The 112,857-nt window shown below is 62.7% G+C and carries 107 protein-coding genes and 2 pseudogenes (1 of these 109 only partly in view); 57 read left to right on the top strand and 52 right to left on the bottom strand.

The window, feature by feature from the left end; all coding sequences use genetic code 11:
* Positions 1-348, top strand: the 3' portion of a protein-coding gene (locus N436_RS22640) for an arsenate reductase ArsC (RefSeq protein WP_105947828.1). It extends 123 nt beyond the left edge of the window; the window shows 348 of its 471 coding nt (coding positions 124-471); its start codon lies beyond the left edge, outside the window; the stop codon is at positions 346-348.
* 55 nt (positions 349-403) lie between these two features.
* Positions 404-751, top strand: a complete 348-nt coding sequence (locus N436_RS22635; RefSeq protein WP_105947829.1) for a ribonuclease E inhibitor RraB — start codon at positions 404-406, stop codon at positions 749-751.
* 114 nt (positions 752-865) lie between these two features.
* On the opposite strand, the pseudogene N436_RS22625 reads toward N436_RS22635, so the two are convergent.
* The 3 genes and pseudogenes from N436_RS22625 to N436_RS22615 all read right to left on the bottom strand — a co-directional run.
* Positions 866-1,174 (bottom strand): annotated as a pseudogene (locus tag N436_RS22625) (integrase); the annotation flags it as partial.
* 86 nt (positions 1,175-1,260) lie between these two features.
* Entirely contained in the window at positions 1,261-1,983 is a 723-nt protein-coding gene (locus N436_RS22620; RefSeq protein ID WP_110742006.1) for a CPBP family intramembrane glutamic endopeptidase, read from the bottom strand.
* 202 nt (positions 1,984-2,185) lie between these two features.
* The gene (locus N436_RS22615; protein WP_110742005.1) at positions 2,186-2,617 is read right to left on the bottom strand and encodes a GFA family protein; all 432 of its coding nucleotides are present in this window, start codon (positions 2,615-2,617) and stop codon (positions 2,186-2,188) included.
* 104 nt (positions 2,618-2,721) lie between these two features.
* Between N436_RS22615 and N436_RS22610 the strand changes: the two genes are divergently transcribed.
* From N436_RS22610 to N436_RS22600, 4 genes are all read left to right on the top strand, one after another.
* The gene (locus N436_RS22610) at positions 2,722-3,615 is read left to right on the top strand and encodes a LysR family transcriptional regulator (protein ID WP_105947833.1); all 894 of its coding nucleotides are present in this window, start codon (positions 2,722-2,724) and stop codon (positions 3,613-3,615) included.
* Between the two features lie 187 nt (positions 3,616-3,802).
* Positions 3,803-4,285 (top strand): hypothetical protein, encoded by a 483-nt coding sequence (locus tag N436_RS28435; RefSeq protein WP_146232452.1) that lies wholly within the window; start codon positions 3,803-3,805, stop codon positions 4,283-4,285.
* 352 nt (positions 4,286-4,637) lie between these two features.
* Complete coding sequence (locus tag N436_RS22605) at positions 4,638-5,246, top strand: GNAT family N-acetyltransferase (RefSeq protein ID WP_105947834.1); 609 nt, start codon at positions 4,638-4,640, stop codon at positions 5,244-5,246.
* Positions 5,243-5,602 (top strand): cupin domain-containing protein, encoded by a 360-nt coding sequence (locus tag N436_RS22600; protein WP_110742004.1) that lies wholly within the window; start codon positions 5,243-5,245, stop codon positions 5,600-5,602. Before N436_RS22605 ends, N436_RS22600 begins: the two co-directional genes overlap by 4 nt.
* 196 nt (positions 5,603-5,798) lie before the next feature.
* On the opposite strand, the gene N436_RS22595 is transcribed toward N436_RS22600, so the two are convergent.
* The 3 genes from N436_RS22595 to N436_RS22585 all read right to left on the bottom strand — a co-directional run bounded on the left by N436_RS22595 (position 5,799) and on the right by N436_RS22585 (position 7,870).
* On the bottom strand, positions 5,799-6,179 hold the full coding sequence (locus tag N436_RS22595) for a MerR family transcriptional regulator (protein WP_105947835.1): 381 nt from the start codon (positions 6,177-6,179) through the stop codon (positions 5,799-5,801).
* A 72-nt stretch (positions 6,180-6,251) separates the two neighbouring features.
* The gene (locus N436_RS22590) at positions 6,252-6,827 is read right to left on the bottom strand and encodes an NAD(P)H-dependent oxidoreductase (RefSeq protein WP_105947836.1); all 576 of its coding nucleotides are present in this window, start codon (positions 6,825-6,827) and stop codon (positions 6,252-6,254) included.
* A 95-nt stretch (positions 6,828-6,922) separates the two neighbouring features.
* Positions 6,923-7,870 (bottom strand): LysR substrate-binding domain-containing protein, encoded by a 948-nt coding sequence (locus tag N436_RS22585; RefSeq protein WP_105947837.1) that lies wholly within the window; start codon positions 7,868-7,870, stop codon positions 6,923-6,925.
* A gap of 123 nt (positions 7,871-7,993) precedes the next feature.
* Here N436_RS22585 and N436_RS28490 point away from each other — a divergent pair, with 123 nt between their 5' ends.
* Both N436_RS28490 and N436_RS22580 read left to right on the top strand, forming a co-directional pair.
* Positions 7,994-8,152: a hypothetical protein gene (locus N436_RS28490; protein ID WP_158261461.1), complete on the top strand. Its 159-nt coding sequence runs from the start codon at positions 7,994-7,996 to the stop codon at positions 8,150-8,152.
* Entirely contained in the window at positions 8,149-9,174 is a 1,026-nt protein-coding gene (locus N436_RS22580) for an LLM class oxidoreductase (protein ID WP_110742003.1), read from the top strand. Before N436_RS28490 ends, N436_RS22580 begins: the two co-directional genes overlap by 4 nt.
* A 60-nt stretch (positions 9,175-9,234) precedes the next feature.
* Here the strand turns inward: N436_RS22580 and N436_RS22575 are convergent, their stop codons facing one another.
* From N436_RS22575 to N436_RS22555, 4 genes are all read right to left on the bottom strand, one after another.
* Positions 9,235-9,711 carry a GNAT family N-acetyltransferase gene (locus tag N436_RS22575; RefSeq protein ID WP_110742002.1) on the bottom strand — a complete coding sequence of 159 codons (477 nt, stop codon included), beginning with the start codon at positions 9,709-9,711 and terminating at the stop codon, positions 9,235-9,237.
* A gap of 207 nt (positions 9,712-9,918) precedes the next feature.
* Complete coding sequence (locus N436_RS22565) at positions 9,919-10,425, bottom strand: GNAT family N-acetyltransferase (protein WP_105947883.1); 507 nt, start codon at positions 10,423-10,425, stop codon at positions 9,919-9,921.
* On the bottom strand, positions 10,425-10,931 hold the full coding sequence (locus tag N436_RS22560; RefSeq protein WP_105947840.1) for a peroxiredoxin: 507 nt from the start codon (positions 10,929-10,931) through the stop codon (positions 10,425-10,427). The genes N436_RS22565 and N436_RS22560 overlap by 1 nt, the downstream gene beginning before the upstream one ends.
* A gap of 177 nt (positions 10,932-11,108) precedes the next feature.
* Positions 11,109-11,399, bottom strand: a complete 291-nt coding sequence (locus N436_RS22555) for a hypothetical protein (protein ID WP_060501668.1) — start codon at positions 11,397-11,399, stop codon at positions 11,109-11,111.
* A 104-nt stretch (positions 11,400-11,503) separates the two neighbouring features.
* On the opposite strand from N436_RS22555, the gene N436_RS28485 reads away from it, so the two are divergent.
* The 9 genes from N436_RS28485 to N436_RS22515 all read left to right on the top strand — a co-directional run bounded on the left by N436_RS28485 (position 11,504) and on the right by N436_RS22515 (position 20,273).
* Positions 11,504-12,031: a hypothetical protein gene (locus tag N436_RS28485; RefSeq protein ID WP_158286275.1), complete on the top strand. Its 528-nt coding sequence runs from the start codon at positions 11,504-11,506 to the stop codon at positions 12,029-12,031.
* Positions 12,032-12,357: 326 nt separating this feature from the next.
* Positions 12,358-13,341: a DUF1852 domain-containing protein gene (locus N436_RS22550; protein WP_110742000.1), complete on the top strand. Its 984-nt coding sequence runs from the start codon at positions 12,358-12,360 to the stop codon at positions 13,339-13,341.
* A 27-nt stretch (positions 13,342-13,368) separates the two neighbouring features.
* Positions 13,369-14,403: a methionine synthase gene (locus N436_RS22545; protein WP_105947842.1), complete on the top strand. Its 1,035-nt coding sequence runs from the start codon at positions 13,369-13,371 to the stop codon at positions 14,401-14,403.
* 25 nt (positions 14,404-14,428) lie between these two features.
* Positions 14,429-14,938, top strand: coding sequence for a flavin reductase family protein (locus N436_RS22540; RefSeq protein WP_110741999.1), 510 nt, complete (start codon positions 14,429-14,431; stop codon positions 14,936-14,938).
* Positions 14,939-15,036: 98 nt separating this feature from the next.
* Positions 15,037-15,966, top strand: a complete 930-nt coding sequence (locus N436_RS22535) for a LysR family transcriptional regulator (protein ID WP_110741998.1) — start codon at positions 15,037-15,039, stop codon at positions 15,964-15,966.
* Positions 15,967-16,337: 371 nt separating this feature from the next.
* A complete protein-coding gene (locus tag N436_RS22530) occupies positions 16,338-17,747 on the top strand; it encodes a circularly permuted type 2 ATP-grasp protein (protein ID WP_110741997.1) in 1,410 nt (469 codons plus the stop codon).
* A gap of 3 nt (positions 17,748-17,750) precedes the next feature.
* The gene (locus tag N436_RS22525) at positions 17,751-18,701 is read left to right on the top strand and encodes an alpha-E domain-containing protein (protein ID WP_110741996.1); all 951 of its coding nucleotides are present in this window, start codon (positions 17,751-17,753) and stop codon (positions 18,699-18,701) included.
* Entirely contained in the window at positions 18,698-19,477 is a 780-nt protein-coding gene (locus N436_RS22520; RefSeq protein WP_060501654.1) for a transglutaminase family protein, read from the top strand. Before N436_RS22525 ends, N436_RS22520 begins: the two co-directional genes overlap by 4 nt.
* 73 nt (positions 19,478-19,550) lie before the next feature.
* Positions 19,551-20,273: a proteasome-type protease gene (locus N436_RS22515; RefSeq protein ID WP_110741995.1), complete on the top strand. Its 723-nt coding sequence runs from the start codon at positions 19,551-19,553 to the stop codon at positions 20,271-20,273.
* A gap of 174 nt (positions 20,274-20,447) precedes the next feature.
* Here N436_RS22515 and N436_RS22510 read toward each other — a convergent pair whose 3' ends face one another.
* The gene (locus tag N436_RS22510) at positions 20,448-20,711 is read right to left on the bottom strand and encodes a DUF3077 domain-containing protein (RefSeq protein ID WP_110741994.1); all 264 of its coding nucleotides are present in this window, start codon (positions 20,709-20,711) and stop codon (positions 20,448-20,450) included.
* Between the two features lie 430 nt (positions 20,712-21,141).
* Between N436_RS22510 and N436_RS22505 the strand changes: the two genes are divergently transcribed.
* From N436_RS22505 to dsdC, 3 genes are read left to right on the top strand one after another with little or no spacing between them, the layout of a single operon-like run.
* Positions 21,142-22,485, top strand: coding sequence for a gluconate:H+ symporter (locus N436_RS22505; RefSeq protein ID WP_110741993.1), 1,344 nt, complete (start codon positions 21,142-21,144; stop codon positions 22,483-22,485).
* Between the two features lie 34 nt (positions 22,486-22,519).
* Positions 22,520-23,869, top strand: a complete 1,350-nt coding sequence (locus N436_RS22500; protein WP_105947851.1) for a D-serine ammonia-lyase — start codon at positions 22,520-22,522, stop codon at positions 23,867-23,869.
* A gap of 35 nt (positions 23,870-23,904) precedes the next feature.
* Entirely contained in the window at positions 23,905-24,855 is a 951-nt protein-coding gene (gene dsdC / locus N436_RS22495; protein ID WP_105947852.1) for a DNA-binding transcriptional regulator DsdC, read from the top strand.
* A 5-nt stretch (positions 24,856-24,860) separates the two neighbouring features.
* Here the strand turns inward: dsdC and N436_RS22490 are convergent, their stop codons facing one another.
* Positions 24,861-26,228: a PLP-dependent aminotransferase family protein gene (locus N436_RS22490; protein ID WP_110741992.1), complete on the bottom strand. Its 1,368-nt coding sequence runs from the start codon at positions 26,226-26,228 to the stop codon at positions 24,861-24,863.
* Between the two features lie 150 nt (positions 26,229-26,378).
* Between N436_RS22490 and N436_RS22485 the strand changes: the two genes are divergently transcribed.
* The 5 genes from N436_RS22485 (at position 26,379) to N436_RS22465 (ending at position 31,846) form a co-directional block, all read left to right on the top strand.
* Positions 26,379-27,665 (top strand): hydroxymethylglutaryl-CoA reductase, degradative, encoded by a 1,287-nt coding sequence (locus tag N436_RS22485; protein WP_105947854.1) that lies wholly within the window; start codon positions 26,379-26,381, stop codon positions 27,663-27,665.
* Positions 27,662-28,582 carry a hydroxymethylglutaryl-CoA lyase gene (locus N436_RS22480; RefSeq protein WP_110741991.1) on the top strand — a complete coding sequence of 307 codons (921 nt, stop codon included), beginning with the start codon at positions 27,662-27,664 and terminating at the stop codon, positions 28,580-28,582. Before N436_RS22485 ends, N436_RS22480 begins: the two co-directional genes overlap by 4 nt.
* A gap of 102 nt (positions 28,583-28,684) precedes the next feature.
* Positions 28,685-29,137 (top strand): hypothetical protein, encoded by a 453-nt coding sequence (locus N436_RS22475; RefSeq protein WP_110741990.1) that lies wholly within the window; start codon positions 28,685-28,687, stop codon positions 29,135-29,137.
* Entirely contained in the window at positions 29,137-30,519 is a 1,383-nt protein-coding gene (locus N436_RS22470; protein ID WP_028698710.1) for a tripartite tricarboxylate transporter permease, read from the top strand. Before N436_RS22475 ends, N436_RS22470 begins: the two co-directional genes overlap by 1 nt.
* 103 nt (positions 30,520-30,622) lie before the next feature.
* Entirely contained in the window at positions 30,623-31,846 is a 1,224-nt protein-coding gene (locus N436_RS22465) for an OprD family porin (RefSeq protein WP_110741989.1), read from the top strand.
* 47 nt (positions 31,847-31,893) lie between these two features.
* On the opposite strand, the gene N436_RS22460 is transcribed toward N436_RS22465, so the two are convergent.
* The 10 genes from N436_RS22460 to pedF form a co-directional block, all read right to left on the bottom strand.
* Complete coding sequence (locus tag N436_RS22460; RefSeq protein WP_110742036.1) at positions 31,894-32,508, bottom strand: hypothetical protein; 615 nt, start codon at positions 32,506-32,508, stop codon at positions 31,894-31,896.
* A 527-nt stretch (positions 32,509-33,035) separates the two neighbouring features.
* The gene (locus N436_RS22455) at positions 33,036-34,700 is read right to left on the bottom strand and encodes a NahK/ErcS family hybrid sensor histidine kinase/response regulator (RefSeq protein WP_110741988.1); all 1,665 of its coding nucleotides are present in this window, start codon (positions 34,698-34,700) and stop codon (positions 33,036-33,038) included.
* Positions 34,684-35,847, bottom strand: coding sequence for an alcohol dehydrogenase-like regulatory protein ErcA (gene ercA / locus N436_RS22450; protein ID WP_014591380.1), 1,164 nt, complete (start codon positions 35,845-35,847; stop codon positions 34,684-34,686). The genes N436_RS22455 and ercA overlap by 17 nt, the downstream gene beginning before the upstream one ends.
* A gap of 144 nt (positions 35,848-35,991) precedes the next feature.
* Positions 35,992-36,063, bottom strand: coding sequence for a pyrroloquinoline quinone precursor peptide PqqA (gene pqqA / locus N436_RS22445; RefSeq protein WP_010455123.1), 72 nt, complete (start codon positions 36,061-36,063; stop codon positions 35,992-35,994).
* Between the two features lie 270 nt (positions 36,064-36,333).
* Entirely contained in the window at positions 36,334-37,854 is a 1,521-nt protein-coding gene (locus tag N436_RS22440) for an aldehyde dehydrogenase family protein (protein ID WP_104834961.1), read from the bottom strand.
* A gap of 133 nt (positions 37,855-37,987) precedes the next feature.
* Complete coding sequence (gene pedH / locus N436_RS22435; protein WP_110741987.1) at positions 37,988-39,775, bottom strand: PQQ-dependent alcohol dehydrogenase PedH; 1,788 nt, start codon at positions 39,773-39,775, stop codon at positions 37,988-37,990.
* Between the two features lie 105 nt (positions 39,776-39,880).
* Entirely contained in the window at positions 39,881-40,837 is a 957-nt protein-coding gene (locus N436_RS22430; RefSeq protein ID WP_105947861.1) for a quinoprotein relay system zinc metallohydrolase 1, read from the bottom strand.
* Between the two features lie 39 nt (positions 40,838-40,876).
* Positions 40,877-41,638, bottom strand: a complete 762-nt coding sequence (locus N436_RS22425) for a quinoprotein dehydrogenase-associated SoxYZ-like carrier (RefSeq protein ID WP_110741986.1) — start codon at positions 41,636-41,638, stop codon at positions 40,877-40,879.
* 138 nt (positions 41,639-41,776) lie between these two features.
* Entirely contained in the window at positions 41,777-42,652 is an 876-nt protein-coding gene (locus N436_RS22415; protein WP_105947863.1) for an ABC transporter substrate-binding protein, read from the bottom strand.
* Positions 42,653-42,657: 5 nt separating this feature from the next.
* Positions 42,658-43,119, bottom strand: coding sequence for a cytochrome c-550 PedF (pedF, locus tag N436_RS22410; protein WP_016714301.1), 462 nt, complete (start codon positions 43,117-43,119; stop codon positions 42,658-42,660).
* 254 nt (positions 43,120-43,373) lie between these two features.
* Here pedF and exaA point away from each other — a divergent pair, with 254 nt between their 5' ends.
* The gene (exaA, locus tag N436_RS22405) at positions 43,374-45,269 is read left to right on the top strand and encodes a quinoprotein ethanol dehydrogenase (RefSeq protein WP_110741984.1); all 1,896 of its coding nucleotides are present in this window, start codon (positions 43,374-43,376) and stop codon (positions 45,267-45,269) included.
* Positions 45,270-45,335: 66 nt separating this feature from the next.
* Positions 45,336-45,995 (top strand): pentapeptide repeat-containing protein, encoded by a 660-nt coding sequence (locus tag N436_RS22400; RefSeq protein ID WP_110741983.1) that lies wholly within the window; start codon positions 45,336-45,338, stop codon positions 45,993-45,995.
* A gap of 159 nt (positions 45,996-46,154) precedes the next feature.
* Here the strand turns inward: N436_RS22400 and N436_RS22395 are convergent, their stop codons facing one another.
* Positions 46,155-46,793, bottom strand: a complete 639-nt coding sequence (locus tag N436_RS22395) for a response regulator transcription factor (RefSeq protein ID WP_110741982.1) — start codon at positions 46,791-46,793, stop codon at positions 46,155-46,157.
* Entirely contained in the window at positions 46,793-48,067 is a 1,275-nt protein-coding gene (locus N436_RS22390) for a histidine kinase (RefSeq protein WP_110741981.1), read from the bottom strand. The genes N436_RS22395 and N436_RS22390 overlap by 1 nt, the downstream gene beginning before the upstream one ends.
* Positions 48,068-48,228: 161 nt before the next feature.
* Here N436_RS22390 and N436_RS22385 point away from each other — a divergent pair, with 161 nt between their 5' ends.
* The 6 genes from N436_RS22385 (at position 48,229) to N436_RS22360 (ending at position 53,360) form a co-directional block, all read left to right on the top strand.
* Entirely contained in the window at positions 48,229-49,407 is a 1,179-nt protein-coding gene (locus tag N436_RS22385; RefSeq protein ID WP_105947868.1) for an ABC transporter substrate-binding protein, read from the top strand.
* 30 nt (positions 49,408-49,437) lie between these two features.
* Positions 49,438-50,424, top strand: a complete 987-nt coding sequence (locus N436_RS22380; RefSeq protein WP_105947869.1) for a YVTN family beta-propeller repeat protein — start codon at positions 49,438-49,440, stop codon at positions 50,422-50,424.
* Entirely contained in the window at positions 50,421-51,161 is a 741-nt protein-coding gene (locus N436_RS22375) for an ABC transporter ATP-binding protein (protein WP_110741980.1), read from the top strand. The genes N436_RS22380 and N436_RS22375 overlap by 4 nt, the downstream gene beginning before the upstream one ends.
* Entirely contained in the window at positions 51,158-51,949 is a 792-nt protein-coding gene (locus tag N436_RS22370; protein WP_105947871.1) for an ABC transporter permease, read from the top strand. Before N436_RS22375 ends, N436_RS22370 begins: the two co-directional genes overlap by 4 nt.
* 142 nt (positions 51,950-52,091) lie before the next feature.
* Entirely contained in the window at positions 52,092-52,640 is a 549-nt protein-coding gene (locus N436_RS22365) for a PQQ-dependent catabolism-associated CXXCW motif protein (RefSeq protein WP_110741979.1), read from the top strand.
* 54 nt (positions 52,641-52,694) lie between these two features.
* On the top strand, positions 52,695-53,360 hold the full coding sequence (locus N436_RS22360; protein ID WP_105947873.1) for a response regulator transcription factor: 666 nt from the start codon (positions 52,695-52,697) through the stop codon (positions 53,358-53,360).
* 106 nt (positions 53,361-53,466) lie between these two features.
* Here the strand turns inward: N436_RS22360 and N436_RS22355 are convergent, their stop codons facing one another.
* From N436_RS22355 to N436_RS22305, 11 genes are all read right to left on the bottom strand, one after another.
* The gene (locus N436_RS22355; protein WP_371920931.1) at positions 53,467-55,404 is read right to left on the bottom strand and encodes a NahK/ErcS family hybrid sensor histidine kinase/response regulator; all 1,938 of its coding nucleotides are present in this window, start codon (positions 55,402-55,404) and stop codon (positions 53,467-53,469) included.
* On the bottom strand, positions 55,334-56,497 hold the full coding sequence (gene nosP / locus N436_RS22350; RefSeq protein ID WP_110741977.1) for a nitric oxide-sensing protein NosP: 1,164 nt from the start codon (positions 56,495-56,497) through the stop codon (positions 55,334-55,336). The genes N436_RS22355 and nosP overlap by 71 nt, the downstream gene beginning before the upstream one ends.
* A 239-nt stretch (positions 56,498-56,736) precedes the next feature.
* Complete coding sequence (locus tag N436_RS22345) at positions 56,737-57,924, bottom strand: porin (RefSeq protein ID WP_016714314.1); 1,188 nt, start codon at positions 57,922-57,924, stop codon at positions 56,737-56,739.
* 340 nt (positions 57,925-58,264) lie between these two features.
* Positions 58,265-58,864 (bottom strand): hypothetical protein, encoded by a 600-nt coding sequence (locus tag N436_RS22340; RefSeq protein ID WP_110741976.1) that lies wholly within the window; start codon positions 58,862-58,864, stop codon positions 58,265-58,267.
* Positions 58,864-59,562, bottom strand: coding sequence for a hypothetical protein (locus N436_RS22335; RefSeq protein ID WP_110741975.1), 699 nt, complete (start codon positions 59,560-59,562; stop codon positions 58,864-58,866). Before N436_RS22335 ends, N436_RS22340 begins: the two co-directional genes overlap by 1 nt.
* Positions 59,563-59,652: 90 nt before the next feature.
* Positions 59,653-60,438, bottom strand: coding sequence for a phosphate ABC transporter ATP-binding protein PstB (gene pstB, locus N436_RS22330; protein ID WP_060499193.1), 786 nt, complete (start codon positions 60,436-60,438; stop codon positions 59,653-59,655).
* A 51-nt stretch (positions 60,439-60,489) separates the two neighbouring features.
* Complete coding sequence (pstA, locus tag N436_RS22325) at positions 60,490-61,383, bottom strand: phosphate ABC transporter permease PstA (protein WP_016714318.1); 894 nt, start codon at positions 61,381-61,383, stop codon at positions 60,490-60,492.
* Entirely contained in the window at positions 61,383-62,348 is a 966-nt protein-coding gene (gene pstC / locus N436_RS22320) for a phosphate ABC transporter permease subunit PstC (RefSeq protein ID WP_105948662.1), read from the bottom strand. Before pstC ends, pstA begins: the two co-directional genes overlap by 1 nt.
* Before the next feature lie 70 nt (positions 62,349-62,418).
* The gene (gene pstS / locus N436_RS22315; protein ID WP_105948661.1) at positions 62,419-63,450 is read right to left on the bottom strand and encodes a phosphate ABC transporter substrate-binding protein PstS; all 1,032 of its coding nucleotides are present in this window, start codon (positions 63,448-63,450) and stop codon (positions 62,419-62,421) included.
* Positions 63,451-63,590: 140 nt separating this feature from the next.
* Entirely contained in the window at positions 63,591-63,824 is a 234-nt protein-coding gene (locus N436_RS22310) for a hypothetical protein (protein ID WP_105948660.1), read from the bottom strand.
* 97 nt (positions 63,825-63,921) lie between these two features.
* The gene (locus tag N436_RS22305; protein WP_110741974.1) at positions 63,922-64,236 is read right to left on the bottom strand and encodes a DUF2834 domain-containing protein; all 315 of its coding nucleotides are present in this window, start codon (positions 64,234-64,236) and stop codon (positions 63,922-63,924) included.
* A gap of 106 nt (positions 64,237-64,342) precedes the next feature.
* On the opposite strand from N436_RS22305, the gene N436_RS22300 reads away from it, so the two are divergent.
* Positions 64,343-65,161 (top strand): helix-turn-helix domain-containing protein, encoded by an 819-nt coding sequence (locus tag N436_RS22300; protein ID WP_105948657.1) that lies wholly within the window; start codon positions 64,343-64,345, stop codon positions 65,159-65,161.
* Here the strand turns inward: N436_RS22300 and N436_RS22295 are convergent.
* The 7 genes from N436_RS22295 to N436_RS22265 form a co-directional block, all read right to left on the bottom strand.
* Entirely contained in the window at positions 65,151-65,936 is a 786-nt protein-coding gene (locus N436_RS22295; protein ID WP_110741973.1) for a 2-keto-4-pentenoate hydratase, read from the bottom strand. The two genes, N436_RS22300 and N436_RS22295, sit on opposite strands and share 11 nt — an antisense overlap.
* A 120-nt stretch (positions 65,937-66,056) precedes the next feature.
* Positions 66,057-68,747: a cystathionine beta-lyase gene (gene metC / locus N436_RS22290; RefSeq protein ID WP_110741972.1), complete on the bottom strand. Its 2,691-nt coding sequence runs from the start codon at positions 68,745-68,747 to the stop codon at positions 66,057-66,059.
* A 160-nt stretch (positions 68,748-68,907) separates the two neighbouring features.
* Positions 68,908-69,498: a cysteine dioxygenase family protein gene (locus N436_RS22285; RefSeq protein ID WP_110741971.1), complete on the bottom strand. Its 591-nt coding sequence runs from the start codon at positions 69,496-69,498 to the stop codon at positions 68,908-68,910.
* Between the two features lie 28 nt (positions 69,499-69,526).
* Positions 69,527-70,345 (bottom strand): amino acid ABC transporter ATP-binding protein, encoded by an 819-nt coding sequence (locus N436_RS22280; RefSeq protein ID WP_110741970.1) that lies wholly within the window; start codon positions 70,343-70,345, stop codon positions 69,527-69,529.
* On the bottom strand, positions 70,335-71,015 hold the full coding sequence (locus N436_RS22275; protein ID WP_025753198.1) for an amino acid ABC transporter permease: 681 nt from the start codon (positions 71,013-71,015) through the stop codon (positions 70,335-70,337). Before N436_RS22275 ends, N436_RS22280 begins: the two co-directional genes overlap by 11 nt.
* Entirely contained in the window at positions 71,005-71,739 is a 735-nt protein-coding gene (locus N436_RS22270) for an amino acid ABC transporter permease (RefSeq protein WP_110741969.1), read from the bottom strand. Before N436_RS22270 ends, N436_RS22275 begins: the two co-directional genes overlap by 11 nt.
* Positions 71,739-72,578 (bottom strand): transporter substrate-binding domain-containing protein, encoded by an 840-nt coding sequence (locus N436_RS22265; RefSeq protein WP_110741968.1) that lies wholly within the window; start codon positions 72,576-72,578, stop codon positions 71,739-71,741. The genes N436_RS22270 and N436_RS22265 overlap by 1 nt, the downstream gene beginning before the upstream one ends.
* 287 nt (positions 72,579-72,865) lie before the next feature.
* Between N436_RS22265 and N436_RS22260 the strand changes: the two genes are divergently transcribed.
* Positions 72,866-73,717, top strand: a complete 852-nt coding sequence (locus N436_RS22260) for a LysR substrate-binding domain-containing protein (RefSeq protein ID WP_110741967.1) — start codon at positions 72,866-72,868, stop codon at positions 73,715-73,717.
* A gap of 18 nt (positions 73,718-73,735) precedes the next feature.
* Here N436_RS22260 and N436_RS22255 read toward each other — a convergent pair whose 3' ends face one another.
* A complete protein-coding gene (locus tag N436_RS22255; protein ID WP_218274929.1) occupies positions 73,736-74,200 on the bottom strand; it encodes an Lrp/AsnC family transcriptional regulator in 465 nt (154 codons plus the stop codon).
* A 119-nt stretch (positions 74,201-74,319) separates the two neighbouring features.
* On the opposite strand from N436_RS22255, the gene N436_RS22250 reads away from it, so the two are divergent.
* From N436_RS22250 to N436_RS22230, 5 genes are all read left to right on the top strand, one after another.
* Positions 74,320-75,039 carry an AzlC family ABC transporter permease gene (locus N436_RS22250; protein ID WP_110741966.1) on the top strand — a complete coding sequence of 240 codons (720 nt, stop codon included), beginning with the start codon at positions 74,320-74,322 and terminating at the stop codon, positions 75,037-75,039.
* Complete coding sequence (locus N436_RS22245; RefSeq protein WP_110742035.1) at positions 75,036-75,338, top strand: AzlD family protein; 303 nt, start codon at positions 75,036-75,038, stop codon at positions 75,336-75,338. Before N436_RS22250 ends, N436_RS22245 begins: the two co-directional genes overlap by 4 nt.
* A gap of 159 nt (positions 75,339-75,497) precedes the next feature.
* Positions 75,498-76,373 carry a universal stress protein gene (locus N436_RS22240; protein WP_110741965.1) on the top strand — a complete coding sequence of 292 codons (876 nt, stop codon included), beginning with the start codon at positions 75,498-75,500 and terminating at the stop codon, positions 76,371-76,373.
* An 89-nt stretch (positions 76,374-76,462) separates the two neighbouring features.
* Complete coding sequence (locus tag N436_RS22235; RefSeq protein ID WP_110741964.1) at positions 76,463-77,173, top strand: TetR/AcrR family transcriptional regulator; 711 nt, start codon at positions 76,463-76,465, stop codon at positions 77,171-77,173.
* A gap of 153 nt (positions 77,174-77,326) precedes the next feature.
* Positions 77,327-78,553, top strand: a complete 1,227-nt coding sequence (locus tag N436_RS22230) for an MFS transporter (RefSeq protein WP_105948666.1) — start codon at positions 77,327-77,329, stop codon at positions 78,551-78,553.
* Between the two features lie 96 nt (positions 78,554-78,649).
* On the opposite strand, the gene mgtA is transcribed toward N436_RS22230, so the two are convergent.
* From mgtA to N436_RS22215, 3 genes are all read right to left on the bottom strand, one after another.
* Positions 78,650-81,364 carry a magnesium-translocating P-type ATPase gene (gene mgtA / locus N436_RS22225; RefSeq protein ID WP_256590010.1) on the bottom strand — a complete coding sequence of 905 codons (2,715 nt, stop codon included), beginning with the start codon at positions 81,362-81,364 and terminating at the stop codon, positions 78,650-78,652.
* A gap of 750 nt (positions 81,365-82,114) precedes the next feature.
* On the bottom strand, positions 82,115-83,740 hold the full coding sequence (locus N436_RS22220) for a methyl-accepting chemotaxis protein (protein WP_105948651.1): 1,626 nt from the start codon (positions 83,738-83,740) through the stop codon (positions 82,115-82,117).
* 140 nt (positions 83,741-83,880) lie between these two features.
* Positions 83,881-84,771: an alpha/beta fold hydrolase gene (locus tag N436_RS22215; protein ID WP_110741962.1), complete on the bottom strand. Its 891-nt coding sequence runs from the start codon at positions 84,769-84,771 to the stop codon at positions 83,881-83,883.
* A 226-nt stretch (positions 84,772-84,997) separates the two neighbouring features.
* On the opposite strand from N436_RS22215, the gene N436_RS22210 reads away from it, so the two are divergent.
* The gene (locus N436_RS22210) at positions 84,998-86,242 is read left to right on the top strand and encodes a DUF1835 domain-containing protein (protein ID WP_110741961.1); all 1,245 of its coding nucleotides are present in this window, start codon (positions 84,998-85,000) and stop codon (positions 86,240-86,242) included.
* A gap of 4 nt (positions 86,243-86,246) precedes the next feature.
* Here N436_RS22210 and N436_RS22205 read toward each other — a convergent pair whose 3' ends face one another.
* Complete coding sequence (locus tag N436_RS22205) at positions 86,247-87,731, bottom strand: PLP-dependent aminotransferase family protein (RefSeq protein ID WP_110741960.1); 1,485 nt, start codon at positions 87,729-87,731, stop codon at positions 86,247-86,249.
* Positions 87,732-87,809: 78 nt separating this feature from the next.
* On the opposite strand from N436_RS22205, the gene N436_RS22200 reads away from it, so the two are divergent.
* Positions 87,810-89,498, top strand: coding sequence for an NAD(P)H dependent flavin oxidoreductase family protein (locus N436_RS22200; RefSeq protein ID WP_110741959.1), 1,689 nt, complete (start codon positions 87,810-87,812; stop codon positions 89,496-89,498).
* 8 nt (positions 89,499-89,506) lie between these two features.
* Here the strand turns inward: N436_RS22200 and N436_RS22195 are convergent, their stop codons facing one another.
* The gene (locus tag N436_RS22195) at positions 89,507-90,727 is read right to left on the bottom strand and encodes an MFS transporter (RefSeq protein ID WP_110741958.1); all 1,221 of its coding nucleotides are present in this window, start codon (positions 90,725-90,727) and stop codon (positions 89,507-89,509) included.
* 135 nt (positions 90,728-90,862) lie between these two features.
* Between N436_RS22195 and N436_RS22190 the strand changes: the two genes are divergently transcribed.
* Complete coding sequence (locus tag N436_RS22190) at positions 90,863-91,450, top strand: TetR/AcrR family transcriptional regulator (RefSeq protein WP_110741957.1); 588 nt, start codon at positions 90,863-90,865, stop codon at positions 91,448-91,450.
* Positions 91,451-91,512: 62 nt separating this feature from the next.
* On the opposite strand, the pseudogene N436_RS22185 reads toward N436_RS22190, so the two are convergent.
* The 3 genes and pseudogenes from N436_RS22185 to N436_RS22175 all read right to left on the bottom strand — a co-directional run.
* Positions 91,513-91,851 (bottom strand): annotated as a pseudogene (locus N436_RS22185) (LysE family translocator); the annotation flags it as partial.
* A 112-nt stretch (positions 91,852-91,963) separates the two neighbouring features.
* Positions 91,964-92,920 (bottom strand): aliphatic sulfonate ABC transporter substrate-binding protein, encoded by a 957-nt coding sequence (locus N436_RS22180; protein ID WP_110741955.1) that lies wholly within the window; start codon positions 92,918-92,920, stop codon positions 91,964-91,966.
* Between the two features lie 16 nt (positions 92,921-92,936).
* Complete coding sequence (locus N436_RS22175; RefSeq protein WP_110741954.1) at positions 92,937-93,902, bottom strand: ABC transporter substrate-binding protein; 966 nt, start codon at positions 93,900-93,902, stop codon at positions 92,937-92,939.
* Between the two features lie 345 nt (positions 93,903-94,247).
* Between N436_RS22175 and N436_RS22170 the strand changes: the two genes are divergently transcribed.
* From N436_RS22170 to N436_RS22110, 13 genes are all read left to right on the top strand, one after another.
* Entirely contained in the window at positions 94,248-95,138 is an 891-nt protein-coding gene (locus N436_RS22170; protein ID WP_105948640.1) for a LysR family transcriptional regulator, read from the top strand.
* 230 nt (positions 95,139-95,368) lie between these two features.
* Positions 95,369-96,502 (top strand): acyl-CoA dehydrogenase family protein, encoded by a 1,134-nt coding sequence (locus N436_RS22165; RefSeq protein WP_110741953.1) that lies wholly within the window; start codon positions 95,369-95,371, stop codon positions 96,500-96,502.
* Positions 96,499-97,443 carry a D-isomer specific 2-hydroxyacid dehydrogenase family protein gene (locus N436_RS22160; RefSeq protein ID WP_110741952.1) on the top strand — a complete coding sequence of 315 codons (945 nt, stop codon included), beginning with the start codon at positions 96,499-96,501 and terminating at the stop codon, positions 97,441-97,443. Before N436_RS22165 ends, N436_RS22160 begins: the two co-directional genes overlap by 4 nt.
* 17 nt (positions 97,444-97,460) lie before the next feature.
* Positions 97,461-98,258 (top strand): class II aldolase/adducin family protein, encoded by a 798-nt coding sequence (locus N436_RS22155; RefSeq protein WP_019098633.1) that lies wholly within the window; start codon positions 97,461-97,463, stop codon positions 98,256-98,258.
* 156 nt (positions 98,259-98,414) lie between these two features.
* The gene (locus N436_RS22150) at positions 98,415-100,034 is read left to right on the top strand and encodes an ABC transporter substrate-binding protein (RefSeq protein ID WP_110741951.1); all 1,620 of its coding nucleotides are present in this window, start codon (positions 98,415-98,417) and stop codon (positions 100,032-100,034) included.
* On the top strand, positions 100,031-100,981 hold the full coding sequence (locus N436_RS22145) for an ABC transporter permease (RefSeq protein ID WP_105948636.1): 951 nt from the start codon (positions 100,031-100,033) through the stop codon (positions 100,979-100,981). The genes N436_RS22150 and N436_RS22145 overlap by 4 nt, the downstream gene beginning before the upstream one ends.
* Before the next feature lies 1 nt (position 100,982).
* The gene (locus tag N436_RS22140) at positions 100,983-101,879 is read left to right on the top strand and encodes an ABC transporter permease (protein WP_110741950.1); all 897 of its coding nucleotides are present in this window, start codon (positions 100,983-100,985) and stop codon (positions 101,877-101,879) included.
* Positions 101,876-103,495: an ABC transporter ATP-binding protein gene (locus N436_RS22135; RefSeq protein ID WP_110741949.1), complete on the top strand. Its 1,620-nt coding sequence runs from the start codon at positions 101,876-101,878 to the stop codon at positions 103,493-103,495. Before N436_RS22140 ends, N436_RS22135 begins: the two co-directional genes overlap by 4 nt.
* Positions 103,496-103,766: 271 nt before the next feature.
* Positions 103,767-105,101 carry an LLM class flavin-dependent oxidoreductase gene (locus tag N436_RS22130; protein ID WP_105948633.1) on the top strand — a complete coding sequence of 445 codons (1,335 nt, stop codon included), beginning with the start codon at positions 103,767-103,769 and terminating at the stop codon, positions 105,099-105,101.
* Between the two features lie 62 nt (positions 105,102-105,163).
* Positions 105,164-106,258, top strand: a complete 1,095-nt coding sequence (locus N436_RS22125) for an LLM class flavin-dependent oxidoreductase (protein WP_110741948.1) — start codon at positions 105,164-105,166, stop codon at positions 106,256-106,258.
* 363 nt (positions 106,259-106,621) lie between these two features.
* Positions 106,622-108,184, top strand: coding sequence for an NAD(P)/FAD-dependent oxidoreductase (locus tag N436_RS22120; RefSeq protein WP_105948631.1), 1,563 nt, complete (start codon positions 106,622-106,624; stop codon positions 108,182-108,184).
* A gap of 19 nt (positions 108,185-108,203) precedes the next feature.
* On the top strand, positions 108,204-108,698 hold the full coding sequence (locus tag N436_RS22115; RefSeq protein ID WP_026020330.1) for a RidA family protein: 495 nt from the start codon (positions 108,204-108,206) through the stop codon (positions 108,696-108,698).
* A gap of 33 nt (positions 108,699-108,731) precedes the next feature.
* Positions 108,732-111,143, top strand: coding sequence for a TonB-dependent siderophore receptor (locus N436_RS22110; RefSeq protein WP_110741947.1), 2,412 nt, complete (start codon positions 108,732-108,734; stop codon positions 111,141-111,143).
* Positions 111,144-111,173: 30 nt separating this feature from the next.
* On the opposite strand, the gene N436_RS22105 is transcribed toward N436_RS22110, so the two are convergent.
* The gene (locus tag N436_RS22105; protein WP_110741946.1) at positions 111,174-112,493 is read right to left on the bottom strand and encodes an LLM class flavin-dependent oxidoreductase; all 1,320 of its coding nucleotides are present in this window, start codon (positions 112,491-112,493) and stop codon (positions 111,174-111,176) included.
* A 119-nt stretch (positions 112,494-112,612) separates the two neighbouring features.
* Here N436_RS22105 and N436_RS22100 point away from each other — a divergent pair.
* Positions 112,613-112,857, top strand: a 245-nt coding sequence (locus N436_RS22100; protein ID WP_256589893.1) for a transposase, incomplete at its 3' end; no start/stop codon positions are given.

The following is a 112,857-nucleotide window of genomic DNA, read 5'->3' as shown; positions in this document are numbered from 1 at the left end:
GTACTGCCCCGCAGCCTGAGCACGTTGCAGCAAGCCGGTATTTCGACCGAGGGCCTGAGCAGCAAGGGCAACGACGCCTTTGAAGGCAACCCGCCGGACATCGTCATCACCGTCTGCGACAACGCTGCCGGCGAAGCCTGCCCGATATATTTCGGCCCCGCGCTGAAGGCGCATTGGGGGCTTGCAGACCCGTCCGAGGTGCGGGGTGACGAAGCGGCGGTAGACGCGGCGTTCCAAGCCACTTTGGCGCACATCGCGTCACGCTGCGAAGCCTTCTTCGCACTGCCTTTCGACAACCTCGACCGTGAACAACTCCAGCACGCGCTGGATCGCATCGGCACGCTTTGAGCAGGCGTAAAAAACCTGCTCGCCGGCTCCACCGCCCCTGATCAAAGGAACGACATTGGCCATTCTCGAAGATTTGATGAACCAGGTACCAACCGATATCGATGTGCTCATCAGCCTTGATGCCCAAGGCGACAATTTCAATACGCAGCGGGACGTCGATTTCGTTTTCTATGCGAAGGCGTTGCACCAGGGCGAGGCTGCGGTAGGGTTCATCAACGACTTCAGGTTTGGCACTGCCAAGCTTGAGACCGTATCTGAAGAGCAACATAGAATATTGGTGACAATCCACAGCCAGATCACACAAGAGGTGATTCTGTGCCTGTCGGGTTACATGGCGTGCCTGGCACGCCTGTTCGATCTTGATTACGACGGGTGGGGATGCATTGCACAGCGCCCGACCTGAGTGCTTCGCAACTGCCTGCGTTCACCAAGACCAATGCACATGAAGGCGTCCGACCTGCGAATGAACAAGGTTCGAGCCTTGCGTAAGCCGTTAGGTCATCAAACCCATTCAGGTCTGTAGGACCAGCCGCGTTTGTTCTGTAATTTCAAACTGCACGGGCCGCTGGGTTTTCTGCTGCATCACTATCGCTCGCGATGACACGTGCTCACCATGAGCAACGTCGCGTATGCGAAGCTTGGTCAGATCGCAGGCCCGTAGCTTGCTGTCGATGGCCAGATCGAAAAGGGCTAAATCACGAGTTTCCTCCGCGATTTGGAGCCTTACCCGAATGGCCCAGATATCTTTCAGGCGGAGCGGAGCTTTCTGCCCGACCAGTTTTCCTTTGTTCCAAGGCTGATGGCTGCTGGTCATAATGGCGTTCATGGCTTGTCCTCCATGTGAGGGAGGAGAAGGATGGTCAGCCCAATCCAGAGGCGCTAACCGACCCATAGCCGAGGGTCATTGGGCGCTCAGGCCAAAGGCGCACCAATCATCAAAATCGCAGTGCCATGGGTTGCAGTCGCCGGCCAGGTACCGAACTTCAACCTGACCTGGGAGCATATTAAACCCTCGACCATTGTGAACAGGACTATCGGCCACCCGTGATCGGTCAGCACGAACGCAAGATAGCTGTGACACGCGCAAAAGGCGCAAGCACTGCACAGTGCCGCTCGTTGAGCGGTGGTGTGGCGTTCTAACTGACTTTGCAGCATACCGCGAAAAAGCACCTCTTCCAGCGCATTGCCAGCGAAGGCAAAAAGGGCAAAACAAAATAGCCACAGAAAAGGAGCCAGCTCTAGCTCCAGATAGAATCTTATTGGCAAACCGATGATACAGCCTGCGGTTATGCCTATGGCCAGCCCCGTCGCACAGTTGCCCTTGAATCCAACCACCAGCCGCCAGCACCTGGGCAGAAATTGCGCGAGCATGGCAATCAGGACTATTGAACCTAGGCCAAGCAAGGCTAATACCCAGTGATTCCTGTGAAACCGTAGCGGCGGCTCCCCGCCAAGGTGCCACAATCCACAGGGGGTCATCATGTCGCGGATGCCGATGAACGCGAAGATCAGGATGAGTAATTGCATACCGGTCTGCGCGCGTGGGGTGCTGCATAGCCAGACGGCACACAACCCCATAATCGGAAAAATACGCCACAGATAGCCCAGTAGCACGGGCAGTGCTTCGAATGCCATTTCATCTTCCATGAGATCAAGCTGGCGGCCAGTTTAGCCGTGTCCTCACTCACATTGGGGGGGCGCCAGCGAGAGATTCAGGATCTGACTGGCCGTTACTGTTGCAGTTGACTGTCTGCTTTCGACCCGTAGCGGACGTAGTGAATCCTGATAATTTGCCGTTCGGCAAACCACAAACTCTTTCATGAAAGAGCAAGCTCTTTTACCCTATTGCCGCGGCGAATGCTTCTGGCGTCGGGCTCTCCTGCCATTGCGCGATAGTCCCCGGCAGCACCAGCCATGGCTGCTTGCGCCGTGTCCAGATATGCGCAACTGGCTCGAAACGCTCAGCGCCTTCCAGGATGCCGGCCCTTACCACTCGCATGCCGGGCGCTGCCGTGGTCTCGTTGAACAGCCGGGTATGACAAATACCGCAGGCATATTGGGTAGACGTTTGACCTTGGTGTTCATGCTCAAAGGTCGCCGTTTCGCCAGACACCTCAATAGCCGACGCTGTGCTCAGCATGTGCAGACCAAACGCACTGCCACTCCAGCGCTGGCAGTTCAAACAGTGGCAGGCATACAGCGGCGGCAATTGCTGCGCCACGATCTCAAGGGTGACATGCCCACATCGGCACTGACCGGTGATTCTCATGCGTAGGTTCCTTACAATGACGCCCGGAAAAATGTGGGCGAATGATCGCTCTTCACGGGCTCGGGCAGAAGATCAAATTAGGAGCAACTGTTGGCTAAGAATGTATGAGCGGTATTGAATGGGAAAGCCAACGTGTATTTCTCGCCGTGTTGCGCTCTGGCAGCCTTAGCGGCGCGGCGAAGTTGCTGGGTATCGCCCAGGCCACTGCGCGCCGACGCCTCGACCATCTTGAACACGCTCTTGGTGTGAGTCTATTCACCCGCACACCTCAAGGACTGACGCCTACTGCCGGAGCACAGCGCCTGATCGAACATGTGGAGGCCATGGATCTGGCCGCGCAAACCTTCAACCGCATGGCCAGCTCTGAAGCGTCAATGGATCACGGTACAGTCCGGCTGACCTGTGGCGAGTTGCTTGGCATCGAGGTATTACCCGGCCTGCTTCGCTCTTTCCATTACGAGCACGTCGGACTCAAACTTGAGTTGAGCATAAGCGATGCCCTTGAAGACATCGCCAGGCTGCAATCGGATATTGCGGTGCGGCTGATGCGGCCCAATGAAGCGGATATCACGGTGCGGCGTGTCGGCAGTTTGCGGATTGGCATCCATGCCAGTGCCGGGTGCTTGGAGCGCTACGGTAATCCAGCCTCCCTGCTGTCGTTGCGCCAGGGGCCGCTGATCGGGCCGGACAGACGCTCAGCGGATTTGCGTCGGTATGTCGACGCAGGTCTGTGCGATGCCGATCAGCACTTCGCTATTGCCTCTGATCATCACCTTGCTCAGTTGGCCGCTCTGAAAGCGGGCTTAGGCTTCGGACTTTGCCCGGCGCAAATCGCAAAATCGCACGGCCTGGTACATGTGCTACCACAGGATTTTGGCTTTGAGATAGAGGTGTGGATCGCAATGCACAATGACCTGCGCAAAATTAATAGGATCGCTCAGGCGTTCGAGGTTCTTGGAGAGCAGTTGCATCAGTATTTATGCTTGGCCGATCAGTGAGCCGCGTAGGCCGTGGCATGCACTGCTTGGTCTGAACGACTGCAATGGGTCGGAAGCGGCCGTCGGGCGTTTACGAAACCAGGAGCAACTCACTTTTACGGATCGGCAAGGCGGAAGTAGTTAAAAATTCTTAGAGCCAGCCTGCGTGCGACGCTTCGAGCTGGATAGTTAACTCAAGGAAGGAAATATGATTCGCTTATTGATTGCTACGTTTTGCCTAATGCTCCTCTCTGGTTGCACAACACGCGTCAGTTCTGATGTGCGCGAGCAAGTGTGGTATTCCGAAGGAGAGAGACCAGCCACCGCCCCTTGGCACGTCTATTTGGTATTTACTGACGACGGCCATTTCATCTATTGGCGCACCGTAGAAAAACCGGATGATGTGCTCAAAAAAATTGACTCCTACATGAAAGGCGCCGGTCTCGATGTTGGCAGCCCGGTGCCATACACACGAGCTGACAACGACATAAACGCGGTTTCGCGAACCCCATTCCTAAGTAGAACGGGTGATACGGTCTACACTGATGTCCGCACCTTTAGAGGGCGCTTTGTCGGCGACGCTTTAGAAATAGATTTCGAAAGAATCACTGTCTGGCCTCCTCGTCCTACATTTTCTGAAGGCGTCAGACGATGGTCGTTGAAAAGACTTAGCTCCTTGCAAAATAAGTGAAAAGCCGAGTGTGATGGCGTCTCTTTTCGATAGAGCAGCGGCCCTGTTGGATTGAACGAACATCCTAGAGTTACTAGTAAGCGATGGGTAAGCTTCGCCTGCTCCAATGGCCTTTTAACTGTCCATTACCATTGGCCGCTTTTGGCCGATTGCTGCCCTTCGCGAGAGGCAGCTATGGGTCGAAAGCGGTCAGCCGTGACCAGCAGCTAATACAACTTCTGACGTGCGCACGCGCCATAGCGTCGCACGCGGTGCTGACGCTGTTCGCCCCGAGCATGATGGGAACCTTTCAATCCGCCTACCCTGCTTCCCTGTCTAAGGCGTAATCCTTGAAAGCTAACTACCCGATCCCATGGGAGCACCGTACGTGCCTATCGACTTCAGACCCGCTCAAGCCTCGGACGCGCACGATATTGCGCGCTTCTTTCAACTGACATCGGAGGGCATGGCCGATTACATATGGAGCAAGCTTGCCGCACCTGGCGAAGCGTTGCTGAGTGTCGGTGCGTCTCGCTATGCCAGGGAACAGGGCGACTTTTCGTACAAGAACTGCCTGATGGCCACTTACGAAGGGCGCGTCATCGGCATGATGCACAGCTATGCCTTGCGCGAGACCCCTGACAGGCCGGTCGAGACAGACCCGGTCCTCGCGCCGTATTCCGACATGGAAATACCCGACACCTTGTACATATCCAGCCTGGCCCTGGATGAGGCCTGGCGCAGCCAGGGGCTGGGCGTCCAGTTTCTTCGCCACGCCCAGCAGCGTGCGGAGGACGCTGGCCTGGATGGGCTATGCCTGATCGATTATGCAGAAAACCACGGTGCACGCCGCTTCTATGAACGTCACGGTTTTCAAATTGTTAAAACCTGCCAGATCGTTCCGCACCCGATGCTGGGCGTAACCGGTGAAGCCTATTTGATGTATCGCCCTAACCACAACGTGCTCGAGAAAAAACCATGAACAAGAAACTGACCGTGTTCCGCGAACTGGACATTCAACCGGTGCGCGACCTTCCTTTTTTTGAAGAGGTCGTGGAAGGCACCCCTCATACGCTGACGTCCAAGTACTATCACGATGAACAGCAAGGTCGCATTTCCGGAGAATGGGAAGCCAGCACCGGAGCGTGGCGCATCGACTACAAGGTTTGGGAGTTCTGCCATGTGCTGAGTGGACGCTGCGTCATCGAACTCGAGGGTTGCGCCCCCATCACACTGGCCGCTGGCGACACGTTCATTATCGAACCGGGCGCCAAGGGCAAATGGACCGTGCTGGAAGACATGAAAAAGAACTTCGTGATCCTCTTGCCCGCGAACTAGGCACGGGGTCGCGTTTCATCGAGCGCAGCATAAGGACAGTTTGCATGCTTGCCTGCTGGCGGCGCTCGAATGTATTTCGGCAGGCCACAACAGCCCTCTCCCTCTCAGTGTTTGCTTGGGTTGAGAGCGGTCACTTGCGAGCCGCACCTTTCACGCTGATGACGCCAGTCCAGGAAATAGAGTTGCCTGGCACGGGCTACGCCCGTACTCGTGGGTCAAGCCCGCACTGATACTTGGCATCTTCAAGGCGTGCTTCAAACGCCTGGAGCCCTGCGTATATCTGTTGGAGCCCAGTGATTTGCCCCAGCACTTCGCGTTTCTTGTCGGCAATGGCCTTGCCCGCCAACTCCCACGGCAAATCAGCACCCTGATGCCTCGGCAGAATCGCCTGCAGTTCCTTAAGTTTGAAACCCAACTGCTGCGCGCATTTGATGAACGCCAGCAGTTCGACACTCTGCTGGTTGTAAACGCGGTACTGCCCCTGGCGTTCGGGCGGCGGCAGCAAGCCAATCGCTTCATAGTGGCGGATGGTCTTGACCGTGGTGCCCGACAGTTGGGCTGCTTTGCCGATGTACATGAACGTCCTTTTCATAAGGGTGCGGCGCATCATTGCATGACGCCAGCGGTTCGGGAACCTCATTGGCGCAGGTCAGCCGGCGAGCTTTCGTGCCTGTTGGAGCCAGGCTCCGCGCCGCCGCGCGCTGGAGCCGAGCAGCGGCCCGAACATCAGGGTACGCAGCGGTCTGATACCGCAAAACTGTAACGTGGTCTTGCGCACTTGGTGAAGGCCAGGCATGCGATACACCCAGCGGTAGTACCAAGGCGGTGTATCCATCGTCACCAGCAGATGCGCCGTGCGCCCCTTGAGCAGTTGATCGGGGAAAGCCTTGCCTGCCCTATAGCGGAACGCGAAGCCGGGCAAGAACACGCGGTCGAAAAAGCCTTTCATCAATGCAGGGATACCCCCCCACCAAATGGGGTAGATGAAGGCTAAGTGCTCGGCCCAAGTGATATCGGCCTGGGCCCTGAGCAGGTCGGGTTCCAGTGGCTGCGCTTGCCGGTAACCGCTGCGCAGCACCGGGTCGAAGCTCAAGGCATCAAGCCGTAACACCCTTACATCATGGCCGGCACTTCTGGCCGCCTCGACATAACTCTCGGTCAGCGCTGCGCAGAAACTCTCGCCTGACGGGTGCCCCAGCACCACGAGTACTCGTTTGCTCATCATCACTTCATCCTGAACATGAAGCGTGCAGGGTAAAGTCTGCCCCTAACGGGAGAGTCAACTGCTCAGGCTGCATCCCCGCCGTTCAGACTCCCTGTTCACATCAAGCCCGCACTCAAAACCCCTGAATCAGGCTCTGCGGCCTGCATGCCTGGTGACGACTCGGATTTTAGCCGGGCTTGAATCCAGTCGATGAATGCCCGAACGTGCGGCCTGTTCAGGCTCTCTTTGCGGGTAACCAGATAGTAGGCGAAGCGCGAAGGCCAGGCCCGGTCCACCGCTACCACCAGTTGGCCACTGCGCAGATATTCTTCCGCGTGCTGCGCCTGTACGAGTGCGATGCCCTGCCCACTGGCTGCCGCGCGCAACAAAAGCAGGTCTTCATCAAAGCTTGGCCCACGGCGGCTTCGGTGATCGACCTCGACACCATGCGCCTGCAGCCACAGCGCCCAGTCGGCACGGTCGGCATCCTGCAGGAGCGGGTAACGCAGGCAGTCGTGCGGCTCCTCCAGTACCGGCCCGCCGGCAAGCAGGCCTGGGCTGGCTACCGGTAGCAGCACAGGCGCCAGTAGCGGTATGGATTCCAGCCCGGGGTAATCGCCCAAGCCATGGCGCAGGGCGATATCGACAGGATCACGGTGCAGGTCGACAAGCTCAGCCGTGGACTGCACGCGCACATCGATCTCTGGATGCTTCACATTGAAATCCACCAACCGTGGCACAAGCCAGTCGGACGCGAATGAAGGCTGGGTGCTGATCGTGAGGGTTCTGGCGCGGGTCAGAACTTCAAGATCAAGCAGCGCGCTTTCGATCTGGCCAAACCCGCGTGAAAGCCCCGGATAAAGGCTCGCGCCAGCCTCGGTGAGCTGCACCCCATAACGGCTTCGGGTCAGCAGAATGACGCCGAGACGATCTTCCAGCAGACGAATCTGTTGGCTGATAGCCCCCGGGGTCACCCCCATGCGCTCGGCGGCTGCCTTCAGGCTGCCCAGCCGAGTGGTTTCAGTGAAGGCACGCAACGCGAGCAACGGCAAGACCGCACCCATAGAATTCCAACCTTAGAAAAACTGATGTTAGAGAATGAAAGGATCGTTAGTAAGCCCGCTTCTTCATGCCTAGCATAGCGTGAAGTCAGGCTACCTCGAATCAGTTTTATTAAGGTGAATACCATGCAGGACCCTGCACCCGTACTGTATACCGACAGCTCCCCCAATAGTTTCAAGATCACCATCGCAGAACTCGCCAGCTTCGCCTGGCTGCACATTGCCGCGATCGTCTCCCTGCGCCAGCCATTGGCCCCTGAACCCCTGACCAAGGATTGCCCATGAACCTCATCAACAGCAAAGGCGCCAGCGCCGATGCCTTCGCCCAGCATCCCGGTTATCGTCGCATGTTCGCCCAGGGCCAACTGACACTGGGCGTCTTCCTGCCGCTTCGTTTTTATGACGGTGACATGGCAGTGCTCCGCGGCCAGGCACAACTGGTCAGCGAAATCGACCGCCTGGGCTTTGCAGCCGTGTGGGTACGTGACGTGCCCTTGTACGACCCGGCTTTCGGCGACGCCGGCCAGGTATTCGATCCTTTCACCTACCTTGGCTACCTGACCGCCCATACCCGCAAGATCGCCCTGGCAACCGGTAGCGCGATCTTTGCCCTGCGCCATCCCATCGACCTGGCCAAAGCTGCGGCTAGCCTGGACTGCCTGTCCGGTGGGCGCTTGGTGCTGGGTATTGCCTCGGGCGACCGACCCGTAGAGTTTCCAGCCTATGGCCTACCCCACGAGAACCGTGGCGAGCGCTTCGCGCAAAGCGTGGACTACTTCCGCAAGTTGTTGTCTGGCCACGCGGTGCCGATCCATTCGCCATTGGGGCAACTCGACAGGGCCCGACTGCTGCCGAACCCCGTTACCGGACAGATCCCGTTGCTGGTGACCGGTTCGTCACGCCAATCCTTGCAGTGGCTTGGCGAGCAGGCCGACGGCTGGATTACCTACCCCGAGGCCACCCACAACATCCTTGGTCCCAGGCGCCTGGCCGAGAAGATCCGAGCTTGGCGAGCGGCCATTCCTGGGGGTGGCTTTCGTCCGCATGTCACCAATGAGTGGATTGATCTTGATGAAGACCCGAACTTCCCGCGAACGCCGCAACAAGGTGGCTACGTATTGCGCACAGGCCGCAACGGCTTGATCGAGTTGCTGCACGACTGGCGCGAGGCCGGGGTCAATCATGCGGCACTGGGCATGCAAATGGCGCAGCGCCCGCCGCAGGAAATCATCCAGGAGCTGGCAGAAGAAGTGCTGCCACTGTTTCCATCACTGACTGGGCCAGAGCCCCATGTGCAAACCTGGTAAGCCCGGATGCAGGCCAAGGTGTGCTGGCGGGCGCGGTTTGCATGGAGCTGCCCGACTGCTTCATGCGCATCCAGTCAATCGCTTGTGCATGGGTGTGCAGGCCAGCTCAAGCCCTGAAGGCGAGGTGTAGATTCCTTCAGCCTCCCCCTGATAACCACACCGACGGTAGAACGAAGTGGCATTGGGGGTCGCGTCCAGATGAATCTCGCAAAGCCCGGCCTCAAGCGCCAGACGCTCCAGATACTGGACCATAGCCCTGCCAATTCCCTGCCCCATGAACGCTGGCAGTACAAACAGAGCCCCCAGCTCGCCGGACTGGAAATCGATGTACCCTGTGGCTACAGGGGCATCGCCCCACTCTGCAATGTGGTAACACCGCTCTACGCTGAGCCTGTACTGCTCCGTCAGTGGCACCTGCGTCCAGGCGTGAACCTGTTCTGCCGTGTAGACGGTAATACACTGGTGCCGTATGGCCTGAAGCCTGATAGAGAAAGCAGCCTCGGCGTCGCTGTACCTGGCTGGACGGATCTGTAACATGCTCACGCTCCTTGTCATGGGTGATCATGACCGGAGCATGAAAAAGCCCCGACCATTAGTGGCGGGGCTTAGGGTTACGTCAGGATTTACGCGCGCAACGTCCTATGGCCCGCCCAAGGCGGTCATCATGGGACGCATCATGTACACGCGGCTGCAAGTCGTCATAGGGGCATCATCGGATGCTTCATGAGCGATGTCAAAACCCGCTCACGCCGTGGCATTGAACGCGTCGTGATATTCCACAGTCCCTGCAGGAACGTCACCGCAAAAGGACAGCGCCTGGAAATACACGTGAGGCACGCCAGGCAACACCAGCTCAGCGTGAGCGTTGAAGCCAAAACGGCTGTAGTAAGCAGGATCGCCAAGCACGACACAACCCGCTGCACCCTGATCTTGCAATTCGCTCAAAGCAGCCTTCATCAGAGAGGCGCCAATACCCCGGCCTTGCCAGTCCGGCAGCACGGATAGGGGCCCAAGCCCATACCAACCCGCCGCACCGGAAGAGACGGTGACTGGAGAGATCGCAACGTGTCCAACGACTCGCTCCTGGTCCACTGCCACCAGCGAAACCGTTAATTGCCCGGCTTTGCGTAATGCATCGACAATGAACTGTTCGGTATGGCTAGAGTGTTCTGCCTGAGCGAACGCAGCGATGGTCACTGCGGCAATCTGCTCGATGTCTTCGGCTCGTTCGTTACGGATATCCACTTTCATCATACCGAACGCAGTGCAGCCAACACGCTCGCCGCGTCACTGACCTCGAACTTGCCAGGCGCTTCCACCGCAACGTGCTGGACGATCAGGTCGTCGACCACCATGGCATAACGCAGCGAACGGCGCCCCAGCCCGCGGGCCGACAGGTCCTGGATCAAGCCCAGCGCATCGCTGAAGTCGCCATTGCCATCGCCGATCATCTTCACGGCATCGCCCACCTGGAGGCTGTTGCCCCAGGCATTCATGACAAAGGCATCGTTTACCGAAACGCAGAAAATTTCGTCAACGCCAGCCGCAAACAATGCTTGTGCCTGCGCTACGTAACCCGGAACGTGGCGTTCGGAGCACGTGGGCGTGAACGCGCCAGGCAAGCCGAAAATAACCACTTTTTTCTGCTTGCACCGGTCGTGAACAGAAAAGGCATTCGGGCCGATCGCGCAGATGCCAGCGTCGTTGTTGTATTCGTAAAGGGTAACGTCGGGCAGTTGATCGCCAGTTTTGATCATCGTTGTCTCCTGCATCAGGTGATGATTGAGCAAGCCATGATGCCGCAGTCTGGTCGAAATGTCCGTGGTTGCCGTGCGGGTTTGATATCCCTGGCAGCTGAAATGCAAAAGCCGCAGCCTCTTGCGCGAACAGGAGACTACGGCTTGGGTGTTGATGACGCTAGCGGCCCAAACCCGTCAGACCGGCGCCACACCGATTTCAGCGCAATACGCTTCGGTTGCCTGCTCGATCACCTTGATATTCTTGTTGGCACGTACCAACAAGAAAACACCGAGCCCAATCATGATGATGCCGGGTACAAGCATGAACAGCATGGGCAACCCGAGGATGATGCAAAACCAGCCCACCAGTTTGAGGAACTTGGCAGCCTTGAGGAGCATGCTTTTCTGCGAGTAAATGGCGTCCGCGTCTTTGGTCGGCAGCATCTTGTAGCTGCCAATGATTTCCCGCTCGTTCGAAAACAGCATGGTATGCCTAATTCCCTTTAGTAAGTGTGTGAATTTACGCCACAGCAACCTTTGCGCTGTTGAAATAACACGAGGCTTGTCTAGCGATTCACTGCGAGCCGTCCATGTATCTCACGAAGCTCAGGCGCTGCCAGGCGTTTGAGCTGGCGCGATTTAACCATGGTAAAGAACCCTTGTTCAATCGATTCTCTGGCCCGACAGGCACAGGCAGAATTATTCCCTGTCGCAAGGAACTCTTTAAACCGGGCGATGTTCTGATGAAACTTTGCCTGCGCATGCTGGATAATATTATTATGATATCACCCAGCATGTGGCGCATCGCCTGTTCAGCGGGCCAGTATCGCCTGATGATGGTCGATCGAAGGCACAGCGTCCTGAACGCGCCGAGCCGTCAGCCATTCGCGCATTCGCGCAGTATCGAAAATCTGCCCCTCCTCCATCATGGCCAGGATGAGCGTTTGGGACATTCGGTAACATCCACATCGGGAACAACACCGCGCTTCCCATCCGTGGGCGCATTCGACAGTTTCAGCCTGCCCTGCGCAGATCAGACAACTCATGTAAGCCCCCTTTTATTCTTCTTCCATGAAGGGTGGTTGCAAAGCCAAAAGATTAGTATGGCTTTCGATTGACATGAGATTTTCGTGCCAAGTCCCCAAATACCTTCTGCGCGCTTGAGAACCAGGCATGGCCCGAGGAGCGCTCATCAACTGTACAGGCTGTCATCCAAGGGCTCGCTCGGCGCGTCCATCAGGCACACGCCTGGTACTGGCCATGGCACACATCATGAGCAACACTAAAAAACCTGTGAATTATCTTCAATACCCTTCATGTAGACGCCCTGCTTAAACTACGTCCTGATCATGCATCAGCATAAAGTTTGTTGAGCGAAGGCCCCGGAAGGTGCAACTGGAAAGCACTGAAAGGCTCGACCTCAAGCATCAGGACACCGCGCACCATGAATACAGCCCCTACGTTTAGCCTCAAGCGCATTGCTTTCGACGAACATTATCACCCTGCCGAAAACACCCGCATCACCACCAACTTCGCCAATTTGGCGCGGGGGGCGAACCGCCAGGAAAACCTGCGCAACACCTTGACGATGATAAACAACCGTTTCAACGCCCTGGCGCATTGGGATAACCCCGACAATGACCGCTACCACGTCGATCTGGAAATCATTTCGGTGGAAATGAACCTGGAAGCCGAACCGCACGGCAATACCCTGCCGTTGATAGAAATACTGAAAACCCATATTGTCGACCGCACAACCAATACCCGCATCGAGGGCATGGTAGGCAATAACTTTTCCTCGTACGTTCGCGACTACGACTTCAGTGTACTGTTGCTGGAGCACAACAAGCATCGGTCAACCTTCAGCACGCCCGAGAACTTTGGCGCGCTGCACGGCAACCTGTTCAAGTGCTTCGTAAATTCGCAAACCTACCAGCAGCACTTCAACAAACCGCCGGTTATCTGCCTGAGTGTATCGAGCAGCAAAACCTACTACCGCACCGAAAACCAGCACCCTGTACTGGGCGCTGAATACCAGCAGGATGAATACTCGCTGACGGACGAATACTTCAAGAAAATGGGCTTGAAGGTTCGCTATTTCATGCCTCCGGACAGTGTTGCCCCGCTAGCATTCTATTTTTCCGGTGACTTGCTGGCGGATTACACCAACCTTGAGCTGATCAGCACCATCAGCACCATGGATACCTTCCAGAAGATTTACCGCCCCGAAATCTACAATGCCAACTCTGCAGCCGGCAAGGCCTACCAGCCCAGCCTGAAGCACCAGGACTACTCGCTCACGCGCATTGTCTACGATCGGGATGAGCGCAGCCGGCTGGCGATCGAACAGGGCAAATTTGCCGAGGCGAACTTTGTCAAACCCTACCAGGCCACGCTTGAGCAATGGTCCGCTCAATACGCCCGTTGAATCATTCAAAGTACAAGGTCATCGCTCATGAACACGCTACTCCCCACGTCCACTGCCGGCAGCCTGCCTAAACCGTCCTGGCTTGCCCAACCTGAAACACTCTGGTCACCGTGGAAGTTACAAGATGCGCAACTTATCGAAGGCAAACAGGATGCCCTGCGCCTGGCCCTGCAAGAACAACAACACGCCGGTATCGACATTGTCAGTGATGGCGAACAAACACGTCAGCACTTCGTCACCACCTTTATCGAGCACCTGAGTGGTGTTGATTTCGAGCAACGGGAAACCGTTAGAATCCGCGATCGCTACGACGCGAGCGTGCCAACCGTGGTGGGTGCTGTCGCCCGACAGAAACCCGTGTTTGTCGAAGATGCCAAGTTCTTGCGCCAACAGACCACGCAGCCGATAAAGTGGGCGCTGCCTGGCCCCATGACCATGATCGATACCTTGTACGACAGCCACTATAAAAGCCGCGAGAAACTGGCCTGGGAATTCGCCAGGATTCTCAATCAGGAAGCCAGGGAACTGGAAGCGGCCGGTGTTGACATCATTCAGTTCGACGAACCGGCATTCAATGTCTTCTTCGACGAAGTGAATGACTGGGGCGTGGCCACCCTGGAAAGGGCCATTGAAGGCCTCAAGTGCGAAACAGCCGTCCATATCTGCTATGGCTATGGCATCAAAGCCAATACTGACTGGAAAAAGACCCTGGGCTCGGAGTGGCGGCAATATGAGCAAGCCTTCCCCAAACTGCAACAGTCCAGCATCGATATCATCTCGCTGGAATGCCATAACTCGCATGTTCCAATGGACCTGATCGAGCTGATTCGCGGCAAGAAAGTCATGGTCGGCGCCATTGATGTGGCCAGCCATGCCATTGAAACACCGGAGCAGGTTGCCGACACCCTGCGCAAGGCACTGCAGTTCGTCGATGCCGACAAACTTTACCCATGCACCAATTGCGGGATGGCACCGCTGCCTCGTCAGGTAGCCAGCGGCAAGCTCAAGGCGTTGAGTGCAGGCGCGGCAATCGTTCGCCAGGAACTCGTCAACGCACGCTGAAGCAAATGCAGCCACAGGACCTACTATGTTGCTTTCCGGTAACGCCATCGAGCCGTCGATTTTTCGCCAGGCGCTTGGGCACTTCGCATCCGGCATCACGGTGATTACATCATACCTTGACGGTGAGCCCGTCGGCTTCACCTGCCAGTCGTTCTACAGCGTGTCGATGAGCCCTGCGCTGGTGTCATTCAGCGTGATGTCCCGTTCGGCCAGCTACCCGAAGATTCGCCAGGCTGGCCGCTTCATGGTCAACATCCTGTCAGGTGAACAGGTCGGCATTTCCAACCGTTTTGCGCAGCGCGGCACCGACAAATGGCACGGCGTGCAATGGCAGACGTCGCCGCTGGGTAACCCGATCATTGCTGGCAGCCTCCACTGGCTCGATTGTGTCATTCACGCCGAACACGCCGCCGGGGATCACCTGATCGTGATTGGTGAAGTTAAAGCACTGAGCCTGCAGGCAGCGGCTGATACGCAACCACTGCTGTATTTCAAAGGGCAGTACCGCAACATCGCCGCGCACAACGCGGCTTGAGCCTCTGCCCCACCCACGGAAACCTACTGAAAGGGATTGCCAGGGCTGCTTGAGAGCGAGGAGAACCCACGTTCATCGAGCTGGCCCGTAATTTACCCATGATCGATTTACGCCACCTGCGAACCCTCCACGCGCTGCGTGAAACCGACAGCCTGCACGAGGCCGCCGAGCGCCTGCACCTGACCCAATCAGCCCTGTCGCACCAGTTCCGCGACATGGAAGAACGGATCGGCATGCCGCTGTTCGTGCGCAAATCCAGGCCGGTGCGCTTCACCAGTGCGGGGCTGAAACTGTTGCAGCTGGCCGACCAGGTGTTGCCGCAAATCCGCAGTACCGAACGGGACCTTGGCAAACTGGCCGGGGGCTCGGCCGGGCGGCTGCACATCGCCATCGAATGCCACAGCTGCTACCAGTGGCTGATGCCTTCCGTGGATGAGTTTCGCAGCGCCTGGCCAGAGGTGGAACTGGACCTCGCCTCCGGTTTTTCCTTCGCACCACTGCCAGCCCTGGAGCGCGGCGACCTGGACCTGGTAGTCACTTCCGACCCGGTAACACTGCCGGGCATCACCTACGTGCCGTTGTTCGGTTATGAGGCACTGCTGGCTATCGACAACCACCACGCCCTGCGCGACAAGCCTTGCCTGGAACCTTCCGATATCGCCCACCAGACGCTGATCACCTACCCGATCGAACGCACTCGCCTGGATATTTTCACCCGCTTTCTCGACCCGGCCGACGTCGAGCCGGCACAGGTTCGCACCTCGGAACTGACCGTGATGATGATGCAGCTGGTGGCGTCCGGGCGCGGTGTCTGCTGCCTGCCCAACTGGGCAGTGCATGAGTACAGCTCGCGTGGCTATGTAACCGCCAAGCGCCTTGGCGAACAGGGCTTGCAGGCCAGGCTCTACGCAGCACTGCGCAGTGACATGCTGGAAGTACCATACGTGAGCGATTTTCTGCTCACCGCCAAGGACATCTCCTTCACCACGCTGGCGGGTGTCAGCGTGGCGTCAGGGCCCGTGCTCTGACAGCTGCGCGGCCTTAGCAGACCACGCCCCAATTCGGGTCAAAATCGGTAACGGGTTTCAAAGCGCCCTTTTTTGATGCGCGCCAGGCTGTCGGCCCGGCGTTGCTCACCCGCAGCTAGAGCAAACACCGCCCGTACTGCCACGGATTACCCGCCCAAATCCCGTGTTTCGCGGCGCTTTCCCCTCAACATCCCCGCTGCACGGCGTTTTCGGCACCTTCATTGCAATGCTTGTTGTGCTCACCGCACAGGCAACCAATCGCAACCGAGGCTCACGCGAGACACGGCACCCACCGACCCCAGCAAGGCAGCACCCTGAAAAACGCAGATGAACCGCAATGAAGCTGCCGGCAACGGTGGCAAGGAGTGGGTATGTCCCGGGCTTTTTTCAATGAAATGTACGAAGCGAACGGCAGTTGCCGCCCGCATTACCAGGAGTTCGCCCGCTGGCTGGCGAACACCCCGCTGGAGCTGCTGGAGCAGCGCCGACGTGAGGCGGACCTGTTGTTCCACCGTGCCGGCATCACCTTCACCTTGTACGGCGACAGCCAGGACACTGAGCGCCTGATCCCCTTCGATATCATCCCACGCAGCATCCGCGCCAGCGAATGGCGCACGGTCGAGCGCGGCTGTATCCAGCGTGTGCAGGCGCTTAACCTGTTCCTGCAGGACATCTACCACGACCAGCGCATCCTCAAGGCCGGTATCATCCCGCCCGAGCAGGTGCTGGCCAACGAGGGCTACCAGATCGCCATGCAGGGCCTGGACCTGCACCGGGGGCTGTATGCCCACATCGCCGGTGTCGACCTGGTGCGTGACGGCGATGGCAGCTACTTCGTGCTGGAAGACAACCTGCGCACCCCCAGCGGCGTCAGCTACATGCTCGAAGACCGCAAAATGATGATGCGCCTGTTCCCCGAGCTGTTTGCTGCCCAGCGTATCGCCCCCATCGACCACTACCCCAACCTGCTGCTGGACACGCTCAAGAGCGCCAGCCCGCTGGACACCCCCACTGCCGTGCTGCTTACCCCGGGCCGCTTCAACAGCGCCTATTTCGAGCATGCGTTCCTGGCCCGGGAAATGGGCATCGAGCTGGTCGAAGGCGCAGACCTGTTCGTGCGTGACGAGCATGTCTACATGCGCACCACCGCCGGCCCGCAGCAGGTTGATGTGATCTACCGCCGCCTGGACGACGACTACCTCGACCCGCTGTCGTTCAACCCGGACTCGATGCTCGGTGTACCAGGGCTGATCTCAGTGTACCGCGCCGGCAATGTGGTACTGGCCAACGCCGTCGGCACCGGCGTGGCCGACGACAAATCGATCTACCCCTATGTCGACGACATGATCCGCTACTACCTGGGCGAAGAGCCGATCCTGAACAACGTGCCCACCTGGCAGTGCCGCAAGCCTGCGGACCTGTCCCACGTCCTGGCCCACCTGCCTGAACTGGTGGTCAAGGAAACCCAGGGCTCCGGCGGCTACGGCATGCTGGTTGGGCCGGCATCGACCAGTGCCCAGATCGAAGACTTCCGCGCGCGCATCAAAGCCCGCCCGCACGCCTATATCGCGCAACCCACCTTGTGCCTGTCCACCTGCCCGACCTTTGTCGACAGCGGCATCGCCCCGCGCCACATCGACCTGCGCCCGTTCGTGCTTTCGGGCAGTGAAACCCGCCTGGTGCCCGGCGGCCTGACCCGCGTGGCGCTGAAGGAAGGCTCGCTGGTGGTCAACTCGTCGCAAGGCGGCGGTACCAAGGACACCTGGGTGGTGGAGGACTGAACCATGCTTTCGCGAACCGCTTCCGACCTGTACTGGATGTCGCGCTACCTGGAGCGTGCAGAAAACCTCGCGCGCATGCTTGAGGTCAGCTATTCGCTGTCGTTGATGCCCCAGGCTGGGCGCAGCGATGGCCATGCCGAGCTGGCGATGTCGCTGCTGGCATCCGGCACGCTGGACGACTACATCCGCCGGCACACCGAGCTCGACACCGAGCGCATGCTGCACTTCTTCGCCCTCGACGCGACCAACCCCAGCAGCATCTATTGCTGCCTGCAGGCCGCCCGCACCAATGCCCATGCAGTACGTGGCCGCATCACCGCCGACATGTGGGAAAACATCAACGCCACCTGGATCGAGATGCGCAATATCGCCAGTAATGGCCTTGGCCGCTATGGCATCAGCCAGTTCTGCGACTGGGTCAAGGAACGCTCGCACCTGTTCCGTGGCGCCACCTCCGGCACCATCATGCGCAACGATGCCTACAGTTTTATCCGCCTGGGCACCTTCCTGGAGCGGGCGGACAACACCCTGCGCCTGCTCGATGCGCGCTATGAAATGTTCGGCGAGGCCTCGGAAGAGGTCAGCGACGATTCCGCCCGTGGTTATTACCAGTGGAGCGCCTTGCTGCGTGCGCTGACCTCGTATGAAGCCTTCAACGAGATCTATCGCGCCGCCCCCAGTGCCCGGCCAGTGTCCGAATTGCTGTTGTTGCGGGTGGACGTACCGCGCTCGCTGCATGCCTGCATCGAGGAACTGGACCTGATCCTGGCCGGCCTGCCGGGCAGTAGCGGGCGCGCCGCCCAGCGCATGGCCGCCGAACTCAACGCTCGCCTGCGCTACACCGCCATCGATGAAATCCTCGAAGCGGGCCTGCACCCTTGGCTCAGCGATTTTATCGGCCGCATCAACCAACTGGGCCAGGCGGTCCATCACTCCTACCTGGAGGTTGTATGAAACTGTCCATTCGCCACGACACCACCTACAGCTATGCCAGCGACGTCAGCAACAGCATCCAGTTCCTGCGCCTGACGCCGCGCAGCAGCGCACGCCAACGCATCAATGAATGGCAACTGGGCCTGCCCTGCAAGGTCAAGAGCCAGATCGACCCGTACGGCAACATCCTGCATGTGCTGACCCTGGACAAACCCCACGGCCACCTGGCGCTGACTGCAAGCGGGCAGGTAGAGATCGACCCGGACTGCGAGCAGGAGGCCGAAAGCCAGTCTCCCCTGCCATTCCTGCGTGTCAGCCGCCTGACCCAGGCCGATGACACGCTCAAGGCCTTCGCCACCCGACAATGTGGCGAGCACCGAGACCGGGCGGCACTGACGGGGCTGATGCAAGGCTTGGCTGAGCACATGCCCTACCGCCCGGGGGCCACTTCGGTAGGTACCACCGCGATCGAAGCATTCAACGGCGGCGCCGGGGTGTGCCAAGACCACACCCACGCCTTCCTGGCCTGCGCCCGCAGCCTGGGGGTGCCGGCACGCTACGTTTCGGGCTACCTGTGCACCGAGGACGAGCAGCACCTGGCCAGCCACGCCTGGGCAGAAGCCTGGATCGACGACGCCTGGTACAGCTTCGACATCACCAACCGCCTGACGCGGCCAGACCGTCACCTGAAGCTGGCGGTTGGCCTGGACTACCTCGATGCCTGCCCGGTCCGGGGCGTGCGCCGCGGCGGCGGTATCGAATCGATGCAGGCCAGCGTTCACGTACACCGCCAGTGACGCGTTTGCAGCAGGCCGGTCTTGCCGCGCAGGTGCGGCAAGACCACTCCATATCCAATACCAGGGAAACCGCATGACTTACTGTGTCGCCATGCACCTTGAGGACGGGCTTGTCTTCATCAGCGATTCACGCACCAACGCCGGCATCGACCAGATCTCCACCTTTGCCAAGTTGTTCGTGTTCAGCGTGCCGGGCGAGCGGCTGATCGTGCTGCAGACCGCCGGCAACCTGGCAACCTCGCAGTCGGTGGTGAACCTGCTGCAGCAACGCAGCCAGGGCAGCGGCCCTCACCTGCTGAACGTTGCCACGCTCTACGATGCAACGGTGCTGGTCGCCGACACCCTGCGCGAAGTGGTCAACCGTGACCGCAGCAAACTTACGGGCGACATCGACCTGAGCAGTTCATTCATTGTCGGCGGCCAGATAGCCGGCGCACCCATGGCCATCTACAACGTCTACGCGCAGGGCAATTTCTTCCAGGCCACGCCAGACACCCCGTTCCTGCAACTGGGCGAAAGCAAGTACGGGCGGCCTATTCTTGACCGAAACCTGCAGTACCAGACGCCACTGGATGAAGCGTTGCGTTGCGGTCTGATTTCGTTCGATTCCACCATCCGCAGCAACCTGTCGGTGGGCATGCCGCTGGACTTGCTGGTGTACCGCGAAGGCAGCCTGGAATGCATGACACGCAAACGCATTACCGGTGAGGATGCGTATTACCAGCAGATTCGCAGGCAGTGGAGCGATGGGTTGAAGCGGTTGTTGGCGGAGCTGCCAGCGCCGCCTTATGGCTGATCGAGCCATCCACTCAAAACCTCTAGCGCCAGTGCCGGCCTCTTCGCGGGCAAGCCCGCTCCCACAGGTACTGCGCATATCCTGAAGGCTGTGATGATCCTGTGGGAGCGGGCTTGCTCGCGAAGGGGCCGGCACTGGCAACACATCAGTGAGCCTCAGCACGAAGCCGGTGACTCACTTCATCATGCCCAGCTCGGCATCATCCATAAGTGCCTTGGCCAAGGCACACAGGTAATGCGAGGCCCAAATCAGCTGCGGTTTGTCTTCCATCAAGCCATCCAGGGTCATGTCCCGCGCGTAGCCCATCAACTCTGAAGCCTGCTCGCGGGCGCTCTGGCAAGGAATGCCGGCCTCGATGCGGAACAGGGGGTGGGTCTGGTTTTCACCTTGGTAGAAGGTGGTTTTGCCGACGGTGAATCTGTTTTCTTCTGTGTACATCGCACTGTGTTCTCGGTAGGGCCACCGCCAACCCGCTGTCAAACGGAAAGGTGGCAGCTGTGTATGGGTTGACAGACCGGCGAACACAGAAACCGGCGCACGCGAACGTGCCCCATACACAACCGCCATGAACGGTCATGCTCTGTATATCGTCGCGGCCTGTCAAAGCCGGTCGTTGTGTGCAACGACGAACCGACACTAGAGCGCTGAAAACACGGACGCAACGAAAAACAGGCGCTGGGAGTATCTTTGGGAATTGGACTACATGGAAGCGGCAAAATCTGATTTCCCGGGTACTCAGCATGCATGACATGCATTCATCCATGCTGTGAGGAGCCATCGTTTGAGTCGATCAAATCGCTGAAATCTAATGGGTGCAAACCAACAAGAAGCTCGCACGGAAGCGATCAGCGATAGAGATAACTACACGATGACTCCAACGTTCTCATTATTCGTCCTGGGCACCGCAATACTCCTGATCGTAGCCATGATCAGCAAATTCAAAGTCCACCCTTTTCTCGCGTTGATGGCCGCAAGCCTGGTGGTAGGTGTCGGCACCGGCATGGCGCCCACGGCAATTGTGGCCGCATTCGAGAAAGGCATGGGCGGCACGCTGGGCTTTCTCGCCGGTATCATCGGCCTGGGCAGTATCCTCGGCAAATTGCTGGAAGAGTCCGGAGGCGCCAAACGCATCGCCACCACGCTTTTGAACACGCTGGGTGAACGCAATGCCTCCTGGGCAATGATGCTCGTTGGCTTCATCGCCGGCATCCCGGTGTTCTTCGAGGTTGGCTTCGTCCTGTTGATTCCGCTGATCTACGTGGTCGCACGTCAAACCCGAATCAGCATGCTGTACCTCGGTGTCCCGCTGGCCACCTCGCTGATGGTGGTGCACTGCATTCTCCCGCCGCACCCGGCCGCCACGGCCATTACCGGCATGCTCAATGCGGATATCGGCACTGTCATCCTGTACGGCCTGATCGTTGGCCTGCCAACCGCCATCATCGCTGGGCCGGTGTGGGTTCGCTTCACTTGCAAACGTGAGGCCAGCGAATCCCAACAGGCCTTCCTGTCTATACGCACGGTGACTCAGGCAGAAGAGCAGGCAATGCCTGCCTTCGGCATCACACTTGCCACCGTCCTGCTGCCGCTCATGTTGATGGTCGGCAAAACACTGGCCGTCACGGTTCTGGACAAGGGGTCTGCACTGTACGAGTGGGTGGCCTTTTTCGGCAGCCCATTAATTGCCCTGACGCTATCGGTGGTGTTCGCTTACTGGGCACTGGGCTTGCGTCGCGGCCTGGACATGGCTGACCTGCTGAGCCTGACCCAGCGCTGCTTCCCTCCCCTGGCCGGCATTCTGCTGATCATCGGTGCCGGTGGCGCCTTCAATGACATGCTCGTCGGCAGCGGCATTGGCAAGGCACTGGCTGATGTGCTTAACCAGACGCAATTCAACCCGATCATCCTTGCCTGGTTGATCGCCGGGATCATGCACTTTGCCGTCGGTTCGGCCACCGTCGCGATGATCAGCGCGGCCGGCATGGTCATGCCGATGCTTGGCCAGCACCCGGAATACAACCGGGAAATCCTGGTGATCGCTATCGGTGCCGGCGCCATCGGCTGGACCCACATCACCGACTCAGCTTTCTGGGTGGTGAAGGAATACCTGGGCCTTTCCCTTAGCGACGCACTGAAGAAGTTCACGGCCGCTACGGTACTGGCCTCGGTAGTTGCCTTGTGCCTGACCCTGCTCCTTTCGAAGATTGTCTGATCTACTCTGCACATACTGCGCAACAGGTGAAATCATGATTCACGGAAAAACCCTTGAAGCCTGGCAACAAAGCCACCCCATCATCGCCGACCTGGTTGCCCTGAAAGAAACCAGCTGGTTCAACCCTGGTATAGCCAAGGCTGCCGAAGCCCTGCACGACGTAGGCCTGACGGCGGACGACGTGCAAGCGACAAGCGCACGATTGCAGCGTTTCGCACCCTACCTGGCCACTGTGTTCCCTGAAACGGCAGCTGCCGGCGGGGTGATCGAGTCGCACATCACCCCGCTGCCGCAGCTTCGCCAACGGCTTATCGAGGAAGGCTCACTGCAAAACGTGGGCAGCCTGTGGCTCAAGGCGGACAGTGACTTGCCTATCTCCGGATCCATCAAGGCCCGGGGCGGCATTCATGAAGTGCTCAAGCACGCCGAAGACCTGGCCTTGGCGGCCGGTTTGATCACGCCGTCGGATGACTACACCAGACTGGCCAACGATGAGGCCCGCTCATTCTTCAGCCAGTACAAGATAGCCGTGGGTTCGACCGGCAACCTGGGCCTGTCGATTGGCATCATGAGCGCCAAGCTGGGCTTCCGGGTGAGCGTGCACATGTCGTCCGACGCCAGGCAATGGAAGAAGGACAAGCTGCGCGCCAACGGCGTAACGGTGGTAGAGCACGCCTGCGATTACAGCGTGGCGGTCGAGCAAGGTCGCCAGCAGGCAGCGTCAGACCCCAGCTGTTATTTTGTCGACGATGAAAACTCCCCGCAGCTGTTCCTCGGCTATGCCGTTGCCGCCGAACGGCTGGCACGGCAGTTCGACGAGGCCGGCATCCAGGTGAACGCCGATCATCCATTGTTCGTGTACCTGCCGTGCGGCGTCGGGGGCGGCCCCGGTGGTGTCGCATTCGGGCTGAAGCTGGTGTTCGGCGATGCGGTGCATTGCATCTTTGCCGAACCCACCCATTCCCCGTGCATGCTGCTGGGGGTGTACACCGGCTTGCACGATGAAACCAGTGTGCAGGACTTCGGCATCGACAACATCACCGCCGCCGACGGCCTGGCGGTCGGGCGCCCGTCCGGGTTTGTCGGCAAAGCCATGCAGCGGCTGATTGATGGTTACTACACCGTGACCGACGAAGAACTGTACCGTTTGATGGTCATCGCCCATGAGCAGGACAAGGTCAAACTGGAACCCTCTGCCCTGGCCGGGGTACCCGGTATGCTACGGGTACTGCAAGCGGGTGAGTACCTGGCGCGCCAGGGCTTTTCCCCAACGCAACTTCAGCAGGCCACTCACCTCGTCTGGGGCACGGGTGGCAGCATGGTGCCCGAGGACGAGTTCAACGCCTATCTGGCCAAGGGGCGCAGCGTGCAGGCAAACGTTTAACCGCAATCAGTGAACTGCGCAGAAAGGATTGATCGATGAAAAAGCTCGGCGGCGCCGCCGCAGTGAAACTCAGTGGCTCGCACCTGGGCAGCCTGCATGTTTTTCTGGTGGCCGCACGGCACTTGAGCTTCTCGCGCGCCGCAGATGAGCTGTGCCTGACGGCCAGCGCGGTAAGCCATCGCATCAATCGCCTCGAAGATGAACTGGCGCTCAAGCTGTTCCATCGCATGCCGCGCAAGGTCAGCCTCACCGAAGACGGCGAGCGGATGTTCTCGGTCATGCAACGGACCATGGATGAGTTAAGCGAGGCCGTGCAGGAACGCGCTCATGCCGAGATCGCCGGCCAACTGACGTTGTATGTACGCCCGTCAGTAGCACAATGCTGGCTGGTGCCGCGGCTCGCGCAGTTCACTTCCCGCTACCCTGATATCCAGCTGGATATCAGGGTGGGTAATGAGAGCATCGACTACCGCACACGCAAGATCGACCTGGTCCTCTGTTACTCGGACGGCCATCACCCCGGGCTCAAGACCATTCACTTGATGAACGAGCGGATCGCCCCTGTGTGCTCCCCCCATTACGCAGAAATCCATGCATTGACCGGTGACCTGCACCGGCTGGATCACTGTACCGCCTTGCATGACGTAGCAGCCTGGGACAATGCTGCATTCGATGCAGAGTGGCAGCTCTGGGCCAGCACCAAAGGCGCCGGTATCACCCCTCCACACCGGTTTCTAACATTCGATCGCTCCGACCTTTGCACACTCGCAGCGCTGAACCATGTCGGCATCGCCATCGGCCGGGAACAACTGGTCAGAGAGCGCATTGCACGCGGTGAACTGGTCCTGCCGTTGGGTGGTTTCGTTGATACCCCCAGCTATGGCTATTACCTGGTCTACCCGCCTCATGACCCGATGCCCAGACGGTTGCAGGTGTTGATCGACTGGCTTGTGGAAAGCGCCCAAGCGCCCGACTCAAGTCATTAACTTGCTCAACCACGGATGCACTGCGCAAACACCGGTTCCTGCAAATAGGCCACATTCAACCGGGTCCAGGGCGTCACGGCCTTCTGGTTGGTCTGGAAGATCGCCCCCGGCGCCAGCATTACCCCCCTGCCCTGCACTTCGCGGGTCAGCAACGCGGTGTCTTCGATACCCGGAAAACGCGCCCACAGGTACAGGCTTTGTTCCGGCCGACAGAACACCTCGGCGCCTAGTTCATCCAGCACCCGCAGCCCGCCGGCGGTAGCCTCCCGCACCCGGTCCTGCAGGCGCATCAGGTGCCGCAGGAAATGCCCTTCGCTGAGGATCACATCCGCCGTGCGTTCGCACAGTTCCGAACAACTGGTGTGCAACATCATCTGCAGGTCGGCCAACTCGTCGATGACCTCCTTGCTCCCTGCGATGTAACCCACCCGCAAAGCCGCCGACACTGATTTCGAGAAACTGCCGATGTACAGCGAACGCCTCAGTTGGTCGAGCGCCGCCACCTTGAGCGCGGAGCTGGGCTTGAAGTCAGCGAGTGCATCGTCTTCAACCAGCAGCAAGTCGTGCCGCTCGGCCAGTTGCAGCACGCGATGGGCCTTGGCCGGGGAGATATCCGAGCCGGTAGGGTTGTGGCACACCGACTGGATGAAGAACAGCCGGGGCCGTTCGACGCGCAGCATGGCTTCCAGCGCATCCATGTCCGGGCCGTCCGCCAGGCGCGGCACGCTCAGCAGCCGTGCGCCGTGCAGTTGCAGCTTGCCGAACAGCGGGTAGTAGCCCGGGTTTTCCACCAGCACCGCATCGCCCGGTACCACGAAGCGGCGAATGATCAGGTCCAGTGCATGGTTGGCGCCGTGGGTGGTCACGATTTGCCGGGGCGTGGCACTGATGGCGTAGCTGGCCAGCTTGCGCACCAGGCTCTGGCGCAGGCCAGGGTTGCCCAGGCGATTGCCATAGCGAAACAGGTTCCCTGCACCACTGCGCATCGCTTGCCGGGTGAATTTGTCGAGGCGCATGTCCTGCAACCAGGCCACCGGCGCAAAACCTTCACCCAACGGCGCCAGCCCGGGTTCGCGAACGAACTGCTGCCGCATCATCCAGATGGTGTCCATGGCCCGGGTGTACGGCGGTGCTTCATCCAGCTCGGCGGCCTGCACCTGCGCACCGACGAAAAAGCCCTGTCCGTGGCGCGCCTCCACCAACCCTTGAGAGGCGAGAATCTCGTACGCGGTGATCACCGTATTTTTCGAGTGCCCGTGCAAGCGCATGTACTCGCGTAACGACGGCAGGCGGTCGCCAACCTTCAGCACGCCAGTGCGGATCTGCTGCTCAACCGCATCGGCGACTTGCTGGGCAAGGGTGACACGAGGCATCGGCTGGCTCCTGTGCTGTCATGGGTACAGTCTGGGTACTGTTGGGCAAAACTGTACCTTCAATCAAGGGCACAGTGGCTGCACATTTAGCACCACGCCGGCGACGCGCTCAAGCCGCCGCCCAACAACAATGACGCCAACGGTACCCTCATGAGCCTCGATTCCCGCCTGCCCGCTTTCCGTAACCTGTCCCCCGCCGCGCGCCTGGACCACATCGGCCAGCTGCTCGGCCTGAGCCACGACGATGTCAGCCTGCTGGCCAACGCCGGTGCCCTGCCGATGGACATCGCCAACGGCATGATCGAAAACGTCATCGGCACCTTCGAGCTGCCCTATGCCGTGGCCAGCAACTTCCAGATCAATGGCCGTGATGTGCTGGTGCCGCTGGTGGTGGAAGAACCCTCGATCGTCGCCGCTGCTTCGTACATGGCCAAGCTGGCCCGTGCCAACGGCGGCTTCACCACCTCCAGCAGCGCCCCGCTGATGCGTGCCCAGGTACAGATCGTCGGCATACAGGACCCGCTCAATGCACGCCTGAGCCTGCTGCGCCGCAAAGACGAAATCATTGAACTGGCCAACCGCAAGGACCAGTTGCTCAACAGCCTTGGCGGCGGCTGCCGCGACATCGAAGTGCACACCTTCGCCGATACCCCGCGTGGCCCGATGCTGGTGGCGCACCTGATCGTCGATGTACGCGATGCCATGGGCGCCAACACCGTCAATACCATGGCCGAGGCCGTTGCGCCGCTGATGGAAGCCATTACCGGGGGCCAGGTACGCCTGCGCATTCTGTCCAACCTGGCCGACCTGCGCCTGGCCAGGGCCCAGGTGCGGATTACTCCGCAGCAACTGGAAACGGCCGAATTCAGTGGCGAGGCAGTGATCGAAGGCATCCTCGACGCCTACGCCTTCGCTGCGGTCGACCCTTACCGCGCGGCCACCCACAACAAGGGCATCATGAATGGCATCGACCCACTGATCGTCGCCACTGGCAACGACTGGCGTGCAGTGGAAGCCGGCGCCCATGCGTATGCCTGCCGCAGTGGTCACTACGGCTCGCTGACCACCTGGGAAAAGGACAACAACGGCCATTTGGTCGGCACCCTGGAAATGCCGATGCCCGTAGGCCTGGTCGGCGGTGCCACCAAGACCCACCCGCTGGCGCAACTGTCGCTGCGCATCCTCGGCGTGAAAACAGCCCAGGCGCTCGCTGAGATTGCCGTGGCCGTAGGCCTGGCGCAAAACCTCGGGGCCATGCGCGCCCTGGCCACCGAAGGCATCCAGCGCGGCCACATGGCCCTGCATGCGCGCAATATTGCCGTGGTGGCGGGCGCCCGAGGCGATGAGGTGGACTGGGTTGCCCGGCAGTTGGTGGAAAACCACGACGTGCGCGCCGACCGCGCCGTAGCACTGCTGAAACAAAAGCGCGGCCAATGAGCATGGTCCCGATGCAAGCGGTAAAGGTCTTTGAAGTCGGCCCCCGTGACGGCCTGCAGAACGAACGCCAGCCGCTGTCGGTGGCCGCCCGTGTGGGCTTGATCGGCGAGCTGGCTGGCACCGGCCTGCGGCATATCGAAGCCGGCGCCTTCGTGTCGCCGCGCTGGGTGCCGCAGATGGCCGGCAGCGACGAGGTGTTGCGCCAGTTGCCCAGCAACGACGGGGTCAGTTACTCGGCCCTGGTGCCCAACCGGCAAGGCTTCGAGGCCGCGCAACGGGCTGGTTGCCGCGAGGTAGCGGTGTTCGCCGCCGCCTCCGAGGCGTTTTCGCGCAACAACATCAATTGCTCCATCGATGAAAGCTTCGAGCGCTTCACACCGGTGTTGCGCGCCGCCAGCGAAGCCTCTATCCGGGTGCGCGGTTATGTATCCTGCGTGCTCGGTTGCCCGTTCAGTGGGGCCGTTGCGCCGGAGGCTGTGGCCAAGGTCGCACGCCGCCTGTACGAACTGGGCTGCTACGAAATCAGCCTGGGTGACACCATTGGCGCCGGCCGCCCGGATGAAACGGCTCAGTTGTTCGAGCACTGCGCACGGCAACTGCCGGTCGCGGCACTGGCCGGCCACTTCCACGATACCTGGGGCATGGCCATCGCCAATGTGCATGCCGCACTCGCGCAGGGTGTACGCACCTTCGACAGCTCGGTCGCGGGCCTCGGCGGCTGCCCCTACTCGCCGGGTGCCAGCGGTAACGTGGCCACGGAAGATCTGTTGTACCTGCTGCACGGCCTGGGCTACAGCACCGGTGTCGACCTGGAGGCGGTGGCACGGGTTGGTGTGCGCATCAGCGCACAGCTGGGCACCGCCAACCGCTCACGCGCCGGCCTTGCCCTGGCAGCAAGGAGCGCCCGCGAACACTGATAGCGCCTGTGGCTCCCGAACAAAAACAACAAGCCCGCAAGGGCAGGAGAATGCCAATGACCTTTGAATGCCGCCTGCACCCCCTCCACCCGGAGGTGGACCATGGCTGACGACAACCTCTATGAAGTGTGGGGCGACACCGTGGACAGTCGCCACTTGCTCGCCGCCATCGCCATCGGCGCCGCTTGCAGCCTGGGTACCTTTTTCCTGGCCGAGCACCTGTTGACCGGCTGGGTCGAGTCCAGCCAGATGGCCCGGGCCTACGCCATGCTGCTGGGCATTCTCGGCTCGCTGCTGGGTGGCGGGGTCAGCGCCTGCCTGTTCAAGCCCAAGCGCCATGTGGTCGAGCATGTGGCCGACCCGGCCTGGCGCCAGCAAGTAATCGAAGAGCTGCGCAGCGAATACGGCGGCATCGGCCAGCTCGGTGACCTGCCGCAGGAGGTGCGCAACGAGTTGCGTGAGCTGGGCCTGGAACGCCTGTTCGATGAAGCTGAACCCGCAAGCGCAGCCGAGGCCTGCACAAGCACCGCAACCCTGAAGCGAGGTACCGCCTGATGGACGCCCTGTTCGACCAGGTTCTGATAGCCGTGCTGATGGGCGTTATTGGCGCCGTGGTGTTTGCCGCCATCGGCCTGATCTCCGGCAGCGACGAAACCACCACCCTCGCCCCCCTGACCTTGCTGGTCGTGCTGTTGGGCGTGCCCGCTGCCGGGGTGTTCACCTTCTTCCTCGCCGGTGCGGTGGCCAAGCACATGACACACGCCGTCCCCACGGCGTTGCTCGGCATCCCCGGCGACACCATGGCCACACCCCTGATGCGCGAAGCCAACTTCCTGCGCAACCTGGGCGTGCCGCATATCGCCCTGCGCAAGATGATCTCCGGTGCGGTCATCGCTGCCCTGGTGGCAGTGCCACTGGCAGTGCTGTTCGCCGTGCTGCTGGCACCTTTTGGTGATGCGATCAAACGGGCAGCGCCCTGGGTGTTCCTCGCCGCCGCCACCACCATTGCCTATTTCTCGGCAGGCCGCTGGGCCTCGGTACTGGCGCTGCTGCCCTTCGTGCTGGTGATCATCGCCTTGCAGACCCTGACCGGCCAGCACGGCGTCAAGCTCAGCGTCAGCTACTTCCTGGGCATTGCCATCGGCCCACTGATCGCCGCCCTGTTCGCCATGCTCGCCCCGGCAGAGCGGGCGCGGATGAAACGCAGCGAACCGCGCACCTTTGCGCTGTCACCCGACGTCAAGGGCTGGGGCGGCTGGTTCCCCAACCCGCTGAAGGTGCTGGACCGCCGCCAGGCCGGCTGGACCTTGGCCACCGCCACGGTGTCCAGTGCCACCTTCGTGTTCAGCCCGGTGGCCATGACGGTGATTCTCGGTGAAGTGGTAGGTTCACGCATCAAACACGCCTATCACCGCCTGACCTCGGTCATCAGCGTGCGCAACGGTGTTACCGAGTCCACCTACATTGCCGAGGCGCTGATCCCGCTGATCGCCTTTGGCCTGCCGCTCAGCCCGGTAGCTGCCGGGCCGGCCGCTCCGCTGTTCAACGCCCCGCCACGCTTCACCGTCGACAGCGCCAGCGGCCAGGTGAACAACCTGCACAACCTGCTAAGTGCCAGCGAGTTTCTTGCCTACGGCATGCTGGCGGTCGTGATCGCCATCCTGATCGCCTACCCCTTCTCGATGAACTTCGCCCACCGTGCTGCTTCGTTCGTGTCCCGGCGCATCAGCCACGAGGCGGTGATCGCCACCTTCGTCGGCCTGATCCTGGTAATCGGCCTGTGGGAAGGCGGCCTGCTGGGCCTGCTGGTCATCCTTACTGTGGGCCTGCTGGGCGGTTTCCTGTACCGCTTCATCGGCTTCAACATCGGCGTGCAATTCATGGGCTACTACACCGCCGTGCTCAGCGTGCCGGCCATCGTCGCCCTGTTCGCTTGAACTGACCCTCCTCACCCTGCCACGCAACCCCTGCGGTTGCGTGGCTTCACTCGCCTGCAAGAAAGGAACAACAACAATGAATATCCTTTGCCCCCCTTGCCGCATGACGGCGGCTTGCGCTTGCCTGTTGCTTGGCGCCGCCAGCGCCCAGGCCGAAGGCTTCAGCGACGACGCCAAGGTCGGCCTGACCTTGCGCAACTTCTACATCAACCGCAATTTCGTCGACCCGGCCTATCCGCAAGGCAAGGCCGAAGAATGGACGCAGAGCTTTATCCTCGACGCCCGTTCGGGCTTTACCCAGGGCGTGGTCGGCTTCGGTGTGGATGTACTGGGGCTGTACTCGGTCAAGCTCGACGGCGGGCGCGGCACTGCCGGCACCCAATTGCTGCCGGTGCACGATGACGGCCGCCCGGCGGATGACTTCGGCCGCTTGGGCGTGGCGCTCAAGGCGCGAGTTTCGGCCACCGAGTTGAAGGTTGGCGAGTGGTCGCCGATGCTGCCGGTGCTGCGTTCGGACGACGGCCGCTCGCTGCCGCAGACCTTCCAGGGCGCCCAGCTCACCTCACGCGAGATCGACAACCTCACCCTTTACGGCGCGCGCTTTCGCGGCAACAGCCCACGCAACGACGCCAGCATGGAAGACCTGTTCATGTCTGGTCGGCCTGCCGCCACGGCGGACCGCCTGGACATCCTCGGCGCCGAGTACCTGTTCAACGACAAGGCCACCCAGCTCGCCATCTGGCATTCGGACCTGCAAGACATCTACCGCCAGCAGTACTACAACCTGGTCCACAACCAGGCCGTGGGCAACTGGACCCTGGGGGCCAACCTCGGGTACTTCGTGGGCAACGACAGTGGCCGCTCACTGGCAGGCGAAATGGATAACCGCACCACGTCGCTGCTGCTCTCGGCCCGTACCGGCGGCCATACTTTCTACGTGGGGCTGCAACGGGTCAGCGGCGATACCGGCTGGATGCGGGTCAACGGCACTGCCGGCACCAGCCTGGCCAACGACAGCTACAACTCCAGCTATGACAACGCCCATGAGCGCTCCTGGCAGTTGCGCTACGACCATAACTTCGCGGTCGACGGGCTGCCAGGATTGCAGTTCATGACGCGTTATATCAGCGGTGACAACGTGCAAGTCGGTAGTGTGCGCGATGGAAAGGAGTGGGGTCGGGAGACCGAGCTGGCCTACACCGTCCAGAGCGGCAGTTTGCGAGACCTGACAGTCAGATGGCGAAGCTCTACCTTGCGCCGGGACTTCAGCAGCAATGAGTTCGATGAACACCGGGTAATCGTGAGTTATCCGCTATCGATCCTGTAGCAAAACGCCGCGAACCGGGCTTGCGGTTCGCGGCGTTGCTCAGGCGATCAGCACGGTATACCCGCCAGTGGCCAGACAGGCGCTTGCGTCTCTTTGGCCTGGCTGCGTTTTCGCGCCCACTGGGTCAGGGCGGCCATCAAGGCAAAGCCCAGCAGGATCATGACCGGGTAGGCCAACAGCAACTCGGTCAGCGAATACTTCCAGGCCAGCGGCCGACCGACACCCAACATCGCCGCATACAACCAGGACACACCCGACAGCGCGCCGGAAAACAACGCGAACATACGCACGCCGATATTCAGGTCGAGCAAAGAACCTGCCTTGAGCAAGGCCGGCAATACATAGCGATGCAACAACATGCCATTGAACGTCAACAACAGGACAATAATAATCTTGGCGTGAAGTTTTGGGTTGGCAAAGTAACTCATGCCTTTTTCAAGGTAATCAATACCAATGACAGCCGCCCCCGTGAGCCACAAGAATATCAGGGCATTGGACACAGACTTCTGTAAACGCGCCATATGTTGACCGTCATGCCCGGCCTGTTTGTGACCTTTGAGCAAGTCCCTGACCATCTCGGCATCACTGGCAAACACCAACCCGATGGCGACACAGCAGGCCAGCAAGTGAACATAAATAACCGACAACCGCACCAGCTCCATGGATTCTTTCTGCCCGAACAGGCTAATAATTGTATTGATCTCCACGACGTCTTCTCCACGTAATGCATTAGCGCTAGATGGCCTTGCTGCAGGCGTGCGAACAGCGTGATCGCAACGGCAAGACCCAATTCATATCGTTAATTGAAACAGCGGATTGATACTTAGATACACAGCAGCTCAACCGTTAAGCCTCGGTCGGGCATAGGCGTTACTCCATGATCAGAGGTAATAAAAATCCCCATGTGCATCCCGTGATACGCATGAGGTTGGTGTATGACTTCCTGAGAGGGGCGCGAGGTGCAGTTCATGAGAAACACACCTGCTGGCAAATAGGAGCCGTCAACAGCAAAAACGTTCACTGCCTGAACACAACCACCGACCAGCGGTATTTAAAGTCACGTTAGTTAGTAGACTAACATTTTACAATGTTGACCGAAGAGGAAGTTTTTATTCACAACTGGATCCAAACTTCATGGCGGGCCCTGATTGCTCTAGTTCGCTGTCCGTCGTTAAAGGGCGATGATGAATTACCCCAACAACTGGCTCAATACCGCGCGCAATTTCCCCGGTTTAACCGGTTTGTTCAGCAGCGGTGCACCCAATTTCTGCAAGCCCCGACGGCACTGGTCGCTGCGGTCTGCGGTAATGATCACCGCCGGTATCGCAACCGCAAAATGCTCACGCAAGTGCTTGACCACCTCGCAGCCCACCACCCCATGGTCGAGGTGGTAGTCGGCCAGGATCAATTCCGGAGCCCGCCCCTGCAACGCCAGCAAAGCTGCCTCCTGATCGATTGCAGTGACCACTTCACAGCCCCACTGCCCCAGCAACGCGCCCATGCTCTCAAGGATGCTCACTTCGTTGTCCAGCACCAGCAAGCGACGGCCCGGCAGTGGGTTGCCGGCACTTGGCAGCGGCACAGCCTGGTGAACGGCCAGTGGCACTTCTTTGCCAATCGGTACCTCGATACTGAACATCGAGCCGCGCCCCGGCCATGAACGCACCTCGATCCGGTAACCGAGAATCTTGGCAATCCGTTCAACGATAGCCAGCCCCAGCCCCACCCCTTTGCGATCCGCAGCGCGGCCGACGTCCAATTGGTTGAATTCGAGGAAAATGGCATCCAGCCGATCCGCCGCAATGCCCCGGCCGGTGTCCCACACCTCAAGCCGCAGATGCTCGCCACGGCGCCTGGCACCTAGCAGTATCCGGCCTTCGTCGGTGTAGCGGCAGGCGTTGCTGAGGAAGTTGCGCAGTATGCGGGTCAGCAACCGCAGGTCGGTGCTGATGGCATGGTCAGCGATGCGCGCGTGCAGCTTCAGGCCTGCCGCATCAGCCACTGTGCGAAACTCCGAGACCAGCGGCGCGAAGACTTCGTCGAGACGGTACACGGCCACGTCCGGTTTGACCGCTGCCTGGTCGAGCCGGGAAATGTCCAGCAGGTCGGTCAGCAGGTCTTCGGCGCCTTCCAGGGCCTGGTGGGTGCGCTCCACCAGCACATGCTCGGCCTCTGGCAATGGCCGTTCGCGCAAGGTGGAGATCAGCAGGCGGGCGGCGTTCAGCGGTTGCAGCAAGTCATGGCTGGCGGCGGCGAGGTATTTGTCCTTGCTGCGGTTGGCGGCCTCTGCGGCATCCCGGGCCTCCAGCAATTCATCGGTACGCGCAGCAACCCGTTGCTCCAGTTCGTCGTTGAGCTGTTGCAAACGCTGCTGGGCCTGCTTGCGTTCGGTGATGTCGGCGACAAAACCTTCCACCAGCCCTTCCTGCCCGGGCTTTAGCAGCAGGTTCATCAGCACATCCAGGTGGCTGCCATCCTTGCGGCGCAGACTGGTTTCGTAGCCGTGCAGGCTGCGGTCACGGGCGAGGATCGCGGTAATCGCCTGCAGTTCTTCGGCGCCGCCGTCAAACAGGTGAGTGGCCAGGTCAGTCAGGGAAAACAGCACCGCTTGCGGGTCGTCGTAGCCAAGCATGCGCGCCAACGCCGGGTTGGCGGCACGCATGCCGTCCTGCAGGCTGGCCTGGAAAATGCCGTGCACGGCGTTTTCGAACAGCCATTTATAGCGGTTGCGTTCGGCTTCCAGTTCGTCCAGGCGGGCAGAAAGCTCCGGATAATGGCTTTTGCGTGCCGAGTGGTCGCCGAGCCCCAGCAGCCCGGCCAGCGCCCGCTGCTGCTCGTCAGAGGGCCTCGCCATAGACCACCTCGACATCACGCTGGCTCGACGCGCGGGGGTTGGTGAGAATGCACGGATCATCCATCGCATGCTGCGACAGGAACGGAATATCGGACGTGCGCACGCCGTGCAGGCCCAGGGTTTCGTGGAAGCCGATGGCGTGCTTCAGGGCGATCAGGTGTTCCACCAGGCGCCCGCAAATCTGCCGGTGGTTGAGGCCACGGCAATCAATGCCGAACACCTCGGCAATCACCTTGAAGCGCTCCGGCGCCGAACTGTAGTTGAACGCCACCACATGCTCCACCAGCACCGCGTTGCACAAGCCATGGGGCAGGTCCAGGAACCCGCCAAGGCTGTGCGACATCGCGTGCACTGCACCCAGGATCGCGTTGGAAAACGCAAGCCCCGCCTGCATGCTGCCCAGCATGATCTTCTCGCGCAGGGCGATATCGGTGGGGTTGGCGATCATCTCCACCAGGTTGCCATTGATCAGGCGCATGGCTTCCAGCGCGTGGGGGTCGGTCAGCGGGCCGTGGCCAGTGGACACGAAGGCTTCGATGGCATGCACCAACGCATCGATACCGGTACAGGCCGACAGGAACGGGTCCATGCTCAGGGTGGTTTGCGGGTCGATCAGCGACACGTCCGGCACCACCGCCTTGCTGACGATGGAGAACTTCATGCGTTCCTGCTGGTTGGAAATGATCACGAACTGCGACACGTCCGCCGAGGTGCCGGCGGTGGTGGGGATCAGGATCAGCGGCGGGCTGGGCACGCGGATCATGTCCACGCCTTCGAATTCGAGAATGCTGCGCCCATGGGCAACCACGATGCCGATGGCCTTGCCGCAATCCATCGGGCTGCCGCCGCCCACGGCGACGATCACGTCGCAGTGGTTTTGCCGGTAGATCTCGGCGCCGAGCATCACCTCTTCCACCCGTGGGTTGGGCGATACAGCCGTGTACAGGCAGTAGTCGATGCCCTGCGCCTGCAGGCTGGCTTCCACATCCGCCACCCAGCCGGCGGCAATCACGCCGGGGTCGCTGACCACCAGCACCTTGCGGGCGCCGAAGGTTTTGGCGTAATTGGCAACGTTATGCCGGCAACCGGCACCGAAGATGATTTCAGGCGATACAAACTTGCGAAGCGGGCTGAAACTCTGGCTCATCGTGAAGCCTGTTCTTATTGTTCTGGAAGGTAACTGCCAGCGTAAAGCATCCCGCAGCGAAAGCAACCAGACCAAAGCGTGGCACTGGCTCAACCACAGGTAATCAGGGGGAACCGGCCACCGTGGCGATGGCCGGGCGGCACATCAACGATTGGCGAAATACATCGTCACTTCAAAGCCGATGCGCAGGTCGGTAAAGGCGGGTTTATTCCACATGGGCAATCCTCTTCTTATGCCGGGGGATTCCGGTAGAGGCATTAATGCACGGGGGGCGCTGGGGTCGAATGCTACTTTGGAAGGAAACTGCGGGGTGCGTTAGTAGGAGGTACCGGGGATTGCTGAAGCATTTGCATGGTCAGTGCGGGCCTCATCGCCGGCAAGCCAGCTCCCACAGGGACCGCGCATAGCTTGGGGAAGCTGCGGTCGAGGTGGGAGCTGGCTTGCCGGCGATGGGCTGCAAAGCAGCCCCCGAGGCCATCCCAGGTTTTAGAAGAAGCCCAACGGATTGATATCGTAGCTCACCAGCAAGTTCTTGGTCTGCTGATAGTGGTCAAGCATCATCTTGTGCGTCTCACGGCCCACCCCCGACTTCTTGTACCCGCCAAACGCTGCATGCGCCGGGTACAGGTGATAGCAGTTGGTCCACACGCGGCCAGCCTTGATCCCACGGCCCATGCGGTAAGCACGGTTGATATCGCGGGTCCACAGGCCGGCACCCAGGCCAAACTCGGTGTCGTTGGCGATCGCCAGCGCTTCGGCTTCGTCCTTGAAGGTGGTCACGCCCACCACCGGCCCGAAGATTTCCTCCTGGAACACGCGCATCGCGTTGGTGCCCTTGAGCAGGGTCGGCTGGATGTAGTAACCCGTGGCCAGGTCGCCTTGCAGCCGCTCGGCAGCACCACCGGTGAGCAGCTGCGCACCCTCTTCCCGAGCGATATCCAGGTAAGAGAGGATCTTGTCGTATTGCTGTTCCGAGGCCTGGGCGCCCACCATGGTCTCGGTGTCCAGCGGGTTGCCCCGGGTGATCTTGGCGATCTTTTTCATCACCTCGGCCATGAACGGCTCGTAGATCGACTCCTGGATCAGCGCCCGCGACGGGCAGGTGCACACTTCGCCCTGGTTGAAGAACGCCAGCACCAGGCCTTCGGCGGCCTTTTCGATGAACGCGGGCTCCGCCTGCATGATGTCTTCGAAGAAGATGTTCGGCGACTTGCCGCCCAGTTCGACAGTAGACGGGATGATGTTCTCGGCTGCGCATTTCATGATGTGCGAGCCCACCGGGGTGGAGCCGGTGAAGGCGATCTTGGCAATCCGCTTGCTGGTGGCCAACGCCTCGCCAGCCTCACGGCCAAAGCCCTGGACGATGTTCAGCACGCCGGCGGGCAGCAGGTCGGCAATCAGCTCGGCAAAAATGGTGATCGACAGCGGCGTCTGTTCAGCCGGTTTGAGCACTACGCAGTTGCCGGCAGCCAGGGCCGGGGCAAGCTTCCAGGCCGCCATCAGCAGCGGGAAGTTCCACGGGATGATCTGCCCGACCACACCCAGCGGCTCGTGAATGTGATAGGCCACGGTACCTTCGTTGATCTCAGCCGCACCGCCCTCCTGGGCACGAATGCAGCCGGCGAAATAGCGGAAGTGGTCGGCCGCCAGCGGCACGTCGGCATTGAGCGTTTCGCGCACGGCCTTGCCGTTGTCCCAGCTTTCGGTAACGGCCAGCACCTCCAGGTTCTGCTCGATACGGTCGGCGATTTTCAGCAGCACCAGGGCGCGGTCCTGCACCGAGGTCTTGCCCCAGGCTTCGGCGGCGGCATGCGCAGCGTCCAGCGCCCGATCGATGTCCTGGGCGGTGGAGCGCGGGAATTCGGCGATCGGCTGGCCATTGACCGGCGAGCTGTTGGTGAAGTACTGGCCAGCCAATGGCGGCACGAACGCGCCATTGATGAAGTTGCCATAGCGTGGCTTGAAGGACACGACGGCGCCTGGAGTTCCGGGTTGTGCGTAGATCATGCTGAGCCTCTGTGGGTCGATGCCTGTCCAGCGACAGGCGATGCAGCGATGGTAAAAAGCCCCGCGTGCCAGGCGAATGCATCGTTGGCAGCGGGGCTCTCCTCATTTGGTAGTAGGCGGCAGGGCCGCAGCCTTACGGCTTGGCGCTGGCCGTTTGCTGCAACTGCTTGGGCAACTTGAAGGTCCAGAGCATGCCGCCCTGGTTGAAGTCCTTGACCCGCTTGGCCACTTCGCCGCCCCACAGCGGTACGGCGCCGCCCCACCCGGAAACCACCGACACATATTGCTCGCCGTCCATTTCCCAGGTCACGGGCGAGCCGAGCACGCCGGAGCCGGTCTGGAATTCCCAGACCTTGTCACCGGTCTTGGCGTTGAAGGCCTGCAGGAAGCCTTCTGGCGTACCGGTAAACACCAGGTTGCCCTTGGTGGTCAGCACCCCGCCCCACAGCGGCGCGTAGTTCTTGTGGCGCCACACTTCCTTGCCGCTGATCGGGTCGATGGCACGCAGCACGCCGATGTAGTCTTCGTTGAGCGGCTTGATGGTGAAGCCGGCACCGAGGAACGCCGCGCCCTTCTTGTAGGCAATGCCTTCGTTCCAGATGTCCATGCCCCACTCGTTGGACGGCACGTAGAACAACCCGGTGTCCTTGTTGTAGGCCATCGGCATCCAGTTCTTGGCACCGAGGAAGGCCGGCGCGACGAACACCGAGCTGCCTTTGGCCTCGCTACCCGGTGCGCCCGGGCGGCTGGCTTCGTTGTAGATCGGCCGCCCGTCCTTGTCCAGGCCGGTGGCCCAGGTGATCTTGTCGACGAAGGGGAAGCCACGGATGAACTTGCCGTTGGTGCGGTCCAGCACGTAGAAGAAGCCGTTACGGTCGGCGGTGGCGGCGGCCTTGATCTCTTTGCCGCCGTCCTTGTAGTTGAACGAGATCAGCTCGTTGACGCCGTCGAAGTCCCAGCCGTCATGCGGCGTGCTCTGGAAGTGCCACTTGATGGTGCCGTCGTCCGGGTTCAGCGCCAGGCGCGACGAGGAATACAGGTTGTCGCCAGGGCGCAGGTGCGAGTTCCATGGCGCCGGGTTGCCGGTGCCGAACAGGATCAGGTTGGTTTCCGGGTCGTAGTAACCGCCCAGCCACGGCGCAGCGCCGCCGGTCTTCCACAGGTCGCCTGGCCAGGTCTTGCCCGCCTCGCCGCCGGAGATACCGTTTTCGATGGCCTTGCCGTCTTTGTACACGTAGCCCATGTGCCCTTCCACGGTAGGGCGCATCCACAGCAGCTCGCCGTTCTCCGGGTTATAGGCCTGGATCTTGCCCACCACGCCGAACTCGCCACCGGCCACGCCGGTGATCAACTTGTCGTTGACGATCATGGGCGCGGCACTGATGGAATAGCCTTCCTTGTGGTCGGCCACCTTCTTGCTCCACACCACTTTGCCGGTGTCCTTGTTCAAGGCCACCAGCTTGGCGTCCAGCGTGCCGAAGAACACCAGGTCGCCATACAGTGCCACGCCCCGGTTGATCACGTCGCAGCACGGGCGAATGTCATCCGGCAGGCGCGCATCGTATTGCCACAGTTTCTTGCCGGTGCGGGCGTCCACGGCAAACACCCGCGAGTAGGAGCCGGTCAGGTACATCACCCCGTCCTTGATCAGCGGCTGGGCCTGCTGGCCGCGCTGCTTCTCACCGCCAAAAGAGAACGCCCAGACCGGGCGCAGTTCCTTGACGTTGTTGGCATTGAGCAGGTCCAGCGGGCTGTAGCGCTGGCCCTGCACGCCCAGGCCATTGGTCACGATCTGCTGCGGGTTCTTCGGGTCCTGAAGGATTTCTTCATTGCTGACAGCGGCGTGGGCCGCGCCAGCAAGCAGCATGGCGCTGAGCACCAGGCTCACGGCGAACAAGGGGCGACGCGGGGATCGGGTCATGACGGCTACCTTTGGTTTTTTGTTGTATCCGGGAAAATTTCCCGGTGTGCCGGGAATTCTTGGTCCCGACCCGGTTGCCAACAATTGCCCGCAGTGCGGAGATTTCTAGTTCCTTGGTACAAGGCTGGCGGACGGTTCACTATCAACGCGCTGTAAACGCTGACGCTCATAACGCGGATACAGGTGACTGACGCTGCGAATCAACTCGTACCGCGTCAGGCTGATACCGGCAAATCGCTCGGGGATGGGGCTGCGGATCATCTCGGCCATGTCATCACCACGGGCCGCGCCGTCGCGCATCAGGCCGTCCAGCCAGCCCAGGTAGTCGCGCATCTGCGCAAAGGGCCGGGCATCGCTGGCAACCGGACCATGCCCCGGCACCAGCTGCTTCCAGGGCAGCGCTTGCAAGGTGTCCAGATCCTTGAGCCACACCTCCAGCCCCGGGCTGTTGGGCGTGGTCAGGGCACGTTCGTAAAACACCAGGTCGCCGGCGAACAGCACGCCGGTCTTTTCATCCAGAATCGCCAGGTCGGCACCGGTATGCCCGCCCAGGGCCAGCAGACGCAGCCGGTGCCCGCCGACCTCGTGGATACCCGCCTCCAGCACACGGGTTGGCAGCACGACTTCGGTGCCGCGCATCCAGTCGCCGACCAGGCGGTACATGTTCTCGGCCATGGCATCGCCCTGCTGGCGCAACAAATCACCGGTACCCGCCAAGGCCCCGATAGGCACATCGGTAAAGGCCTGGTTCCCCAGCACATGGTCGGGGTGATGATGGGTCAGCAGCACCTCCAGCACCGGCTTGTCGGTGGTGGCGGCGATGGCCTGGCGCAGCGCTTCGCCGTAGCGTTTCGAGGGGCCGCTGTCGATCACCACCACACCGCTGTCGGTGACGATGAACGCGGTATTGACGATGTTGCCGCCGTTGCTCCTGGCGAAATTGTCGGTGCTGCCTTCCAGCAGCCAAGTGTCTGCGGCTATTTGCCGAGGTGCAAGCCGATAGTCAAGGTCAGCCCAGGCCGGCAGGCCCAGGCACAGCAGCAACAACGGTATCCAACGCATACAGGCGCCTCTGGTCACAGGTGAAGTCGGACAACAGGGTCAGGGCACCGCCGCCTCGAACTGGTTGCCACTGTTGTCCTGCAGCACCAGCCGGGTCGGCCCGGGGCCCTGGATGTCGAACCCGAGGTTGGGGTTTTCGCTGACGGCCGGGTACAGCTCGAGGTGGGCCAGGCGCTGGCCGTTCGCATCCTGCAGCTCGGCCTGGTTGAGGAAGAATTCGGGAATGCCGCTGACCAGGCCGTTATCCATCGGGTGAGCCACCTGCAGACGCACGCGGCTGCTGTCGCCACGCGGGTAGCGCCCGCCCAGCACTTCGCCGAGGTGCTCCTCCCAGCCAGGTTGCGTGCGCACCACACTGGGTGCGGTGCAGCCACCACCAGCGGCGTCGATCAGGGTCGAGCCGACGTGCCACAGGCCGTCACGCGTCTGCACCGCAGCGCGCAGCGGCGTGGCCTGTTCGATGCGGATGCGGATCGACAACCAGGGCAGCACACGCTCGCCGGGCTGGAAATCGACAATACGCGGCAAAGGGTTCAGCTCCGCCCAGGCGATGATACGTACCACATCGCCAGAAAACGCCCGGGCATCGATCTCCAGCGGCACCTGGCGTGCGTCCTCGGCAAACGGCGGCGCCAGCAGCTTGACCCGGTCGTCGAAGACGAACGCGGCCTGGCCCAGTAGCTGCTTGTGGTAGAAGTCCCACATTACCGAGGGTACCGGGTCTGTCTGGGTACCTTGCGTGGCCGCCAGGGCCGCACAAGGCATCCAGCAGGCCAGCAGTAGTGTCGCTCGCCATTTCATGAAACGCTCCTTTGGAACAGTCTTACCCAATCCCTGTGGGAGCGGGCTTGCCCGCGAAGCAGGCGCCGCGGTGGATGGCACGGGCTTCGCCCGTGTTCGCGGGCATGCCCGCTCCCACAGGGATTGGGTTCGCTTGCGCTACTGATACATTTCCGGGACCTCGTAACGCAGGCCGTAAGCGGCATACATGGCCTTGAGCCGGCCATCACGGATCATCGCTTCGAGGGCTTCCTCCACGGCATAGGCCAACTGGCGATTGCTTTCATGCACCGCCATGCCAATCTCCCAGGCCTGCTTGCCCAGGTTGGGGTAGGCGTTTTCCGCCAGGGCCAGTTGCGGGTCGCCAGCCTGGTGCAGTTGCCAGTCAACCTCGCCGCGCATGGCCATCACCGCGTCCACCTGCCCGGCCTGCATCGCGGCGAACGCCTGTTGCACACCGGGGTAATGATGGGTTTTGGCACTGAGCATGCCGTTGAACACCGACGTCAGGTAGAACGACGGCACGCTGTCTACCTCGACCCCGATGGGGTGCTGCTGGAACACCGCCACACTGGCCACCGATGCCAGTCGACGGCGGTCGTACGCGACTTGCCAGCGCTCTTCCTGATAGGGGCCGAACATCACCACCTGGCCGTTTTCCAGCTCGCCCACCTCGTTGCGTTTTTGCGCATAGTCGTGGTCGTAAGGCACCCGCATCATCAGGTCGGCCAGCTGCTGGTGGCGCAGCGGGCTGCCGCGCCAGATATAGTCACGCAGGTCATCGTCGAGCTTTTCCCCGGGCGGCGCCCAGATCAGATGCAGGCGCACCCCCATGGCCGTGGCCAGGGCCTGCGCCAGCTCCACATCCACACCGCGGGGCTTGCCGTGGTCCTCGAAACTGTAAGGGGCAAAGTCCTTGTACACCGCCACTTTCAACTCGCCCGCAGCGATGATCGCGTCATAGTTGCGCACCTGCGCCTGGGCTGCAGCGCAGCACAGCAGCAGGCCACTCAACAGCACCGCCCACAGACGCATGGCCGTCACTCCTCGACGTGCACGCTGTCCAGATAGGTACGTACCGCCCACAAGGCTTCCTGGCTCAGGTAGTCGGCCATTTTCGGCATGTACACGCGGCCGTCGCGAACCGCGCCATGGCGTACCCGCTCGACGAACCACTCGTCGCCCGCCTCACCCGCATCGAGCATGCGCAGGTCCGGCGCAATGCCACCGGATTTGGCTTCAAGGCCATGGCAGGCGGCGCAGTTCTGGTTGTAGGCAGAGGCACCGATTTCCACGGCCTTGTCGTGCTCCGGCGAAGTACGGTACGGGTTGACCGCCGCCCAGCCGTCGCCGTCCAGGCTTACGCCAGCGTCCTTGATCGGGGTCAGGCCCTTGGTCTCCACTGCCTGGGGCACCACGTTGCCATGAGCCCAGGCCGTACCGCTCAGCACAGCCGCAGCCAGCAGCCCTGTAGCCAGCAACACATTGCGTTTTGTTGTCATTGTTATGCCCTCACCATTGCACGCAAAGCCTCAACCACAGAGGCCGTGCCGCCATCTTAAAAACAGCCCGCAGGCGGCCGAATGCTGCTTTGGTGGCCGGGCCTTACTCCCTTGGTAGTAGGGCTTGTGGTGAAGGGCCAATTGAGGTGCCGCTCGGGAACTCTTCCCGGCAAGGGCGGGATATTTTCCGTATCCGCCCAAGGCTGCATCGCCGCACCCTGTGCAGGCCAAAACCTCCACAGGGAACTGCAACCATGACAACAAGAACGCTACCCGCCCTTTCCCCTCTGGCCCTCAGCGTGCGGGCCCTGCTGCTGGCCGGTAGCCTGGCCCTGAGCAACGCGGCCATCGCGGCCACTCCCCCAGCGGCACCTACCGGCAAGAACGTGACCTGGGAAGACATCGCCAACGACCACCTGACCACAAAGGACGTGCTGCAATACGGCATGGGCACCAACGCCCAACGCTGGAGCCCGTTGGCCCAGGTCAACGACAAGAACGTATTCAAGCTCACCCCGGCGTGGTCCTATTCCTTCGGTGACGAGAAGCAGCGCGGCCAGGAATCCCAGGCCATCGTCAGTGACGGCGTGGTCTACGTCACCGGCTCCTACTCGCGGGTATTCGCCCTGGATGCCAAGACCGGCAAACGCCTGTGGACCTACAACCACCGCCTGCCCGACAACATTCGCCCGTGCTGCGACGTGGTCAACCGCGGGGCGGCGATCTACGGCGACAAGATCTACTTCGGCACCCTGGACGCGCGGGTCATCGCCCTGGACAAGCACACCGGCAAGGTGGTGTGGAACAAGAAGTTCGGCGACCACAGCGCCGGCTACACCATGACCGGCGCCCCGGTGCTGATCAAGGACAAGACCAGCGGCAAGGTGTTGCTGATCCATGGCAGCTCCGGCGATGAGTTCGGCGTGGTTGGCCAGCTGTTCGCCCGCGACCCGGAAACGGGTGAAGAAGTGTGGATGCGGCCCTTCGTCGAAGGCCACATGGGCCGCCTGAACGGCAAGGACAGTACCCCGACCGGCGACGTCAAGGCGCCGTCCTGGCCAGATGACCCAACCACCGAGACCGGCAAGGTCGAAGCCTGGAGCCACGGCGGCGGCGCCCCTTGGCAAAGTGCAAGCTTCGATGCCGAGACCAACACCATCATCGTCGGCGCTGGCAACCCAGGCCCCTGGAACACCTGGGCCCGCACCTCCAAGGATGGCAACCCCCACGACTACGACAGCCTCTACACCTCGGGCCAGGTGGGCGTCGACCCGAGCACCGGCGAGGTGAAGTGGTTCTACCAGCACACGCCAAACGATGCCTGGGACTTCTCTGGCAACAACGAGCTGGTGCTGTTCGACTACAAGGACAAGGACGGCAAGGTGGTCAAGGCCACCGCCCACGCCGACCGCAACGGCTTCTTCTACGTGGTCGACCGCAACAACGGCAAGCTGCAGAACGCCTTCCCGTTCGTGGACAACATCACCTGGGCCAGCCACATCGACCTGAAAACCGGTCGCCCGGTAGAAAACCCTGGCCAGCGCCCGGCCAAGCCGCTGCCGGGTGAAACCAAGGGCAAACCGGTGGAAGTGTCACCGCCGTTCCTCGGTGGCAAAAACTGGAACCCCATGGCCTACAGCCAGGACACCGGCCTGTTCTACATCCCCGGCAACCAGTGGAAGGAGGAGTACTGGACCGAGGAAGTGAACTACAAGAAAGGCTCGGCGTACCTGGGCATGGGCTTCCGCATCAAGCGCATGTACGACGACCACGTCGGCACCCTGCGGGCGATGGACCCGACCACCGGCAAGCTGGTGTGGGAGCACAAGGAGCACCTGCCACTGTGGGCCGGCGTGCTGGCCACCAAGGGCAACCTGGTGTTCACCGGCACCGGTGACGGCTTCTTCAAGGCCTTTGACGCCAAGACGGGCAAGGAGCTGTGGAAGTTCCAGACCGGCAGCGGCATCGTTTCGCCACCCATCACCTGGGAGCAGGACGGCGAACAGTACATCGGCGTGACCGTGGGCTACGGCGGCGCCGTGCCGTTGTGGGGCGGTGACATGGCTGAGCTGACCAAGCCGGTGGCCCAGGGTGGTTCGTTCTGGGTGTTCAAGATCCCGAGCTGGGACAACAAGACCGCGCAGCGTTGATCGCCTGCGGGGAGCGGGCCAACCCCCTCCCCGCTTTTGCTCATCTTCCGCCAGGAGCCTTTCACCATGAACTACCTGCCATTTGCCTTGCTGTTGGTACTATCCCCCGCCATGGCGGTGAGTGCCGACGACGATGGCAACGATGCCCCCCTGACCGTCAACGGTTGCGTGATTGCCGAAGCCAGCCAGTGCCCGGGGGCCAACCTTCGCGGCGCCAACCTGGCCAACCAGGACCTGCGCAAGATGAACCTGGCCGGCGCCGACCTGCGTGAGGCCGACCTGCGCCATGCCCTGCTGGACCTGGCCAACCTGGAAAAGGCTCGCCTGCAAGGCGCCAACCTGACCCGCGCCAGCCTGCAGCAGAGCAACCTGCGCTTGGCTGACCTGAGCAATAGCAAGTTGGTCGCCATCCAGGGCTGGGGCATGTTCGCCCAAGGCGCGCAGTTCGAGAAAGCCGACCTCGGCGCGGCCTACTTGCAGTTTGCCCGGCTGTCAGGGGCAAAGATGCACCAGACCAACCTGCAGGCCGCAGACCTGGAAATGGCCTGGCTGAGCAAGACGGACCTGCAAGAGGCCAACCTGGGGGACGCTAATCTGCAAGAAGCCAAATTTGGCCAGAGCAACCTGGAACGCGCCGATTTGCGCGGGGCGCGGCAGCATTACGGGAATTTTCAGGAGGCCAACATGGAGGGGTGCAAGGGGTGCCCTGAAACCTGGGACAAATGAGCTCAGTTAGCTGGGGCCGCTTTGCGGCCCATCGCGACACAAGGCCGCTCCCACAGTGACGGCGTACATTCCAATTGCTGTGTGTACGCGATCACTGTGGGAGCGGCCTTGTGTCGCGATGGGCTGCGAAGCAGCCCCAATAGCCGCAGCCATAACACCTCACCCCGCCACCCTCACCACCCCCAGATCAATCCCCAAATGTACCAGCTCGGCATGCGAGCTGACCTGCAACTTGCTCTTGAGCAAGGTCAGGTGATTGGACACAGTCTTGCCACTGATACACAGCTGCTCGGCAATCACCCGCGCCGGGGTGCCTTTGGCCAACATCGTGAAAATCTCCAACTCACGCTGGGTCATGCGCTGCAAACGCGGGTCATTGGCGCTCTGTTGTGACGTGCAAGCCAACTGGGTAGCCAAAGGCTGTTCGATGTAAGCATGCCCGGCCAACACCCGCTGCACCGCCTCGATCAACACCTCGGGCGCCGAGTTTTTGGTCAGGTAACCCGAGGCCCCGGCTTCAAGCGCCTGGCGCACCAGCGGCAGCTCATCGTGCATGCTGAAAAACAGCACCCGCAACTGGGGCAGGCGCTGGCGCAGGCGGCGGGTGGTTTCAAGGCCGCTAATGCCAGGCAGGCCAAAATCCATGATCACCAGGTTAGGCACTTGCTCCTGAACCCGGGCCAAGGCCTCTTCGCCACTGGCAGCCTCACGTACTTCCATCGTGGGCAACACCGCCCGCAGCAGGCTGGCATAGCCCTGGCGGACCACGGCATGGTCATCGACCAATACAATATTCATCACACCTCCAAGGGAATGTTCAGAGCCAGTGCCCAGCCAGCCCCGGGGCGGCTGAAAATGCGCAGTTCGCCCCCCAGGCTACGGGCGCGTTCGGCCATCGAATGCAGGCCTACGCCGGGCCGTTGCGGCTGACGGGCTCCACAGCCATTGTCGCGAATCAGCAGGCGCAGGCCCTTGGCGCTGCGCTGCAGACGTACCCGCACCTGGCTGGCACCGGCATGCCGGGCGACATTGGTCAGCGCCTCTTGCAGCAACCGGTACAGGTGCGTGCGGCTCGCCCCGGGCAACGTTGGCAAGCGCTCGCCAATCTGGAGGCGACAAGCGATACCCTGGCTGGCCTGCCACTGGTTGACGAGCAGGTCGAAGGCTTCAGCCAGCGGCATGTGTTGCAACGCCACCGGATACAGGTCACGCACCAACGCACGAAAGCCCTGTTGCAGGCGTTCGCAATTGAGTGCCAGGGCTTGCGCCGTCTGTTCCACCACAGTCGGCTGGTCGGCCACCATGCGCAACAGGCAGACCTGGGCACGGATACCTGCCAGGTATTGGCCAAGGTCGTCGTGCAGCGTCTGCGCCAGGTGGGTGCGCTCCTGCTCCTGCACTGCCAGCAGGGCCTGCGTCAGTTGCGTATTGTCGGCCTGGGTCTGCTCCAGGGTGGCGGCCATGCGGTTGAAGTGTTCCGCCAGCTGACGGGCCTCCGGCAGGCCGGCCTCGCGCAGGCGGGCCGTCAACTGCCCGCCCGAAACCTGACGCAAGGCTTGCAGCAGCTCATCCAGCAAACCCATGCCACGCCGTACCGCCCAGCGGATGGTCAACAGGCTCAATAGCAACGCCAGGCCGAACAAGCCGAGCAGTTGCTGCAAGGCATCCCAGACTTCGTCGATCTCATCCCGCGCATCTACAGCAATCAGCACCCGGGCCCCGTCATTCAGGTCCAGCAGCCGGCTGCTACTGTGCCGCTCACCCAACAGCTGGCGGCCCAGCCAGGCATCCAGGCCGCTCTGCGCCGGTAGCTGCGGTGCTTCCCCCGCCGCCAGCCAGTGTACCCGCACATGGCGCAGGCTCTGGGTCAGCCGTGGTTGCAGGCTTGCCGGGTCACGTTCGGCGGTGTCGCCGAGGTAAGCCACCACGGCTTCGGCAGACTGCAACTCACGCTCAACATCCGCCACCGCCTGGTGCAACAGCACGCCGGCACAGGCCAGCGTCACCAGGGCGAAGCAGCATGTGACCCAGAGGTTGATCCGCCACAGGGCCGACAGGTTGACAGGGCGCACAGGCGATTCTCCTTGGGCGTTGTAGCCCATCGTGTTTCCCATCGTAAAGCCGCAGCACCTACGCCGAATTACTACCTTGGTACCGGCCGGGCGCTACTTTCTGCATATTTCCCCCTCCCGGTGGGCTTCCTATGCTGGCGCCATCTGCCGTGGAGTATGTTATGCGCCAGCCTGCCCCTCTTGCCCTGACCTGCCTGCTGGCCCTGGCCGCGGCGCTGTGCGCACCGCTGGCATCCGCCGCAGAACCCTTGCAGGTACGCATCGGCTACCTGAGCTATCGCCCCGACCCAGGCCCGTTGTTGTCCAACATCATCCCCGAGCCTGCCGATGCCGGGCTGCAAGGCGCGGAACTGGCGATTGTCGACAGCAACAGCACGGGGCGCTTCCTGAAGCAGCAATTCCAGCTGGCCAAGGCCACCGCCGACAGCCCCGAAGCCTTGCTGCAGGCGGCCAAGGCTCAGCACGACCAAGGCCTGCGGCTGTTCGTGGTGAATGCCCCGGCCGCCAGCCTGCGCGCGTTGTCTGCCGCCCTGCCCGACAGCCTGCTGTTCAACGCCGGCAGCCCCGACGACAGCTTGCGCAGCAGCCAGTGCCTGGGCAATGTGCTGCACAGCCTGCCGAGCCGGGCCATGCTGGCCGACGCCCTGGTGCAGTTCATGGTATTGCGCAAATGGCAGCGGGCGCTGCTGGTTGTCGGCCAGACCGAAGACGACCAGGCTTACGCCGCCGCCCTGCGCAGGGCAATGAAGCGCTTTGGTGTGCAGCTGGTTGCAGAAAAAGCCTGGACCTTCGACAACGACCAGCGCCGCAGCGCCCAGGCCGACATGCCGCTGTTCACGCAAACCGCCGAATACGACGTGGTGCTTGTGGCGGACGAACGCGGCGACTTCGGCGAGTACCTGCCCTACCAGACCTGGTACCCGCGCCCGGTGGCAGGCACCCAGGGGCTGACCCCCACCGGCTGGCACAAGACCGTGGAAACCTTCGGCGCCGCGCAGTTGCAAAAACGCTTCGAAGCCCAGGCCGGGCGCTGGATGAACGACCGTGACTTTGCCGCCTGGATGGCCGTGCGCAGCGTCGCCAGTGCAGTCAGCAAACTGCGCCAGACCGAACCACATGCGTTGCAGCAACTGCTGCTCAGCGAGCAGTTGCCGCTGGACGGGTTCAAGGGCCGCAAGCTCAGCTACCGCCCGTGGAACGGCGAACTGCGCCAGCCAATCCCGCTGGTACAGCCGCGCGCCCTGGTCAGCACCTCGCCGCAGGAAGGTTTCCTGCACCCCTTCAACGAAATGGACAGCCTGGGCTACGACAAGCCCGAAGTGACCTGCAGCTACCCCTGACCCGATCACCACAACAATAAGGAATTCGCCATGCGCCGCCTCTTTCACAGGGCCCTGCTTTGCCCCAGCCTGCTATCGGCCGCCCTGGCACTGGCCAGCGGGCATACCATGGCTGCCACTGCCTGGGTCTCCAACGAGAAAGACAACAGCCTCAGCCTGATCGACATGCAAACGCTTGAAGTCACCGACACCTTGCCGGTCGGCCAGCGCCCGCGCGGCCTGCTGCTGTCCCACGACAACAAGTTGCTGTACATCTGCGCCAGCGATTCGGACCGGGTGCAGGTGATGGACGTGGCCACCCACAAGATCATCAAGGAGCTGCCCTCCGGCAAGGACCCCGAGCAGTTCGCCCTGCACCCCAACGACCGCTGGCTGTACGTGTCCAACGAGGACGACGCGCTGGTGACAGTGATCGACACCGTCACCGACAAGGTGCTGGGGCAGATCGACGTCGGCATCGAACCCGAAGGCATGGCAGTCAGCCCTGACGGCAAATGGGCAGTCAACACCAGCGAAACCACCAACATGCTGCACTGGATCGACACCAGCACCCAGACCCTGGCCGACAGCACCCTGGTCGATCAGCGACCACGCTTCGTCGAGTTCAACAAGGACGGCTCGCGGCTGTGGGCATCGGCGGAAATCGGCGGCACGGTGACCATTCTCGACGTGGCCACGCGCCAGGTACTCAAAACCCTGAACTTCCAGATCAAGGGCGTGCACCCGGACAAGGTCCAGCCGGTGGGCATCAAGCTCAGCGCCGATGGCAAGTACGCCTTCGTCGCCCTGGGCCCGGCCAACCATGTGGCGGTGATCGATGCCAACACCTACGAGGTGCTCGACTACCTGTTGGTCGGGCGACGTGTCTGGCAGCTGGCGTTCACCCCGGACCAGAGCCAGTTGCTGGCCACCAACGGCGTCAGCGGCGATGTTTCGGTCATCGATGCGAAAAACCTCAAAGTGCTCAAGTCGGTGAAGGTCGGGCGCTACCCCTGGGGTGTGGTGGTCACACCATGAACGCCCTCGACGTCAGTGAGGTAAGCTTTGCCTATGGCCAGCGCGCGGCACTCAAACAGGTCGGATTCAGCCTGGCGCCCGGGCGCTTCGCCGCGTTGCTGGGCCCCAACGGCGCTGGCAAATCGACACTTGTCGCCCTGCTTACCCGCCTGTACGACCTGCAGCACGGCGACATCCGCGTAGGCGGCTGCTCGCTGCGCAATGCCGCACGCCCGGCTTTGCGCCAGCTGGGCGTGGTGTTTCAGCAAAGCACCCTCGACCTGGACCTGACCGTTGAACAGAACCTGCGCTACCACGCGGCGCTGCATGGCCTGTCGCGGCACCAGAGCAACCAACGGGTCGACGCCGAACTGGCCCGTCAAGGGCTGGGCGAACGTCGGCATGAGCGTGTTCGTGCGCTGAACATCGGCCATCGGCGCCGGGTGGAGATTGCCCGCGCCCTGCTGCACGAACCACGCCTGCTACTGCTTGACGAAGCCAGTGTCGGCCTCGACCCGGCCAGCCGCCTGGCGCTCAACCAGCACGTACGACGGTTGTGCCGCGAGCAGCAGCTCAGCGTGCTGTGGACCACCCACCTGCTGGACGAGGTCCAGCCCAGCGATGACCTGCTCATATTGCATCAAGGCCGCCTGGTAGCACGCGGTACCGCCGACGCCCTGAGCCTGGAGCACGGTGGCGACCTCGACAATGCCTTTGCCCGGCTGACCAGCGCGCCCTCAGGAGCCAACGCCCAATGAACGCTTACTGGCAATGTTTCAACGGCATCATGCTGCGCGAATGGCTACGCTTCGTGATGCAGCGCACGCGCCTGCTCAGTGCGCTGGTGCGCCCGCTGCTGTGGTTGCTGGTGTTCGCCGCCGGGTTTCGTGCGGCCCTGGGCATTGCCATCATCGAGCCCTACGACACCTACATTCCCTACGAGGTGTACATCATCCCGGGCCTGGCCTGCATGATCTTGCTGTTCAATGGCATGCAGGGCTCGCTGTCGATGGTGTATGACCGGGAGATGGGCAGCATGCGCGTGCTGCTGACCAGCCCGTTGCCACGGCCGTTCCTGCTGGGCAGCAAGCTGTTGGCGACCGCGTTGATTTCCCTGCTGCAGGTGTATGCCTTCCTCGCCATCGCCTGGCTGTACGGCGTACAGCCGCCAGCGGCGGGCCTGCTGCTGGCACTGCCGGCAATGCTGCTGGTAGCGTTGATGCTCAGCGCCCTGGGGCTGCTGCTGTCGAACGCGATCCGCCAGCTGGAGAACTTTGCCGGGGTGATGAACTTCGTGATCTTCCCGCTGTTTTTCCTGTCGTCGGCGTTGTACCCGCTGTGGAAGATGCGCGAGGCCAGCCAGTGGCTGTACTGGCTGTGTGCGGTGAACCCGTTCACCCATGCCGTGGAGCTGGTGCGGTTCGCACTGTATGAGCGGTTGAACCTGCTGGCACTGGCTGTATGCCTTGGCTTGACCATGCTGTTCACCCTGCTGGCGATACTCACGTTCAACCCCCAGCATGCCGCGCTGCGCAAGCCGCGCTGAAGCCGCCTGCCTGGGGCTGCTTTGCGGCCCCCTGTTCATGAGCAGCGCCTACTACTTTAGTACTGCCTTTGCTGTCTGATCGTCGCATTCACAACACACCACCGCTGGCATGTAATGGGCCTATAACAAAAAGGATAAAACCATGCCACGTGCCCCGCGCCCTTTGCTGGCTGCCCTTTCGCTGTGTCTGTCACTGGGTATCGCCCAGGCCGACACCACCCCGCTGTTTTCCGCCGAAGGCTACCGCGCCACCCTCTACCGCAGCCCGACCCCGCAACAGGTCGAGGGCGGCCAGGTCATCGACACCGCCACGCTGCAAAAGCTGCTGGCACACAGCCCCAGGCCCGTACTGATCGACGTCTATCGCCGCCAATGGCTGCAAGGCCAATTCATCGAAGACGAACCGCACGCCAACCTCCCCGGTAGCCTTTGGCTGGCCAACACCGGCGACGGCGAGCTGAGCCCGGCCTGGCAGGACTACTTCGTGCGCAACCTGCAAAAAGCCACTGCCGGGCACCCGGAGCACCCCCTGGTTTTTTATTGCCGCTCCGATTGCTGGTTAAGCTGGAACGCGGTAAAACGCGCTAAAGCCCTGGGCTACAACAACCTGTACTGGTACCGCGACGGCCTGGACGCCTGGCAGCAGGCCAACCTGCCACTGCAGCCAGCGCAACCCGTGCCCTTTCCCTGAACTGCCTGCAAATGCGTGCCCCGCCCCCTCCAATAAAAACAAGGTGAAAAGGCCATGTACAAAATTTTGATTGCCGACGATCACCCGCTGTTTCGCGAAGCCATCCACAACGTCATCAGCGATGGCTTCCAGGGCAGCGAGGTCATGGAAACCGCCGACCTGGACAGCGCCCTGGCCCTGACCCAGGCGCACGACGACCTCGACCTGATCCTGCTCGACCTGAACATGCCCGGCATGCACGGACTTAACGGCCTGATTACCCTGCGCAACGAGGCGCCGACCACCCCGGTGGTGATCGTTTCGGCCGAGCAGGAAAAGCAGATCGTGCTGCAGGCCATCACCTACGGTGCCGTGGGTTTCATTACCAAGTCCTCGCCCCGTTCGCAGATGATCGAAGCGATCGAGCAGATCCTCAACGGCAATGTCTACCTGCCGCCCGACATCATCCGCGCCCAGAAAAGCAGCACCGGCCGGCGCCACAACGAGGCGCCGAGCTTCCCACCGGAAATGCTCCAGGCCCTGACGCGCAAGCAGCTGCTGGTGCTGGAGCGCATGACCAAGGGTGAGTCGAACAAGCAGATCGCCTACACGCTGGACATCGCCGAAACCACGGTCAAGGCCCATGTTTCGGCGATCTTGCGCAAGCTCAATGTGCATAATCGGGTGCAGGCCATCCTGAGTGCTGGTGATATTGATTTTGCTGACTACCTGCGGCGTTAACCTGTTCTGGCCTCTTCGCGGGCTCGCCCGCTCCCACAGGTATTGTGCAGGTTCGAAGCCTGTAGAATTCCTGTGGGAGCGGGCGAGCCCGCGAAGAGGCCAGCGGCTATGTCATGCTGCCGGCCAGCAGATGACTCATCGCCGTCTTGAGCTTCATCGGCCGCACCGGCTTATGCATCAGGGTGTGGCCCAGCTCGCGAATCTGCTGCTTGAGGTCGTTGCTGTAGTTCGCGGTAATCATTAGCGCCGGTAATGGCTGGGTGCGCCGGGCATTGATCCGCGCCACGGCGTCGACGCCGTTGCAGTCGTTGTCCAGGTGGTAATCCGCTATCAGCAGGTCGGCTTCGGCATGGTAGTTGTCCACCTGCCGCGCCAGGTCTTCCTCCGACAGCGCCGTGACCACCCGGCAGCCCCACCCCTCCAGCAAGGTGCGCATGCCGGCGCAAATCGCCGCGTCGTTATCCAGCACCCACACCCGCGCACCGCGCAGGCGTTCAAGCATCGGCTCGCTGACCACCTGGCTCGGCTGGGTTTTGGGCGCGGTGGTGCTCAGTGGCACTTCGACGGCAAATACCGAGCCTTTGCCAAGCCATGAACGTACCCGTATCCGATGCCCAAGGATGCCGGCGATTTTTTCTACAATCGCCAGGCCCAGGCCCAACCCGCGGTCCTGGTCCGGGCGCTGCACATCACCGCGCTTGAACTCCTGGAACATGTCGTCCAGGTGCTCTTCGGCAATGCCGATGCCACTGTCCCACACTTCGATCCGCAGGCCGCCACGCAGGCGCCGGCAGCCCAGCACCACACGCCCGCTGCGGGTATAGCGAATGGCATTGCTGAGCAGGTTGCGCAGGATCCGCGCCAGCAGCTGGATGTCACTGCGCACCACCGCCGAGCAACCCACGAAATGCAGTTCAAGGCCTTCACTGCGCGCCACCTGTGCGTATTCGGCAGCAAGGTTGTCCATCAGTTCGCGCAGGGCAAACGGGGCGACATCGGCTTTGATCACCCCGGCATCGAGCTTGGAAATGTCCACCAGGGTGCCGAGCAGGTTCTCCACATCTTCCAGCGAATTGCTGACGTTACGTACCAGGTGGGCACTGTCTTGCGGGTCGCGGCGCTCCAGCAATGCGCTGGTGAACAGCCGCGCCGCATTCAGCGGTTGCAGCAGGTCGTGGCTGACCGCTGCGAGGAACTTGGTTTTCGACAGGTTGGCCTGTTCGGCCTCGCGCTTGGCCTCGCGCAGGCGAGCCTCGGCTTGGCTTCGCTCTTCGATTTCACGCAGCAACTGGTCGTTGAGGCTGGTCAGTTCGGCGGTGCGTTCACGCACCCGCTGCTCCAGGTGCTGATAGGCCTGGTGCAGCGCCTGGGCAGTGTTGCGCCGCTCGGTAATGTCGCGGATCAACACGAAGATGCCCACCACCTCGCCGCTGGCCAGGCGGTTCGGCACGTAGGAGCGCAGCATGTAGCGTTCCTGGCCATTGATATTGGTTTCGGCAAATTCGAAGGTGACGCTCTCCCCCGCCAGCGCCCGCGCCACATAGGCTTCCAGGCGCTGGTAATGCTGTTCGCTGTGGGCCTCGCGCAGGCTCTGGCCAAGCATTACGCCGTGGGGCCAGCAATACCATTCTTCATACACCTTGTTGGTGAACTCGTAGACCAGATCGGCGTTCAGGTAAGCGATCAGCGCCGGTACATTATCGGTAATCAGGCGAATCTGGTGCTGGTGGGCGGTCTCGGCCCGCTGCCGGGCCTCGCTGAGCAAGCGGTTGACGGCCTTGAGCTCGGCCATGGCCTGGTTCAGGGCATCGGTGCGTTCACGCACCTGCTCGGCCAGCACCACGGAATGCTGAAACGCCGCATAGGGATCGTTACCCCGGGTTACCCCAGACTCGATGCGTTCGATCAACGCACCGTTGATCCGCTGCAGCTTTTGGTTTTCGTGCTGCAGCCGGGTGACCTCGGCCTGCAGTTCAGCGCCCGACAGGAGGCCGATTGCGGGCAATGGCGACCCCGGTGAAGGTCTGGTTGATGTGCATGCCATTGAACTGTTCTCCGTAGGTGTTGAAGCCGATCACCCGCTGCTCACGCAGAAACGCGCCGACCGGTTCCAGGCCCTGCCGGGCCTCCAGTTCCAGCCGCCGCAGGAAGCAATCACAACCAATGGTCAGCAGCAGCGGCCCGAGGCGCTGGCGCAGGCCGTCGAACAGCTGGTGCAGGTTAGGCAACAGCGGGCCCGGGGTCATGGCCGTAAGCACGATGCCGTTTTCCACTGCACAGTAAAAACTCAGGCTCAGGTCCGGGTGCACCTGCTGGATCGCCCGCACGTAGTACTGGTCGTGAATACGTACAGCCAGCGGGTGGGCGGCGAACACCCGATGGTCGAGCGCAGCCACGGGTACGCCGATGTGGCGGGCGTACTCTTCGGCTGCGGGCTCGGCATTCAGTTCGAAAACCCGGCGCTGGGCGCTGTCGGCGCCGGTTACCACCAGCTTTTCCTGGCGCGGCAAAATGTGGTGCGTGGTGAACACTTCAAAATCGAGCCAGGTGTTGACCAGCACCACCACGGCCGCACCGTTGTGAAACGCGCCGCCGTAGTACACATGGGTGCGGGTGAGGTAGTTGTCGTCACCGGCTGAACCGCCAAAATGCGGGATATCACCCAAGGCCGCGCTGAGGGCCGCGAGCACCATTTCCTCACGGCTGGACAAGCCATCGAGCAAGGTCAGGGCAAAGCTGTGGCCCTTGATGGGTGCCAGCGTATTGCTGCGGCAGGTGCCGACCAGGCGCTCGACCATCTGCTGCGCGTCGATCAGGCTGAAGTGCTCCATTTCATCGATCAGCGCGGTGGCGATGGAAAAGTGCCGGTGATCAAAGCCTAGGGCTGTGACGCAATTACGGCCGTACCCCTGGGGCGTGATTTCGCCGGCGCTGGTGCAACCGACCAGGCGGATGCCGCCGAAACCCTGCTCCAGGGCCTCGCCCAAGGCCTGCAAGTCGTATTCGGCGGAGCAGAAGAACAGCACGAAACCCAGGTGCGGATGCAGCAATTGCCGCGCCAGGTCCTGGGCGGCCAACCGGGCGTCGGTGGCCTGGGACATGGCGCTGACCACACCGTCGTTTTGAGCCTGCTGCATTGGGGTCTCCGGCGCGGGGTGGCTGAGTGGCAAGTGTACGAAGGTGTTTGCGAGGGACGAATGCTACTTGGGTAGCGGGTGGGCGGTTCCATGGGCGTAAATGGCCATTTCATTTGGGGCCGCTTTGCGGCCCATCGCCGGCAAGCCAGCTCCCACAGGGACCGCGTAAAGCCGGAGATCAGCACTGTACCTGTGGGAGCTGGCTTGCCGGCGATGGGCTGCGCAGCAGCCCCAAAAATCTACCAGGTCAACACCGCACCCACTGCAAAGGTATCGGTGTCTTCGTTCTGCGCACTGGTGTCATGACCATCGATGGAAAACTGGTTGTACTCGGCCACCAGCTTCAGGTTGTCGTTGACGTCATGGAACAGTGCCACGCCACGGGTCTCGTAGTCCGCACCGCTGCCCACCGCGCCGTTGCCGTCGTCCTTGGTCTTGCCATACGACAAGGCAATGCGGTTCTTGCCGACCTTGTACGAACCCTGCAACAGGTAGCCGTCACTGTCGACGTTACGCAAGACCGGTTCGCCGGCATTGTTGGTAAAGAACGGGTTGATACCCTTGGCCTGGAACCCCGAGCCGGTCAGCGACAGCCCGCCCATCTTCGCCTGCACGCCATAGCCAACACCTTTGGACGTGATCGTCTCTACCGTCGAGTCGGTGTTGTCGGAGGTCTGGTAGCTGCCGTTGACCCAGCTGTAGATCTGCGCCCCGCCCAGGTCGAACTGGTAGGTAATCTCGCTCTCGGTACGCGGGTTTTCCTGGTAGGCCTTGCCGGTCGGGCTGCTGTCGTTGGTGTCCACCGGGTCCATGATGCCCACCGCCACGCGCAGGCCGTCCATTACCGGGGTGCGGTAGGTGATCTGCGAGGTGGGGAACGGGTATGGGTAGCCACTGCCGATGTTGCCGAACGACACCCCGCCGCCGTCCACCAGCCCCAAGGTGTCACTGACCTGGCCGTAGCCGGCCAGCAGTTCGTCGAGCAGGATGTTGGAACGGGCGAACAGCCCGAAGTCCTTGCCGATCAACACCTCGCCCCACTCGGGATTGGCCACTGTGCCGTAGAACTGGCGCACGTCGATGGCGGTGTCGGTGCCGTTGGTTTCACTGTCGTTGATGGTGACCCAGAACGAGGCACGTGCGCCGAGCTTCAGGTCATCCACCTGCTTGCCCATGTTGAAGCCCAGGTAGTTGGGCAAGAAGCCCATTTTCACCCGCGACTGGCGGCGATCGAACTGCTCGCCTTCGCGGTCGACCTTGCTGTTGACGTAGAAGGCATTGATGTAGCCGTCGGTGGAAAAGGTGGTCTGGTCTTTGTCGTACAGCATGATCTCGGCTTCGGCGACGCCACTCAGGCCCAGGGCAGAAAAGCTGGCGATGGCGGCGGCGAGGAAACGAGGCGGCAGGTGCTTATTGTTGTTGTACATGGCGCGCTCCAAACAGGGGACTGGATGTCGGAGGCGATTATCAGAACAGGGCAAATTGCCAGATACGCTGCTTTGGGGCGGGGTGTTGGGTGCTTTGGATTGGAGGATGGGGTGCGGTGATTTGGTGCTGGTACCAGGTTGGGGCAGGATGCAGGACTTAGGGTGTACGCATGAGTGACTGGCAAGTATCAATACACCTGAACGAAATAGGGCCGCTTTGCGGCCCATCGCCGGCAAGCCAGCTCCCACAGAGACCGCGCATAACTTGAGGTTTGCGCTGTACATGTGAGAGCTGGCTTGCCGGCGATGGGCTGCAAAGCAGCCCCTTTATCGCTTTACTTCAGGAAGCAAGCGCCTGCGAACGCTGGCGCAGTGGCATTTCGTAGCGGTGCGGTTGCTGCCAGGCCAGCCGTGCCTGCACATCGACCGCCGCGTCCTTCACCTTCTGTGTCCAGTTCTCATCCTTCGGGCACACGACCACAACGCGGAACCCGTGGTCGACGCCTTCCAGCCGAACCCCTTCGGAGTCATCGACATGCAGGTCGATATCGAACGCCGAGGGTAACTTCGAGGGGGAATTCTCCAGGCCCTTCTGGGCCAGGATGTGTTGGTGCCGGTCGCTGTTGACCACGCCATCGACATGGATGCCATACAGCATCAGCCAGCGGCGAATGTAGGCCGGTGTGCGCCCCGAGGAGGTATAGATCCAGATGCTGCAACCCTGGCGGCGCAGGTCGCGGATCAGCGAACGCGTGCCACTGCGCAGGGGTTCGCCCAACCAGCGGTGGACGAAGCCCGGCAGCTTGCTGTCCTCGACATCAGCGTGCTCAGGCAGGCAGGCGAGCGTGTCGTCGATATCGAAGGAAATGCGCAACTGGCCACGTTTGAGCTTGCGCTCGATGGCTTGGCGCCCGCGCTGGAGCATGGATGAGCGAAGCATCAGCGGCTCCTCTCGCAGGCAGGCACAGGCGTACTGGTCAGGAAGAACTTGCCGGGCTCAGGCGCCTTCGCTTCAAGGAAAGCGGCGTACTTTTTCTTGATTTTGGGTAGTTCGTACAAAGCCTTGACACCGTGTTTGGCGGAGTTGCGAATGACCGAGGACGGGTTGAAGTAACCCTCGGCGTTATCCAGCGACAGCACGAATGGCGGCAGCCCGGCACGCATCAGCAAATAGCTGACAATGAGCGAACCCGTGCGGTTGTTGCCTTCGATGAACAGCTGCGGCTTGCTGAGGATACGTACATACACACCGGCAGCCCGCTTCCAGACCGAATCGCTGCGGTACGAGCAGTACCAGTTGTACAAATCCTTGATGCCACCTTCGACGTTGTTGAAAAAGTGCGCCTCGGTTGCAGCCAGGTGAGGGGCGAACTCCAGGCGGCGGGCCGGGTCGCTGCCGCACAGCACGGTGGCATTGATTTCCAGCATCAGGTTCAGCTGTTGCAGGTCGAACAGGTCGATACCGCGAGCGACATAGTCGTCAATCAGGGCATAGCCTTCAAGCACATTCAGCAGCACCTCGTCGGTGAACGGGTCCCTCGGTTCGGTGAAATGCTGGCTGAGTTCGGCAAAGCGGCCCTGCACCTCACGCAGTGCGCGCTCTACCGCTGACAGATCAAGACGACGCATCACTCGCATTGGAAATCCCGGGTAACACTTTAACGGAAGGTAACGCGGCCGGGCGTTGCAGCCTCCCTGGCTGCAACGCCCGGCCACCTTGAAAAGTGATCAGCTGAACTTGCCGCTGATGTAGTCGGCAGTCAGTTGTTCACGCGGGTTCTGGAAAATCTGCGTGGTCGGGCCCATCTCGACCAGGTAACCGGTACGGGTACCCTGGGAGATATCGACCGAGAAGAACGCGGTGGTGTCGGCGACACGAATCGCCTGCTGCATGTTGTGGGTGACCAGCGCGATGGTGTAGTCCTTCTTCAGTTCGACCATCAGCTCTTCCACGCGGCGGGTAGCGATCGGGTCGAGTGCCGAGCACGGCTCGTCCAGCAGCAGCACCTCCGGTTCGGTGGCGATGGCGCGCGCGATACACAGACGCTGCTGCTGGCCGCCAGACAGGGACAGGCCGCTGACCTTGAGCTTGTCCTTCACTTCGTCCCACAGGGCGGCGCCTTGCAGGGCGTGCTTCACGCGGTCACCCAGGTCGCCCTTGTAGCGGTTCAGGCGCAGGCCGAAGGCAACGTTGTCGAAGATGCTCATCGAGAACGGGTTGGGCTGCTGGAACACCATGCCGATGTAGCGGCGCACGACTACCGGGTCGACGCCCTTGCCGTAGACATCCTGGCCCAGGAAGTGCACATGCCCTTCGAAGCGGAAGCCTTTGACCAGGTCGTTCATGCGGTTGAGGCTACGCAGCACGGTACTCTTGCCGCAGCCGGACGGCCCGATGAAGCCGGTGATTTCGTTCTTGCGGATCGGCACATGGCTGTCGCGTACGGCCATGAAGTTGCCGTAGAAGATCTTGTCCAGCTTGCAGTCCATGACGATGGGGGCTTCGTTGACCATGGGAGCGGCCTTTTGTGCTGTGGATACGTTCAAGTTTGGATGCTCCCTTTCTCAATACTTGGGCTTGCCGAATACACGGCTAAGAATGTTGATTACCAGCACGATCATTACCAGTACCAGCGAGGCCGCCCAGGCGAGCTCCAGCTGGTTGTCGAACGGCATGCCGGAGAAGTTGTAAATCAGTACGGCCAGCGAGGCAGTCGGGTTCATGACCGCCAGGCTGCCGTCGTGATAAATCCAGTAGTTGCTGAACAGCGCGGTGAACAGCAGAGGCGCGGTTTCGCCAGCGGCGCGGGCCACGGCCAGCATGACGCCGGTCAGGATGGCCGGCAGGCCGGTGGGCAAGACGATCTTCCAGATCACCTGTGCACGGGTGCAACCCATGCCGTAGGCAGCATCTTTCATGATCTTGGGCACCATCTTCATCGACTCTTCGGCGGTCAGCACCACGATCGGCAGCATCAGTACCGCCAGTGCCACGCCACCTGCCGGCGCCGAATAGGTACCGGTGGTCATCACCACCAGGGCGTAGGCAAATACACCGGCCAGGATCGACGGCAGGCCAGTGAGCATCTTGGCGGCAAAGCGCGCGGCGTTGGCCAGCTTGCTGTCCGGCCCGAGTTCGGCCAGGAATACCGCCGCCAGGATGCCAACCGGCACCGCGATGGCCGCGGCGATACCGACCATGACGAAGGTACCGGCCATGGCGTTGCCGAAGCCACCGCCCATTTCGAAGCCGGTGGGTGGCAGCTCGGTGAACACTTCCAGGTTAAGGCGTGCACCGCCGCGGGTAACCAGCATGTACAGCACGGAGATCAGCGGCACGCTGGCCACCAGCGCCGCAACCCAGGCCAGCGTGGTCAATATCAGGCTGCGCAGGGCACGGCCTTCCAGCTTGCGCTGCAGGCTGGGCAAAGCAGTTGTTGGGGTGCTGAGGTCAGTCATTATTTGTTACCCCGCTGGGCGTAGAGCATGATCATCGAGCCGAGCACGTTCACCAGCAGGGTGATGAACATCAGCACCAGTGCGGCGTACATCAGTACTTCGACCTCGTTCGGGCCGGCTTCCGGGAAGTTCAGCGCCAACAGCGCCGCCAGGGTGTTGGCCGGGGCGAACAGGGACACGGAAATGGTGTTGGCGTTGCCGACCAGCATGGCCAGCGCCATGGTTTCACCCAGGGCACGGCCCAGGCCCAGCACCAGCGAGCCGAAGATGCCGGTGGCAGCGGATGGCACCATCACCTTGAGGATGGCTTCCCAGTGCGTGGTGCCCATGCCGTAGGCCGCCTGCTTGGTTTTCATCGGTACGCTGGTGAGCGCATCCTGAGAAACGGCGGCAATGGTCGGCAGGATCATAATGGCCAACACCAGCGCCGCAGGCAGCAGGCCAGGGCCACTCAGGGAGGTGCCGAAGAACGGGATCCAGCCCAGCTCGCTGTTCAACCAGGTGGTCAGCGGGCGGATGGCAGGGATAACGACGTAGATGCCCCACAGGCCATACACCACGCTGGGGATGGCGGCGAGCAGCTCGACGATGGTGCGGAACACGGCAGCCAGCCGTGCCGGCAGGAAATCCTGGGTAAGGAAAATGGCCATGCTGACGCCGAAGAAACCGGCGATCAACAGTGCGATAAGGGCGCTGTAAAGCGTGCCCCAGATCGCTGGCAGAATACCGTACTTGCCTTGGTTAACGTCCCAGACAGTGCCGAACAGCACGTCAAAACCGTGTTTTTCAATGCCTGGCAGTGCCTTGCGGCCCACTTCGTAGACCAGCGCGACGACCAGCGCCAGTACCAGCACCACACCAATGCGTGCAAGCGCACGGAAGGTACGGTCAACCAGGAAGTCTTTCGCAGACGGTGGCTGGCACGCGGAGTCGGGGTTATCCGGTATGGCAAAGGGTGTGTTCATGGGCAAATTCCGGGACAAGGGACAAACACTCCCGGCACGGCTTCACTGCCATACCGGGAGCGCCTGGGTATTACTGGATGTTGGCCGACGCTTTGCGCACCTGGTCGACAACCGACGGTGGCAGCGGGATGTAACCCATCGAATCGGCGATGGTCTGGCCTTTGGTCAGGCTGTACTCGACCATTTCACGCATGGCTTTGGCCTTGGCCGGGTTGCCGTTGTCCTTGCGGAAGATCATCCAGGTGTAGGAAGTGATCGGGTAGGACTTGGCACCGGTTGGGTCCGGCAGCCAGGCCACCAGGTTTTCCGGCATGTTCACCGCAGCCAGTGCCTCGGCGCCGCTCTCGGCGTTAGGCACGACGTATTGGCCAGCCTTGTTCTGCAGCACGGCGAAGTCGACCTTGGCCAGCTTGGCAAAACCGTACTCGATGTAGCCGATGGCGCCTGGGGTCTGGCGGACGGTAGCGGTTACGCCATCGTTTTTCGGCGACTTGATGAACTTGTCGGTGGCCGGCCAGTTAACGGTGTTGCCTTCACCCAGCCCTTGCTTGAAGTCAGCGTTGATGGCCGACAGGTGCTTGGTGAAGACGGCGGTGGTACCGCTGGAGTCGGCACGTACCACCACGGTGATCGGGGTGGCAGGCAGCTTCAGCTCAGGGTTGGCCGCAACGATTTGCGGGTCGTTCCACTGGGTGATCTTGCCGAGGAAGATGTTGGAGTACACATCGCGCGGCAGCTTCAGGCCTTTAGGGTTGCCCGGCAGGTTGTAAGCCAGCACGATTTCACCGGCGGTCATTGGCAGCAACTGCACGCCTTCGCCAACCTTGGCAATGTCTGCTTCGCTCATGGCCGAGTCGCTGGCGGCGAAGTCGACGGTCTTGTTCAGGAAGTCCTGTACGCCCGCCCCGCTCCCCTTGGACTGGTAATCAACGGTGACGCCAGCGGTGTTCTTGCTGAAGTCCTTGAACCAGGTCAGGTAGATGGGTGCAGGGAAGCTGGCACCGGAACCGGTCAGGCGAACGTTTTCGGAAGCAAAGGCTGCCGAAGTGGCGCAGAGGGAAACGGCAACAGCGAGTGCAGCAGACTTCATCAGGCGTTTCATCAAAATGTGCTCCGTGTGATGGCCGGCACACTTTGCATCAGCTGTGTTACAGCTTTGTGACTATTGAATGGCAGGCCGCACGTTAGAGCTTTCTGGTTGCGCCATCACGGCAGATTGATGCCATGCGCGGCTCACCGGCATCAACCAAGGCCGGCAATACCCCCCTCATCTGTTTCAGGGCAGCGGTTACGGCACAGGCACTCGAACTCCGCCGCAGCCCGGGTCGGGAAGTTGAGGCTCAAGCGCATCTTGTCTTGCGTGTCATAAAGGTCGTAGCCCTCCGCCAACACGGCAGGAAAGCCGAGGCGGCGTGGGTAGATTTCTTTCTGGAGCGGCACGGCAGGAACCACAACGAAGCGCGTCTGCATGATCATCCCTCTTCGGCAGTTCTTTAGTATTAGTACTGCTAAGGGAAAGCATCAAGCTTACTCATGCAAAATTGCGCGTGCGCTCATCAGGCCCGGTAATTACTCATGGCTGGCGCCCCCCGGCAACGCCTCTGACCACCAGGTACAGCAACGGCCCCAATGAAACGAACACAGCGGTCAGCAACAGGTAGGGCAGCACCGTGAGCCCTCCGCGCCCTCGCTTACGGTTGTCCGCCACCATCCAGACGCAAGCCAGGCCCGCCATCAGGTACAGGTCAATGACCACCTGGGCGGTGTCTGGCCGCGACAACAGCGCCAGCCCGAACGCCAGCAGCGACTGCTCGGCCATCAGCATCGTCCAGCCGGTATACAGCGAAAACAGCACCAGCAATGCCAGCGCGCAGATACGCAAGCCCATCTCGTTCTCCTTGGTAGGGTTTGCCAGCACAGTAGTGATAGGGTTGCTTGCGCTCAATGACCCGTGAGGTCATGGACATTGCACTCAAGGACGATCAGGGCAACGCATGAATCCGCATCTTTTCCATCGAAACACCCCAGCCCCACAGACCCCGGCGGGCCAGCATCTGCGTCAGCTGCGCCGGCAGGCCAACCTCAGCCAACTGGAACTGGCGCTGCTGGCGGGGCTGTCGCAGCGTCACCTGAGCTGTGTGGAAACCGGGCGCGCCAAGGCCAGCCCGAGCACCTTGCATGCCCTGCTTTCGGCCCTTGGCGCGCCGCTGGCGTTGTGTAATGAGGTATTCGTCGCCGCCGGGTACGCGCCCCGCTACGCGGCCTCGCCACTCGATGCGCCTGAACTGGCGTTGGTCCATACCGCTATCGACCATATCCTGCAGGTGAACAACCCCGCACCGGCCATCGTCATCGACAGCAACTGGGACGTCATCGCAGCCAATACCAGCACCGGCCTGCTGTTGGCGATGGCAGGTGTTACGGCGCAACCAGTGACAGGGCTCAACCTGTTGCAAACACTGCTCTGCCCTGGCGGCCTGGGCGATCACCTGGCCAATGCGCAGGAGATCCGCGCCGCTGCCTGGCAGCGCGCCACCAGGGAGGCCGCCGGCAACCCGGCACTGGCCGAGCGCTTGCACGGCCTGCCGGCCCCGGTCAGCCCGCTTGAAACGGCGGTGGCGGCTCCCGTGTTGCTCACCCGTGTATGCACGCCTTACGGCGTGCTGACGTTTCTGTCCACCTTCACCACGTTCGGCATGCCGCAGGACATTACCGTGCAATCACTGCGCATCGAGCACCTGATCCCTGCCGACCCACAGACACGGCAGCGGATGCAGGCGGCATTCGAACAGTGGTCGGCCGTTACAGGGTGAACGACAACGTCTGGCCCAGGAACCTGGCACTGACCTGATGCCCGGTTCCATTCAGGTCGAACGGCTGGCACATCGCCCCGGTGGTCACCACATCACCCGCCTTCAGGGTCTGCCCACGCTCGGCGGCGTGGGCATAAAGGTGAGCCAGCGATACCAGCGGGTCGGTTGCCGCATCGCCAGACAAACCCCGCGCCCGACATTCACCGTCCACGTAAACCTCGGTGGTTTCCGCCAGGTCGGCCAACAGGGGTATGTCGATACCTGCGCCCAGGCTGTCGCTGACCACCAGTGCTTCAAACCCGACGTTGTCCGCGACAAAGCTCGGCCAGCCGACAGCCTTGCGGTCAACGAAACGCGAGCGCACCACTTCGAACGTGACGCAGGTGGCGCGGATATCCTCACTGACCGGTACCCGCCCGGCTTGCGGAGGGATATCACGGTCGAGCACGAAGGCGACCTCGCATTCGATAGTGACGGGCGTTACAGCAGGCAGTTCGATGTGCACACCGCTTGCGTGACAGCGCTTGGCTTCCAGCTGGCCAATCAGGGGCCGGGACAAATTGGCTGCACGCATGCCCGCGGGGCTGCCGACACCCAGCTTCCACCCGACGCGCGGGCCAGCGGCGGCAGCAAACAACTGGTCCTGGCTGTCGTAGCCTTGCGTCAGCGTCTCGGGCCTGAGGCTGGCGGGCAGCTCCGTCAGCAGGTCACCGCTGTGCCAGTGCTGCAGAAGCAAGGCTGCGGTACGTTGGTGTACGAAGAGCGGACTGTTCATCAAGACCTCATGAGGATGGGTGATGGCGGACGACAGATGCTAGGGCCTGAAATTGATAAGGATAAATATATTGTCATGATGCAATGCATCACAAATTGTTATGGCCCGCTTCATCCCTGATCAGCGCAGTGCCTGGTCCAGGTCGCGCTGCAGTGAGCCGACATCTTCCAGGCCCACATGCAGGCGCACCAAGGCACCACGCACGGGGGTAGCGAAGCTGCGTTCCCCCAGCTCGGCCAGGGTCACCAGGCTCTCATAGCCACCCCAGGAGGCACCGATGCCGAACAGGCTCAGGCGATCGATGAATGCTTCGGCCCGCGCCAGGCTGGCATCGGCGAGTTCGATGCTCAACAGGCCATTGCTGCCCTTGAAGTCGCGCTGCCACAGGGCGTGGCCCGGATGCTCCGGCAACGCCGGGTGGTACACCCGCGCCACATCTTCACGGGCCTGTAGCCAGCGGGCTATGTCCAGGCCCTGGCGTTCATGCACTGCCATGCGGCTGGCCAGGCTGCGTGCGCCACGCAACACCAGCCAGGCATCGTCCGGGCTGACCGTGCAACCACAGGTGTCACTGCTGCGCGACAACGCGGCGAAGGCCTCACGGGTGGTGCAAACGCTCCCCATCATCACGTCGCTGTGCCCGCCCAGGTATTTGGTCAGGGCCATCACCGAAATGTCCGCGCCCAGCGCCAATGGCTGATGCAGGTAGCCCGAACCCCAGGTGTTATCGACCGCCAGTAGAATCCCGCGGGGCTTGCACAACGCGGCCATGGCCGGCAGGTCGTTGAGCTCGTATAGCAACGAACTCGGGCTTTCGCTGTAGACCATGCGCGTGTTCGGCTGCAGCGCGGCCGCCAGGCCATGGCCGTCTGCGGCAAAATAGCTGACCTGCACGCCAAACGGCTGCAGCAGCTCGCGTGCCAGGCGCCGCACCGGGCCATACACGCCATCACTGAGCAGCACATGGTCGCCGGGGCGCAGGTAGGCAAGAAACGTCTGGGTGATGGCCTGCAGCCCGGTGGCGAACAATTTGGTGCGGTAGCCGCCCTCCAGCTCGCTGACCAGGTCTTCAAGGGCGAACGCCGTAGGGTTGCCACGGGCGCCGTAACTCAGCACCCGTTGCTGGTCACGAACGCTGCGCGCCTGGCGCTGGTCGGCGACGCTGTCGAACAGCACCGTGCTCAGCCGGCTGACGGGTGGGTTGACGCCATGGGCACCTTGGCCCGGCTCGCCACGCCCGGCGTGAACCAACCGTGTGGCGACCGGCTCGCCTTGGGTCAGTGGCGCAAAGCTGGCGATCTCGGCGGGGCTCATCTGTGCGATCAAGCCGGTTTCCCAGGCCAGGTAGCGACGTGCCGCCTCCTTGTTGCCCGCGTGTCGGTCATGGACGAAGAACAGGAAGTCGATGCACGCGGCGTCTGCCAGCGAAGTGTCGTCTTCAACGTGCGGCCACTCGGCCAACAGGGCCTTGGGGAACAGACGCGCGGCCAATCGTTGGTCATCGGGCAGTTCGCTGAGCGCCAGCTCGGCGACGCGTGGGTCGTCGGCAATGAACACCAGACGTCGGAGTTGCTGCTGCACTTGCTCGGCCAGTAAAGGGCGAATCGCCCAGTGCGCGCCGCGCAGGTGGCGCTTGCGATAGGCCGTGCTCGGCCGCAGGTCCAGCAGCAAGGCGCCGTCGAGTTCTTCGGCGCTTGCTTCGGCCAAGGTCACTGCCAGCGGAGGCCTGGACGGCAATGCCAGGCCACTGCTCAGGCCGCCTTCAAGCACGCAGGCATCATGCCCCATCTGCTTGAGCCAACTGGCCACCACCGGGGCACGCACGCCATCGTCGTCGAACAGTACCACCCGGGCCTTGCGCACGCCGATGTAAAGGTCGGTGCCCTGCACCAGCTGCCCACCAGGGCAATGTTGCGCGCCGGGCAGGCTGCCCGCGGCAAATTCCTCTGGCGTGCGTACATCGCACAGGAACAGCGTGCGTTGTGCGTCCTGGTGCCAGGCTTGCACTTGCGCCGCTGCCACCCACTCCACCCCGGCCTTGCGTGCCAACCCCGTGGCGCGTGCCCGTTGCCGCCCCAGTGCCTGGCCACTGTGCGCTGGGTACCCACGTTGCCCACCGTGTTCCAGTGGCAGGTCGACCAGGTACCAGCCTTGGGTACCGTTCTCCAGGGCGAAGACCGGGTTGTCGATGCCAAGGTTGATCAAGGTTTGCGCGCCGATGATGCTGCGGGTGCGCCCTGCGCAGTTGATCACTATCGGTGTGTGTGGGTCTTGCACCAGATCTTCCAGGCGGTAGCCCAGCTCACCGTTGGGGCAGCAGGTGGCGCCGGGAATATTCATCTTGGCGAACTCGTCCAGTGGCCGGCCATCGAGCAGCACCAGCGGCTTGCCCTGGCGCTGCCATTGCGCCAGCTCCAGGGCGCTGATGCGCGGCGTGTGGCAGGCATGTTCGACCAACTCGCCAAAGGCTTTTGACGGCAGGTGCACACCCGCGAACAGTTCGAAGCCGGCCGCCTGCCAGCCCAGGCTGCCGCCTTCCAGCCAGTGCACGGCCGTGTAGCCCAGCGCCTGCAGGCGTTGGGCGCCACGCTGGGCCAGTTCGCCACCGGTTGCGTCGTAAACCACCACACGCACCGCCGGGTTGGGCGCCAGGCGCGGGGCCTCGATTTCCAGCCGGCTGTAGGGCAGGTTTGCCGCGTAGAACAGGTGCGCCTCGCCGTACTGGCCGTGCTCGCGCAGGTCGAACAGGGCGATCTCCTGGCCGTCGAACAGCCAGTCATGCAGGTGCGCGGGGGTGATGCTGGGGGTCATGGGACGCAGTCCGTGGTCGATTGGATTGGAAAATTGCAATGCCTGTACTGGCCCCTTCGCGGGCAAGCCCGCTCCCACAGGTACTGCGCGGGCCTTGAGCATTACGCGATCCCTGTGGGAGCGGGCTTGCCCGCGAAGAGGCCAGTACAGGCAACGAAAATCAGAGGCCGAAAGCTTTGATCGAAGGTGCCATCTGCGATTTGTTGTAGTTCACCACGCTGCCGTCATCCTTCACGCCGTAGCGGTTCTCCAGCGACTCCAGCGGCCGACCATAAAGGTGGAAGTGCAAGGTCGGCCGATCACCCTCGACACGAATGCCATGCAGGTCCTCGCCCAGGAACGCCACCGAGGTCCCTGGCTGCACCACGATCTCTTGCTCCAGCACCAAACGCGCGCGGGCCGGGTCGCTGCCGTCGTCTTCACGGCGGTACACCCGGTTCAGTTCCTGCCCCTCGACGGCGACGATGATCGCCCAGGTCTCGTGGTTGTGCGGCAGGGTCGCCTTGCCCGGCAGCAGCGAGTTCACATACAAGGTCGGCGACTCGCCATCGTCGTTCAGCCGGTAGCGGAACTGGGTTTCACCGGTCGTGGCATCCGGCGCCGGGAATCCCTCGAAATTGAACAGATCCCGGCGCTCGGCAAGGCCTTCGAGCAAGAGGACGATCTGCTGCAACGCGGCGCGGTCGACGCCACGCTCATGAATAGCGCGCACTTGCGCCAGGAACGGCTGGATCACGGAATCACGGGACATTGCGGGTCTCTCTTCTGGCTAACGGAGATCAAACGCTGAGGCTGTAGCGCCCCAGGTTGCTGAATACATCGGGCGCCGGGCGGCTTGGGCGTTGGCTGCCCTCGCCCAGCGCATGCTGCAGGAAAGCACGGGTACGTTCGTTATGCGGCGCATGAAACAGCTGCTCGGCACTGCCGTGCTCGACGATGCGGCCATGCTCGGTGAAATACACCTGATCGCTGATTTCTTCGGCAAAGCGCATTTCATGGGTGACCAGCACGCAGGTCATGCCCTCCTCGGTCAACTCGCGGATCACCGCCAGCACTTCGCCGACCATTTCCGGGTCCAGCGCCGAGGTCACCTCGTCGAACAGGATCAGCTCAGGCCGCATCGCCAGGGCACGGGCGATAGCCACCCGCTGCTGCTGTCCACCCGACAGCTCACCGGGAAAAGCCCGCGCCTTGTGGCCCAAACGTACCTTGTCGAGCAGTGCCAGGGCCTGGTCACGCGCTTCGCCACGGTCACGGCCCAGCACCTTGGTCGGGGCGATCAGCAGGTTATCCAGCACACTCAGGTGCGGAAACAGGTTGTACTGTTGGAAGACGAAGCCCACCTGCTTGCGCAAGGCAATCAACTCGGCCTCACTGCGCAACCGTTCGACCTGGGTATCCCCAATGCGAATACTGCCGCGTTGCGGCCGCAGCAGGCCGGTCATGCAGCGCAGGATGGTCGACTTGCCAGAGCCGGACGGGCCGATGATCGACACTGCCTGCCCGGCCTGCACGTCAAGGTCGATGCCGCGCAACACCGGGTTGTCGGCAAAGGCCAGGTGCACGTCACGCAGCTGGATCAAGGGTTCAGAAGGCATAGCGGCGCTCCAGGCGTTGGGTCAGGCGGGCAATCGGGTAGCAGTAGGCGAAGAACAGCGCCAGCACGCTGAAGTACACCAGCACGGTGAAGCCGCTGCGGTTGACGGTGTTGGCGGCGATCTGCGCGCTGTCGATCACGTCGTGTACGCCCACCAGCGAAGCCAGGGCGGTGCCCATGGTGACCACGGCGTACAGGTTCATCCAGGGCGGCAGCATGCGCCGCAGGCACTGCGGCAGAATGATCGAGCGGAAGATCTGCGCCCGGCTGAAGGCCAGCGAGCGCGCCGCCTCCCATTGAGTGGCCGGGATCGAGGCCACCGCACCACGGAAGATTTCAGCCACGTTGGCACTGGCCGGCAGGGCCAGGCCGATCGTGACCTTCAGCCAATCGGGGAAAGTGAGCCAGGTGCCGGCAACCTGGATATCGAACGGGAACACATACGAGGTGAAGTAGATCAGCACCAGCCAAGGCGCATTGCGAAACACCTGCACCCACAGCCGTGCGATACCGCGCATCGGCGCCAAGGGCGACAGCAGCACAATGCCCACCAGCAAGCCCAGTAACGTGCCCAGGCCGATGGCGCCAACACTGATCTGGATGTTTTGCAGCAGGCCCGCCCCCAGGGTCGGTGACCAATGCCACAGCGTGGCGAGGTTTTCAATGGCCATAGCCGGGCATCCTCAGGCGCGCTTCCAGGGCGCGACCGGCACAATTGACGGCGAAGCTGAGCAGGCCGTAAAAGGCCAGGATCAGGATCATCAGCTCGATGACGTTGTCGCCCTGGGTCCAGATCATGATCGCGGCGTAGGTGATATCGTTGACGGCAATCGCCGATGCCACAGCGGTCATCTTCACCAGGTCGATCAGGTTGTTGACCAGCGCCGGCAAGGCAAAGCGCACGGCCAGTGGCAGTTGCACCTGCAGCAGTTGCTGGCGGCGGCTGAACGCCAGCGAGCTGGCGGCTTCCAGGGTCACCGCCGGCACCGCCTCGATACCGGCGCGCAGGGCCTCGGCATGGAAAGCGCCCTTGTGCAGGGAAATCACCAGCACCACCCAGGCGAACGGCGTCATCGGGTTGGCATTGCCCAGGCTCTGGTTGATCAGCATGTTCAGCACCAGGAACGCGCAATACAACTGCACCAGCGTGGGTGTGTTGCGCGTGACTTCAATGAAGGCCCGCGCCGGCCAGGCCAACCCGCGGCGCCCCGAGGTAAGCGCCGCTGCCAGCAGCACACCGACCAGCAGGCTGCCGACCACGCTGAACAGACACAGCCAAACAGTGGTCAGCGCGCCCTCGAGCAGTTTGCCGCTGGCGTAGGCGTCGAGCAGGAAGCTGTAGTTCAGGCCAACCTGGGCGAGCTGCCCGACCAGCCCGTGCAAAACCTCGCTCATCAGGCGCCTTCGCCCTGCAGCTTGGCACGCAGCTCTACCAGCGCAGGCGAGGCCGGGGTGATGTGGTTGGCGTGTTCACGCTCGATCAGCCAGCCGCTGCGGTGCCATTGCTTGACGAATGGGTCCAGCCGTTGCTGGGTATCAGTCTCGCCCAAGCGCGTCCAGATTACCGACGGGGCCGGGTTGAGCTCGGGGGCCAGGGCGCGGTAAGCGCTCCACTCACCGCCCTTGGCCAGCAGCGGGTTGATCAGGGTGGCATCGTGCACGGCAGCCACGCAGTTGTTGCCGCGCAGCGCCAGCAGCGACTCGGCGGAGGTTTTGAAGGCCTTGAGGTCGGCACCCAACTCAATCAGCGCCTGGGTGTAGCTGCTACCCTGCGAAGTGCACACCGGCTGGCCCTTGAGCTCGGCCCAGGTCTTGATCGGGCTGTCCTTGGCCAGCGCTGCGCTGCCGCCCACGCGGTAGAACGGCGTGGGTACGTGGCCCAGCAACTTGTCGCGCTCGGGGGTCCACTCCATGTTGGCAATCAGCAGGTCAACCTTGCCCTGCTGCAAAAACTGCACGCGGTTGGCCGGCTGCACCGCTACCAGGTCGACCGCCACGCCCAGCTGGCGCGCCAGGTCACGCGCGAGGTCGACACTGAAACCGATCGGTTCACGGGTGGCCGGGTCGATGGCACCGAACGGGCCGCCGGACAGCACCACACCCACAGCCAGTTTGTGACGTTGCTGGATTTTGTCCAGGGTGGCATCGGCCTGGGCCAGCCCGCTGGCGGCCAGCGTGGCAGTGGTGAGCAACGATGCGAACAGCCCGCGACGGGCAACGGTGGTCAGCGACATGGTGGGGGTTCCTCATCCCGGCAGCCGGAACGCCCGGCCAATGAGGGCGCATCCTAGAAAGTTGCAGGGATGAGGGGAAATTCAAATATTGCCTATCGTTATAACTCAGAACATTCAGCAAATGCTGAAAACAGGCATAAGCTCCGTAAAATGAGGGCTCTGTTAATTCCCTCTTGTTCCGGCATCGACCAATAGATAACAATTCATTATCTTTCATCACGCATCAGTAATGTAAAAACGGCGAAATAGCACTGCGCGCCCCTCCCACTCACTTGCCTGAGCACGCCATGAGCGCCCTCGACCTCGACCTGCTTCGCACCTTCGTCACCATCGCCGACCACGCCAGCTTTGCCGAAGCAGGCCGCCATCTGGGGCGTACCCAGGCATCAGTCACCCAGCATATGCAACGCCTGGAGCAGCAGGTGGGCGTACCACTGTTACGCAAGCAGGGCCGCCAAAAGTCCCTGACTGACGCTGGCCGCCAGCTGCTGCGCCATGCCCGACAAATGCTTGCGCTGAACGACGAAGCGCTGGCAGGCCTGCGCCTGGATGGCCCCAGCGGTGTGCTGCGGATCGGTTCGCCGCACGACATCGCCGACACCATCCTGCCACCGCTGCTCAGCCACATTGCCCGCTCGGCGCCCAACCTGCGCCTGGAAATCGACGTCGGCCGCAGCCCGTTCCTGATGGAAGACCTGCAGCGCGGCAAGGTCGACATGGTTATTTCCACGCGCACGGCCCCCGGCCTGGAAGGCTTTGCACTACGCACCTCGCCGGTGTGGTGGATATGCGCGGCGCAGTATCAGCACCTGCCCGGCGAGCCTTTGCCGCTGGTGCTGGTGGACGAACCCAGCCTTTACCGCAAACTGGCCCTGGAGTCGCTGGAACAGGCCGGTATCGCCTGGCGCCAGGCGTACCTGGCGTCGAACCTGATCGGCGTCAAGGCGGCAGTGCGCGCCGGCCTGGGCATTACTGCACGCAGCCAGGAAATGGTCGGGCCGGACATGCGCGTACTCGGCCAAAGCGATGGCCTGCCAGCGCTACCCGACGTGACCTACCACCTGTGGGTGCGGGCCAACACCGTCAACCCGCTGGTGCGCCAGGCTTATGCGATGGTGCGCGCCAGCGCAGGGCTTTGATGCCCACAGCCCTTGCAGCTACACCGGCAGCTCGGTGGTCAGCTTGATCTTCTCCATTGGCACTTCAGTCTTCACGTTCTGCACCACGCTCAGGCTGGTCAGGTGCTTGATCTGAAAACGCCGATACGCTTCCAGGTCTGCCGCCACCACCCGCAACAGCAGGTCGCAATCGCCCGCCATCACATGGCATTCCACCACTTCGGGCAACTGGCGCACGGCTTCGACAAACGCGTCAGTGGTGTCCTGGTCCTGACGTTTCAGCCATACCCGCACGAACAGGGTCAGGCCCAGCGCGACCTTGGCCGGGTCCAGCAAGGCTACGTAGCGCTCGATCACCCCGGCCTCCTCCAGCAGGCGTACGCGTCGCAGGCACGGCGAGGGAGACAACCCCACCTGTTTGGCCAGTTCCTGGTTCTGCAACCTGCCGTCGCGCTGCAGTGCTCGCAGGATGCGCCGGTCGATGGCATCAAGCTTGATTGGCATTGACTAACCTCTTCTTCGATATTTTCGGTAGCAGATGCCAAATGCTCTGCGCATCAACGCAACTACGCAAGCCAATTTCAGCGATTCATTGGAATACTTTTCCTCCACTGGAGGTGACCATGAATACCCTTGAACCTGTACTGAACAATCCCCCCGCCACCACACCACAAGCAGAGCTGCGCCGTGGCGCCATCGCCGCCGTGCCGGTGCTGCTTGGGTTCATCCCCTTTGCCCTGGTACTCGGCGCGCAAGCTTCGCAGCACCAGCTGGCAGCCGGCGAAGTGGCACTGATGACCGGGCTCAACTTCGGTGGTGGCTCGGAGTTCGCCGCTATCGAGCTGTGGACATCACCGCCGGCAATCCTGGTGATTGTTGCCATGACCTTGCTGGTCAACAGCCGCCACCTGCTGATGGGCGCGACCCTGGCACCGTATTTGCGCCATCTGCCCCTGCCCAAGGCATTGGCGGCGCTGTTTTTCATGTGTGACGAGAGCTGGGCCATGGGCTTGGCCGATGCACGTCAGCGCGGCGACTTCAGCCTGCGATACTTCATGGGCATAGCGTTGTGCCTGTGGGTCACCTGGGTGGCTTTCACCAGCCTTGGCGCGCAAATCGGGCCGTTGCTCGGCGACCTGCGCAGCTACGGCTTCGACATGGCCTTCGCTGCGGTCTTCCTGGTGCTGCTCAAAGGCATGTGGAAAGGTGTGCATGCCGCCCTGCCATGGCTGTTCAGCCTGTTCACCGCAGCGCTGTTCTACCTGCTGATTCCCGGTGGCTGGTACGTGCTCGCGGGTACCGTGGCCGGCCTGGTGACCGCTTACCTGTGGGCCAAGCCATGATTGACGTTGCTACGCTGGTCACCCTTGTGGCCATGGCCGTGGTTACCTACCTGACCCGTGCGCTGGGTTTTCTGCTGCTGCGTAACCGCACCCTGGGGCCACAACTGACCCAAGTGCTGAACGCTGCACCCGGCTGCGTGCTGATTGCCGTGATCGCACCCAAGTTCGTTTCCGGGCACCCGGCCGACCTGATTGCGCTAGGGCTTACGGTGTATGCAGCTACGCGCTTTTCCCTCTTGCCGGTGGTGGTGTTTGCCATTGTCGTCACAGGGGTGCTGCGCGTGCTGTTGCCCGCATGATCCGCTGCGGCTTCTCCATTCCATTGACACACATCAAGCCCTCGCGCCGGGTTCGCGCGACGATGGTTGCAAGCACGGAATGACTCAAGCACCGCCAGGCGCACAGGGCTCAAGGTTCACCCTTGACCCTTGTGCGCAACCTTGGACAAGGAGCCCCACATGAACCCGCTGAAACACATACTGGTTGCCACCGACCTGTCCCCCTATGCCCGCAACGCTGCGGAGCGCGCCGCCTACCTGAGCAAGGCGCAACAGGCCTCGCTTGACCTGCTCTACGTTGCCAACCCTGCACCCTTCGAGCGCCTGAAGCAGTTGGTAGTGCCTGACGACGACCTGTTGAAGCGCGTACTGGATAGCGCCGGGGAAAAAATCCACGCGCTGGCCGCCATGCTGTTCCAGCGCTACGACATCTCTGCAGGTGTGCAGGTTGCCAGCGGCTCGGTGACCACGGAAATCACCCGGGTGGTACAGGACAAGCACAGCAGCCTGCTGGTGTGCGGCGCCAGGGGCCAAAGCGTGGCCCGGCGCCTGCTGCTGGGCTCGACCGTGCAGAAAATGCTCAGCCGCATGCCCTGCCCTTTGCTGGTGGTCAAGCCTGCCCCTCGTGATGCCTACCGCACCGTGCTGGTTCCCGTCGACTTTTCCCCCGTATCGCTGCGCGCCATCGCGTTGGCCAGGCGTATTGCCCCACAGGCCCAGATCATCCTGTTACATGTGTACGAAGCTCCGTTCGAAAGCAGCGTGCGCTTCGCCCATATCGACCACGACACCCTCACCCACTACCGCAATGTGATCCGCAAAGATGCAGTGACACAGCTCGCCGCCCTGAGCAAGGCAACCGGCATGCCCGATGCACGGCAGATCGTGGTGCATGGCGACCCCGGCTGGCGCATTGCCGAACAGGAACAGGAGCTGGAATGCGACCTGATCGTGGTCGGCAAGCAGGGTACTAGCGCGCTGGAGGAACTGTTGGTGGGTAGCGTCACCAAGCATGTACTGAACGAATCGCAGTGTGATGTGCTGGTGGCACCCTAAGCCTCTGAACGAAGCTGAGCGGACATCGCATGCAAATTCGCTATATACTTTTATATACAGCGAATCCATAAAGCCCGAACGATGCCGTGATGTACGCTCAGCCCGACACGCCAGACACTGCCGACGAAGACGCTAGCCCCCCGTACGGCACAATCGATCATGCGTTGGGTAATCCCGGTATACGACGCAAGAATCAGAAGCTGATTCTGAAGGCAGCCAGCGAGTCGTTTGCCTTGACCGGCTTCACCGCCACCCATTCGCACGATATCGCCGAGCGTGCCGGGGTACCCAAGGCCAACCTCTACTACTACTTCCAGACAAAAGAGAACCTGTACGTCCAGGTGCTGATGAGTTTTGTCGAGCCGTTGGTGAAGGCCTCGGCAGCACTGCGAAAGAACGACGACCCGATAGCGGGGTTGCGGGCCTATATCAAAGCCCGCATCCGCATCATTCGGGAGCACCCGTTCAGCGCTGCAGTGTTCAGCCAGGAACTGCTCTCTGGGGGCAGGCGCCTGCCTGAGGCGTGCAAAAACCTGCTACACGAAGAAGCCCGGCGCAACGTTGCCTGCCTGCGCGACTGGATCGATCATGGCCGCCTGGCCCCCTGTGACCCTGAACACCTGATGATCTTCATCTGGTCGGCAACGCGCACGTATACCAACCTGGCCTGGCAAATGTCGCAGGTCAGAGGCGTGGCCCAACCGGACAAATCGGACTTTGATCGCGCCACCCGCACGGTTATCCAGATGGTGCTGGGGGGCGTCGTCCCGAAACAGCCACGCACGGCGACACAGCGATAACAAGCGCTCTACGCCAGGTGTTTCATCGATTGCGCTGATGTTTACTATCAAGCGGCCTGCCTGTCGGCCTGACAAGGCCGTCCCTATAATCCCCTGCAAATCCCCCCGCTCCTGCGCCTGCTACAGGCGATATCCCTCATGGAACCGAACCCCATGCCAAGCAACCGCCAGGCCCCTCGCGGCCTTCCCGAACATAGTCAACAGAGTGTCCTGCAGCAATGGCTGGCAATCCTCTCGGTCGCCGTGGGTGCCTTCGCCCTGGTCACCAGTGAGTTCCTCCCGGTGGGGGTGCTCAACGATGTGGCCAGCGACCTGGGCATCAGTGCCGGCCTTGCCGGCCTGATGGTGACCCTGCCCGGCATCATGGCCGCATTGGCCGCGCCCCTGATTTCCGTCGGCGTGGGTGCGCTGGACCGGCGCTACCTGCTGATCGGCCTGACGCTGATCATGATCATCGCCAACGCGATCGTGGCCTATGCCGGCGACTTCAACCTGTTGTTGGTCGGCCGCGTGCTGCTGGGCGTCAGCATTGGTGGTTTCTGGGCGACCGCCATCGCCCTCAGCGGCCGACTGGCACCTGATGGCATGGGCGTGGCCAAGGCCAACTCCATCATCATGGCTGGCGTAACCCTGGCAACCGTCGTGGGTGTGCCCGTGGGCACCTGGCTGAGTGGCCTGATGGGCTGGCGCATGACCTTCCTGGTGACCGCGCTGGTGGGCGTGCCCGTGCTGCTGGCGCAAGTGTTCCTGCTGCCACGGCTGATGCCGGAAAAGGCCATTCGCATCAGTGACCTGCCGGCGCTGTTCATCAACCCGCAAGCGCGGGTCGGCTTGATCGCCGTGTTGCTGATTGGCCTGGCGCACTTTGCCGCATACACCTACGTTGCACCGTTCTTCAAACAGAATGCCGGCTTCGACGGGCCTACGATCGGCTCCTTGTTGCTGCTGTATGGTGTGGCCGGCTTCATGGGTAACATCTTCGCCGGCTTTGCAGCCAACCGCAGCGTGCGCCATACCCTGATGCTGGTCGCGTTGATGATCGCCGTCAGCACTGCCCTGTTCCCGCACTTCGCCACCGGCATGACCGGCGCCGCGATGCTGATCGCACTGTGGGGCTTCGCCTTCGGTGCGTTCCCGGCCTGCGCCAACATCTGGATGTTTGTCGTAGCCCCCAAGGATGTCGAGCGTGGCATGCCGCTGTTCGTGGCCATGTTCCAGGTGATCATTGCCGTGGGCTCGTTCTTCGGCGGCCAGGTGGTCGACCACATGGGCACAGCGGTGCTGCTGAGCCTGGCCACGGCGCTGGTAGGCTGCGGCTTTGTCACGGTGTTGGTGCTGGGCCGCAACGTCAGCAACAGCCTGGCGACGCAGCCAGGCTGAGTTGTAGTGCCGGGGCTGCTGTGCAGCCCCTCGCGGGCAAGCCCGCTCCATCAATCGCGTAACACTTGCACGTATGCCTTGCGCTCCACGAGTGGCTCAGAACCACTGCCCAAAACGGCGGATATACAGCGCCTTCATGGCTTGGGCGACCACGCAGTAGCCCAGCAAGGTGGCGACCAGCCAAGGGAAATACGCCCACGGCAGCGGCACCAGGCCGACCATCGCGCCTACGGGCGAGAACGGAATGTAGACCCCCAATGCCATCACCAGGCCGGTCGCCAGCACCACCGGCAGCGCAGCAGTGCTTTGGAAGAACGGTACCTTGCGCGTGCGCAGCATGTGCACCACCAGGGTTTGTGACAGCAAGCCCTCAATGAACCAGCCCGACTGAAACAGCGCCTGCATCTCGACACTGTTGGCGGCGAACACGTACCACATCAGGGCAAAGGTGGTGATATCGAAGATCGACGAGGTCGGGCCGATCCACAGCATGAAGCGGCCGATGTTGCGGGCATCCCATTTGCGCGGCTCGCTGAGGAACTCCTTGTCCATGCGGTCCCAGGGCAGCGACAGCTGGGAAAAGTCGTACATCAGGTTCTGCAGCAACAGGTGAATCGCCAGCATCGGCAGGAACGGAATGAACGCACTGGCCACCAACACCGAGAACACGTTGCCGAAGTTGGAACTGGCCGTCATGCACAGGTACTTCATGATGTTGCCAAAGGTTTCGCGGCCTTTGAGCACGCCCTCCTCAAGCACCATCAGGCTTTTTTCCAGCAGGATGATATCGGCCGACTCCTTGGCGATGTCGGTGCCGCTGTCCACCGAGATACCAACGTCGGCATCACGCAGGGCTGCAGCATCGTTAATGCCATCGCCAAGGAAGCCCACCGTGTGACCATTGCCCTGCAGGACCTTGAGCACGCGAGATTTCTGCAGCGGGGTTAACTTGGCAAAAACGGTGCGCGCCTCCACCTCACGCTTCAAGGTGGTGTCATCCATCCGCTCGATGTCCTCGCCGAGCAACGGCAGGCCTGGCGCCAGGCCGACTTCACGGCAGACTTTGCAAGTGACCACCGGGTTGTCGCCCGTCAGCACCTTCACCCGCACGCCCCTGTCGCGAAGCGCGGCGATGGCCGGGCCGGCAGTTTCCTTGGGTGGGTCGAGGAAGGTCAGGAAACCCTGTATCACCAGGTCGCGCTCGTCGTCGGTGTGATATTGCGCCTTGCTTTCGCCCGCCGGGATATCACGGGTGGCGACCACCAACACCCGGAAGCCGTCCTGATTGAAGGCATCGGCGCTGGCCAGCAGGCGCTCGCGGCGGCGCGGATCGAGCGCTACAACGCTGCCGCCTTCCTGCACATGGGTGGCGATGGCAAGCATTTCTTCGACCGCGCCCTTGCTGACCAACAGGTGATCGCCCAAGGCGTTCTTCACCACCACTGACAGGCGACGGCGGATGAAATCGAACGGTAGTTCGTCGACCTTGGCGTAGGCATAGGGCGCCTGGAACTCACGGTCCTGGCCAGCGAAATGCAGCACGGCCTGGTCCATGAGGTTGCGGATACCGCTTTGGTGATGGCTGTTGAGCCACGCCAGTTCAAGAATGTGCTTGTCGCGCTGGCCGTCGAAGCGCACGTGGTGTTCCAGGATGATCCGGTCCTGGGTAAGCGTGCCAGTCTTGTCAGTGCACAATACATCCATTGAGCCCAGGTTCTGGATAGCGTTCAGACGCTTGACCACCACCTTGCGCCGGGCCATGGCCACAGCACCCTTGGCCAGGTTGGCGCTGACGATCATCGGTAGCATTTCCGGGGTGAGGCCCACCGCCACGGCAAGCGCGAAGAGGAAGGCATCCCCCCAGTCACCCTTGACCACGCCGTTGATCATGAACACCACCGGCACCATCACCAGCATGAAGCGAATCAGCAGGCTGCTGACGCTGTTCACCCCACGGTCGAAGGCGGTCTGGCTGCGCGAGCCGGCAATGGCCTTGGCCAGCGAGCCGAAATAGGTGCGGCGGCCGGTGGCGACCACCACTGCGCGGGCACGGCCGCTGACCACGTTGGTGCCCATGAAGCAGATGTTCGTCAGCTCTAGCAGGTTGCCCTGGCTGTCGCCCTGCTCGGTGGCGGACTTTTGCGCAACATGGCCCAGCGTGTCGTACTTCTCGACCGGCAGCGCCTCGCCAGTGAGCACCGCCTGGCTGATGAACAGGTCGCGGGACTCAAGCAGGCGGATGTCAGCGGGGATCATGTCGCCGGCAGAAAGCTGCACGATATCGCCGGCCACCAGGTCGTCCATGGGCACTTCGCGCAGGCGCGGGGCCTGCCCGACCTGCTCACGACGCAGCACGGTGGCGGTGGTGCGCACCATTGCCTTGAGCGCGTCAGCCGCCTTGTTGGAGCGGTATTCCTGCCAGAAGCGCAGCAGGCTGCTGAGGCTGACCATGGTCATGATGATGACGACTTTGGTCAGGTCAGCATCGTCCGTTTCGCCTGCACGAACCGGCAGCCAGTAGTCAGTGACAAAGCTGATCCCGGCCAGGGTCAGCAGTACATAGATGAACGGATTGTGCAGGGCCTTGAACAATTGCACCAGCGCGTGGGGTTGCTGGTCATGGGCAACCTGGTTGGCACCATCACGTTCCAGACGCTTGGCGGCTTCGTGCTCGGTCAGGCCCTGTTCAGTCGCATCCAGGTTGGCGAGGGTGACGGCCAGGCCATTACGCGCTTCACGGGCGGCGCGGGTAGACAGGCGGGTTTGGCGTTCGGCGTTGGCCGATGGGGTGTTGCGGTGTTTGACAGTCATGTTGCTGTGCTCCTGCCGCTGCGGCGGCACGACACACAGACGTTTCACCCAGGCGGTGAACGAAGGCATGTCGGGTCGCAGAAAAATGCTGGGGTTTTCCGACAGTTGTCTGTCCGCTGCCGAGGGTCGGAAGTTGTTTCGGCAGCGAACTTTCTACTCGCGCAGTCCATGGTGTATTCCTTTTTTATAAGTGCCGGACAATAGTGTCCCCGCGAACTTTTTATGTAAAAAGTTCGGCAGGAAAGATACCGTTCAATATCTTTTATTCAGGGAAAAGTTCTGGGCTGATGACGGGCGTGATGGCGCGCCAGGAGCCCCCACCTACCTGGGGGCTCCTGGCTGTCGTCAGGGTTGCAGTACTGGCGGGGCGGCCAGGCGCAGGCCCGCAGCGCCAGAGGACAGGCGTGCAGGCGATATGAAACGAATGACGTGAGGTTCATGAGCTTGCCTCCAACCGGCGAACACCGGCGGCGGCAAGTCACGGCGGAGCATCAGGCTCTGGCGCGGCTTGCCCGACCGGGGTGTCGGGACCGGTGTTCCGGTTCAAGTGCCTGACCGGGCCGTACGGCGGCGGTCAGGCAGCGACTAGATACTGTGTCCATTGAATTCTTCAGTGAATAGGAAAAGGCCCCGTTCTCGGGGCGATCGAACTTTATTCAAGCGTAGTATCGAAGTCAACCCGCAACGGCAATGTTAAACAAGTTTAACCTTGTTTTAATGTTACTTGCGGGCGTGGCCTGATGCCTGACTTTACAACCTGAACCTACCCGCCAGCGCTGTCATCTGCCCGACCAACCCCGACAGCGCCTTGCTCGCTTCGCTGGTTTGCTGTGCGCCCGCCGCCGAATGGTTCGACAGCTCGCGAATGTTCAGCAAGTTACGGTCCACTTCCCGCGCCACTTGGGCCTGCTCTTCGGCCGCACTGGCAATGACCAGGTTGCGCTCGTTGATTTCACCGATCGCACTGTAGATGCCCTCCAGCACCTGCCCTGAGGCCAGGGTCACATCCAGCGTCGACTGGGCACGGTTGGTACTGGCCTGCATCGAAGCCACCGCGGCCTCGGTACCGGCCTGCACGCGGCCGATCATCTGCTCGATCTCCTGGGTCGACTGTTGTGTGCGGTAGGCCAATGTGCGCACTTCATCCGCCACCACCGCGAAGCCACGGCCGGCCTCACCTGCGCGGGCAGCCTCGATGGCCGCATTGAGCGCCAGCAGGTTGGTTTGCTCGGACACCGAGCGGATCACCTCCAGCACCTTGCCGATATCCCGTACCTGCCCGACCAGTTGCTCCAGGTGCGCACTGCTGGTCTGGATCTCGCGGGTCATGGCCTCGGTGCCGTCGATGTTGTCACTGACCTGACGACGGCTTTGTGCGGCCAGCTGGTTGGACTCACTGGTGGTCTGCGAAGTGGTGATGGCATTGCGTGCAACCTCCTCCACAGCGGTGGTCATTTCGGTCACGGCAGTAGCGGCCTGCTCCAGCTCTTGCCCCTGCTGGCGCAGGTTGTTGGCGCTTTCCTCGGTGACCGCGTTCAATGCCGTGGCAGCAGCGTCCAGCTGCCGGGCGCAGTGGTCGATTTGCCCAAGGGTATCGCGCTGGCTCTGCTGCATGCGTTGCAGCTCATGGAACAGCTGGCCGATCTCGTTAGTGCCCTGCCCTTGCACCGGCACGCTAAGGTCGCCACCGGCAATGCGCTGGAAATGCCGACCGGCTTCACGCAACGGGTGCAGTACCCGCTGGGCAATGAAGGCCCAGCACAGCACCGCCAACAGCAAGGTCACACCCAGCAGGCCCAGGCTCAGCCATTGCGCACGGGCCAGGCGCCGGTCGGACTCAAGCATGATCTGCTGACCACGTTCACTCAGTGCGCCAACCAGTTGCTGGCGCAACGCTTGCAACCGGCCCATGGCATTGCCGGCGTCGCTGTTGACCTTGAAGTACTGCTCCAGCGAGCGCTGGCGGGTCGCTTCCCGCTGCCCGGCCACTGCCTTGGCGTACTCGGCAAAGGTAACCTGCAGCTCGATGGCCAGTGTGCGAAGGGCGGCCTCGCGCGCGTTTTCGACAAATTCGTCGACCAGCTTCTGGCTCTTGTCGTTCAGCTCGACCGACAGCGCCATGCGCTTGCCTGCGCTCTCGTCATGGCCACCCAGCTGCTCGATGAAACCCGAGGACACATTGGCACTGGAACGAATCGCCATGAGCAACGCATTGTTCAACCGGTCCGACTGGTGTGCGGTCTGGTCCAGTTCGGTGATCTGCTGGTCACTGCCCACCGCTGCCCACCAGGCGCTCACGGTAGAAAACAGCAAGGTCAGGCTGAACAGCGACAATACCCAGAACATTCCGGTACGTATCTTCAGGTTGGCAAGCATGCGGGCAGTACTCCTGGTTGGCACCACTTCTGGTCGATGATTCGACGGTGGGTGTGCTGCTATCGGAGGTGCCGGCGCAGGCTTGAGGTGCCTGGAGGCGGTTATGGGCGGTAACCGAACAGATTGCGAACAGGCCAGCCTCAACGCCCGAGGAAGTCGACCACAGCCTCAGCGAACGCCTGGGGTTGATCCAGCATGACGAAGTGGAAGCTGCCGTCGATCCGCTTGAAACTGATGCCCCGCGTGCCGGCATAGGCATCAGCGAAGGTTGCATCGACACGGGCCGCAGGTATGCCATACAGCGGGTCATAGGCATACACGACCTCTACCGGTGCCTGGATACGGCCGAGTTCCGGGCGCAAGTCGGTGGTCATCAGTTCATGGGTGGCATCGGCTACCGTCTTGCGGTCCGAGCGCAGCGCTGCATCGACCAGTGCCGGCCTGGCCGCTGCGGTCTTGGCCAACCGGTCGATGGCTGCCCGCTGCATCGTTTCGGCCTGCGCTGCCGGTGCCGCCAACATCGCCTCGCGCAAGGCGCCAGCCTGTGGTGCTGCCGTTTCAGCGGTTGCCGCCGGATCGATCAATAGCGTGTAGAACGGCAGCGCGTCGACCACCATCAGCCGCCCCACCTGCTCGGGGTGACGCGCGCCGAGCATCAGCGCAACCTCGCCGCCCAGCGAATGACCAATGATGGCCGGTGCCTTCAGGTGCTGGCGGCGGATATAGTCTGCGACTGCCTCGGCCACGGGAGCTGCCACGCGCCCCTGCGCAGCGGGCACGGCAGGCGCGCCGGCAAAACCTGCAACCTGCACCAGATGCAGGCGGTGCTGCTGGCGCAGCGCACTGGCGAGCCCTGCCCATACCTCACGCGATGAGGCCAACCCAGGGATCAGGATAACGTCTGGCCCAGCGCCCTCAACCTGCACAGAAATGCGTTCATCAGCCGTAGGCACTGGCTGGCCTGGTGCGGCTAACGCCGAAGACAGGGCAACGCTGGCAGCGATTGCCGCAAGCAGGGTTCGTACACGCATAGTGGCCATTCCTTTGACTTGAACCTGGAAAAGCCCGCCACTATAAGGCGTGCCACACGGCATGGGTAAACTATCGTTTGCAACCCGGTACGCTACACCGTTAAAGTCAGGGCCTGGGCGCCGGCTGCGCCTGCGGTCCGCGCGAAGGGGTTGCCCGAGCCATGTACCCCTACATTTTCGTACCAGCTCCCGGCTTGTCGGCGGACCGAGCCCCAAAGGAGTTGGCATGCCCGCCATCAATGCATCTCGCCACCACGGCCTGCTCGACCTGCCTGCCTTGCGCAAACGCGCCAAGCGCTTGCTGACTGCACTGAAAAACCACGAAGCCGACGACACCCGCGAGCAATTGCGCACGCTTGGCCTGCCCGGCCCCGACTACCGGCTTGCCGATACCCAATGGCTGGTCGCCCGCGAGGCCGGATTCGCCAGCTGGCCCAGGCTCAAGGCCCATGCCGATGCCGTGGCGTTCGCCGCGCGCCATCCCGGTTTTTCTGCGGATGACGAGGCTGCCGTACAGCATTGGCGCTGTGGCAACGACATCGCCCACAGCTTGCGCACCGCCGGGTTTACCGGCGCCTTCCAGATGTTCGAAGACCCGATGGTCATGGGGCCGGTACCGGCATTGCCCGAGGCACAGTACTGGCAGGTGCGGGGTGCCTACGTGCAGCAGGCGTTCAAGCTGACCCCACAAGACCTTGAGCAGCGCCAGGCGGTACAGCGCAATGCATTGGCCGGGCTGAGCCACGACAGCCAGATCGTGCTGTGGTGCGAGGCCGACGCCTACGACCAACTGTTCCTGATTCGCGTGCTCGCCAGCCTGCCCGGCCTGCCCCGTCGGCTGGAGCTGATCGAAATTGACCAGGTGCCCGGTATCGAGCGCTTCATCGGCATCGGCCAACTGGCCCCCGACCTGCTGGCCTGGCTGTGGCCACAACGTCGCGCACTGGGCGAGGATGCACTGGCCCTGGCGCGCCAGGCATGGGCGGCCTACACCGCACCAGACCCACAGGCCTGGGCACGCCTGGCTGGCCGCCAGCATCCGGCCTTGCCACTGCTGGGTCGGGCACTGGCGCGCCAGCTGCAAGAGCTGCCGGGGGCGATCGACGGTTTGAGCCTTACCGAACGCCTGTTGCTGCGTGCGCTGGCGTCACGCGGCGAGATGGCGGCCGGGCGCGTATTTGGCCAGTTGATGATGCAGGATGATCCCCTGCCTTACTTGGGCGACATGATGTTCCATGTCCTGCTGCAGCCCCTGATCCATGGGCCGCAGCCATTACTGCTGGAAGGCCCCGGAGAAGCCTGGGCACAGCGGCAGTTGCAGCTGACCCCGCTTGCCGAACAGGTGCTTGCCGGGAAGGTGCACTGGCTCGATTGCCACCCCGCACCGCGTTGGGTTGGCGGGGTGCTGATCGATGCGGCGGACAGGCCTTGGGTGGTCAACGAGCAAGGCGAGGTGTGGCGGCGTCGATAGCGGCTCAACAAGGGGGCCGCTGAGCGGCCTGCGCCAAACGTTGCGTGGCCAGCCGGATCTCATCCACATCCAGCGAAGCAAACCCCAGGCGCAGGGCGTTCTCGGCATGGCCAAACGGGGAAAACTGCCGCCCACTGCGCACCACAAGGTCCAGCTCCAGCGCTTTCTCGACCAATTCATCCACATTGATTTCGTCGACAAAGCGCACCCACAGCGCCAGGCCCCCTTCCGGCTCCTGTACGCAAATGTGCTCGCCAAACGCTTCGTGCAAGCACGCCAACAGGGTCTCCCGGCGTCGGCGGTACTCGCGGTTGACCCGGCGCAAGTGCTTCTTCAGCTCGCCCTCATTGATCAAGTCCGCCAGCATGCGCTGCATCACCGCATCACCCTGCCCCAAGGTCAGCGTCGCCCGGCGCTCCAGCACGGCAATCACCTCCACGGGCGCCACGATGTAACTGCAGCGAAACGTGCTGCCCAAGGGCTTGGACATCGTGCCGATGTAGATCACATGCCGCTGCTGGCGGTCGCTGGCCAAAGGCAGGTAGGGCCGCCCGGAGAAGTGGTATTCGTAGTCGTAGTCTTCCTCGACCACGCAAAAGTCGTGCTGGCGTGCCAGCTCCAGCAACTGCTGCCGGCGCCCGGCCGGCAGGCTGACCGTGGTGGGGAACTGGTGATGGGGCGTGATGTACATCATCCGTACCTTGTGCTGCCGGCACAGGGCATCGAGCTGATCGACCCGGCAGCCCTCATGGTCCAGTTCCACGGTGACCAGCCGGGCACCCAGTTGACGGAAAATCTCCCACGCAGGCGGATAACTCAGGCGCTCGACCAGCACAACATCACCCGGCTTGAGCAACACGCTGGCCACCAGCGACAACGACATCTGCACCCCTTGGGTCAGGCAGATATGCTCGGCGCCAACGTTCAGGCTGCGATTGTGCCGCAGCATGTCAGCCAGGGCGCTGCGCAGGTAGCGGCTGCTGCATTCACTGCCGTGGCGCACGCTGTTGCTGGTGAAACTGCTGCGCAAGGCATTGCGGTAATAGCGGTGCAGTACAGCTTGCGGCAGCAGGCGGTGGTCACACGCACCGTTGTCGAAAAACAACGCACCTGGTCGCCCCTGCTGCGCGGCGGCCTGCTCGTTCGCCGCAAAGTAGGCAACAGCGGGTTCCTCGGGCAGCGCCAGGGCAAAGCGCCGGGTGGCATCCGGTTCGGCCCGCGCGCTGGCCGCCAGCTGCTGGCTGACAAAGGTGCCCCGGCGCTGCACGCTTTGCAGCCAGCCTTTGGTTTCGGCTTCCTCATAGGCCAGGATCACCGTCTTGCGGTTGACGTTCAGCAATTGCGCCATCTCCCGCGTGCCCGGCAAGGGCGTGCCAGGGCGCAGGCGACCCTCACTGATCGCGGCCACCAGCCCCTCGACAATCTGCCGGTACGAAGCTTGCGCCCCGTCGAGCTTGAGCAGCGGTTGCCATTTACGAAGCTGGACCATGTGAATTATCCAAATCTGGAGGTTCTGCTGGTCCTGGACTATAGCAACAATCGAAGCTCCATTTGAGCCGAGGTGTTCATGCAAAGCCGCCACGTCATTGAATTGTCGCCCTCGGGCAAAACGTTCGAAGCCAGCCACGAATTGCTGCTCGATGCCATGCTTGCCAGTGGCCTGCCGGTACCCTTCTCCTGCCGCCGTGGCGCCTGTGGCTCGTGCAAGGTCAAGGTGGTGTCGGGGCAGTATCACGACAAGCAGCGAGATGCGGACACACCGGCCCCCTCCTATCCCCTGGCTGCCGACGAGATGCTGCTGTGCCAGAGCCACGCCTGCAGCGACATGCGCCTGGAGATACCCGGCTGGTCACTGGATACCCCGGCACTGGAAGTCCACGCCCAGGTGGTTGGCCAGCGCGCGCTGAGCACGGATATCGTCGAGCTCGTGCTGCAGCCTGCCCAGCCACTGGATGTTCGGGCCGGCCAGTATGTGCGGTTCCAGCTGGGCAATGGCGACAGCCGCTGTTTCTCCATTGCCAACCTGCCGGCACAGGAACAGGGGCAACTGGTGTTTCACATTCGCAAGGTCAGCGGTGGCCTGTTCACCGAAGGCGTGCTGCCCACCCTGCAGGCAGGCGCTTCAGTAACGCTCGAAGGCCCACTGGGCGCCTGCACCTGGCAACACGAGGACCAACGCCCGTTGGTGCTGTTCGCCACCGGCACAGGTTATGCCGGCATCAAGCCTTTGCTGCTCACTGCCCTGGCCCGCGATGCCGAGGTCACGTTGTATTGGGGCGGTTCATCGCAAGCGGACTTCTACGACCATGACTTTCTCGAACAAGCCAGCCGTGCGCACCCACACTTTCGCTGGTACCCGGTACGCTCGGACCAGGCGCGAGTGCAGCAGGCGGCGCTGGCCCACCCGCATCGCTGGGACGATACCCAGGTCTACGCCTGCGGCAATGCCACAATGATCAGACAGGCCCGCGAACATTGTATTGCCGCAGGCGTACACCCCCATCGTTTTGTCGCTGAAGCCTTTGTCGCCAGTGGCACACCGGCAGCGCAGGCCTCATCGGCCAGCACACTGCACCCAGAGCTGGAAAAGGTCGGCCCACGCTATTCGCTGGACGGCATGCTTGCAGCCCGCGAGCAGTCGGTACGGTCCGTGGCCGCGATAGCCAGTCAACTGCAGGTCGGCATGACCACTGCCCAGGCGCTTGAAATGGCCGCGCAAACCCTGCAGGCCATGGGTGCGTCGCACACCTGGCACCCCACCTACATCCGCTTCGGCGATGACACCGTGCGTACCCCGCGACAAGGTATTGATCTGCAACGCGTATTACGTACTACGGATATCGTCGTGGTCGACGTCGGCCCGGTCTGGGATGGCTACGAAGGTGACTATGGCGACACCTTCGTGTTCGGCGAGCACGCGCTGCACCACGCCTGCGTCAAGGCATTGCATGAGGTGTTCGACGAAACCCGTCAGGCCTGGGGGCGTGGGCTGACGGGGCGCGAACTGTATGACTTCGCCGAGCGCAGTGCCCAGGCCAAAGGCTGGCAGCTTGAGCGCAACCTGGCCGGGCACCGCATCGCCGATTTCCCCCATGTGCTGTATGGGCAGGACAAACTGGCCGAGGTAGAGATCGTCCCTAGCGAGGTGGTATGGGTACTGGAAATACAGCTGTGCCACCCTACCGAACCCGTCGGGGCGTTTTTTGAAGACATCCTGATTGGCGAGGCCAGGCCAGTCGTGGCTACGGCAGCTTGAAACGACCGTCAGGACGCAAGGTGCGCGTCAATCAGGCGCGCAACCGCTTCGGCATGGCTGTGGCTCGATGCCCGAAACGCCACCACGGCTACGGCGATGCCTGCTGCCAGCGCCAAGGCAAATCCCCACTGCACACCGGCGGCGTCGACTATACGACCGGCCCCGGCTGCCCCCAGCGCAACCCCGACATTCAGCCCGGCAAGCAGCCAGGTCATACCCTCTGTCACTTGCCGTTCGGGCACCTGGCGCTCCAGCAGCGTCATCGCCACGATCATGGTAGGGGCGAAGAACAGCCCAGCCGCCAGCATTGCAACAGCAAGGCCAGGAATACCGTTCACGGCCACCAGGGGCAACGTTGTCACGCCCGTCGCCAACGCGGCCACCAGCAGCTGACGGTGCAGAGGAAATTTCGGCCGAAGGGCTCCGAACAACAACCCTGACACGCAGGAGCCCACGGCATAAACCGACAACACACCACTGGCTGCTGCCGGGCGGTTCAATTGCTCGGCAAACGCCACACTGACGATATCCACGGTGCCGACGATGACGCCCATGACCATTAACAGCAACGTCAACAGCCGTACGCTCGACAATCGGATGACAGAGCGAGGGCGGGCTGAAGAAAAGGGCTGAGCCTCGACCGCAGGCTCGGTAGTTCGCTGAACCAGTAACGCGACCATCCCGAGCAGCAGCAACGCTGCCGCTATCAACAGAGCAGCTTGGGGCAAAACCATGATGGAGAGCCCGATTGCCAGCGGCGGCCCAAGGATGAAGGAGACTTCGTCAAAGACCGTCTCCAGCGAGTACGCCGTCGACAACTGTGGTTGGCCTCGATAGAGCGCTGTCCAACGGGCCCGCACCATGGCCGAGATGCTCGGCATGAAACCGGCCAGCAACGCGCCGATGAACAGGCTCCAGCCTGGCGCCTGCCACTTCGCGCTGGCGGCCAGCACCAATAGTCCGATAACACTTGTTGCGGTAGCGAAAGGCAACACCTTGCGCTGCCCTTTCAGGTCTACCAGCCTTGATACCTGAGGTGAGAGCAGCGCGTAGGCAAGCACGAATGTTGCTGAGACCATGCCAGCCAGCGCATAGCTGCCTCGCAGTTGGGACAGCATCGTGATGATGCCAATACCCGTCATCGGCAGCGGTATCCGGGCAAGCAGGCCAGCCAGGGAGAACGCCCTGCTGCCAGGCGCGTTGAACAGTTCTCGGTAAGGTGTGGCCATGTGGATCTCCTTGAAACCAGCTTGCACGTCAAATGCGTTGAGGTGGAAAATACATACGCGGCGTATGAATAAGATCGTATATTCATACGCCTCGTATGTAAATAATCATGCAGCTCGTATGTAAGGAGAGAGCAAATGGCTCGCCGCACCCGTGCCGAGATGGAAGAAACCCGAGCGGCTTTACTGGCCGCAGCCCGAAGGGTTTTCAGTGAAAAGGGTTATGCCGAAACATCGATGGACGACCTGACTGCACAGGCAGGCCTTACCCGTGGCGCGCTTTATCACCACTTTGGCGATAAGAAAGGGTTGCTTGCGGCAGTCGTCGAGCAGATCGATTCGGAGATGGATGCGCGGCTGCAAGCAATCTCCGATAACGCCGAAAACGCGTGGGAAGGTTTTCAAGGGCGCTGCGAGGCGTATCTGCAGATGGCACTGGAACCTGAAATCCAGCGCCTGGTGCTGCGGGACGCCAGAGCCGTTCTGGGGGATGCGTCACCAGAAGCACAGCGTCATTGCGTCAAATCCATGCAGCACTTGATCGACAGCCTCATCGCGCAAGGCGTGGTAGCTGAAATGGACTCCGAGGCGTTGGCATTGCTGATCTATGGCAGCTTGTCTGAAGCCAGCTTCTGGATCGCCGACGGGGATCAAGCATCTGCACGCTTCAGGAGTGCGACTGACGCGCTCAAGTTGCTGCTACGTGGGTTGTTGGTTAGCACTTGATCGGAGCGCATTGCCTGGGGATGACGGGGCTCATCCAAAGCCCCGCCGCTTTCCCCCACCCACTATCTCTGACTCAAAGCCGCAATCGAAACACCGGAGGCGACGAAGGTGAGGCCTGCGCCCACGTTTAGGCCATTTACCAGCCGTGGCCGCTGGTACAGGTACCGAGATAACACGGTGGCGAAAATGCCCATCAAGGCAAAACCAAAAGCTGTGAGTACAGCAAACCACACCCCGTAAACCACCATTTGCACGCTGACCGACCGGCGAGCCGGATCGACAAACTGGGGAATGAATGCCAGTACGAACAAACCAGGCTTCGGGTTGAGCCCAGCCGAAAGCAGACCCGTTAGAAAAATGTTGGGCAACGATTGCCGGGACGCCGGCTGGCAGGAGGACAGATGCAACAACCGTCCCCGACATTCTTCAACTTGCTGGAACTGGAAGGCCTTGCCGCTGGCATCATTCCACGCGCAGCCTTCAGCTCGGTGACGCTTGACCTAAGAACAATGGCTAGTTCTGTGCCGGCTCATACAGGCTCACCGCGCTGGCGTCCACCGCCTTTGGCAGCAGCCCCTCGCGATAGAACGCATCGGCGATGCGCTGCTGCTCAGCCAGGTTGTCCAGCTTTACCGGCTGCACGTCATAACTGCGCCGGGCGTTGGCCTGCTGAACCGTGGCGCTGTCCAGGTTGCCCCACAACGGGCCGAGAATACGCGCAGCCTCCGCCGGATTGGCCTTGGTCCAGGCACCTGCCTCGCGCAGAGCCAGGTACACCTGCTGCAGCACCTCGGGGTGGGCCTTGGCATAGTCGCTGCCGGCCAGGTAGTAGCGCTGGTAGCTGGCCAGCTCGCTGCCATCGGCCAGGATACGCGCGTTCTGCTGGCGCTGGGCACTGGCCACGTACGGGTCCCAGGTCACCCAGGCATCGACCTTGTGGTTCTCGAAGGCGGCTCGGCCGTCGGCGGGAATCAGGTAGGCCGGGGTGATGTCCTTGAAGGTCAGCCCGGCCTTGGCCAAAGCCTGGATCAGCAGGTAGTGGCTTCCGGCAGCTTTGGTCACCGCCACACGCTTGCCCTTGAGGTCGGCCAGTGTCTTGAGCGGTGAGTCTACCGGCACCAGGATCGCCTGGGCCGTAGGTGACGGGGTTTCCCGGGCAAAGTACGTGAGCTTGGCGCCAGCCGCCTGGGTGAACACCGGCACGGTGTCGGCCACGTCCGCCGACAGGTCGACATTACCCAGGTTCAGCGCCTCCAGCAGCGGCAGGCCGCTGGGGAATTCGTGCCAGCTAATGCGGATGCCCTCGGCTAGCAGGCGCTGTTCGAGGGTGCCGCGGGCCTTGAGCAGGGTCAGCAGGGTCGAAGATTTCTGGTAGCCGATGCGCAGGGTCTGTTCAGCATGGGCAAGGCTCGGCAACAAGGCGCTGGCCAGCAGCGCCAGCGCTACACGGCGCAGGGGTTTAAAGCTCATGGGATAGATCTCCGGGTCAGGGTTGCGCGGCCAGCTTGGCGTTGGTCGGCACGGTAAAGCCGGTGGCGAAGGTCGGGGGCACGTCGAGGCGTTGGTTCATCAGGCCGTGGGCCTGGTAGAAGTCGGCGGTTTCCTGCTGTTCGGCCACGGTGCGTGGGTCAATCACCTGCCAGCGCAGCTGGCGCCGCTCGAATTGCAGGCGCGCGGCGTCTTCGGGGAAACCGATGATCGCGGCCAGGGTCTTGGAGTAGCTGTCCAGGTGCTGGTTGGCCCACACCTGGGCGCCGGCCAGGCGGTTGAGGTAGTCCTGCAGCGCGGCGCGTCGGGCGGGTTCATCCAGGGCCTTGTCGGTGGCCGCGAGGAAGCTGTTACCGCTGGATAGACCGCGGCCGTTCACCAGCACCCGGCCCTGCCCGCTCAGCTCGGCCAGCGCGGTGTAGGGTTCCCAGGTCGACCAGGCGTCCACCGAACCGTTGGCCAGGGCGATCTTGGCGTCCACCGGGCCGAGAAAACGAAACTCCACGTCCTTTTCGCTCAAGCCGACCTGATCCAGCGCCTTGAGCGCCAGGTGATGCCCGATCGAGCCGCGCCCGGTGGCAATGCGCTTGCCCTTGAGGTCGGCGGCGCTGCGCAGTTGAGCGTCCGGACGCACCAGCAGCGCGGTGCCATAGGGGTCGGACTTGTCCACCGCGATGGCCTTGACCGGCGCCCCCGAAGCCAGCACGAAGAGCAACGGCGCATCGCCGATGATGCCGGCGTCGATGGCGCCGGCATTGAGCGCCTCGGCCAGCGGTGCGGCGGCGGGAAATTCAGCCCAGTGAATGTCATAGGGCAAATCGCGCAGGGCGTCGGCGGCCTCCAGTTGGGCGCGCATGTTGCCTTTCTGGTCGCCGATACGCAGGGTCAGGCGCTCGCTGGCGGCAGCCTGGCTGGCCAGCAGCACGGCGGCGGCAAGGGTCAGCAACTTCGAACGGATGGACATGGCGCTCCTCGGTGTCGTGGCGGGCGGCGTCTTGCGGCCCGGGAGCTGCGACTGTAGCGAGAAGTGCTTAATTACAAAAATTGATTTTAGGAATAACCTAATATGCAAATTTACAGAATACCTGTAGGCGCGGCTTTAGCCGCGAACACCGGCGTAGCCGGTGCCATACACCGCGTTGTCTGCTTCGCGGCTAAAGCCGCTGCCACAGGGTACGCGGCGCGCTAGCGAAATCAGTTCTCTGCGCGATAGCGCATGGGTGATCTCCTGCAAGAATGTATGGCATTACATAGAACCAAGATTATGCTAATACCTTATTTTTTCCGTTCTCTTGCGTGAGCACCGAACATGAAAATCGATGACATGGACGCCTTCGTGGCGGTCATTCGTTGCCAGTCGACCAACCTCGCCGCCGAGGCCCTGCAACTCACCCAACCGGCCATCACCCGCCGGGTGCAGAACTTCGAGGAAGACCTCGGCGCCACCCTGCTCGACCGCAACACCAAGCCGCTCAAGCCCACGCCCATGGGCCTGCGGGTGTACGAGCAGTGCAAGGCGATCCTGCGCGAGATCGACTCGCTGCGCGAACTGGTGGCCAACGACGGCGCCCCCTCCGGCACCCTGCGCCTGGGCGTGCCGCAGACGCTGGGCGATGTGGTGCTGCTCGACGCCCTGGCGCAGATCCGCGAGGCCTACCCGCAACTGCGCACCCAGGTCAGCAGCGGCTGGGGCAGCAGCCTGATCGCGCGCATGGAGAACGGCGAGCTGGACGCCGCCGCTGCGCTGTTCCCGCCGGGCAAGATCTTCCCCGAGGGCATCGCCAGCCAGTCCATCGCGCGCATGCCGCTCAAGGTGGTGGCCGCCAAGGGCAGTGCCGGCAAACGCAACTACAAGTTGCGCGACTGCTACACCCGTGGCTGGGTGCTCAACCCCGATGGCTGCGGTTTTCGCGCAGGCTTACAGCGGGCGCTGAGCGAACAGGGACTGAGCCTGTCGATCAACCTGGAGACCTTCGGCACCGAGCTGCAACTGGGGCTGGTGGCCAACGGGCAAGGCCTGGGGCTGGTGCCCGAGCCCCTGCTGATGGCCAGCCGGCACCGCGATGCGCTGGAGGTGCTGAATGTGAGCGACTTCAAGCCGCAGGTGGATCTGTGGCTGTTCCATCCGCGTTACCTAGGGAATTTGCAGGGGCCGGTGGAGCTGTTTGGTGAGGTGGCGGGGCATCGGTTGTTGGGTTGAGGGCCTTATCGCAGGCTTCACCAGCGAGTGTCTTCAAGGCCTGCACAATCCTGTGGGAGCTGGAGAAGCCTGCGATACAGGCAACACCCCTCTAAATGCGAAACTCGCATATAAAAATAAAAAATAAATTCTGAAAACTGATAATTAGCATAGAACCAAAAAGACTTTTACAGCCTTCATCCATACGAATACGGTCTTAGCCACACACCGTCATTCAGGGATGAACCCCCATGAGTCACCCTTCCGACAGCGCCCTGGCCGAGCTCACCGAGGCCCTTGCGGCCAACGCCGAGCGCTACGATCGCAGCGCGCAGTTTCCCAAAGACAACTTCGACCTGCTGCAGCGCCACGGCCTGCTGGGCCTCACCGTGCCCCGCGCCCTCGGTGGCGGCGGCGCGGACCTGGCCACCGCGCGCCGGGTGATCGGCGCGGTCGGCAAGGGCGACCCGGCCACCGCGCTGATCCTGGTGATGCAGTACCTGCAACACTTTCGCCTGCAGGATGACACCCGCTGGCCCGCCCACCTGCGCCAGCGCGTGGCCGACGACGCCGTGCGCCACGGTGCCCTGATCAATGCCCTGCGTGTCGAGCCCGAGCTGGGCACCCCGGCCCGTGGCGGGCTGCCGGCCACCGTGGCAAGGCGCACCGCCGAAGGCTGGCGCCTGAGCGGGCGCAAGATCTACTCCACCGGCAGCCACGGCCTGAGCTGGTACCTGGTATGGGGCCGCAGCGATGACAGCGACCCTCTTGTCGGTGGTTTTCTGGTGCACCGCGACACCCCCGGCATCTGCATCATCGACGACTGGGACCACCTGGGCATGCGCGCCACGTGCAGCCACGAAGTGCGTTTCGACGACGTGCTGATCCCCCTCGACCACGCCGTCAGCGTCAGCCCCGCCAGCGCACCGCGCGCCGAACTCGATGGCGAGGGGCTGCTGTGGATGGCCGTGCTGCTGCCAGCGGTGTACGACGGCGTGGCCCGTGCTGCACGGGACTGGCTGGCGCGCTTTCTTACCGAGCGCACGCCGTCCAACCTCGGCGCACCGCTGGCCAGCCTGCCACGCTTCCAGGACGTGCTCGGGCGCATCGACACCCTGCTGTTCGCCAACCAGAGCCTGCTCGATTCAGCCGCTGCCGGGCACATCGCCCCAAGTCATGCCGGGCAGATCAAGCACCTGGTCAGCGCCAACGCCATCCAGGCCGTGGAGCTGGCCATCGAGGCCGCCGGCAACCCGGGCCTTTCGCGGCGCAACCCACTGGAGCGGCATTACCGCGACGTGCTGTGCAGCCGCATCCACACCCCACAGGACGACGTGGTGTTCGGCCAGGTCGGCCGCAACGCATTGACGGAGCTAGTCGCATGAGCCATTCGATCATCGCCAGCCAGCTGGACGCCCAGGCCAACCAGGCCCTGCGCGAACGGCTGGTGGACCACGAAGTGGTGGATATTCCCTTCGGCCAACTGAACATCGATGTGCCCGCCGATGTGTTCATCCTGCGCCCGGTGAACGTTCGCGGGCAGCGGGTCGACAGCCCACCGCCGGGCTGGCCCTGGAACCTGAAGTGGGTGCAACTGGTGTCCTCGGGCATCGACTTCTACCCCGACTGGGTGTTCCAGGGCCCGCCGGTCACCAGCGGCAAGGGCGCCAACGCCGAGCACGTGGCCGAGTTCGCCCTGGCCCTGGTGTTCGCCGCCGCCAAGCAACTGCCGGGGCTGTGGGTCAAGGACGCCGACTGGCGCCTGACCCCGCTGGCCCCGGTACGTGGCCGCACCCTGGGCATTCTCGGCTTTGGCAGCATCGGCCAGAGCCTGGCGCGCAAGGCGCAGGCCCTCGGCCTGCGGGTGCTGGCCCTGAGCCGCCCCGGCCAACCCATCGCCGAGATTCCCGGCGTGGAGCGTGCGGCCGATCTGCGTGAACTGTTCGCCGGCAGCGACCACCTGGTGCTGGCCGCCCCGCTGACCCCCGCCACCCGCGGGCTGATCGACCGCCAGGTGCTGGCCCATGCCCGCCCCGGGTTGCACCTGATCAACATCGCCCGGGGCGGCCTGCTCGATCAGGAGGCGCTGCTCGACGCGCTGGACAGCGGCCTGATCGGCCGCGCCAGCCTCGATGTCACCGAGCCCGAGCCGCTGCCGGCGGGCCATGCGCTGTACCACCACCCACGGGTGTTCCTGTCACCGCACACCTCGGCCATTTCCGAGGACGGTTACCCGGCCTTCCTCGACGCCTTCATCGCCAACTTCCACCGCTACCGCGAGCAGGCGCCCCTGGCCAACCTGGTCGATACCACGCGCGGCTACTGATCACCGGAGAACACACCATGACTTCACTGTCTGCCGTCACCAGCAATACCGCCCAGAGCGTTCGCCAACGGGTCAGCGCCGAGGAATGGGAAGTACGCGTCAAGCTGGCCGCCGCCTACCGCCTGGCCGCGCTGTTTCGCTGGACTGACCATATCTACACGCACTTCTCGGCCCGCGTACCGGGGCCGGAGGAGCATTTCCTGATCAACGCCTTCGGCTTGCTGTTCGATGAAATCACCGCCTCCAACCTGGTCAAGGTGGATGTCGACGGCACAATCATCGACGACCCGCTGGGGCTGGGCATCAACCAGGCCGGCTACGTGATCCACAGCGCCATCCACCGCGCCCGCCCCGACCTCAAGGCGGTACTGCACACCCACACCCGCGATGGCGCGGCGGTGTCGGCCCAGCGCGATGGCCTGCTGCCGATCTCCCAGCACGCCCTGGCCTACTACAGCCGCGTGGTGTACCACGACTACGAAGGCGTGGCGCTGGACCTGGACGAGCAAGAGCGGCTGGTGGCCAACCTGGGCGCGAGCAACATCCTGATTCTGCGCAACCACGGGCTGCTCACGGGCGGTGTCAGCGTGGAGCACGCCTTCCGCGAGCTGCACGGGCTGGAGCGGGCCTGCAACATCCAGGTGGCGGCCCAGGCCGGGGGCAATGATCAGCTGCTACATGCGGCGCCGGCGGCGATCGCCAAGGTGCATGAGCAGTCCAAGCGGTTTTCCGATGGCCAGGGTGAGGGGATCCAGCGGCATTGGGATGCGCTGATTCGCCAGCTGGATCGGGAGGGGCGGGACTATCAGGACTGACTGAAGGCATCTGCTGCCAGTACCGGCCTCTTCGCGGGCAAGCCCGCTCCCCACAGGGATTGCACAGTTTCCCAGTACAGCACCGTACCTGTGGGAGCGGGCTTGCCCGCGAAAGGGCCGGCACAGGCGAACTCCATCTTGATCAAGGACCACCCCATGCCCCCACTACACCGCCTGTTCGCCATCAGTTCCCTGGCCCTGGCCTTGTCCGCCTGCTCCCCCGGCGACAACAGCAGCGCCAGCAAGACCCTCAACATCGCCTTCTGGGGCGACAACACCACCCTGGTCAGCGTCGACCCGTTCCAGGTCTACTGGCTGGAACACCGCGTGCTGCTGCGCAACGTCGCCGAGTCGCTCACCGACCAGGACCCGGACACCGGGCGCATCATCCCGTGGCTGGCCAAAAGCTGGGAGATCGGCAGCGATGCGCTGAGCTACACCTTCCACCTGCGCCAGGACGTCACGTTCAGCAACGGCGAGCGCTTCGACGCACATGCCGTGAAGACCGCCTTCGACAGCAACAAGGCCTTCGCCACGCAACTCCCCGCCACCTTCGGCGCCACCTACCTGGCCGGTTACGATCACGCCGAAGTGCTTGACGACTTCACCGTGCGCCTGGTGCTGTCCAAGCCCAACGCAGGCTTCCTGCAAGCCACCTCGACCACCAACCTGGCGATCCTCGCCCCGACCTCGTACAAGCTGACCGCCCAGGAGCGCTCGCTGGGCAAGATCATCGGCACCGGCCCGTTCGTGCTCGAACACTACACTCCGGAAGTCGGCGCCAAGCTGGTCAAACGCGCGGACTACGCCTGGGCCTCGGCCAACGTGCGCAACCAGGGTGCTGCCCACCTGGACACCGTCGAGGTCAGCTACATCCCCGAAGAAAGCGTGCGCAACGGCCTGTTCCTGCAAGGCAAAGCCGACATCCTGTGGCCACGCAACCCGTTCTCGGAGGTCGACCTCAAGCTGTTCCAATCCAAGGGCGCGACCATCCAGAGCCGGTCGCTGCCGGGGCCTGCGCTCAACCTCTACCCCAATACCCGCAACAACCGCCTGCTGGGCGACCGCCAGGTGCGCCTGGCCCTGCAGAAAGCCATCGACCGCACCAGCTATGCGCACACCGTGTACAACGCCGAGTTCCCGGTGGTGAGCGGGGTGTACGACGTGACCACGCCGTACTTCAAGGCCCAGGCCGACAAGCTGGCCTATGACCCCAAGGGCGCCGAGCAACTGCTCGAAGCCGCCGGCTGGCACAAGGGCGAGGACGGCTACCGGCAGAAGAACGGCCAGCGCCTGACCTTGCGCTACAACCTCACCCCCGCCGAAAGCGCAGGCGATGTGCTGGTGCAGGACCAACTGCGCAAAGTCGGCATCGACCTCAAGCTCAATGTACTGACCCGCGCCGAGTGGGTGGCCGGCAACACTTCCGGCAACTACGACCTGACGTCCACCTACATGACCCGCGCCGACCCGATCATCCTGCAGACCATCCTCGACCCGCGCGCGGCCAACAGCGCAACCCTGGCCACCAACAGCTACGAGCCGCACACCCTGCCCAAGGTCCAGGCGCTGTTCGACAGCGGCATCACCGCCACCGCCGACCCGCAGCGCGCCGCCGCCTACGGCCAGTTGCAGGACCTGCTGGTGGACGAGGCCGCGGCGTTCCCGCTATACGAACGGGTCTGGCAGGCCGCCACCGCGTCACGGGTCAAGGACTTCCGCTGGACCGCCGAAGGCTTCGCCTTCCTCAGTGACATCCAGGTCGGCCAGCCATGAAGCGCTACCTGATCGGCCGCATCGGCCAGGCGCTGCTGGTGCTGTGGGGCGCGTACACCATCAGCTATTTCATCCTCTACCTGCTGCCGGGTGACACCCTGGCGATCATGCTCAGTGCCTCCGGCATGGAGGCCGACGGCCTGTCGCCCGAAGACCTGGCCAAGGCCCGCGCCTACTACGGGTTGGACAAGGGCCTGTTCGAGCAGTATTTCGACCTGCTCTGGCGCGCCGTGCACGGCGACCTGGGCCAGTCACTTTCGCTGGGCCGGCCGGTCACCGCGCTGCTGGCCGAGCGCCTGCCGCAGACCCTGTCGCTGGCGGGCCTGGCGATCGTGCTGTCGTTGCTGGGTGGCGTGGGCCTTGCCTACCTGACCGCCTACCTGCAATGGCGCCCGCTCAAGACCGCGCTGACCCGCCTGCCGTCGCTGGGCTTTTCGGTGCCAGTGTTCTGGATGGGACTACTGCTGATCCAGGTGTTCGCCTTTGGCCTGGGCTGGTTCCCGGCCACCGGCAGCCAGGGCGTTGCCAGCCTGGTGCTGCCGGCCGTGACCCTGGCCATTCCCAGCGCTGCGGTGTACGCCCAGGTGCTGCAACGGGGCTTCCAGGGCGTGTGGCAGGAGCCGTACATCGCCACCGCCTTCGCCAAGGGCCTGAGCCGGGCGCAGGTGCAGGCGCGGCACGGTTTGCGCAACGCGGCGCTGCCGCTGCTCACGCTGGTCGGCCTGCAGGTGGGCAACACGGTATCCGGTGCGGTGCTGGTGGAGACCATCTTCTCGCGCAACGGCGTCGGCCGCCTGGCCCAGGAAGCCGTGCTGCGTCAGGACATTCCGGTGGTGCTGGCCATCGTTGCGGTGTCGGCGGCAGCCTTCGTGGTGGTGAACCTGATTGTCGATCTGCTGTACCCGTACCTCGACCCACGCATCACCCATACCGCCAAGGTGAGCTGATATGACTTCCGATACTCGCCTCTATCATCCAGTCCCCTCAACTGCTCCACAGCAATGGCAGCGCCGCACGCGCTGGCAACGCCTGCACGAGGCCGTGGCCCCGCTGCTGCACCGCCCCGGTTTCAACCTGGCCTTGCTGGTAGTGCTGTTCGCTCTGCTGAGCGCGCTGGCTCCACAACTGCTGACCAGCTTCGACACGTACGCCACCTCCCCCGCCGACAAACTCAGCGCGCCGAGCCTTGTGCACTGGTTCGGCACCGACGAGTTGGGCCGCGACCTGTTCACCCGGGTGGTCTACGGCGCACGCTTGAGCGTGCAGGCCGCGCTGCTGGCGGTGGCCATCGCCCTGGCCGGCGGCCTGGGCCTGGGCGTGCTGGCCGGCTTTGCCGGCGGGCGCGTGGACGCCGCGTTGATGCGCCTGATCGACGTGCTGTTGGCCCTGCCCGGTCTGTTGCTGGCCCTGGCGATCGTCACCGCCATCGGCTTCGGCACGGTGCCGGTGGCGATTGCCGTAGGCGTCGGTATCATCCCCGGCTTTGCCCGCACCACCCGCGCCGAGGTGCTGCGCATCAAGACCCTGCCCTATGTCGAGGCCGCGCGCCTGGGCGGCGCCAGCTGGGCGCGCACGCTGCTGCGCCATGTGCTGCCCAATGCCTGGGGCCCGGTGGCGGTGCTCGCCACCCTGGACTTCGGCGCGGCCATCCTCGCCACCGCGGGCCTGAGCTTTCTCGGCTTTGGCGCTGCGCCACCGGCGGCCGAATGGGGCACGCTGATCGCCAATGGCCGCCACTTCCTCATCACCGCCCCGTGGGTATCCCTGTTGCCGGGATTGTTCGTGGTGGCCGTGGTGTTCAGCCTCAACCACCTGGCGCGCAGCGTCGAGGAGCATGCCCGATGAGCCAGCCTGCGTTGATCGAGGTCCGCGACCTCAGTGTCAGCTACCACTTCGCCGGGCAGCGTACCGAAGCCGTACGCCAACTGTCGTTCAGCCTGAACCAGGGCGAAACCCTGGCCATCGTCGGCGAGTCCGGCTCGGGCAAGTCGACCCTGGCCAATGCCCTGCTCGGCCTGCTGCCGGGCAATGCGCGGATCGACCAGGGCCAGCTGTTGGTCGCCGGGGTGGATATGGCGCAGGCCAACGAGCAGGCCCGACGCCAACTGCGCGGGCGTACCGTTGGCCTGGTACCGCAAGACCCGATGGTCAGCCTCAACCCCACCCTGCGCATCGGCCGGCAGATCGCCGAAGCCCTGCTGCTGGCCCGCGGCCGGCGTTATCCGGGGCTGGACGCCGATGTGCTGGAGCTGCTGACCCAAGTGGGCCTGGACGACCCGGCCCTGCGCGCCCGCCAATACCCCCACGAACTGTCTGGCGGCATGCGCCAGCGGGTGCTGATCGCCATCGCCCTGGCCGGCGATCCGCGCCTGATCATCGCCGACGAGCCCACCAGCGCGCTGGATGTGACCGTGCAACGGCGCATCCTCGACCACCTGCAACGGCTGGTGGCCGAGCGCGGCATCTCGCTGCTGATCATCACCCACGACCTGGGGATGGCCTGCGACCGCGCCGACCGCCTGCTGGTGATGAAGCGCGGCGAGTTGGTGGAGCACGCCTCGCCGCGTCAGGTGCTGTGGGGCACGCCACAGCCCTACACCCGCGACCTGCTCGCCGCTGCGCCCGCCTTCGTGCCACGCCAGCGACCGAACACGGCCCAGGGAGAAACGCCGCTGCTGCGTCTGAGCAACGTCGGCAAGCGCTTTGCGCTGCCGGGCAAGGACGCCCACTTCACTGCCCTGCACGACCTGAGCCTGGAGGTCAAAGCAGGCCAGACCCTGGCCATCGTCGGTGAGTCGGGCTCGGGCAAGAGCACCGCGCTGCGCATCGCCCTGGGGCTGGAGACGCCCAGCCAGGGCCGTGTGGAGTTTGCAGGGCAGGACGTCACCCACTACAGCTGGCGCCAGTTCAGGCCACTGCGCCGGCGCATCCAGCTGGTGCAGCAAAACCCCTTCGCCGCGCTCGATCCGCGCTTCACGGTGTTCGACAGCATCGTCGAGCCGCTGGTGGCGTTTGGTGTGCTCAAGGGCCAGGCCCTGGAGCGCAAGGCGCGCGAACTGATCGCCCGGGTGCAGTTGCCAGTGCACTTTCTCGACCGCCTGCCGCGGGAGTTGTCCGGTGGGCAGCGCCAGCGGGTGGCGATCGCCCGGGCCCTGGCGCTGGAGCCGCACGTGTTGCTGCTGGACGAGCCGGTGAGTGCGCTGGATGTGTCGGTGCAGGCGCAAATCCTCGCGCTGCTCGATGAGTTGCAGCGCGAGCTGGGGATCGCCTATGTGCTGGTGTCGCATGATCTGACGGTGGTGGCCAGCATGGCCGATCAGGTGCTGGTGCTGCGGCGCGGGCAGGTGGTGGAGCAAGGGCCGGCGCTGGAGGTGTTCAGCCGTCCGGCCAGTGCCTATACCCGGGAGTTGATTGCGGCGATCCCGGGGCATTCGCGCAGTGTGTTGCCGGTGGCGGTGTAAAGGCGGATCCCCTGATTTGCTCTGACGGCCCTATCGCAAGCTCCCACAAGGTTCACACCGGATACTATGGGAGCTGGCGAAGCCTACGACAGCATCAGGAAAAAACAAAAAACAATGCATATTAAATAACGCATCAAATAATACTTATGCATAATTAGCTTAGAACCACAAAGCCTTTCACAACCCCCTCCCCCCACGCTAACGTCCCCTTTACCAGTCCGACCCCACACCCGGCGGAGGCCTCCATCACCTGATTGCAGAAGGACTCCCCATGAGCAAGCGACAAATCAAACTCGGCGCGATGATCCACGGTGTCGGCCACGGCTGGGGCGAATGGCGCCACCCCGAGGCGCTGGCCGATGCCAGTGTCAACTTCGGCTTCTACAAGCAGCAGGCACAACTGGCCGAGGCCGCCAAATTCGACTTCGCCTTCATCGCCGACAGCCTGCACATCCACGCCCGCTCCAGCCCCCACTACCTCAACCGCTTCGAACCGTTGACCATTCTTTCGGCCCTGGCCGCAGTCACCTCGCACATTGGTCTTGTGGCCACGGTCACGGTCAGCTACACCGAACCGTTCCAGGTCGCGCGCCAGTTCGCCTCGCTGGACCTGATCAGCGGTGGGCGTGCCGGCTGGAACGTGGTTACCTCGTGGTTATCAGGCACTGCCGACAACTTCGGTAAGGCCGAGCACCCGCCGCATGCCGTGCGCTACCGCATCGCCCGCGAGCACGTCGAGGTGGTCAAGGGCCTGTGGGATTCGTGGGAGGATGATGCCTTCACCCGCGATAAACACACCGGCGAGTTTTTCGCCCCGGACAAACTGCACACCCTCGGCCACCAGGGCGAGTTCTTCAAGGTCAAAGGCCCGCTGAACATCCAGCGCTCGCCCCAGGGCCAGCCGCTGATCTTCCAGGCCGGAGTGTCTGAGGACGGACGCAACTTCGCCGCGCAGAACGCCGATGCGATCTTCGTCAGCCCCGAGTCGTTCAGCGACGCCCGCGCCTACTATCAGGACCTCAAACAGCGCGCTGCCAAGCATGGCCGCGACCCTGAGCAACTGTTTATCCTGCCGGGCATCCGCCCCATCGTCGGGCGTGACGAGGAGGAAGTGGAACGCCGCTACCAGCAGGCCGTGGAGCTGGTGAGCATCGAGGATGCCATCGTCGCCCTGGGCCGCCCGTTCAACGACTACGACTTCAGCCAGCACGCGCTGGACGCGCCCTTCCCCGACCTGGGCACCCTGGGCGACAACAGCCACAAAGGCACCGCCGACCAGCTCAAGCAGCTGGCCCGGGACGAACAACTGACCCTGCGCGAACTGGCCCTGCGCTTCTCGCGCCCGCGCCGCGACTTCGTCGGTACCCCCGAGCAAGTGGCCAACGCCCTGCAGGACTGGTTCGAGCACGGCGCCGCCGACGGTTTCATCATCAACCAGCTGCTGCCCGATGGCCTGCAGTACTTCACCGAGCTGGTGGTGCCGCTGTTGCAGGCGCGTGGGCTGGTACGCGGCGAGTACGCAGGCGACACCCTGCGCGCCAACTTCGGGCTCGATGTGCCGGCCAACCGCAATACCTTGCGCCGCGAACAAAGCGCAGTGGCTTGAGACCGCCTGGGCGGCTTCGCAGCCCCAGCCCGCCCATACCCCCAGAAAAGGAATTTTGCTCCATGACTCTCGAATTCATCGGCCTCATCGGCCCCCAGGAAGGCAGCGAATCCCAGGCCCCGCGCGGCCCGCTGGTAGACCTGGAATTCATCAAGGCGTTCTCCCAGGCCCAGGAATACGGCGGTTTCGACAAGGCGCTGCTGGCCGTCAACACCAGCGCGCCAGACTCGATGATCCTGGCCAGCTACGTGGCCGCACTCACCGAGCGCATCGGCCTGCTGGTGGCGCACCGCCCAGGCTTCCAGGCGCCGACCTTCGCCGCCCGCCAGTTCGCCACCCTCGACCAGCTCAGCCGTGGCCGCGCCTCGATCAACGTGATCACCGGCGGCGACAGCGGCGACCTGCAGCGCGACGGTGACTTTCTCGACAAGGACGCCCGCTACGCCCGCACCGACGAGTACCTGGAGGTACTGCGCAACACCTGGACCCAGACCGAACCCTTCGACCACCAGGGTGAACATTACCGGGTGGAAGACAACCTGACCCTGGTCAAACCGGTGGGCAAGCTGCCGATCTACTTCTCCGGCGCCTCCGACGCCGCCGTGGAGGTCGCCGCCAAGCACGCCGACGTGTACATGATGTGGGGCGAGCCGCTGGAGCAGGTGCGCGAGCGGATTGCCAAGGTCCGCAAGGCCGCCGCCCGCTACGGGCGCGAGAAGCACATCCGCTTCAGCCTGTCGCTGCGCCCGATCCTCGGCGCCACCGAGGACGAAGCCTGGGCCCGCGCCGAGCGCATTCTGGCCGATGCCAAGCAGCGTATCGGTATCCGCCAGGGCAACCGCCGCGAGAAGAACTTCGGCAAGAGCAACGTGGGTTCCGAACGGCTGGTGCAGCTGGCCGGCAAGGTGCACGACACCCGGCTGTGGACCGAGATCGCCGCGCTCGGCGGCGGTGCGGGCAACTCCACCTCGCTGGTGGGCACGCCGGATCAGGTGGCCGAGGCTGCGCACGCGTATTACGAGCTGGGGGTGAGTACCTTCTTGTTCCGGGGGTTCGATCAGTTGCGCGATGCGGTGGAGTATGGGCAGGCGTTGATTCCGCGGATCAAGGCGCTGGTTGCGCTGCGGGAAGGTGAGCGTAGCGCGCGTACGGCCTAGATCTTCATAACGGCAACGGCCCCTTCGCGGGGCAAGCCCGCTCCCACGAAAAGCACGACCGTTGTGCATCGCGTGGGAGCGGGCTTGCCCCGCGAAGGGGCCTTTTCGTGTTGCCACCAAATGAATGAAAAACACACTACAAAATACAAATTACGCATTTAACAAAACGAACATAATTATCAAATTACATAATTAACTTAGAACAAAAAAGCCTTTCACAACCCCCGTAAAGACCATTAAGTTCTGTAAACCGACCCCGACCTGGCGGAGGCAAATGGATTCGTGCCAACCGTCGTCGGGCCTCGCCATGCGTCCGCCTGCCCTGTTGCGCACATCCGAACCCAACTTCTCGGAGACCGCGACATGGGATTGTCCCGTAGAGATCTGATCGCCCGCCTCGCCGCCATCGGCGGCTATTCAGCGGCACTGGGCGCGCTGGGGCAGAACGCCCTGGCCGCCACCTTCGAACCCCTGCAACTGGCCGCCAACGGTGGCAATGGCAAGCGCGTGGTGATTGTCGGCGCCGGTATTTCCGGGCTGGTGTCGGCCTACGAGCTGCGCAAGGCAGGCTTCAACGTGACCGTGCTGGAGGCCCGCGAGCGGGTCGGCGGCCGGGTCTGGACCCTGCGCCAGGGCGACCGCATCGAACACAACGACGGCACCACGCAGCGCGTGGAATTCGACCAGGGCCAGTTCTTCAACGCCGGCGCCGCGCGCCTGCCCAGCCATCACCTGACCATCCTGGGTTACTGCCGCGAACTGGGCGTGGAGTTGCAGGTGCTGGTCAACAGCAGCCGCAACGCCCTGGCCCAACCCGACCTTGCCCGTCCACCGCTGCTGCTGCGCCAGGCGGTCAACGACACCCGTGGGCATTTCAGCGAACTGCTGGCGCGCAGCGTCAGCCGCAACAGCCTGGATGCCGAACTCAACAGTGGCCAGCGCAAGGCGCTGCTGGACTTCCTCAAGGTCTACGGTGACCTCGACAGCCAACAGCAGTACCGCGGCTCGGTGCGCGCCGGCTACACCCGCTTCGCCGGCGCCGGCGACCAGACGCCGATCCAGCGCCAACCCGTGCCGCTCGATCAGTTGCTGGACAGCAACCTGCTACTGCCGCTGGTGTTCGACGAGATCCCCGAGTTTTCCTCGACCATGTTCCAGCCAGTGGGCGGCATGGACCAGATCCCCAAGGCCTTCTACCGCCAGGTCCAGGACAGCGTACGCCTGGGCGCCGAGGTGCTCGGGGTCGAAACCGGCGAAACCGGCGCCAAGGTAGTGTGGCGTGATCGCAAGAGCGGCCAGCAGCACGTCGAACAGGCCGACTACGCCATCGTTACCCTGCCCTTGCCGCTGCTGGCCAAGTTGCCGAACAACTTCGACGCGCCGTTCAAGCAAGCCATCGCCAGCGCCGAAGGCGACAAGGCCAACAAGGTGGCCTGGCAGTCGCCGCGGTTCTGGGAAACGGATTTTCAGATCTACGGCGGCCTCAGCTACATCAACCACGAGGCGCGCACCCTGTGGTACCCCAGTGATCGTCTCAACAGCGCCCAGGGTGTGCTGGTGGCCACCTACAACACCGGTGGCGTGGCCCAGCAGTTCGCCGCCAAGCCATTGGCCGCGCAGATTGCCTCGTCGCGCCAGGCGGTGGAATCGCTGCACCCCGGTCACAGCCAGAAACTCGCCCGGCCGGTGGTGGTGAACTGGTCGAAGATCCCCTTCAGCGAGGCGCCTTGGATCGTCCACGACGAAGTCGCCCAGCCCGGCTACGACCGGCTCAACCAGCCCCAGGGCCGTACCTGGCTCGCCAGTGACGCCTTGGCCCATGGCGGGGTGGGCATCTGGCAGAACAGCGCCGCCGAATCTGCCCGCCGCGTGGTCAGCCTGATCGCCCAACACGCCAGCCAGACCACCCGCGGCGCTGCCGCCTGACCCTGCAGGAATCCTACCCATGCCTCGTCTTCTTCTGCTTGCCGGAGTGCTCATGTCCCTGACCCTCAACGCCCACGCCGACGGCATCAAGCGCGTCGCGCCACCTGGCTCGAACTTCCCCATCTCGCAACTGGTCACGGTGCCGGCCGGCAGCCAGCTGACCTTCATCAGCGGCACCCTGCCGGATGTAGCAGACCCCAAGGCGCCCAAGGGCAGCGTCGCGGCCCTGGGTAATACCGAAACACAGGCCCGTTCGGTGCTGAAAAAACTGCGCGCAGCCTTGCAGAGCCAAGGCCTGGACCTGGGCGACATCGTCCAGTTGCGGGTGTTCCTGGTGGGCGATCCGGCCAATGGCGGCAACCTCGATTTCGCCGGACTGCAAGCGGCCTACACCGAGTTCTTCGCCACCGCCGATCAACCCCGCACCCCGACCCGCACCGCCTTGCAGGTGGTGGCCCTGCCGTTGCCGGGCGCGCTGGTGGAAATCGACGCGATCGCGGCCAAGGCGCCCTGAGCGCGCCATCCCGCCCAACAAGGAACTGCGTGCATGAAGCAAGTCTTTACCTCTGCCTCGTTACTCCCCGTGGCCCTCGCCGCGGGGCTGCAAACTACCCCGACACTGGCCGATGAGCCCAGTGCCCAGGCCCTGGGCACGGTGATCGTCACCGGCAACCGTGGCGCCGAGAAGCGCACCGTCACCACAAGCCCCGTGCCGATCGACGTGATCAGCGCCAAGCAATTGCAGGAAACCGGCAAGCCCGGCCTGATGGAAGCCCTGAGCGCCAGCGTGCCCTCGCTCACCCTGCCGGAAAAGACCGGCTGGGACGCCAGCGGCATGGCCCGCGCGCCGAACCTGCGCGGGCTCAACGCCGCCCAGGTGCTGGTGCTGGTCAACGGCAAGCGCCGCCACACCAGCGCCACCCTGAACATCAGCGGCATCAACGCCGGTGCCGCGCCCAGCGACCTGGACCTGATCCCCATCAGCGCCATCGACCATGTCGAGGTGCTGCGCGACGGCGCCGCTGCCCAATACGGCTCGGACGCCATCGCCGGGGTGATCAACGTGATCCTCAAGGCCGACACCAGCGGCACCGCCGTGACCACGGCCGGCCAAGGCTACGACGGCAAGAAACAGACCGTGCAGCAAAGCCTGAACAAGGGTTTCGAGATCGGCCGTGACGGCATCCTGCAGCTGGCGCTGGATGCGCGCAGCCAGAACGACGACAACAAGGCCAGCGCCAACGGCTACAGCCAGGCCGAAGCGCTGGACCGCGCCGGCAAGGTCACCTACGGCGGCTACGGCACGCCGAAGATCAACCTGCTGACCCTGGGCTACAACGCCGAGCTGCCCCTGCAAGACGACCTGACCCTGTATTCGTTCAGCACCTGGTCGTACCGCAAGGCCGAGCAGGGCCAGAATTTCCGTCTGCCGACCATCGCCAACACCATCACCACCGGGCCCAACGGGCGACCGTCGGGCTACACGCCCACCTGGTACATCGAAGAGCACGACTACCAGGCCGCGTTCGGTGCCAAGGGCCTGGCCGGGGAATGGAACTGGGACCTGTCGAGCACCTACGGGCGCAACGAAGCCGCCCAGGGCACCTGGAACAACCAGAACCCGTCGCTGGGCGAGGCCACCCCCAACCACTTCGAGTCCGGCACCTGGGTCAGCTCGCAACTGACCAGCAACCTCGACCTGCACCGCAGCTTCGAGGTGGGGCTGAGCAAGCCGCTGGACTTCTCGTGGGGCCTTGAACAGCGCCGCGACACCTACCAGGTGCAAGCCGGCGACTGGGCCAGTTGGGCCGACGGCGGTTACTGCCCCACCCCAGGCAACTGCGCCGCCTCCGGCGCCCAGGTGACCAACGGCATCTCCCCGGCCGAGGCCACCAGCGCCAGCCGCAACAGCTACGCCGGCTACCTGGATGTGGGCTTCAACCCGTTGCCACAGTGGTACTGGGGCGCGGCTGTGCGCTACGAGCACTACGACCGCGGCATCGGCGCCACCCGCAGCGGCAAGCTCACCACCCGCTACGAGTTCACCCCGGAACTGGCACTGCGGGCTACGGTGAGCAACGGCTTCCGTGCACCATCACTGGCCAACAGCCTGTTCAGCGCGCGCTCCACCACCTACGGGGTGGTCGATGGCGTGTATCAGTCGATCAACTACGGCGTACTGCCGGTGGACTCGGCGGCGGCCAAGGCCTTGGGGGCCGAAGCGCTCAAGCCTGAAAAATCCACCAACTACAGCCTCGGCCTGACCTGGCAACCCACCGACCGCCTGGCCTTCACCGCCGATGCCTACCTGATCAACGTGCGCGACCGCATCACCCTCACCGGCACCCTGCTCGGCCCGGAAGTCACGCAGGCGTTGCTGGACAACGGCATCGACTCGACCTCCGGCGGACAGTACTTCACCAACGGCGCCGACACCCGCACCAAGGGCCTGGACCTGGTGGGCAGCTACGACCAGGATCTAGGCAGCGCCGGCACCGTGAAGTGGACCGCAGCGTTCAACTGGAACGACACCGAGATCCTCGATTACAAGCAAAGCGTGAACATTCTCGGCGCCCCCTACACGCTGATGGACCGCCAGGCCCGCAACCTGCTCACCGAGGTGCAGCCGCACACCAAGCTGATCCTGGGCGGCAACTGGCGGCTGGACCGCTACCGGGTCAACCTGGGGCTGACGCGCTATGGCTCGTGGCGCGAGGTCAACGCCGCCAACGACCGCTCACTGGACCGCGAGTACAAGGCGCGCTGGATCACCGACCTGGATGTGGGCTACCAGCTGACCAAGGACCTGGAGCTGGCGGTGGGTGCGCGCAATCTGTTCGATGTGTACCCCGAGCGCCAGGCGCCGAGCAGCAAGACCATGGTCAAGGGGTATGGGGTGTACTCGCCGTATGGTTTTACCGGGGGGTATTACTTTGGGCGGGTGACGTACAACTTCTGAAAAGGGGGGCTGCGTTGCAGCCCCGACGATCTACCGGCTAAACCGCGGAATCGCCAGCCCCAGGCTCTCGCGCAAGGTGCTGCCTTCATACGCCGTGCGATACACCCCACGCTCCTGCAACAGCGGCACCACCTCCTCGGTAAAGCGACGGAACTGCCTCGGATGCCCTATATAAATGTTGAACCCGTCCAAAGCCCGCGCCTCGAACCATTCGGCCATCTTCGCCGCCACCGTCTGCGCGGAACCGACGAACGCGCCGGGACGCAACTGGCGACCGAATTCCACCGCCTGTCGCAGGCTGAAGCCTTTGTCCCGGGCCAGGTCGGCGATGCGCTTGGCATTGGTGAAGAAGCTGCTGCGGGCATGCTCCAGGCTCTCTTGCGGGAATGGGGCGTCAAGCTCGTACTGGCTGAAGTCGTGCCAGCCGAAATTGCGCCCGAACTCCTTGAGCGCCAGCTCGAAGCTGTGATCGGCCTGGTGATAGTGCCGTTCGATCTCACGGGCGTGCTCGTCGGTATCCCCCACGTAGATCTCCGCGCCCGGCAGCACCAGCAGCTGCTCCGGATCACGCCCCAGGCGTGCCGCGCGGCCCTTGACATCACGGTAGAAGGCCTGGCCCTGCTCGATGCTGGCGGCATGGGTGAACACCACATCGGCGGTGGCCGCGCCCAGGTCGCGACCCTGCTCGGAGTCGCCGGCCTGGAAGATCACAGGCTGGCCCTGGGGCGAGCGCTGGATGTTCAGCGGCCCCACCACCGAAAAATGCTCGCCCTTGTGGCTCAGCCCATGCAGCTTGGCGGGGTCGAGGAAGCGGCCGCTGGCGCGGTCACGGGGGAAGGCGTCGTCCTCGTAGGAGTGCCACAGCCCCTGTACCACTTGCACATGCTCCTGGGCCCGGGCGTAGCGGGTGTCGTAGTCGTAGTGCTCGTCCAGCCCGTAGTTGCCGGCGGTGCCGGCATCACCACTGGTGACCACGTTCCAGCCGGCGCGGCCCTTGCTGATCAAGTCCAGCGAAGCGAGCCGGCGAGCAACATTGTACGGGGCGTTATAGGAGGTGGTGAGGGTACCGACAAGGCCGATATGGCGGGTGCTCACGGCCAGGGCCGACAGCAGGGTCAGCGGCTCCAGGCGGTTGAGGTAGTGCGAGGGGGAGCCAGGGGTGATGAACTGGCTGTCGACGATGAACATCAGGTCGAACAGCGCAGCCTCGGCCTGGCGGGCGATGTCGATGTACCAGTCGATGTTGACGCTGGCGTCCGCCGGCAGTTCGGGGTCCAGCCACAGGTTGTGCCGGCCGGGGCCGCCGCAGCCCATGGTCAGGGCGCCGAGTTTGATTTTGCGTTGGGACATGGGGGTGGTCCTTCGAAATCGGTGGAAGACCCTTCGCGGGTAAACCCGCTCCCACAGGGATTGTGGATGCCTGGACTGCCCCCAAGAAGTTGGACACCAATCCAACCCTTGGGGGATTTATGGGCAAATACTCAGAGCAGTTCAAGCTCACGGCGATCACGGCCTATCTGGAAGGCAGCAACGGCTTTCGCAAAGTGGCCCGACACTTGGGCATCGATTTCAGTTTGCTTCGGCGCTGGGTTGCCAGTTACCGATCCACCGCCAGCCTCAGTCCCCGCCCACATGGCCAGCGCTACACTGAGGACTTCAAACGGCAGGTACTCAAGCACATGCTTGAGCATCGACTCTCGCTGCGCCAAACAGC

This window comes from Pseudomonas sp. RV120224-01b (genome assembly GCF_003208145.1).
Lineage (GTDB): Bacteria > Pseudomonadota > Gammaproteobacteria > Pseudomonadales > Pseudomonadaceae > Aquipseudomonas > Aquipseudomonas monteilii.
This window is presented reverse-complemented; position numbering and strand designations above follow the sequence as displayed.

Excerpts from the sequence above, each read along its gene's own strand:
- N436_RS22620 (WP_110742006.1), bottom strand. The coding sequence starts at position 1,983 with ATGGCATTCGAAGCACTGCCCGTGCTACTGGGCTATCTGTGGCGTATT.
- N436_RS22615 (WP_110742005.1), bottom strand. The coding sequence starts at position 2,617 with ATGAGAATCACCGGTCAGTGCCGATGTGGGCATGTCACCCTTGAGATC.
- N436_RS22610 (WP_105947833.1), top strand. The coding sequence starts at position 2,722 with ATGAGCGGTATTGAATGGGAAAGCCAACGTGTATTTCTCGCCGTGTTG.
- N436_RS28435 (WP_146232452.1), top strand. The coding sequence starts at position 3,803 with ATGATTCGCTTATTGATTGCTACGTTTTGCCTAATGCTCCTCTCTGGT.
- N436_RS22605 (WP_105947834.1), top strand. The coding sequence starts at position 4,638 with ATGGGAGCACCGTACGTGCCTATCGACTTCAGACCCGCTCAAGCCTCG.
- N436_RS22600 (WP_110742004.1), top strand. The coding sequence starts at position 5,243 with ATGAACAAGAAACTGACCGTGTTCCGCGAACTGGACATTCAACCGGTG.
- N436_RS22595 (WP_105947835.1), bottom strand. The coding sequence starts at position 6,179 with ATGTACATCGGCAAAGCAGCCCAACTGTCGGGCACCACGGTCAAGACC.
- N436_RS22590 (WP_105947836.1), bottom strand. The coding sequence starts at position 6,827 with ATGATGAGCAAACGAGTACTCGTGGTGCTGGGGCACCCGTCAGGCGAG.
- N436_RS22585 (WP_105947837.1), bottom strand. The coding sequence starts at position 7,870 with ATGGGTGCGGTCTTGCCGTTGCTCGCGTTGCGTGCCTTCACTGAAACC.
- N436_RS28490 (WP_158261461.1), top strand. The coding sequence starts at position 7,994 with ATGCAGGACCCTGCACCCGTACTGTATACCGACAGCTCCCCCAATAGT.
- N436_RS22580 (WP_110742003.1), top strand. The coding sequence starts at position 8,149 with ATGAACCTCATCAACAGCAAAGGCGCCAGCGCCGATGCCTTCGCCCAG.
- N436_RS22575 (WP_110742002.1), bottom strand. The coding sequence starts at position 9,711 with ATGTTACAGATCCGTCCAGCCAGGTACAGCGACGCCGAGGCTGCTTTC.
- N436_RS22565 (WP_105947883.1), bottom strand. The coding sequence starts at position 10,425 with ATGAAAGTGGATATCCGTAACGAACGAGCCGAAGACATCGAGCAGATT.
- N436_RS22560 (WP_105947840.1), bottom strand. The coding sequence starts at position 10,931 with ATGATCAAAACTGGCGATCAACTGCCCGACGTTACCCTTTACGAATAC.
- N436_RS22555 (WP_060501668.1), bottom strand. The coding sequence starts at position 11,399 with ATGCTGTTTTCGAACGAGCGGGAAATCATTGGCAGCTACAAGATGCTG.
- N436_RS28485 (WP_158286275.1), top strand. The coding sequence starts at position 11,504 with ATGTATCTCACGAAGCTCAGGCGCTGCCAGGCGTTTGAGCTGGCGCGA.
- N436_RS22550 (WP_110742000.1), top strand. The coding sequence starts at position 12,358 with ATGAATACAGCCCCTACGTTTAGCCTCAAGCGCATTGCTTTCGACGAA.
- N436_RS22545 (WP_105947842.1), top strand. The coding sequence starts at position 13,369 with ATGAACACGCTACTCCCCACGTCCACTGCCGGCAGCCTGCCTAAACCG.
- N436_RS22540 (WP_110741999.1), top strand. The coding sequence starts at position 14,429 with ATGTTGCTTTCCGGTAACGCCATCGAGCCGTCGATTTTTCGCCAGGCG.
- N436_RS22535 (WP_110741998.1), top strand. The coding sequence starts at position 15,037 with ATGATCGATTTACGCCACCTGCGAACCCTCCACGCGCTGCGTGAAACC.
- N436_RS22530 (WP_110741997.1), top strand. The coding sequence starts at position 16,338 with ATGTCCCGGGCTTTTTTCAATGAAATGTACGAAGCGAACGGCAGTTGC.
- N436_RS22525 (WP_110741996.1), top strand. The coding sequence starts at position 17,751 with ATGCTTTCGCGAACCGCTTCCGACCTGTACTGGATGTCGCGCTACCTG.
- N436_RS22520 (WP_060501654.1), top strand. The coding sequence starts at position 18,698 with ATGAAACTGTCCATTCGCCACGACACCACCTACAGCTATGCCAGCGAC.
- N436_RS22515 (WP_110741995.1), top strand. The coding sequence starts at position 19,551 with ATGACTTACTGTGTCGCCATGCACCTTGAGGACGGGCTTGTCTTCATC.
- N436_RS22510 (WP_110741994.1), bottom strand. The coding sequence starts at position 20,711 with ATGTACACAGAAGAAAACAGATTCACCGTCGGCAAAACCACCTTCTAC.
- N436_RS22505 (WP_110741993.1), top strand. The coding sequence starts at position 21,142 with ATGACTCCAACGTTCTCATTATTCGTCCTGGGCACCGCAATACTCCTG.
- N436_RS22500 (WP_105947851.1), top strand. The coding sequence starts at position 22,520 with ATGATTCACGGAAAAACCCTTGAAGCCTGGCAACAAAGCCACCCCATC.
- dsdC (WP_105947852.1), top strand. The coding sequence starts at position 23,905 with ATGAAAAAGCTCGGCGGCGCCGCCGCAGTGAAACTCAGTGGCTCGCAC.
- N436_RS22490 (WP_110741992.1), bottom strand. The coding sequence starts at position 26,228 with ATGCCTCGTGTCACCCTTGCCCAGCAAGTCGCCGATGCGGTTGAGCAG.
- N436_RS22485 (WP_105947854.1), top strand. The coding sequence starts at position 26,379 with ATGAGCCTCGATTCCCGCCTGCCCGCTTTCCGTAACCTGTCCCCCGCC.
- N436_RS22480 (WP_110741991.1), top strand. The coding sequence starts at position 27,662 with ATGAGCATGGTCCCGATGCAAGCGGTAAAGGTCTTTGAAGTCGGCCCC.
- N436_RS22475 (WP_110741990.1), top strand. The coding sequence starts at position 28,685 with ATGGCTGACGACAACCTCTATGAAGTGTGGGGCGACACCGTGGACAGT.
- N436_RS22470 (WP_028698710.1), top strand. The coding sequence starts at position 29,137 with ATGGACGCCCTGTTCGACCAGGTTCTGATAGCCGTGCTGATGGGCGTT.
- N436_RS22465 (WP_110741989.1), top strand. The coding sequence starts at position 30,623 with ATGACGGCGGCTTGCGCTTGCCTGTTGCTTGGCGCCGCCAGCGCCCAG.
- N436_RS22460 (WP_110742036.1), bottom strand. The coding sequence starts at position 32,508 with ATGGAGCTGGTGCGGTTGTCGGTTATTTATGTTCACTTGCTGGCCTGC.
- N436_RS22455 (WP_110741988.1), bottom strand. The coding sequence starts at position 34,700 with ATGGCGAGGCCCTCTGACGAGCAGCAGCGGGCGCTGGCCGGGCTGCTG.
- ercA (WP_014591380.1), bottom strand. The coding sequence starts at position 35,847 with ATGAGCCAGAGTTTCAGCCCGCTTCGCAAGTTTGTATCGCCTGAAATC.
- N436_RS22440 (WP_104834961.1), bottom strand. The coding sequence starts at position 37,854 with ATGATCTACGCACAACCCGGAACTCCAGGCGCCGTCGTGTCCTTCAAG.
- pedH (WP_110741987.1), bottom strand. The coding sequence starts at position 39,775 with ATGACCCGATCCCCGCGTCGCCCCTTGTTCGCCGTGAGCCTGGTGCTC.
- N436_RS22430 (WP_105947861.1), bottom strand. The coding sequence starts at position 40,837 with ATGCGTTGGATACCGTTGTTGCTGCTGTGCCTGGGCCTGCCGGCCTGG.
- N436_RS22425 (WP_110741986.1), bottom strand. The coding sequence starts at position 41,638 with ATGAAATGGCGAGCGACACTACTGCTGGCCTGCTGGATGCCTTGTGCG.
- N436_RS22415 (WP_105947863.1), bottom strand. The coding sequence starts at position 42,652 with ATGCGTCTGTGGGCGGTGCTGTTGAGTGGCCTGCTGCTGTGCTGCGCT.
- pedF (WP_016714301.1), bottom strand. The coding sequence starts at position 43,119 with ATGACAACAAAACGCAATGTGTTGCTGGCTACAGGGCTGCTGGCTGCG.
- exaA (WP_110741984.1), top strand. The coding sequence starts at position 43,374 with ATGACAACAAGAACGCTACCCGCCCTTTCCCCTCTGGCCCTCAGCGTG.
- N436_RS22400 (WP_110741983.1), top strand. The coding sequence starts at position 45,336 with ATGAACTACCTGCCATTTGCCTTGCTGTTGGTACTATCCCCCGCCATG.
- N436_RS22395 (WP_110741982.1), bottom strand. The coding sequence starts at position 46,793 with ATGAATATTGTATTGGTCGATGACCATGCCGTGGTCCGCCAGGGCTAT.
- N436_RS22385 (WP_105947868.1), top strand. The coding sequence starts at position 48,229 with ATGCGCCAGCCTGCCCCTCTTGCCCTGACCTGCCTGCTGGCCCTGGCC.
- N436_RS22380 (WP_105947869.1), top strand. The coding sequence starts at position 49,438 with ATGCGCCGCCTCTTTCACAGGGCCCTGCTTTGCCCCAGCCTGCTATCG.
- N436_RS22375 (WP_110741980.1), top strand. The coding sequence starts at position 50,421 with ATGAACGCCCTCGACGTCAGTGAGGTAAGCTTTGCCTATGGCCAGCGC.
- N436_RS22370 (WP_105947871.1), top strand. The coding sequence starts at position 51,158 with ATGAACGCTTACTGGCAATGTTTCAACGGCATCATGCTGCGCGAATGG.
- N436_RS22365 (WP_110741979.1), top strand. The coding sequence starts at position 52,092 with ATGCCACGTGCCCCGCGCCCTTTGCTGGCTGCCCTTTCGCTGTGTCTG.
- N436_RS22360 (WP_105947873.1), top strand. The coding sequence starts at position 52,695 with ATGTACAAAATTTTGATTGCCGACGATCACCCGCTGTTTCGCGAAGCC.
- N436_RS22355 (WP_371920931.1), bottom strand. The coding sequence starts at position 55,404 with ATGGCATGCACATCAACCAGACCTTCACCGGGGTCGCCATTGCCCGCA.
- nosP (WP_110741977.1), bottom strand. The coding sequence starts at position 56,497 with ATGCAGCAGGCTCAAAACGACGGTGTGGTCAGCGCCATGTCCCAGGCC.
- N436_RS22345 (WP_016714314.1), bottom strand. The coding sequence starts at position 57,924 with ATGTACAACAACAATAAGCACCTGCCGCCTCGTTTCCTCGCCGCCGCC.
- N436_RS22340 (WP_110741976.1), bottom strand. The coding sequence starts at position 58,864 with ATGCTTCGCTCATCCATGCTCCAGCGCGGGCGCCAAGCCATCGAGCGC.
- N436_RS22335 (WP_110741975.1), bottom strand. The coding sequence starts at position 59,562 with ATGCGAGTGATGCGTCGTCTTGATCTGTCAGCGGTAGAGCGCGCACTG.
- pstB (WP_060499193.1), bottom strand. The coding sequence starts at position 60,438 with ATGGTCAACGAAGCCCCCATCGTCATGGACTGCAAGCTGGACAAGATC.
- pstA (WP_016714318.1), bottom strand. The coding sequence starts at position 61,383 with ATGACTGACCTCAGCACCCCAACAACTGCTTTGCCCAGCCTGCAGCGC.
- pstC (WP_105948662.1), bottom strand. The coding sequence starts at position 62,348 with ATGAACACACCCTTTGCCATACCGGATAACCCCGACTCCGCGTGCCAG.
- pstS (WP_105948661.1), bottom strand. The coding sequence starts at position 63,450 with ATGAAACGCCTGATGAAGTCTGCTGCACTCGCTGTTGCCGTTTCCCTC.
- N436_RS22310 (WP_105948660.1), bottom strand. The coding sequence starts at position 63,824 with ATGATCATGCAGACGCGCTTCGTTGTGGTTCCTGCCGTGCCGCTCCAG.
- N436_RS22305 (WP_110741974.1), bottom strand. The coding sequence starts at position 64,236 with ATGGGCTTGCGTATCTGCGCGCTGGCATTGCTGGTGCTGTTTTCGCTG.
- N436_RS22300 (WP_105948657.1), top strand. The coding sequence starts at position 64,343 with ATGAATCCGCATCTTTTCCATCGAAACACCCCAGCCCCACAGACCCCG.
- N436_RS22295 (WP_110741973.1), bottom strand. The coding sequence starts at position 65,936 with ATGAACAGTCCGCTCTTCGTACACCAACGTACCGCAGCCTTGCTTCTG.
- metC (WP_110741972.1), bottom strand. The coding sequence starts at position 68,747 with ATGACCCCCAGCATCACCCCCGCGCACCTGCATGACTGGCTGTTCGAC.
- N436_RS22285 (WP_110741971.1), bottom strand. The coding sequence starts at position 69,498 with ATGTCCCGTGATTCCGTGATCCAGCCGTTCCTGGCGCAAGTGCGCGCT.
- N436_RS22280 (WP_110741970.1), bottom strand. The coding sequence starts at position 70,345 with ATGCCTTCTGAACCCTTGATCCAGCTGCGTGACGTGCACCTGGCCTTT.
- N436_RS22275 (WP_025753198.1), bottom strand. The coding sequence starts at position 71,015 with ATGGCCATTGAAAACCTCGCCACGCTGTGGCATTGGTCACCGACCCTG.
- N436_RS22270 (WP_110741969.1), bottom strand. The coding sequence starts at position 71,739 with ATGAGCGAGGTTTTGCACGGGCTGGTCGGGCAGCTCGCCCAGGTTGGC.
- N436_RS22265 (WP_110741968.1), bottom strand. The coding sequence starts at position 72,578 with ATGTCGCTGACCACCGTTGCCCGTCGCGGGCTGTTCGCATCGTTGCTC.
- N436_RS22260 (WP_110741967.1), top strand. The coding sequence starts at position 72,866 with ATGAGCGCCCTCGACCTCGACCTGCTTCGCACCTTCGTCACCATCGCC.
- N436_RS22255 (WP_218274929.1), bottom strand. The coding sequence starts at position 74,200 with ATGCCAATCAAGCTTGATGCCATCGACCGGCGCATCCTGCGAGCACTG.
- N436_RS22250 (WP_110741966.1), top strand. The coding sequence starts at position 74,320 with ATGAATACCCTTGAACCTGTACTGAACAATCCCCCCGCCACCACACCA.
- N436_RS22245 (WP_110742035.1), top strand. The coding sequence starts at position 75,036 with ATGATTGACGTTGCTACGCTGGTCACCCTTGTGGCCATGGCCGTGGTT.
- N436_RS22240 (WP_110741965.1), top strand. The coding sequence starts at position 75,498 with ATGAACCCGCTGAAACACATACTGGTTGCCACCGACCTGTCCCCCTAT.
- N436_RS22235 (WP_110741964.1), top strand. The coding sequence starts at position 76,463 with ATGTACGCTCAGCCCGACACGCCAGACACTGCCGACGAAGACGCTAGC.
- N436_RS22230 (WP_105948666.1), top strand. The coding sequence starts at position 77,327 with ATGCCAAGCAACCGCCAGGCCCCTCGCGGCCTTCCCGAACATAGTCAA.
- mgtA (WP_256590010.1), bottom strand. The coding sequence starts at position 81,364 with ATGACTGTCAAACACCGCAACACCCCATCGGCCAACGCCGAACGCCAA.
- N436_RS22220 (WP_105948651.1), bottom strand. The coding sequence starts at position 83,740 with ATGCTTGCCAACCTGAAGATACGTACCGGAATGTTCTGGGTATTGTCG.
- N436_RS22215 (WP_110741962.1), bottom strand. The coding sequence starts at position 84,771 with ATGCGTGTACGAACCCTGCTTGCGGCAATCGCTGCCAGCGTTGCCCTG.
- N436_RS22210 (WP_110741961.1), top strand. The coding sequence starts at position 84,998 with ATGCCCGCCATCAATGCATCTCGCCACCACGGCCTGCTCGACCTGCCT.
- N436_RS22205 (WP_110741960.1), bottom strand. The coding sequence starts at position 87,731 with ATGGTCCAGCTTCGTAAATGGCAACCGCTGCTCAAGCTCGACGGGGCG.
- N436_RS22200 (WP_110741959.1), top strand. The coding sequence starts at position 87,810 with ATGCAAAGCCGCCACGTCATTGAATTGTCGCCCTCGGGCAAAACGTTC.
- N436_RS22195 (WP_110741958.1), bottom strand. The coding sequence starts at position 90,727 with ATGGCCACACCTTACCGAGAACTGTTCAACGCGCCTGGCAGCAGGGCG.
- N436_RS22190 (WP_110741957.1), top strand. The coding sequence starts at position 90,863 with ATGGCTCGCCGCACCCGTGCCGAGATGGAAGAAACCCGAGCGGCTTTA.
- N436_RS22180 (WP_110741955.1), bottom strand. The coding sequence starts at position 92,920 with ATGAGCTTTAAACCCCTGCGCCGTGTAGCGCTGGCGCTGCTGGCCAGC.
- N436_RS22175 (WP_110741954.1), bottom strand. The coding sequence starts at position 93,902 with ATGTCCATCCGTTCGAAGTTGCTGACCCTTGCCGCCGCCGTGCTGCTG.
- N436_RS22170 (WP_105948640.1), top strand. The coding sequence starts at position 94,248 with ATGAAAATCGATGACATGGACGCCTTCGTGGCGGTCATTCGTTGCCAG.
- N436_RS22165 (WP_110741953.1), top strand. The coding sequence starts at position 95,369 with ATGAGTCACCCTTCCGACAGCGCCCTGGCCGAGCTCACCGAGGCCCTT.
- N436_RS22160 (WP_110741952.1), top strand. The coding sequence starts at position 96,499 with ATGAGCCATTCGATCATCGCCAGCCAGCTGGACGCCCAGGCCAACCAG.
- N436_RS22155 (WP_019098633.1), top strand. The coding sequence starts at position 97,461 with ATGACTTCACTGTCTGCCGTCACCAGCAATACCGCCCAGAGCGTTCGC.
- N436_RS22150 (WP_110741951.1), top strand. The coding sequence starts at position 98,415 with ATGCCCCCACTACACCGCCTGTTCGCCATCAGTTCCCTGGCCCTGGCC.
- N436_RS22145 (WP_105948636.1), top strand. The coding sequence starts at position 100,031 with ATGAAGCGCTACCTGATCGGCCGCATCGGCCAGGCGCTGCTGGTGCTG.
- N436_RS22140 (WP_110741950.1), top strand. The coding sequence starts at position 100,983 with ATGACTTCCGATACTCGCCTCTATCATCCAGTCCCCTCAACTGCTCCA.
- N436_RS22135 (WP_110741949.1), top strand. The coding sequence starts at position 101,876 with ATGAGCCAGCCTGCGTTGATCGAGGTCCGCGACCTCAGTGTCAGCTAC.
- N436_RS22130 (WP_105948633.1), top strand. The coding sequence starts at position 103,767 with ATGAGCAAGCGACAAATCAAACTCGGCGCGATGATCCACGGTGTCGGC.
- N436_RS22125 (WP_110741948.1), top strand. The coding sequence starts at position 105,164 with ATGACTCTCGAATTCATCGGCCTCATCGGCCCCCAGGAAGGCAGCGAA.
- N436_RS22120 (WP_105948631.1), top strand. The coding sequence starts at position 106,622 with ATGGGATTGTCCCGTAGAGATCTGATCGCCCGCCTCGCCGCCATCGGC.
- N436_RS22115 (WP_026020330.1), top strand. The coding sequence starts at position 108,204 with ATGCCTCGTCTTCTTCTGCTTGCCGGAGTGCTCATGTCCCTGACCCTC.
- N436_RS22110 (WP_110741947.1), top strand. The coding sequence starts at position 108,732 with ATGAAGCAAGTCTTTACCTCTGCCTCGTTACTCCCCGTGGCCCTCGCC.
- N436_RS22105 (WP_110741946.1), bottom strand. The coding sequence starts at position 112,493 with ATGTCCCAACGCAAAATCAAACTCGGCGCCCTGACCATGGGCTGCGGC.